Below are 115,343 nucleotides of genomic sequence, written 5' to 3'. Positions count from 1 at the left end.
TACCTGAATTTTTACCTGATTCTAAATAACTGATCAGCTTATCGGTAAAATAATTGGTCGAAAAGAAATCATCAGGAAGCGACGAAATTGGAATCTGTTTGCCATCTTCGGTATAGGTGGCATTGCGTTTATAGGCAGTAGGTGCTTGTTTAAAATGTAAATCCAAGCCCTGTAATAAGGTAAAGGAATGGTCAAAACCTTTGGCATGCGCATTGGTTTCAGGGGTTAAGCCCAAGTGCCATTTCCCACTGATATAGGTGCGATAACCATTGTCTTTGAGTACCTCTGCGATTGACAGTGAACGTTGATTTAAATAGCCCTCATATCCAGGTTGTCCTTTTAAATGTGCAGGAGTAAGTTCTGCCATCGCACCAATGCCTGCCAAGTGATGATCAGTTCCGGAGATCAATTGTGAACGCGTTGGTGAGCAGGTGGGGGCAGTATGATAATCGGTCAAAATGCGTCCTTCTCGGGTTAGTGCATCAAGATTTGGCGTATGAATTTCACCACCAAAAGCCCCCAGATCTGAATAGCCGAGATCATCTGCCATGATAAATAAAATGTTCGGTTGTTTTTGGGTTTCAACATTTGTATTGGATTCATTTGAATCACTGTCATGACAAGCTGAAATAGAAAAACTGAATAAAGCAATTGAAAGTGTTGTAAGAAGATTTTTACCAGACATACGTGTCGACTTGATTTTATAAAAATTAAGCAGAGTTTAGAGGGTTAGTTTTTACGGTAAAAATAATTAAAATTCGATTGTTAATCTTAAAAAATGAAAAGACTTGAAACTCAGTTTAAAAAAATTGGAGCTATTTTCTCAAATTTGTAATGAGTTTAATTTTCGCTAACCTTTTCATGTGATTGAAACTTGAGAAAAACTCAACAATATTATTGAAATAATATAGACAGGTCTGTATAGATTTTGTCGCCATTTTTTAGTACACTAGATCACAATCTAAAATCAAACAATAAACCATGTCTAACAATATTTATGTTGCTCTAGAGCAGTTGGGACTTACGGCACAAAAACGTGCCATACATGCACAGTTCAGTAATAACGATCTTAATAATCAAGTTTTTCTTCAGCGTGTTGATGGGACACATGCCATCAACGAGGGCATTGATTTACAACTGATCTGTCTTTCAATGAATGGGGCAATACCATTAAAACAGTTTATCGGGTCTCAAGTCGCCATTGATATTGTGAATGATCGGTCTGAGTTGAATCGAATTTCAGGTATTGTGACTAAAGCTGAGGTGGGAGCCTCTGATGGTGCATTAACAATTTATCGCCTCACGGTTGAAGATCCTACTGCACTATGGAAACAGCGTAGAAACTCTAGAGTGTTTATGGCGAAATCGGCTGTTGAGGTCATTCAAACTGTATTTCAGGAATGGATGCAACGTAGCCCGCTGTTTGCGTCAAGCCTCACTTTAGATAAGAGCGGACTGACCAAAGACTATGATGTCCGTCCATTCCTCATGCAGCAATCTGAAAGCGATTTCGACTTTCTAACACGTTTGATGAGAGCTGAAGGAATTAATTGGCTAATTGATGAAGCTCAGCTGAAAGTGCCGAATACAACTGAACAAATTCAAGCACAAAAGTTAAGATTAATCGATGATAACGCTCAATTTAGTGCCTTGGAACGCGGTAACATTCGTTTTCATCGTAGCTCAGCAGTAGAAGCGAGCGATTCAATCATTCATTTTACAGGACAACGTTCACTTCAACCGACCTCAGTCCATATTCAACGCTGGCAAGCCGATGTATTAGATACGGATGAAGGTGCTGGTAGCGTTCAAAGTAAACACAACCATAGTGAAAATTATGACAATGCTAGCCTAGGTTTAGAACAAGCATGGCACTTTAGCCCTGCATGGATACAAGATCTCAATGGAGAAGATGGTGCAACGCCATCGGGTAACAGTCAGATCGAACGTTTTAACCAAAACCTTAGTAATTACTATGATGTGCAAGCCAAACAATTTACTGCGGTCTCAACAGTACGAGATGCACAGGTTGGCTATCATTTCGAACTGAATGAACATCCAAGCATAAATCTAAAAGATGTTGCTGATCGGCAATTTCTGATCATATCTAAAACCTTTTATAACCAAAATAATTTACCGAAAGACTTAACCAACCAAGTCGAAACTTTGTTAAAACAAAGTGATTGGAAAATCACCAATATCACCACAAACAAGAGTGAGGAACGCCAAGCCAATACACTGACGTTACTACGACGTAATATTGCGATTGTTCCTGAATATAATCCACTGCAACACCGCCCGGTGGCATCACCACAACGTGCCAAAGTGGTTGGGCCGAGTGGAGAAGAAATTCATGTCGATGAATGGGGGCGCATCAAAGTTCGCTTCCTGTTTACCCGTAATGAAGACAACACGCATGATGGTGGTGCAGGTTCTAACGACAATGACACTGACTCGGCTTGGGTCGATGTCTTGACGCCATGGGCAGGTGAAGGCTATGGCGCACGATTCTTACCTCGTATTGGAGAGATTGTCGTCATCGACTTCTTTGATGGCAACATCGACCGTCCATTTGTAGTGGGTCGAATCCATGAAGGACAACGAAGCCCAACCAAGTTTGATGGTAAAGGTAAATTGCCAGATACCAAAAAGCTATCAGGGATTAAAAGTAAGGAATATCAGGGCAGTGGCTACAATCAGCTACGCTTTGATGATACTAAAGGGCAACTTAGCAGTCAGTTACAGAGTAGTCATGGCACCAGTCAACTGAATCTTGGAAAGCTCAGCCATCCAAAAGATCAAGCGGAAAGTGATGATCGTGGTGAGGGTTTTGAATTACGTACAGACCAATGGGGTGCAGTACGCGCAGGGCAAGGCTTACTGATTTCGACCTATGCCCAAGATCAAGCCAAAGGTGATCATTTAGATGCTGCTGGAACAAAATCGCAGCTAGAATCGAGTCTGAATAATTCAAAAGCTTTAAGTGAAGTCGCGAAAAACCAACAAACTGATCCTTTGGAAATGTTGGATGGTCTAAAACAGTTTATTGAGCAAATAGAACAAGAAAGCGAAACCAAAGCAAAAGCATTTAAACAAGCGTTAATGATTTTAACTTCACCTAACTCTATTGGTTTAGCAAGCAATGAAGATGTTCATCTTTCAGCAGATGGGCAAATCAATCATAGTGCTGGTGATAGCATTAACTTCAGTACTCAGAAATCACTCATTGGTCATGCAAGTTCAAAGATCAGTTTGTTTGCAGCACAGGAAGGTGCAAGACTTTATGCAGGTAAAGGTAAAGTTGAGATCCAAGCCCAAGGGGATGGTGCAGATTTGATTGCTCGCAAAGGTATCCAAATCATTTCTACTGAAGATACTGTGTATATCATGAGTCCAAAGGAAATTAAGTTGACTAGTGATGGCTCTGAATTAAAGATTAATGGTTCTGGTGTGTTTGCGACGACGGGTGGTTTATTTGAGGTCAAATCAGGACAACAGAAACTGACTTCACCAGCTTCAGTAAACCCACCTGCATTAGATTTACCTAATTGTTCTACAAAACAAGGACAAGCTGCTCAAGATGGATCAGCAAAGGTGATCTTATGATGAGTGAAAATTATTTACAACGTGCAATTGAACCTAATGAACTTTATTCAGTTGAAGCAATTTATCAAAAAATGCAGGTAGTATTTCAGCAGCATGAACGATTGTTGGTATTGTTAGATGAAACGCTTGCACCGCGCATTTTCGACGATTTAAAAAAGAGTTTGAGGAGCGACAAGATCATTTATATCCCTTTGGCAAAAGGTAATGGATATAAGGATACGCCTCTATTTTTTATTGAAATAACAGATGAAAAAATATTAAAAGACATCGGATTACAACTTGCTGAGCATTTGTTTCATAATTTTGATATTAGCAACAATGAATATCTCGTATATGGTTTTGGGACTTCTGATTATGAAAATGATGAACTGAATCAAAAGTTTAAAGCAAGTTTGGTGTTACAAGATATTGAATCTAAAATATTATTTCGATGGTATGATCCTCGGGTCATGATTTATTTGGATCAAATTTTTAATGAACCACAAATGAATAGTTTATTGGGGAATTTTAACCAATGGCACTTTATTCACCCTACGGGGTATTATCAGTGGGATAATATTGCACAGAAAAAGTTAGTGCGTAAAACGATCAATAAGATTAGTGCACAGCAATCTTTAGCTTTAGATTTGATTGAAATCAGTAACATTGTATTTAAAAGTGCATATCAGTTAGAACAAATTGACAACAACAAGCTGAAAATACAAAAGATTTTTAAAAATTTATATCAAGCACATGAGCATTACCATATTACAAAATATACAGATTTAGTGAGTTACGGATTATACGCAGAGGTACTTGGGCAAAATTTTATGCAACATCCTTATATACAAAAGGTATTGCAACAATATTTGCACACTGAACCTGAAAAATACGATTTTACTGAAGCAATGAACTTTGTTGCTGAAGATTCTTGGACATTGATTAAAACAGAAATAATTGAATAAGGAGAATAATATGGGTGGCGATAAAGAAGCTTTTGCACGTAAAAAAGAAGAAGAAAGAAATCAAAGTCAAACAAAAGCAGTAGTTGCTGGTGCAAACACTATTACAATGGTTGCACAAACCGCGACTCCCAATAATAAGCAAACAGCTGAAGCAAAGAATTCTGGTAAAACCTGTCCAAATTTTTGTCGTAATAAAGGGTTTCATATTTTACCTGTGAGATACACTGTCTCAACAGTTGCACCAGCATTACTAGACACATTAGGAAAAAATGTAAAAGAAATACCATTATCAAATTTTAAATATACTGTAGAAATGGTAAATACAGGCTATATCTATAGCTTAGTGAAGAGGGCTAAAGGACCACAAATATGGTCTGGTTATATTGTTAATGATAAAGGGTATTTATCATATTTTAATCCTGTTAAAGATGCTGCACCCTCAGTTGCGCCAGACTTTGGTTGTAATGTTGGCGAACATATTATTAAGGCATCTTTAGTCACAGTTGAAGAAATTCCTAACAATCCTGCATTACATACTTATCTTCTTTATACGCATGCTCCGTTATCTAAAGCTAAACTTGAAGAGTATATGAAGAATGCTGAAGCTTATGTTTCACAGGGGAAATGGCAAAAATTTGAAGTATCAAAATGGAGAAATGGCACAATAAGTCAAACCCATAGCTTTAGTATTAAACAGGTTGATGTAATCAATAATAAAAAAAGTTATGGTACAAGGTTATTGGATACACAGAAAAGATTTGCAGACTTTAATTTAAGTATTGCGTGTATGGCACTTTATGATCCAATTAAAATTACAACAAAAATTAATGAAATTAGAAATTCACAATTTAAAGAGCTAATGAGCTTTTTGGCTGAAAAGGATAACAATAATATTACCAATGAACATCGCTTAAATTCATCAAACTCTATTGATAGTTTGAAATTAATTTTAGAAAAAGGATTAATTAATCAAGCATTAAATAGTGATGTATTGAAAGATGAAAAGTTAGTTAAATATTTATATGCTAAAGATAAAATTCCTAAATATGCGACAAATATAGACCAGCGTGAATATCAAAAAAGAATGGATGAACTATGGGAAAAAGCTTCAAATGCAGAAAAGCAAAAAGTTTTGGATGATTATAATAAAAAGTTTGAACCTCAAAAGCTAAAAGATAAAATTCAAGTTGCATCTAAAGCTAAAGCTGAACTTGTTTGGAACGAGAAATATAAACCTAAGATAGATTGGAACAGTAAAAAAAGCTTTGATTTAAAAGTTAAGCAGTTGACAGAATCAGGTAAAGCAAATGCAACGAAATATGCAAATGATCATATAAATTGGTTGAAGTCAAATGCCTTATTACAAGCTTTGCATGCATATGACCAAAATGAAGTTAAAGAGTATGGCTTTTTATTTCATACTCATGTTATGGCAATGTTACATGGAATGTCGGGCTTTGATGTAGGTCAGGCATTATTGGAAGAATGGTTAAGCGCTGCAAAAGTAGATGATAAAAATTTATATTATAGAGCTGTTTGCTATAACCAAAAGAGTCTAATTGAAAAGTTCAATAATTGCGCTCCTTCATTGATGACACTGACTTGGGATCAGTCTCAAGGAACGTTAAAAAATACAATTGCTACATTTGTTGCATTTGATCAATTATGGGATGAATGGCTGACAACGGGCAAATATAAAGTTGATGAGTTAAAATGGTATAATCCAGCAAAATCTGTTTACTGGATTTCTGAAATAACGAGAACTGTTACTAAGTGGTCATTACAATATAATCTTAATTCAAAAATGGCTGCTGGGCTTGCTAAAATCTCGTTTATTGCTTATGCACATGGATCTTTATTGACAAATAAAGTACCAAAATGGTCGTTACTTTATAATGTAGATTTACGCAATGCTAATGCAGCAAATCGCTTGAATGCGACTGAAATCCAAAAGACTTGGAAAAAAGTAGAAGAAAATACTGCTGCAAAGAAAATCAAAGAAATACTGAATCAATCACCAGAAAGTGGGAAAATACGGATTTCCAGTATTGTTGCTTTATTTGAATTGATCAATCTAGCAACTCAAAGTAATAAGTTTATGGCGGAAAAGAATTGGGAAAATGGTTTTCAAGTTACAGCAGGATTATTTGCATCGACAGCAGTTGTACTCGATATTGCTGGTGGCGGAATGGAAGCCTTAAGTTTTGCTGACAAAGCTAATAAAATTCGATTATACGGTGGTATGTTTGCTGTAACTGGGGCAACTTTTAGCCTTTTAGCTGATTCTAATTCTTTTTGGAAAGAATTAAAAGGAGATAAAAACCCTTGGTTAATTGTATTACTATTTTTTAAAGTAATTGTTTCATTTTTTATGTTTGCTGCTGGTCTTGGTCTTTTTCTGCAATTAGCAGCATTTGAAAAAAATGTTATTGTCTCTTCTGCCAAAAAAATAGCATTTGGTCGTTTGCTATTGGCCATTTCTAGTATAAGAGTTGTAGCTTCTTTAAATATTATTGGTCTAGGGTTCGTAGTGATAGAAATCATCCTTAAAACATGGGTTTTACCTAATGACACACAAAAATGGTGTAGTAAGACAGCCTTTGGAATAAGTCAAATAAAATATAAGACTTTGAAAGAGGAAGAGGAAGAGTTTACAAAGTCTTTAGAGAGTATTTAAAAGTGAATAAAATGTTGGTAATTGAGGGTGTTATAAAGAATCTTAAAGTTGAAGATTCAAAAATATACCCGCTTAAAAATTTAGATAAGGACGCTTTAGGATCATCAGTGTTGGGGACATTGACTGCAAGTAGCTCATTGGCAACAAATGCCCCAATTATGTTGATGGCTGCACAAGGCATATCTGCGAAAACATTTACTGCTGAAATAAATGGTTATCCAATTATCGGGCAATTTACCACCGTAAAATTTAAGGAAGATACGCCTTTAGTAGCTGTAATCAGTATAGAAAAAGAAAAAGGAAGGTATTTAGTTTATTCAATATTAGACCCTCAGTCAGGTTTACTTTATATGATGTATGAAATGGGAAGGTCTATAAGTAGTAGTATAAAAGCAATTTTATTACAAAGTTTTTATTTATCCTTATCATTTTTAATTTTTATTATATTTTTTTCTATTATATCTAATTTCCTTTCAGAAACTAAAATTAGTTTAACAATTGAATTATTTATATATTATTTATTAGTTGCTTTTTCTTCGTCTTTTTTAGTTATTTTGGTCATTATGTTTTTATCACTATATAAAGCTTATAAAGTTGCAGGAACTATATCAGAACAAATTTTTAAAAAATTAAATTTTGAAAAAGTAAAGCAACAAGATTTTTATCATGATTTTGATGTTGAAGATGGTGTTCATTTAAGTGTAATGGAATATCGAAAAAGTTTAAAAGGAAAAGACCCTTATCCAGAGGATTATTTCGACAAAGTAAAAAATAATGAATTGATTATTAAAATTTGAAGGTCGTATAGAGCAGTTAGAAATATATAATGAAATGATGAGTACGTTAGGCACAGGTGGCGATAGCCAAATTCTCTCATCCGCTTTGCTCAGTGGTGCTTCTGCAAATCTTACCTTGTCCGCCCAGACTGTTTTTGTCGCTTCACACAGTCGACTTCATATTCAAGCTGTAGTTGCAAAAATCAACGGAAAAATTTGTTTAGCCAAATTTCATCGTGCTTTATTAGAGCAGGATGAATTTGTGGTTTGTGTTGCAAGGCATATAGAAGACAATGTTTACGAGGTTTATTCGATGTTGAGCCCGAAAACAGGACTGTTACATATGCAAGTAGGAATGGGAGCTTCAAAAACGACATATACTGCCTCCGCATTAAAAGGAGCAAAATTTATCTTTTTTTGTTCAGCAATTATGTCTATTTTTTTATTTATTTATGTTGGAGATTATAGTTTTAGTAGTATATTAATCTGGCTTGGTGTTTTGTTTGTTTTTTATTTCATTAATATATTTATTATGAAAAGAGTAATAAGATCTTTATTGCATTTATCAGAAAGGTCCGAGGAAATATTTGAAGCATATGGCTTTTTAAACCCCAAAGAGGTTTTTTTATTGCCAAGCAGACACATCAGTGAAGAATATAAAGTTTTATTAGATGGTGTATTTGATTATAGGAAAATCATTCAGGATGATCCATATCCAGCAAACTATATAGAAAAGCAAAAATGACCAAAATGTTAGTAATAGAAGGTGTTATAAAGAATCTTAAAGTTGAAGATTCAAGAATATACCCGCTTAAAAATTTAGATAAAGAAGCATTGGGTGCTTCGATGTTGGGGACATTGACTGCAAGTAGTTTATTGGCAGCAAATGCTCCCATCATGCTGATGGCTGCACAAGGCATATCTGCGAAAACATTTACTGCTGAAATAAATGGTTATCCAATTATCGGGCAATTTAGCACCGTAAAATTTAAGGAAGATACGCCTTTAGTAGCTGTAATCAGTATAGAAAAAGAAAAAGGAAGGTATTTAGTTTATTCAATATTAGACCCTCAGTCAGGTTTACTTTATATGATGTATGAAATGGGCCGCTCCGTAAGTAAAGGAAAATTAGCTATATTTAAACAAGCCTTTTATTTTTCATCAGGAAGTTTTTTATTTATTTTTTTAGCATTATTATTTTTTGGATTTTTTTTTGACAAGGAGCTTCTTTTTTCTCTTTTTGATGTTTTACATATCTTTGTAATCACTTATTTTTTATTCTTTATTTTATTGCTTATCTTTACTAATTTGGCTTTAAGTAAGCCCTATAAAATTGCAGGAGAGTTGTCCGAACAAATTTTTAAAAAATTAAATTTTGAAAAAGTAAAGCAACAAGATTTTTATCATGATTTTGATGTTGAAGATGGTGTCTATTTAAGTGTAATGGAGTATCGAAAAAGCTTAATAGGAAAAGACCCTTATCCAGTGGATTATTTTAAAAAGAAGAATGACCCAAATGTTGGTAATTGAAGGTTGTATTGATCGGTTCGATATTTATAAAAGATATTCTTTCGAAGGATTAATTGAATAATTTTAATTGTAAATTTAGGTGCTAATTAGATGAAACTTCATATTCTATATTTGTTGATTGCTTTGCTAGCTTCTGGATGTACAGAAGGTAGTCAGAACAATAAAACAGAAAATTTAACAAAAGATTATAAGGATATTACAACTTATACGTCTAAAGCTGATTTAGAAAGTGCAGCGAAAGAAAATGATCCAGAAGCAATATTTGTTTTAGGTTCAATGTATGCCACAGGAGAGGGAGCTGAAGTTAATCAAAAAAGGGCATTTGAACTATTTGAACAAGCTGCGAAATTAGGATCTTCTAATGCAATGTTACAATTAGGGTTAATTTATCGAAATGGTAATAACTATATAAAAAAGGATGATAGAAAGGCTTTAGAATGGTTTGAAGCTGGTGCGAAAAAAGGGAATCCCTCAGCTATACATAATGTTGGTTTAGCTTATTATAAGGGGGTTGGTGTTAAGGAAGACAGAAGTAAAGCATTTAAATATTTCATTCAGTCTGCCCAGCTTGGTCTTTTACAGTCTCAAACTATAGTTGCTTCACAGTTATATAGAGGAGATGGAGTAACTAAAAATTTAAGTGAATCTTTTAAATGGTCTATGAAAGCTGCAGAACAAGGAGATGTGGAGTCACAAAATGATATTGGAATATCATATGAGAAAGGCGAGGGAGTTGATCAAGACCCTACTCAAGCACTGATATGGTTTGAAAAAGCAGCTAAAAATGGAAACATAGAAGCCCAATATAATGCAGCATTGAAATACTATAGTGGTGGTGGCGTTATACAAAATTATGATAAATCTATTAAGTATGCAGAGATGGCTGCAAGCAATGGGAATAAACCAGCAGTAGAGTTATTGTTAAATATTTACTCTGATGAAAATAATCCAAAATATAATCCAGAGAAGGCAAACTATTGGAAACCTAAGCTTGAATGATTCATGGTTTTACAACAATAGTTTTTTATTTAAGTGTTTGATATTAATAAAAATAAATTAATTGGAGTTATGGTGGCTCGATTATATCAAATATGGCAATTAGGCTATTCGTACAGAACAGGTGGAAATGATGAATGTAAAAAATAAATATCTGTCATTTTCCCACCTAAACCACTTGTCTCAAGTCGCGAGCTGTTTCCTGTAACAACGGCAAAATATGCGTAATTAAATAATCTTGAGTCGTACGGATCGTTGGAGACACAATATTTAAAGCTGCAACGACATCAGCATTAGCATCATAGATCGGTACGGCAACAGCATGCACGCCTAACTCATGTTCTTCACACGAGTAGCACCAATCTTGCGCTTTAATCTCATGCAACAAAGCTAAAAATGCTTCACTGTCTGTATGGGTATATTTCGTCAAACGTTTTAAAGGATATTTTTCTAACCACTCTTTCTGCTCATCTATATTTAGATGTGCCAATAAAATTTTGCCTGCGGATGTGGCATGAGCAGGGAGTCTGTTTCCCAAATGCAAACCATACGGATTAACACGATCAGTTTGTTGATGCGCTGCGCTGCGTGCAATGGTAATGGCTTCATAACCATCCAGCACCATCACTGAATAAATCAGTGATGTTTGATTGGTGAGTAAGTTTAATAAAGGCTGACAAATTTTAGGGAGTGGAGAGCCATCCAGATACGCACCTGAGAACTTTAAAATTTTAGGGGTTAAATAATAATAATGACCATCAAAGTCCAAATACCCCAAGTATTCCAAAGTCAATAAATGACGACGTGCCGCAGCACGGGTCATGCCTGTTTTCTCTGCGGCTGTACTCATATTTAAACGATGACGTTCAGGACCGAAGCAATCTAAAATCGCCAAGCCTTTGGCAATACCTGCGATAAAGTCTTCATGTCGAATCACTTTCTTGTTTTCACGATGATGAATCAAGCGACGATTTTTATTTTGATCATTTTCCATAATTTAGACCATTCCTACAAAATCCTTTGATGAATAATTATTCTAATCGAAACACGACTAATTTAGTTGGATAATGTTCGATGATCGAACATTAAAAATAATAATCGAACAAAATAGCTTTTAGAAGATAGAAGTCTGGTCAGAATTTATCAAGAATAAAGAGAAGAAATCCGAACAAAACACTCAACTTCGTTTCATCGGTTTTCAGGATGAAAAATTGAGTGCTACACAGTACAGGAAGTAGTCAGATGATTGATAAGCGTGGCTCATTGACAGAGGTTTTGTCACAAATCAAAGATGGTTCAACCATTATGATTGGCGGCTTTGGAACCGCAGGGCAACCCGCAGAACTGATTGATGGATTGATCGAGCTGGGCGTCAAAGACTTGGTCATTGTCAACAACAATGCAGGCAATGGCGATTACGGTCTGGCCAAACTCCTCAAATCCGGGGCTGTACGTAAGATCATCTGTTCATTCCCTCGCCAGTCCGATTCATGGGTATTTGATGAACTCTATCATGCAGGCAAGATTGAATTGGAATTGGTTCCTCAAGGAAATTTGGCATGCCGCATTCAAGCAGCAGGCATGGGTTTAGGAGCAGTCTTCACCCCAACAGGGTTTGGTACATTGCTTGCCGAAGGAAAAGAAACCCGACATATCGATGGCAAAGACTATGTGCTTGAGTATCCGATCAAAGCTGATTTTGCCTTGATCAAAGCCCATCAGGGCGATCGCTGGGGCAATCTGGTATACCGCAAATCTGCACGAAACTTTGGTCCGATTATGGCGATGGCGGCAGATGTCACCATTGCACAGGTTTCTGAAATCGCAGAACTCGGTCAGCTTGACCCTGAACATATCATTACACCCGGGATTTTTGTACAGCATGTGGTTGCTGTCAATGCGCAACAGGGAGAAGCAGCATGAGCTATCAAAAACTAAGCCGTGACCAAATTGCACAACGTGTTGCACAAGACATTCCCGATGGTGCTTATGTGAACTTGGGTATTGGTTTACCGACCAAAATCTCGAAATATCTCCCTGCAGACAAAGATGTATTCCTACATTCTGAAAATGGTTTGTTGGCGTTTGGCCCACCACCTGCCCAAGGCGAAGAAGATCCTGAACTGATCAATGCCGGCAAGGAATTCGTCACCATGCTCACAGGCGGAAGCTTTTTCCATCATGGTGATTCTTTTGCCATGATGCGTGGTGGACACTTGGATATTGCGGTATTGGGTGCCTTCCAAATTGCTGAAAATGGTGATCTTGCCAACTGGCACACAGGCGCACCTGATGCAATCCCTGCGGTGGGTGGCGCGATGGATTTGGCAGTCGGCGCCAAGAAAGTCTTTATCACCACTGACCATGTCACCAAACAAGGCGAACCCAAAATCGTGGCTGAGCTGACCTATCCTGTGACTGGCAAAAAATGTGTCGACCGGATCTATACCGATCTGTGTGTGATTGATGTTACTCCAGACGGTTTAAAAGTGATTGAAAAAGTAGCGGGTCTCAGCTTTGAAGAATTGCAGTCGATGACGGGTGCTGAATTGGTTGATGCAACACAGGGATAATAAATTTCTCCTAACTTCCCTTTAAAAGGATGAGAAGCACAGCTTCTTAAGAGAGATTATTTAAGGAAACACACATGAAAAATGCTTATATCATTGATGCTATTCGAACTCCATTTGGTCGTTATGCCGGTGGACTTGCAGCTGTAAGAGCGGATGATTTAGGTGCAGTGCCGATTCAAGCCTTGATGCAACGCAACCCGACTGTGGACTGGCAACAAATCGACGATGTGATTTATGGCTGTGCCAATCAGGCAGGTGAAGACAACCGAAATGTGGGGCGCATGTCGGCATTATTGGCAGGGTTGCCCGTTGAAGTGCCTGCAACCACCGTCAATCGTTTATGTGGTTCTTCACTGGATGCGATTGCGATGGCAGCACGGGCGATTAAAGCGGACGAAGCCGATCTGATCATTGCAGGTGGTGTGGAAAGCATGAGTCGAGCACCCTATGTGATGGGAAAATCAGAGAGTGCTTTTGGGCGTAGCCAAAAGATTGAAGACACCACCATGGGTTGGCGCTTTATCAATCCAAAACTAAAAGACATGTATGGTGTAGAAACCATGCCACAAACGGCTGAAAATGTGGCTGAGCAATTCAACATCAACCGTGCTGATCAAGATCAGTTTGCATTGAACAGTCAGCAACGTACGGCAGCCGCACAGGCACAGGGCTTTTTTAAACAGGAAATTGTTGCTGTGACGATCCCTCAGCGTAAGGGGGATGCATTGGTGGTGGAGCAAGATGAGCATCCACGAGCGTCAACCACATTGCAAGCCTTACAAAAATTAAAAGGTGTGGTGAAAGCAGAAGGTACGGTGACTGCGGGCAATGCTTCAGGAATCAATGATGGTGCGGCTGCATTACTGATCGCATCAGATCAAGCTGTTGCAGAATACCAATTAAAACCCCGTGCCAAAATCATTGCATCGACGACGGTGGGCATAGAACCTCGCATCATGGGTTTTGCACCTGCACCTGCGATCAAGAAATTACTAAAACAGGCAAATCTGAGTTTAGTGCAGATGGATGTGATTGAGCTGAATGAAGCCTTTGCGGCACAGGCTTTGGCGGTGATGCGTGATTTGGGCTTGGCCGATGATGATGCACGGGTCAATCCGAATGGTGGTGCCATTGCATTAGGCCATCCATTGGGGGCGTCAGGTGCCCGCTTGGTGACCACAGCGCTCAACCAACTTGAACGGATCCAAGGGCAATATGCCTTGTGTTCAATGTGCATCGGTGTGGGTCAAGGCATCGCCATGATTATTCAACGTGTCGAGTGAGGTCTGTGATGAGCCAGTTATACGCCAGCTTATTTTATCAACCTGATGTCACTGCGATCTTTAGTGATCAAGCTTTATTGGGTTATATGATTCAAGTCGAAGTCGCTTTGGCAAAAGCGCAGGCACAGGTCAATGTGATTCCAGAATCTGCAGCAACCGTAATTGAAAGCGTTGGGCAAGAAGCTTTAATGCACATCGATATTGATGCATTGGCTGTTGCAGCTGGTTTGGCTGGAAATGTTGCGATTCCTTTTGTGAAGCAATTTACAGCCTTAGTTAAACAGCAAGATGAAGATGCTGCTCGTTATGTGCATTGGGGAGCAACCAGTCAAGACATTATTGATACCGCAACCATTTTGCAGTGTCGTGATGCATTGCTGTTGATTGAGCAACAATTACAACAGACTTTTCAGATCTGTTTAAAACAGGCACAACAATACCGTGACCAAGTCATGATTGGGCGTACATGGTTACAGCAGGCTTTACCGATCACGCTTGGACATAAGTTTGCACGTTGGGCGGCTGCTTTGCAACGTGATCTTGAACGTCTGAAGCGTATGCAACAACGAGTTTTAACCGCCCAACTGGGAGGTGCTGTAGGTTCGTTGGCTTCTTTACAGGATCAAGGTTCCGCTGTGGTTGCAGCTTATGCAAACACACTCAATTTAACTGCACCCACATGTACATGGCATGGTGAGCGAGATCGCATGGTTGAGATCGCCAGCGCTTTAGCTTTGATTGTTGGCAATGTCGGCAAAATGGCAAAAGATTGGTCATTGCTGATGCAGACTGAAATCGCCGAAGTCTTTGAACCAACTGCAAAAGGTCGCGGTGGTTCATCCACGATGCCCCATAAACGTAATCCTGTTGCGGCAGCTTCAATCCTTGCCGCAGCCAATCGTGTACCTGCTTTGATGGCAAGCGTTTACCAAAGTATGGTGCAAGAGCATGAACGTGCTTTAGGGGCTTGGCATGCTGAATGGTTGGCAATTCCTGAAATTTTTCAGTTATGCGCAGGTGCTTTAGAACGGACACATGATGTATTGGCACATATGCAAGTAAATGCAGTCGCCATGCAGCGTAATCTTGAGTGTACTCAAGGTTTAATCATGGCAGAAGCAGTCATGATGGCTCTTGCAGTAAAAATTGGACGTTTAAATGCACATCATTTGGTTGAGCAAGCATGTCAACAAGCCGTGGCTGAACAGAAACATTTAAAAACAGTGTTATCCGAGATAGCTCAAGTCAATGCCTACTTCGATGCGCAGGCATTGGATGGATTGTTTAACCCGACATCTTATTTGGGCAATATTCAGGCTCAAATTGATGCAGTACTGCAAGCCGCACAAGAGGAATAAAGATCATGATGATCAATAACCGTCAAGGACACCGACTTGCAGTGCAAGTACAAGGTTTAAAAAATGCCCCAGTACTGATGTTCTCCAACTCTTTGGGTACAGATCATGGAATGTGGCAAGCACAGGTTGCTGTATTGGCAACGCATTATCAAATTGTTACTTATGACACACGTGGTCATGGTGAGAGTGAGGTGATTGCCCACACGACTTTGCAAAACCTAGCCGAAGATGCAGTGGATATTCTGGATGCTTTAAACATAAGTAAAGCACATTTCTGTGGTATTTCGATGGGTGGCATTACTGCGCTTGCTTTGGCGATCAACCATGCTGAACGTTTTCACAGTATTACCGTAGCAAACTCAGCCGCAAAAATTGGTACAGCTGAAGCTTGGAACAGTCGGGCGGTTGGTGTTGAGCAACATGGTTTGGCTGAAATCGTGAAAACAACACATACCCGTTGGTTTAGTGAACACTTTGATTATGCCCATGATGTATTGGCACAAAAAACCATCCAAAGTTTAGCAATGACACCCTCACAAGGTTATGCCAATGCGTGTAGAGCTTTAGCAGATGCAGATGTTCGGGATCAGTTAAATCAAATCCAAATACCGACATTGATTATTGCGGGGCAGTATGACCCTGTGACCACAGTTAAAGATGCAGAATTTATGCATCAAATCATTCAAAACAGTCAGCTTGAAATCTTGGCAGCTTCCCATTTATCCAATATTGAACAGCCTCAAGTGTTCAATCAGGCACTGTCTAAGTTTATTCAAAGTATATAACCGCAAGGGTTTGAAAGGAATTCGCCTACAAGGAGGCAACTATGGCACAGGAATTTGCTGCCCCAAACAAGAGTATGGATGCGCAGGCGCTGATCAATGACGCACCTGTCAGTAAATATCAATGGATGATTGCAATCATTTGTTTTCTCATCGTATTTGTCGATGGCATTGATACTGCTGCAATGGGCTTTATTGCACCTGCTTTGGCTCAGGATTGGGGCATTGATCGTTCCCAACTCGGACCCGTGATGAGTGCGGCGCTCGGTGGAATGATTATCGGCGCATTGGTTTCAGGTCCTACAGCAGATCGTTTTGGTCGTAAAATTGTCTTGACTATTTCGATGCTGATTTTTGGTGGTTTTACACTGGCATCTGCTTATGCTCAAGACTTAAACAGTCTCGTGGTATTGCGCTTTTTAACGGGGATTGGTTTAGGTGCGGCAATGCCAAATGCCACCACTTTGTTCTCAGAATATTGCCCACAACGCATTCGCTCATTACTGGTGACCTGCATGTTCTGTGGTTATAACTTGGGGATGGCGATTGGCGGATTTATCAGTAGCTGGCTAATCCCAACCTTTGGGTGGCACAGTCTATTTTTATTGGGTGGGATTTCACCATTAATTCTCATGGTGTTGGTGATTTTCTTCTTACCAGAATCTTATCGTTTCTTGATTATCAAAGGACAGTCGATAGAGAAAGTTCGCAAAATCCTCAACCACATTGCACCTGAGCAAGTAAAAACTGCACAAACTTTTCATATTCCAGAAGAGCAATCTGCAGTTGCGGAAAAGAAAAATGTGTTTGGCATGCTGTTTTCTAAACAATATGCCAAAGGCACCATTTTATTATGGTCCACCTATTTTATGGGCTTGGTGGTGATTTATCTGTTAACCAGTTGGTTACCGACTTTGATGCGAGAAACGGGCGCGACCATGGAGCGTGCAGCATTCATCGGCGGTTTATTCCAGTTTGGTGGGGTGATGAGTGCTTTATTTATTGGTTGGGCGATGGATCGTTTTAATCCGAATCGGATTATTTCTGCTTTCTATTTTGTTGCAGGTTTATTTGCAGTCGCAGTGGGGCAAAGCCTAAGCAATCCAACCTTACTGGCACTGTTGGTGTTATGTGCAGGGATTGCCATCAATGGTGCGCAATCTTCAATGCCTGCTTTAAGTGCCCGTTTCTATCCAACCCAATGTCGTGCAACAGGTGTGGCTTGGATGACAGGTATCGGGCGATTCGGCGCTGTATTCGGTGCATGGATCGGTGCAGTTTTATTGGGCAATGACTGGTCATTTACCGCCATTCTCAGTTTGCTGATGATTCCTGCAACCTCAGCCGCTGTAGCTATTTTTGTTAAATCTTTGGTTGCTCATACCGATGCAACCTAATGCTCATTTTTCTAGATGAGGAATAACGTCAATGAATGATGATCAACGCTATCAACAAGGACTGAAAGTCCGTACCGAAGTACTTGGCGAACAACATGTCGGCCGCTCTTTAGCGAACCTGAATGATTTTAACCAAGACTTCCAGAACTTTATCAGTCGATTTGCATGGGGCGAAGTATGGTCTCGTGAAGGTCTGCCTCGTCATACGCGTAGTTTAGTGACCATTGCCATTTTATTGGCATTGGGGCGAGAGGATGAACTCAGAATGCATTTACGTGCTTGTTTTAACAATGGTGTGACCAAGGATGAGCTCAAAGAACTGATTTTGCATAGTTCATTATATGCAGGTTTGCCAGCAGCCAATGCGGCAATGCATATGGCAGAAGAGGTTTTTAAAGAGTTGGGTATTGAAGTGCAACCCATTGCGACACAGTCACAGGATTAAGGAGACCAGCATGTTTAATCACACATTGGGTGCATATCCACAGCGTAATACCGATGATCATCCGCCAGCATATACACCCGGCTATAAAACCAGTGTATTACGCTCGCCAAAAAATGCATTGATTTCGATCAATGAAACCTTGACTGAAGTGACCTCACCGCATTTTTCACCCAATCTTTTTGGTGCGAAAGACAATGATTTGATTTTGAACTATGCCAAAGAGGGTTTACCTGTGGGTGAACGTATTATTGTGCATGGTTATGTGCGTGATCAGTTTGGTCGTCCAGTCAAAAATGCACTGCTAGAAGTTTGGCAAGCCAATGCCTCAGGTCGTTATCGTCATCCAAACGATAAATTTATTGGTGCGATGGATCCGAACTTTGGTGGCTGTGGTCGTACCTTAACCGATGAAAATGGATTCTTCATTTTCCGTACCATTAAACCGGGCCCATATCCGTGGCGTAATCGGATCAATGAATGGCGTCCTGCACATATCCATTTTTCATTGATTGCAGATGGTTGGGCGCAGCGCTTAATTTCGCAGTTCTATTTTGAAGGCGATACCTTGATTGATAGCTGCCCAATTTTAAAAACAATTCCTTCTGAAGACCAGCGTCGTGCCTTGATTGCACTGGAAGATAAAAACAATTTTATTGAAGCGGATAGCCGTTGTTACCGCTTTGATATTCATCTTCGTGGTCGTCGTGCGACTTATTTTGAAAATGATTTGACTTAAGGGTGAATACGATGAATGCATGGAATTTTCAAGAACTGAAAGAGACCCCATCACAAACAGGGGGACCTTATGTTCACATCGGTTTATTGCCTCAACAAGCCAATATTGAAGTATTCGAACATAACTTTAACCACCAATTGACCAATGACAAAACTCAAGGGCAACGTATCCGTCTGGAAGGTCAAGTTTTTGACGGACTGGGGCTGCCATTAAGAGATGTCCTGCTGGAAATCTGGCAAGCAGATCACAATGGTGTTTATCCAAGTCAGGCAGATACCCAAGGCAAAACGGTAGATCCACATTTTCAAGGTTGGGGTCGTACAGGGGCCAATTTTGAAACCGGTTTTTGGCATTTTGAAACCGTAAAACCTGGTGCTGTGGCAGGACGTAAAGGTTCAATTCAAGCCCCTCATATTGCCGTAGTGGTGTTTGCACGTGGCATCAACATTGGACTACATACGCGTATTTATTTTGAAGATGAAGTAGATGCCAATGCCAATGACCCAGTTTTAAACAGCATTGAATGGGCAACTCGTCGTCAAACGTTGATTGCCAAACGTATGGAAGTTAATGGCGAAATCGTCTACCGCTTTGATATTCGTATTCAAGGCGAAGACGAAACCGTGTTTTTTGATATCTAAGTATTTTGTCAAATCGTGCTTTGATCATCATGGAGATTGATCAATTTATGATTTTCCTCCACGTAAAAAGGGAGGATGAACGCGATTTAAGTACATTGGTTTAAAGCATAGGACATTAAAACAGTATCTATATACGGAGTACAGATTATTGAACCTGAGTTCGATAAAAACTCTTGATGAAATTTAATACTCGGAAACGTCATCCGCAACTGTTTGAGGCAGGACTACTCCTACAAGGTATTGTTTCTGCGATTGATTAAATATGTTTCTGGTGATTGACGAGTTTTGCGGTGAGCAGCGATACCGCTGCGCAAGATGGTTGCTCTTGCGGAGCTTCGCTCCTCATACCAAAACAAAAGTATGGCGAGCCGCAGGCTGATCCTGAAATTGGGTGAAAACTCAGAAAGACTTAATGTTTTTCAATAAGTTAAAGATGTGGTTGCATCGAACTCACGTTATTTATTACAGATCATCTATTAAGGAAGATGGAAAATGAAATTACAAAAAATTGCAGCAGTGATGCTGGCATTGAGCCCGATTTTTACATTGCAAATGACACAAGCACAAACAGTTCCAACTCGCACTGTTGAATTGTCAGAACTGGCAAAACTTCCAGTGAAAACGATTGTACCGATTACTGCCAAAACTCAAGAACAAGCATTGGCACAAGCCAAAGTGATTGCAAGCAATCCCGATGCTGATTTGGCGGAATTCCGCATTGACCTGCTCGAATTTGCCAATGACAGCAAACAAGTGATTGCTTTGGGGCACCAGCTTAAAAAGATTTTGGGTACAAAACCAATGATTGCCACGATTCGCACACACAATGAAGGTGGGCAGTTGACCATCACTGATGCGGATTATGCAAAAACTTATCAAGCATATTTAAAGCAGCCATTTATGGACATGCTGGATGTGGAAATGTTCCGAGATCCACAAGTGGTCAAAAATACCGTAGAACTGGCACATGCCAAAAAAGTATTGATTGTGATGTCGAATCACGATTTTAAAAAGACACCCAATGAAGATGAGATCATTCAACGGTTGCTTAAACAGGATGAACTGGGTGCGGATATTTTAAAAATCGCAGTGATGCCACAAAACAAACAAGATGTGTTCACCTTAATGAATGCCACGTTAAAAGTCAGTCAACAATCCAAAAAGCCATTATTGACCATGTCGATGGGCAAATTAGGCACTATTTCTCGAATTGCTACAGCAAATATGGGGGGAAGCTTTAGTTTCGGCATGATTGGTGAAGCTTCAGCACCCGGTCAAATAGATGTAACCCAACTAAAACAGTTATTAAAAACTGTTCAACCTACACCATAATTTAAAAAGGATTTTTAAGACATGAAATTGATTTCTTTACGTTTAAGTGCGTTGGCTATTGGTCTTGCGGTTTCTGGTTTAAGCATGGCAGAAAGCTATGTGGTAGACCGTTATCAGGATGACAGTGAAAAAGGTTCACTGCGTTGGGCAATTGAACAGGCAAATGCCAAACCGACTGAAGCCAGTGAAATATTAATTCAGGCAATTGGTACAGCACCTTATACCATCAAGGTGAATGCTCCATTACCCGAGATTAAAGCACCTGTAAAAATTACGGGAACCCAATGGGCAAAGACAGGTGAATTTATTGCAATTGATGGTTCCAATTATATCAAAGGAACTGGTGTTGAAGCTTGTCCGGGAGCTGTAGAAGGGCAGTTCGGTACCAATGTGCGTACCACAACTTTACCGGGGCTTGTTTTGCGCGATATTAATGGAGTAACGATTCAAGGTGTAGAAATTCGCCGTTTCTGTATTGGTATTTTAATGAATCGTGCCAGTAATAACCTGATTCAAAATAACCGCATTATGCATAATTATGGTGGTGCAGGTGTGATGTTGACAGGAGATGATGGCAAGGGCAATCCAACCGCAACCACCACCAACAACAATAAAGTGCTGAATAATTATTTCCAAGACAATGGCGATGGGCTTGAATTAACCCGTGGTGCCGCATTTAACTTGGTCGCAAATAATCACTTTATTTCAACCTCTGCAAATCCAGAGCCTTCACAAGGTATTGAGATTTTATGGGGCAATGACAATGCCGTGGTGGGCAATAAGTTTGAAAATTATTCAGATGGTTTACAGATCAATTGGGGTAAACGAAATTATATTGCCTATAACGAACTGACCAATAACTCGAATGGTTTTAATTTAACAGGCGATGGCAATATTTTTGACAGCAATAAAGTCCATGGTAATCGTGTCGGTATTGCGATTCGTTCTGAAAAAGATGGCAATGCGCACATTACTTTAACGAAGAACCAAATTTGGAATAATGGTCAAGACATCAAGCGTTGTGAAGCGGGCGGTAGTTGCGTACCGAATCAACGTGTAGGTGCAATTATCTTTGATGTTCCCGGATTAGAACATGCACATTTCGTAGGTTCACGTGGTCATGGGGTGAAAATTGATCCTGCAAACTTACAGAAAACTTGCCAACAACCGAATCAGCAAGGCTGTAATGCACAACCGAATCAAGGCATTCAGGCACCTAAATTAAGCTATGCAAAAGGTCAAGTTTCGGTCGAAGTCAAAGGTCAACCCAATCAACGTTATCAGATTGAGTTCTTTGGAAACACTTCAGCCAGTTCAAATGAAGCAGAATTTTATTTAGGTTCGGCTATTGCTGCAACCAATGAACAGGGGCTAGCCAAGATTCTATGGAAACCGACCAATAAAGTCGCATCTATTACCGCAAATATTACAGACCGTTTGGGTGCAACGTCTGAACTCAGTTCAGCTGTGAAATTAAAATAATAAGGGGCTGGAAATGAATTCAAAAAGATTTTTACTCAAACTGAGTTGCTTAACTGTTGCGCTTTGTAGTGTACAACACAGCTTTGCAGATCAACCGTGGTCACAGGATCGTCAGTGGTTGTTCGGCGATTGGAATGGTCAACGCCAACAACTGGAAAAGCAAGGCTATAAATTTACTGCGTCTATCATGAGTCAAGCAGCCACCAATTTAGATGGCGGTTATAACGATAGCAATACTTTTAAAAATGCAGCTCAACTGGCTTTAGGTGCAAATTTTGATTTAGATAAAATTACGGGTTGGGACAATACCACTGCAAATATTTTAATCACCAAACGTGATGGCAATGCTTTGACTTTGGAGCGTATAAAAGATCCACGTTCGAGCGCTTTGGGAAATTCACAAGAAATTTATGGTCGAGGCAAAATTTGGCGCCTGACTCAAGCGTGGATCAAAAAGGGATTTGCTGACAATACAGTTCAATTCAAGATTGGACGTATGGGCATGTCTGACGACTTTAATGGTTCACAATGTGAATTCCAGAATTTATTACTGTGTGGTGGACAGCTTGGAAAATCCATTGGTTCAATCTGGTACAACTTACCTGTGGGCTTGTGGGGAACCAATGTTAAATATCAATTTGCTCCAGCGTGGACACTGGGTGTCGGTGTCTATGAAGTGAATCCAGACAATATTAAAACCGCCAAAAACAGCGATGGTTTTAATCTGGATATGAATAACGTTAAGGGTGCAACCATTCCAGTCGAACTGGCCTGGCGACCAAAACTGGCAGTATTTGATGGTTTGGCCGGTGAATATAAAGTCGGTGCTTTGTATTCGACTGCTGAAGCCAATGATATTGCGACCACGGGTAAAGTACATGAGGGTAAACATAGTTTTTGGTTAAATGCACAACAACAACTAAGCCAAAAAGATAATGATCCTAAACGTGGTCTATATGCCAGCTTGAATGTCGTAGTGAATGACAAAGCGACAACAGCAGTCCAAAGCACACAACAGTTGGCGCTTTGGTATAAAGGACCATTTGATGGTCGTCCAAATGATTCTATTGGTTTTGGTATTGCCAATTATGTGGTCAATGATCGTTATAAAGATCGTCAAATTGCGCTGAATAATAGTCGAGGTTATGACGAATACGATGTATTTGCAGCAGACTATGTTCCTGTTCAACGAGATGAGTTAAATGTCGAGCTGAACTATACCTACCAATGGTCACCAGCGGTCATGCTCAGACCCAACCTACAATATATTCATCAACCCGCAGGTGTTAAAGAAGTGGATGATGCATGGGTTGCAGGTTTAAGCATGCGTGTAAATTTCTAATCTAGGAGTATGATGTATGTCTGAATCTTCGAACTCACATACCATACTGAAAATATGGTGTTTTATTTTGGCATTGGCTTTACTCCTCACAGGGCTGTTTTTTACAGTGGGTGGAGTGAAGTTGGTGACATTGGGGGGATCATGGTATTTCGTGATCTCAGGTGTATTGACCTTAGTTTCAGCTGTTTTGATTTTTAAGAAAAAAGCCTTGGGTGTTGCGGTTTTCAGTCTGGTATTTATCGGCACACTGATTTGGGCTTTGTTTGATGCAGGTTGGGAGTTTTGGCCTTTATTCTCACGATTGATGTTCCCAGCAGGTTTGTTTGCAGCATTGATGTTTAGTTTACCTGCAATTCGCCGTTATCAAGCTCAACCCAGTATGGGCTTACCTGCTTATGGCTTGGGTGTTATAACTGTTGTCGGTATGCTGATTGGACTTTATCAAATGTTCCAACCTCATCCCACCGTTGCGGCAACAGGTCAGGCATTGCCATTGGTTCCTGTAAAAACAGATATGAAACAAACCAACTGGCAACATTATGGGCAGGATGCAGGTGGAAGCCGTTTCGCTGCATTGGATCAAATCACTCGAGACAATGTACATCAGTTAAAAGAAGTATGGCGCTTCCGTACAGGTGATTTTACAACAGGCACAGGCAATGGTGCTGAAGATCAAATGACTCCATTGCAGGTCGGAAATAAGATCTATTTATGTACACCGCACAATAACATTTTTGCCTTAGAAGCAGATTCAGGAAAACAACTTTGGAAAGCTGAAGTGAACTCTAAATCTGATGCATGGGAGCGTTGCCGTGGTGTGGCTTATTTTGATTCAACCCAAGTATTGGTTCAGCCAACTTTGGCAGGTGCTACGCCAGTGCAAGCTGTAGCAAATAATACCTCTTGTCTACGTCGTGTTTATACCAATACACCTGATGGGCGTTTAATTGCAGTCAATGCGGATACAGGGGAACGTTGTAAAGATTTTGGCGTGGATGGAACCGTAGACTTACTCAAAGGTTTGGGAGAAGGAACCACTGCACCACGATTCGAAGTGACTTCAGCACCCACCATCGCTGGTACTGTGATTGTTGTAGGGAGCCGTATTGCTGATAACTTTGCAGCAGATATGCCGGGTGGTGTGATTCGAGCTTATGACGTGATTACAGGACAGTTACGATGGGCCTTTGATCCACGTAATCCAGAGCCGAATTATGTATTAAAAGAAGGTGAAACTTATAAACGCAGTTCTGCAAACTCATGGGCAGCAATGTCATATGATCCACAAATGAATACGGTATTTTTGCCGATGGGCAGCTCATCAGTCGATGTTTGGGGAGGTAACCGTCAACCTTTGGACCATAAATATAATTCATCTGTCTTGGCTTTGGATGCGACCACAGGTAAAGAAAAGTGGGTCTATCAAACCGTGCATAATGATTTATGGGACTTTGATTTACCGATGCAACCTAGTTTGGTTGATTTCCCAATGAAAGATGGTTCGAATAAGCCAGCCGTGGTGATTGGAACTAAATCGGGGCAGTTCTTTGTCTTAGATCGTTTAACAGGAAAGCCTTTAACCAAAGTAATTGAGCAACCTGTCAAGCCAGCAGATATTCAAGGTGAGCAATATAGCCCAACCCAACCTCGCTCAGTTGAGATGCCACAAATTGGCAATCAAACCTTAACAGAATCAGATATGTGGGGTGCTACACCATTTGATCAATTGATGTGTCGTATCAACTTTAAATCAATGCGCTACGAGGGATTATTTACTGCACCTGGTAAAGATGTGTCATTGAGTTTCCCTGGTTCGCTTGGTGGTATGAACTGGGGAAGTATTGCTTTTGATCCAAGTCATCAATATATGTTTGTCAATGATATGCGTTTAGGCTTATGGATTAAACTGATTGAGCAGACACCAGAAGATCTTGCCCGTGAAGCAAATGGTGGTGAAAAAGTCAATACAGGTATGGGGGCTGTACCAATGAAAGGTACGCCATATAAAGTTGATAAAAACCGTTTCTGGTCGAAGTTGAATATTCCTTGTCAGAAGCCGCCTTATGGAACAATGACTGCAATCGACATGAAAACCCGTCAAATTGCATGGCAAGTTCCAATGGGAACAGTTGAAGATACAGGACCTCTTGGGATCAAAATGGGACTTAAAGCGCCAATAGGTATGCCAACTATTGGTGGACCGATGGCGACTCAAGGAGGATTAGTCTTTTTTGCTGCAACACAAGACTATTATCTAAGAGCATTGGATTCTTCAACAGGTAAAGAGTTGTGGAAATCACGCTTACCTGTAGGTAGTCAGGCTACACCGATCAGTTATGTTTCACCTAAAAATGGCAAACAATATGTCATGATCACTGCGGGTGGAGCACGTCAATCACCTGATCATGGTGATTACGTGATTGCTTATAGTTTGAAGTAGATTTTATCTAAATTTTGTTAAAAGTAAAAACTGCAATCGTTAACGATTGCAGTTTTTTGTTGTAATTGAAAACAAAATGGTGAAATAGAATATTTTGTTTTACCTACCATTCAATCTGATTTATAAATCCACAAAATGAATATGTTGATGAATATTTATCGGATAAAGCTAATTTCAAGGAATTTATACTTTTGAAATGAGTCAAGAATGGTTAAAGAAAGCATTCTATAACTTTTATCGTTGAGGGCATGAATTTCTTAATTGAATAGATACAAATGTCGTCAAATGCAAATTTAAAATGTTTTAAAAGGGAATTTTAAATATTTGATTAGAACTGCATTTAGAAAAAATACCATTGTTTTTTTAGTTTTTATTTTCTTCTAGATATGACCTTGCCCACATCATTTGTCATAGAAAATTTTAAATTTTTACTAAAGTGATGAGATCTATAGAATGAAAAAATTAATGATATCAATGTTGTGTGTATTAATTTTAGGCTTAGTGCATTCTCATACTTTTGCCGCAGATGGAACTATTATGGTGAATGGCACTATTACAAACAGCACTTGTATTGTAGAGGTAAGTGGGGTTGGAGTTTCTGGTTTAAAAAATATTGTGGTGACTTTAACCCCTGTATTAAAATCAAACTTTCAATACTCAAACTCATATACTGGACCAGCGGTGTTTAGTTTGCATCTTAAAAATAATGCTGGTACAGCAGGTTGTGATGCTGTAACAAATAAAGCTTTAAAAGGTCTTGTTTTGGAAACGGCTTCTGCTACAGATTATGACCCAATGAATAAAGCATTATTGGTTAATAAAGCAGTAGGAGTTTCATTAACGAAACCTATATTTATTTATATTAGGACGCCATTGGCGTTGCTGCTGTAGATTATTCACAAGCTTGGGGAACACAAGCTAAAAGTAAGATTACAGGTATTGTGGCTGATGGTACAGGTATTCCTACAATGACTTATTCAGCTTATTAGTATAGCAAATCAGGTTCAGTAGATGCGCAAAATGTGACTGCAGTTGTAAATTATACATTGCAATACAACTAACTATTATTTTTAGTGGGTTAAGATTAAGTGTTTAGATAGTCTAATTTTTTTGTAGGTATATGATTTGATTTGTCAATTTGGAAGTTAAGGTGGGCTATAATTTTCTCCTAAAATTTGTAGTTGTGAGTATTTGTTAAATTCAATTGCTTTTGGTTGATTTAAGCGCAAAAAATTACTTAGAAAGATGATGTAAACGGCATTTTCTAAATTTAGATTTTAAAGTTCTTATTTCAGTGAGATTTAAAAGGCATGTAAATTGGCATGATTTCCTTATAAGTGGTAAATATTTCCCTCCTTTAGTACTTTCAGCGCTTCTTGACGGTACTTAATCAAAGTAAAAAAGCTATTCAAATGTTAAATTATTTGGAACACAACTGGTTTTTAAAATCTTGAGCCATCAGATAAATTTTGGGTAAAGCTTTATTTAAAAGTACTATTTTTAAATATGGCATTAAATTTAATCATGAAAGTAAATTTTTACTAAATAAATCAAGTGAAATAATAATTTAAAAAGGCTTTATTTTTTTAGCTTAATAAAATCGATTATTAATTAAAATTTTACCAAATGTTAAATTTATTTAGTTTTAATTAAATTAAAATTAAATTCATTAGTTTTTTTTAAATGTTTTTTGGCAATAGGAAAAATTTCAATAAAAATAACAAATATAAAAATAAGACATTTTATTTTTAATATTTATTTTTTTAACTGTATGATTTTATTTATGTAGTAATAAATGTAATAAGTTAGCATGACTAAAAATCAATAATAATTAAGTGTGATATATATAACACTATGGTGGGTATGATGTATTATTTCGCACGATGTAAGGTTTCGTATCTATGATTTAAACTATTGTTATTTTTTTAATAAGAATGTAGTTTCATTTTAGATAGTAACTAGATTCACACACATAGAATTATTTATTTAAGTGAACCTTGCTATGAATAAACATAGGTGATCAAAAAATAATTCAGTACTATTTTTATTAAAACATATGAGGTTTATTGAATGAAAAGTTTAACTTTGTCAGCAGTAGGTACATTGGTTTTGGGACTGGCTTGTACTCAAACTTTTGCAGTTGACGGAACCATTACCGTGAATGGTGTGGTCACTGACAGTACTTGTACAGTTGCAGGTGGTGGCGCAGGCGGTGCGGGTAACAAAGATATTATCGTGACTCTAGATACAGTACCTTCTTCTACTTTTAATACAGCAAATCAGTCTGCAAGCCCAAAAAGCTTTGAGTTAGAACTTAAAAATGCTGCAGGTGGCAGTTGTGGTGCTGCAACAAACAATGCATTGAAAGGCGTGTTTTTAGAAACGGCCGCTGCTACAGACTATGATTCAGCTAACGCAACAGCTTTAGTCAATAAAGCAGCGGGTGCATCAACTACGAATCCTGTATTTATTCAGATTGTAACAGATGCAGATGTTGCTGTTGATTACTCAGCGGCGTGGGGAACTCAAGCAAAAAGCCCAGTTGTTTTGAATCCAGCAGATGGTACAGGTACAGCAAAAATGACTTATAAAGCACGTTACTTTACCAAGTCAGGTACTGTTGATGCACAGAATGTGACAGCGACTGTAAATTATACATTGCAATATAACTAATCTGTTGTTGTATATAGAGTTAAGGGGAAATTATGCGTTATCTAAAAGCTGCTTTATGTGTGTTATTGAGTATGCCACTTGCACATGCTGGTGTATCAATAGATGGAACACGTATAATTTTCCCTTCAAATTCTAAAAGCGTAAATGTTCAGCTCAGAAATGTTTATGACAGCCCAGCGCTTGTACAAGCATGGATCGATACAGGGGATGCTAAAAAGACGCCAAAAGCGGAAGATGTTCCTTTTGTTCTTAATCCACCTTTGGTCAGAATCGAACCCAATAAAGGACAGATCATTCGGATTATTCCTTTAGATACAGGTAAGTTGGCAAAAGACCGTGAATCGATTTATTGGTTTAATATTTTAGATATTCCACCAGACGATCCGAATTTAAGTGATAAAAATCACCTGTCATTTACAGTACGTACTCGTATTAAATTATTTTATCGACCACAACAATTGGCGATGAAACCTACTGTTGCCCAACAAAGTATTCAATTCAAATTAGATTCATCCTCAAAAGCCTTAACAATAAATAATCCAACACCGTATTACATTACTGTATTACAGGTTGAAAGTGGGAAAAAACAAGCGTTTAGTTCGGGCGAAGATGCGATTATGTTGGCACCTTTCAGCAGTCATATATTGAAAAATTTTAAAGTAGATTCAACAACAAAAAATATATCTTATGAAATCGTCAATGATTTAGGCGCTGTGCAGAAATTTGAAGCTTCAATGCAGTGATAACACAGTAATAATGGATTGTTTAGCATGCTAAATTTTAACAAAAGCGAACTCTGCTTAATGCTGCTGTCTGCGATTGCTGTGCAGGTTTCGGCAGAAGAAAATCAGCAACTATTGATTGCTCAAGACCATAGTCATTTGATCGCACAGGATAATAGCCAACTGGTTGCTCAAAATAATCAGATCGTGACTTTTAATGCAGCCTCATTATTTGGTAATGACCGTAATGTTTCATTGAGCAATTTTGAGGTGAAAAACTTTGTTGCTCCTGGAAAGTATCTTGTACAACTATCTGTGAATAAACAGGTCATCGATAATATTGAAGTGAATTTTGACCATTTGGATGGTCAGCGTTCTGCTGTACTGTGTGTGAATGCTGCATTGTTGGACAAATTTGATTTAACTCCTGAATTTCGCCAAAGTTTGGAAGCAAAAGACTGTCGTACGATCAAAGATGTCAACCCAGATGCATATTATGATTTTGACTTATCTCAATTAAAATTGGATGTGTCTATTCCACAAGCATTACGTGTTGAACGACCTGAAGGTTATATCGATCCGACATTATTCAATAAAGGTGTGACGTCAGGTTTTGTGGGCTATGCTTTTAACTACAACCGAGATGAAGATCGAGAAAACAAATATTTAGGTCTGAATGGTGGGCTAAATGTTGCCGGCTGGTATTACCGTCATTCGGGGGCATTTGAATCTGAAAATTCAGGCTTAGGCGATTATTATTCAGATCAAAATGTTTTATATCGAGATATCACTCGCTTAAATTCACGTTTGAGCCTTGGTCAATTTAATACCAGCACCTATCGATTAGACAATTTACCGATTGTCGGGGCACAATTGGCATCGGATCAAGAAATGTTGCCTTGGTCTTCTCGTCAATATGCACCAGTCATTCAAAACTTTGCCAATACCAATGCGTTGGTACGGATCTATCAAAGTGGTCAGAAGATTTATGAACGCACTGTACCCGCTGGTGCCTTTGTTATTCGTGATTTAAATGTGGCATCTTCTGGTGATTTGACGGTTGAAATCACGGAAACGGGTGGTGAAAAAAGAACATTTAATGTTGCAATGCAAAGTAATTATGACTTAGTTCGTCAAGGTCGTTATAACTATAGTGTAGCTGGAGGACGTTATCGAACACGGCATGAAACCACTGATGACAAACTATTTCAAGGAAGCTTCAATTACGGGATCACCAATGCGCTAACCTTAGGTGCAGGTACAAATGTGAGTGATGACTATACCAGTGGGTTGTTTGCAGTCTCTGCCAATACAATATTGGGTGGTATGACCGCATTTGTAGAACATACTGAATCTGAACTTTATAAAAAAGACTATCGTGGACAAAAATACAGCTTGAACTACCGTTATGATTGGTTGCCTAAAAATCTGAATTTTTATGCAGATTATGCAGCTTTTGATCGTGATTACATGAGTATTTCATCTCACTTATATCAGCGAAATATTAGTGATTTAACGGATAGAGAATACGATGATTTTCTATATAACTATAATTTAAAACAAAGTATGGGGTTGAGTATTGCCAAGTCTTTTCCAAATACACGGTTGGGTAATTTTAATTTAACTGTACGTCAGAATAAATATTGGGATGATGGTCAAGATTATTATCAATACAATTTCAGTTATGGTAATAGTTGGAACAGAATCAGTTATAACATCGGTCTTTCTAGAACAGATTATTCTGATCGTACACGAGATCGCGGTGATTCAGCTTACTTCTCTATGACGATTCCTTTGGATTGGCGTAACAAGAATTTGTCAATGAATGCCAGTGTACAACATGATCAAAACTCTCAAACCACTTCAAATGTGAATTTATCTGGCGTATTGGGTGCGCACAATGAGTTGAATTTTGGTGCAGGTATTATGAATAATGAACAGGATACGGTATTTAATGGAAATGTGAATTATTTATTGCCTGTAGTGAACTTGGGCGCAACGTTGTCTACGAATGAAAACAAAACACAATATTCTTTCTCTGCACAGGGTGCAGTTGTGGGACATCGTTATGGACTTACCCCTGTCAATACTTTGCCTGATACATATACGATTGTGCATGTAGAAGACGGTATGGGGGCTGTCGTATCAAATGCTTGGGGTGTAAAAGTAGATCGCTTTGGTAATGCAATTTATCCATACAACACACCATACAGTAAGAATGTGATTAGCCTGGATCCTGCAGATTTACCTGTGAATGTGACATTGGAGTCGAATCAAACTGAAGTGATTCCACGTAAGTACAGTGCTCAACTTGCAGAATTTAAAGCCAATACGTCCAGTAATATTCTGCTTAGACTTCGCCATTTATCTAATCAGACTATAGCGATGGGAAGTCAATTAAAAGACGAACAGGGGAACATACTAGGAATTGTTGGCGCATCGAGCCAAGTGATTGTCGATCAACAAGACGCTTTACTGAAACCTACACGCATAGTTTGGGGAGCAGGAAGCCAAGAAAGTTGTTCAATTGCGGCAATTCCAGAACAGCAATTAACAAGAAAGCATACAGAGAATTTCAATATTATTGATGTGGAGTGTAAATAAGTCATGAATAAATTATTATGGTTATCAGCTCCATTTATTTTTATGTGTTCACAGTCTGTTTTTGCGACGTGTAGTAGTCGTCCGGCACAAGCAATATATAGTAATAGCAGTAATACAATTACTAACTTTAGTTATAGTCAATCTTTTCCCAGTGCAGCGTTTAAGCAAATGATCGGGGGATGTAATCCTACGGTAAAAGCGAATGCGATTTTTAATGCATCCTCTGGTAATACAGACTTAACTGGAAGTAGTCCATTTGGTGTGGCATCCAGCATTACAATTTCAGGTTCTACTGCAGATGCAGCGACATTGACACTGGCAAAAGCGTGGCTAGTCAATAATTTAAAAATAACATTCAATATGTACGATAATAGTAATAATGGTTCAAAGGCAAAAAATATTACGGCATTAAATACAAATTATAATATTTTGCCAGATACAGCAACTGGTCAAATAGTTAATTTTGCAGGTGAGCAATTCTATAATGGTTCAGGGTCTGGAACACCTAGCGTAGATACTCGTATTACAATTCAAAATATGAGTCTCGTGAATACCACTAAACCTTCTGCTGAAATTATTAACGCATTAAATGGGGCAACGATCCGGATACGGTTGGGGACTTATTCTTATAAATATGCGGATTATAATGCGTCTAGTAGTACAGCGATTACAAGCGGCTCTTTACAAATGTATGAGGATATGACTTTAAACTTTAGTTTTCCAACCTGTACGATGGCAAATCAAACTGTGACCTTGGCTCCAGTACCTACAGGTATACTGAATAGTAATCAAGCAGCCAACGAACAACCTTTTAATGTAACAATCAATTGTACAGCAGCGATGCCAAATAAAGTTTTATTGGCAACCATTACCGACAGTTACACGCCAAGTAATGTAAATAATAATGGAGTCTTAAAAAATCAACCCACATTGGTCAATCGAAGCAATGTAGATGTTCAACTCAGAGATAGCACAGACACTCCACTTGCAATCGGAACCCAAAGTTCTTTTTACGCGATTCCAGCTGGCTCTTCAGCCACAATATTTACCAAAGGATTAAAAGCGAGATATTATCGTTCAGCAGCTACAGCAACCCCAGGTTATGTAAAAACACAAGCGACAGTGTCATTGGATTATCAATAGTTAGACGAGGTTAATCGTTGAAAAACTATTTATTGCAAAGCGTCGGATCTCTATAATTTTATTGTCAATTATAGATATCCGACGCTTATGTTTTTAAGCACTTAATTTTTTATCATTTAAACCTTACATGATTTATAAAAATTATTGATCATGAGCGGTATAACCAAATTTATTGAGTAAGTTTTGTTGAGTTTGTTGCATTTCCTTGATCAGCCAATCTCTAAAAATCACTTTTCTGTTGTCTTCTTCGATCGAAGAAGATGCCAATAAATAGTAGGCTGAATCATCAAAATTTAGATATTTTTCAACCTGGAAAAAATCGTGATCTAGTTCGTGCTCAATCATAAAACCAGAAACAATGGTTTGCCCTAAACCAGATAAACACGCTTCAATACATAAATAAAAATGATCAAGCTCAATCGTGTTTAATTTTGAGATTTCAGGATATTCTTTCGCTAAATAATTTTTAAACTTTGGGCGCGAAGTGCTTAATAACAAATTTGAAGCGCTTTGTTGATTGGAGTTAACCATAAACATAAATTCGTCAATGATTTTACTACTGAAAATATGATCACCCCAAGCAAAATCATTTCTTCGAATAGCAAGATCAATATCTTGATTTTGAAAATCTAGAGGGCCCCCACCTGTTAAAAGGGTAATTCCAAAACCGAAATCTAATTCATTAAATTTAACCATTCTCGGAATTAACCATTTCATGGAAATAGTGGGTTCACATGAGATGATTAAATTATTATTTTTATATTTTTGTTGTTTAATGCTGATTATACAATGATCGAGTTGATTAAAAACATGTTGGCAGCAATCCAGAAGTACTCTTCCTTCCGCAGTTAAAATTAATGATTTATTTTTTCTTTCAAATAGAGCAACATTTAATAGATCTTCTAAATTTTTGATTTGTCGACTTACTGCGCTTTGGGTAACATAAAGGCGTTCAGCTGCAATGGTTACACTTCCCTCAATAGCCACATAATAAAAAAACTTTAATGAATTAAGTGATAATCTTTCTATCATGTTAAAGGCTCTTGTAATGCATATATTGAATTAGTTGATTTACATTTTCATGTGAATCAAGTATTAGTACTTTATTTTAATAGATATTATAATTTTTTGTAATATATCGCAATGCATTTAGTCGTAAAGATTCGTAAAAATCATCTATTTTATTTAATTTTTATCATGCTTACAGCTGCACCTTCCATACATATTATATAAAAACAAGGCAGGAGAATCTGTCAAATTAACCTCATTTTGATCAATAAAGTATGTCTGATTCTTGTTTTGATCCAATACGGTTAAAAATTTATTTTGCCTGTCAATTACAATGCCATGAATTGTATTTTTGATATATTCAAAATTCTTATCAAGATAACCAGTATTAAAAAAAACTGCATCACCAATTTTAATTCGCCACTTGGATGTTTCTTTGAGTAGACCACAATGTTTACAGGTCCACTTTTTGGTTTTAAATGAAATGTTGGGTTTAAGCATTAATTTTCTCCTTTTGATTATTTTCTCATATATATGAAAATTATATAAATGAGTAAATTTTTATTGTTTTAATGATTTTATTGAATAATGGATATTATTAATTAAATTTTTTTTTTAGATATGAGAATTTTTCTAAGTTTAATTGAGTTTTATTTATCTCTTCAATCAACCAATTTTTAAAAACGACTTTTCGATAATCTTCCTCTAAGGGAGAAGCTGACAATAAATAATATGAAGAACCATCTTGAAATGGCTCTGTGATCGGTTGTAACTTACCATTATTCAAGTCTTTTTCTATCATGTAACCAGATACAATCGTTGAGCCTAAACCAGATAGACATGCTTCAATACACAGATAAAAATGATCAAGTTCTTTATAATTGAGTTGAGTAATTTTATCCCTAATGTGATTTATCTTTAATAAACTTCCCCAGAATTTTTGCCGCGACGAGGATATTAAAATGTTATTATTATGTTTGGTTGAGTTTTTAACAAAAAACATGGTTTCATCCATAAGTTTAATACTATAAATATGATCTTTCCAATGAATATCATCTCTGCGAATAGCTATATCAGCGCTGTTGAAATTTAAATTTTTATCAATTGTCGTTAATTTTAAATCAAAACCACTGTTTAATTTGTTGAAGTCTTTTAATCTAGGAATTAACCATTTCATACATAGTGTAGATTCACAAGAAACGATAAGTTCCTTAATATTTTCCTTTTTATTATCAAGTCGAATTAGGCATTTATCAATTTCATGAAAAATACCTTGGCAACAATTTAAAAGTAAAAGTCCTTCATTCGTTAATTCTAACGATTTTCCTTTTCTCACGAACAAAACTGTATTTAGATCGTCTTCTAAGTTTTTTATTTGTCGACTCACCGCGCCTTGGGTTACGAAGAGCTTTTCTGAGGCAATTGTCACACTTTCATACATTGCTACGTAATAAAAAAACTTAAATGAGTTTAGTGAAATCCTTTTAACCATTTAAGACCTTACTCTAATGTGTGGGTTTTGAGATTATATTTCTATCAATCAATATGATGATTTTATATAGTGAAGATATTCTTAGCAATCTTATTAGTTTGATGATTAATCAAGAGTAAGGTTGAAAAAAAGTAATACATTTTTTTATAGAAATAAAATTGATTTTTATCATTTTAATATTGATTTTTCATTCCTAAAAATCATATGTTTTATTGAATATAAGTAATATGATGTTTGAATGTTTAATTCATTTGATTAGAATTTTTAATAAGTTTTCGTTCTATGTTGGACGTTTTTAGGTTTGATAATAATAAAACTTGATTGTGATGGATGATTTTTGAATATTTTTTGATATTCGATGATTTTATTTAAACAGTTATTTTATATTTAAGTGCTAGTTTTTATCAAAACAAAAGGCATATTGAAAGGGTAATAATGCTTTAAATATGAATCACCTTTGTAAGAAAAAATCATTTAATTAAAGCTTTTCCTGGTGATAATTTGAAAATTACAACGAACATTAAAGGAATAATTCTTAATACTTGACCTTATAATTATGGCAATGCTGATCATGAATTTGCAATGAACAAAGGAGGTAAATAAAGAGTTTTATGTTGAAAATATGACCTGTACTGCTTGAGTATGCCGTATAGTAAGAACGATTCAAACTTTAGGTAAGGATGCTAAAATCATCACCAGTAAACCGAAGCGTCATTTAAAATCAGTACAATGGTGACGGAAGAGGATGTAAGAGATAGGTGAGTCGAAATTGACTATCCAGTAAGAAAAATCTAAAACATAAAAAAAGCTACTGTGGTCAGCAGCTTTGTTATATTTGTTCCAAGAAATTAAAAAGAAGAAGATTTAGGTTTTAGGTGTTCCAAGTGGTGAAATGGATAAAGCATCATTGTGGTGATGTTGATCATTCATGTCGAGATCTGTTGTCTGCAGGCCATCAAGAATAGGGCAGTCTGGTCGATGGTCTCCAGCACAGCAATTAATTAAATTCTGTAAAGTCTCCGTCATTTTCTGCAATTCAAGAATCCGCAATTCTAGCTTTTCAATGTGGGATTGTGCTAATTTTTTGACATCTGCACTTTGTCTTTTTTTATCATTCCATAAATCGAGCAGATCAGTAATTTCACTGACTGAAAAACCCAATGCCCGTGATCTTCTAATAAATTTTAAACGCTCAACATCTTGAACATTGTATGAGCGATAACCTGAATTGTTGCGTCCTACAGTGGGAATTAAACCAATTTGTTCATAATAGCGAATCATTTTGGCAGATATACCGACGGCTTTAGAGAGTTTTCCAATGTTCATTTGAATCTCCTTGAGTATTATTGTGTCGTCAAGGTCGGTTTAAACCGACGTAAACGTAATGCATTTGCTAAAACGAATACACTGGATAATGCCATTGCGCCAGCAGCAAATATTGGTGATAAAAGAATACCGTAGGCAGGATAAAGTAACCCTGCTGCGACAGGGATCAACAGAACATTGTAAGCAAATGCCCAGAATAGATTTTGATGAATATTGCCTATGGTTGCTTTGGACAATGCAATCGCATTGGCAACACCTTGTAAGTTTCCTGACATCAGCACAACATCAGCAGACTCGATTGCGACATCTGTTCCTGTACCAATTGCTAGACCAACATCTGCTTCCGCCAAAGCGGGTGCATCATTGATACCATCACCAACAAAAGCGATATTGCCATGTTGTGCTTTTAGCTGTTTTATTGCCGCTACTTTTCCTTCAGGTAGGACCTCTGCAATCACTTGATCAATACCTAATTTTTTTGCGATTGCTTGCGCTGTACGAGCATTGTCGCCTGTGATCATTGCGACTTCGAGACCCAGTTGATGCAAGGCTTGAATTGCGCTTGGTGTGGTGGATTTAATTGGATCAGCAACTGCAATAATACCTGCCAACGCGTGATCAATCGCAACATAAAGAGGAGATTTTCCTTCATCCCCCAAACGTTGTGCGGTATTTGCAAATGGTGAGACATCGACATTTAACTGACGCATATAACGGTCTGCACCCACATGAATCGTATGACCATCAATCGTTGCCAAAACCCCCATACCAGTGACAGAGTCAAAACTATCCACATGAGAGAGTTGGAGATTTTGCTGTTTTGCTGCATTGACGATTGCTTGCGCAATCGGATGTTCGGAATGTGATTCCACAGCTGCAACCAAACTTAAGACCTGTTCATATTTGAAATTTTCAGTGACTTCAAAATCCGTTAACACGGGATGACCTTCAGTTAAAGTTCCTGTTTTATCAACAGCAACAATCTTAGCGTCTTTGAGTAGTTGTAATGCCTCACCTTTGCGAAATAGTACGCCTAATTCAGCACCACGTCCTGTACCCACCATAATTGATGTTGGTGTAGCTAAGCCCATGGCACAAGGACATGCAATAATCAATACAGCCACAGCATTGACCAACGCATAGGTTAAGGCGGGAGATGGACCAAAAATAAGCCAGATTAAAAATGTAAGTATTGCTGCAAGCATTACAGCAGGCACAAACCATAAGGTGACTTTATCAACCACAGCTTGAATTGGCATTTTAGAGCCTTGTGCTTGTTCAACTAAACGAATAATTTGAGCAAGCATGGTTTCACCACCAACAGCAACAGCAGAAAAGGTTAAAGTACCATTTTGATTAATGGTGCCTCCCACAACATCACTTTCAACTTTTTTCTCAACAGGAATAGGTTCTCCTGTAATCATGGATTCATCAACGAAACTTTGTCCATCAACGACCTTACCATCGACTGGAATTCGTTCACCAGGCTTTACAATGATAAAGTCACCCACAATCACTTCATCTATAGGAATATCGACGACTTGGTTGTTGCGTGATACATGGGCGATTTTAGCTTGTAAACTGACCAAGCGTTGTATGGCTTCTGAAGTTCTTCCTTTTGCTTTGGCTTCGAGAAAACGACCCAGTAAAATCAAAGCGACGATAACAGCAGCAGCTTCATAATAAACGTTGACGGTGCCTGCAGGTAAAATTTGCGGTGCAAATGTTGCAACAAGCGAAAAAAGATAAGCCGCTAAAGTCCCTACAGCCACCAACGAATTCATGTCTGGCGCAAAGCGAAACAGGGCAGGAAAACCATGGACATAGAATCTGCGACCAGGAATAATCAGAACTAAAGTGGTCAGGATAAATTGTAGATACCAACTATTTTGGATACCGATGGTTTGTGCAATCCAATGATGCAGACTAGGGAAGATATGCGAGCCCATTTCTAGTATAAAAACAGGAAGAGCAAGCACTGTCGCCAGTATTAAATCTCGTTTTAATTCACTACGTTCTTTATCTTTTTTTTCAAGATGTTGGGTTTGATTGGGAAGCGCAGTTTGGATTTGTTTGGCATCGTAGCCTGCTCGATCTATGGCGGCAAGGAGTGCATCGACGCTGGCATGCCCAGTCACGGTTGCGCGTTCTGTCGCTAAATTCACAACGGCTTCTTTTACGCCATCTACTGCTTTTAATGCTTTTTCAACACGACTCACGCAAGAAGCACAGGTCATTCCATCGATGGCGAATTCCAATTTTTCATCTACAACGTCATAACCGACATTTTCTATTGCATCGATAAGTAATTGCCGTTGTAGTGGTTTATCGAGTGAAATATCTGCACGTTCTGTTGCTAAATTCACGACGGCATCCTTTACACCATCAACTTTTTTAAGCGCAGTTTCTACACGACCAACACAACTGGCACACGTCATTCCCTCGATTTGTAAGTTTATTTTTAAGTCAGAATCAGTACTATAGGGAGAATTTGCCATCATTTATACCTTACTATTTTCTTGAATAATTTAATCCTAAACTCTCCCATCGTGGGAAGGTCAAGCGAAATAATGTAAGATTTATCCTTAAAAATATAAGCCAAACAGGCTGACACTCTATCTGATATATGAATTTGAGTGAGAAAGATAATAGATTTAAATGAACGCAATATAGTCTAAGACAATAAATAGTTAAGTCTTGAATTTTCAAATGGGTAAGTCAAAAAGGTTGCCTACAGTACGTTTAGGAATCTCATTCAATCCCCACAACTGTTGTAATATATGCTGTGGTGAACAGAATCATTAACCCAATCGACATTTCAAACACAATGGCATAACCCAGATATCGCCCAAACTGCGGCTTGTGTAGTTGTGGCGTAAAAAACCATTTGTTAAATGCGGCAAGTAGCAATATACAACCGACAAACGCGATTTTGAGCATAAAGCCATTGCCATAAGGGCTACTGATCAAAGTATCAATATCTTTAAGTAAAAGTACTGCAACACTTGCACCACAAACAATTAAGAGACCGACAATCAATCCAGCAATCTGCCCAAATAAATGGGTACGATCTTTTAAAGCAAGTCCTTTCAATTGATGGGTAGCTTTTAATAATGGATATAAAGCCCCCATCCAAATTGAAATCAATATGACATGAATTGTCAGTAGAATTTGAGCAAAAAATGACAAATTTGCAGCATGTCCTGTTTGAGAAAAACCATAGGCAAGTGCGAATATGAAAAGTCCAAACAAAAAACGTTCAAGCATGGAAGTCTGTGTGGTTTTTTGGCTGAACTTGATGAGCAATAAAATCAGAAGAACGAGAAAAATAAGAATGCGGCCAATCAACATTTGACCTGTCACTGTATTTAAAAGTATCTGGATATAAGTTGTATTGAATATTCCAGCAAACCCTGAATCGGCAAAGCTGCCGACCAAAATGAAAAAACCAGCAATACTAGAGATCAGCCCTAAACTTGCTCCAAAGCGCATATATTGAAGAATGCTTTCTTTCAATGAAATGAAGCGGTTAAATAAGAAGTAACAAAATGCGCCACCTGTAATAAATGCCATACTTAAATACAAAGTGACTTTATTCAGCCAAGTTAATCCAATCCAATATTCAGAAATCATGATTTTCCCAAATCAATACGGTGCCTAGCAATATGCTGCTCTGTTTGATTCACGATTCAATATTTTATTGAATCGTGAAGCTATACTCGCCATTCATGTTGTGACCATCTTTGCCCATTGTTGTCCATGTCACGGTGTATTTTCCTTTTTTTAGACTTGGAACTGGAACATTGAAGGATTTTTTAAGATCGTGATTCACTTTATAGTTCAGCGAAATATTTTTTTGTTGAGCATCTAATAACTTAATGTTCATCAACATTACCTCTTCTCCAAAATTTAGAGTGAGATTTTTAGGTTGGTCAGTCACAGTTGCATTCATAGCGGGAATTGCGCTGAGTAATTTCACATGAGCAAGTGCACTGGTTGCGGTGAAAAGCAGCGTAATACCAAGAAATATGCTAGGGACTGTCGAAATTTTTTTTTGAATAAAGCTCATGTGAAACTTCCTATGAATATGATGATAGTTAAGCAATCGTATCACCTCAGACTTTACGATTGCATAACTGTTCAATTATTCATTATCCAAACATACAGGAGTATGACTTTAAAATTACATTTCTGTTGTTTAGTAAAATTAGAAATCAGGCATGAGAAGCTGTCGAGTTGAAGATTATTAAAGCCAAAAATGTATAGAAAGTAACATTGTTCACAACAATTGAAATATTAAATTAATGAGCATGTGAAAAAGACATGGAGAGAAATTTAACTATTGATCAATAGCGTTGATTAAAATAATGAATTATTGTAAACTATTGATTTTTAAAAATAATTGAAAAGATCACCAGTCCATTTCTAGATTCTGCATAAATCAGTGCATTGTGCATATCTAATATTGACTTGGTAATTGCCAAGCCAAGACCTGTACCGTCTTCAACTCTTTGGCGTGATGCATCGGTTCGATAAAAGCGGTCAAATACGCGAGATAATTGTTCTGGAGAAAGGACAGGGCCCTCATTTTCTATCGAAAATAAAGTATTTTCTATTTGTTGTTGAAATTTAACACGAATGACTGAGTTTGATTTCCCATATTTGATGGCATTGGAAAATAAATTACTCAGGGCACGGCGTAACATGGTTGGGTCGGCATTGACTTTCCCCGAACCTGATTGTTCAAAACGAATATTTTTTTCCGCAGCAAGTGCATCGTAAAACTCAAACAATGCTTCGACTTCCGCAGCTAAATCAATATGTTCAAGTTTGGCTAAAGTTAACCCATTTTCTGCTTTCGCTAAAAACAACATGTCCGAGACGATTCTTGCCAGATGTTCAAACTCTTCTAAATTGGAAAACAATACTTCCTTATAAGCATCAATATCACGGCTACGAGAAAGACAAACTTGTGTCTGTGTCATTAAGTTGTTAATTGGTGTCCGGATTTCATGTGCTAAATCGGATGAGAAGTCGGAAAGCTTCTCCAATGCAACCTCTAGACGATCAAGCATGTCATTAAAAGCAATCGTCAGTGGTTTTAATTCTGATGGCGTATTATTAAGCTCTAAGCGCACTGAAAGATGTTGAGCTGAAATACTTTCCGCAACTTTTGCCATTCTTTTTACAGGTCTTAATCCTCTCCATGCAGCAAACCAACCTAAAAACATTAAACAGATGGTTCCGATGAGACCGATATAAAACAGTTGTCGTCTAAATTCATTTAAAAAAAGCATGTGTTCAGATGTATCAATGCCTACAAGTGTCTGTGTAGATTGCGAAATATTATTATTCGTTATATCTTTCTTGTAGATAAATCCACGATATGTATGATCTTTTATGTTCCATTTTATCCAAGGATTGACATCGGACTGCGTGATTTGCTGTTTTGAAATAATTGCAGGTATAGAACTGAAGATCACTTTACCTATTGGGCGTTCGACTTGAATGATTAAATTATCATGTCCAATGAGTGCATCATTTAAAGAAACAGCAAGTTCAACAGAATTACTCGGATGTTGAGCTAAAAGATTGTGGATGAGTTGAATTTTTCCTTCAAGGAGCATCCGATCTTCATTCTCAAAATGGCGTGTCACACGTTGATGGATGACCAGACCCATTGTAATCAGAATCGTAATCGTCGAAAGAGAAAAAAGAATGGCTATTCTAAAGCTTAATGCATTAAATAGCCTGTTATTCATCTTCTACCTCTAGAACATAACCCATTCCCCGAATGTTTTGAATGAGTTTAGGCATGAAATCCTGATCAACTTTATTGCGTAAACGTTTAATCGCAACTTCAACCACATTGGTATCACTATCAAAATTCATATCCCAAACTTGTGAGGCGATTAAAGCCCGAGGCAGAATTTCTCCTCGTCTGCGCATAAACAGTTCCATGAGTGCAAATTCTTTTGCAGTGAGATCAATGCGTTGACCTGCACGGGTAACACGACGTTTTCTTAAGTCAAGTTCAAGATCTGCGATACGGATGAGATTGCTGTCTTCTCTTTGTTGACCCCGACGGAGTAAACTCTTTATACGTGCTAATAATTCTGCAAACGCAAAAGGTTTAACCAAATAGTCATCAGCACCTAAGTCTAATCCTTTTACACGGTCTTCAATTTGATCTCTAGCGGTTAAAAACAAGATGGGCATTGTTTTTCCACTTTTTCGAACATCTCGAATAATATGCCATCCATCCAATTCGGGGAGCATGACATCTAGAATAATCAAATCATATTCCTCAGAAAGCGCTTGATGCCTTCCCATATGCCCATCGGTGACCCAATCCGTTATGTAGCCAGCCTCATATAGACCCTGTTTAAGATAATCACCAGTTTTTTGTTCATCTTCGACCAATAAAATTCGCATTTCTAAAGTCCTAAACAGTTTCTTTCGTCAACCCGCATCATAGCGTGATAAAAGTCATCGTAGCTGTGAATGACAAAAATGTCATTTTCATGTCATCTTAGCGTTTGTGTGCTTGTTTTATTGTAGAACCAATAAACAAAATATGAGATAAAAAAATGAAAGGAATTTTTAAATCATTCAAACGAAGTCAGACAGTTTTACTCTGTTTAGCATGTTTGATGTTATCTGTTCAATCATCGGCTCACGAAGAAGAAGATAAAGTATTAATCAGAACGACAGATGAAAAGAATATGATTGAAAAAAAACAAAAATGTGAAGAAAGATGTAAAGCATCTCAAAGCAGTCAAGTTCAAAAAAATAATCACAAAAATGATTCACTTCAGTCTAACAAGCAAAATTCGAAAATGAGCAATATGTCACCAGCAATGCAAAACATGGATCATACCCAGATGAAAATGCCACAACATAAGGAGCAATCCCCCCATTCAGACAAATAATGAAATATGGATTTGATACAGAATAATATTAAATTCATGTTCTTCGGTATTGGAGATTTGAAGAGAAAAAACGTTATTACTGATTTGGTTTTGCTTCTTATATGAAGTTTGGAGTATGGAATGTCTAAAAGTCAAATTTTACAGGATCCTTTTTTAAACTCACTGAGAAAAGAAAGAATTTTGGTGTTTATTTTTCTTGTCAACGGAATCAAGTTACAAGGACATATCGAATCCTTTGATCACTATGTGGTTTTACTCAAAAATAGCAGTAATCAAATTCAGATTATTTATAAACATTCAATATCTACAGTTTTTCCTACGCGTGATCCTCGACCCAATATTGGTATTTTCCTTGCTCAATTTGGTGGTCGATATGGTTTTAATCATGCAACTGGTATTCATGGAGACAGCATTGTAGAAGAAAGTTTATCAAACCATGAACTCCACAAGGATGAGTAATTAAAATACTAAATTTTATTTTTATAGAGCGAGTAGAATGATTTTTCAAATATAGGTATACAATAATTTAGTCTAATTTTTTGAGACATTATTTTTTCTTTTTTAGAAACTCCTTAAAAAACTATTAAAAATGTTTTACTGGTCTCGGTTTTAATGAGGAAATTCTATTTTAAGATCAATATCTTGGATATTTTTAAGGTTTTAGGTATTATGAGATTATTAACTAATTAGATATCTAATGTTATGCAAAGATTGAATCTTGAAATATGATTAACCAGAAATAAATACAGATTTTATTGGCAAAAAACAGTAAGCAATTGATTGGAATAACGCCGTTCATATTTAAAAAATAATTAGATTAAATATTTTACTTCTTAAATTTTTTTTAATCCAAACAGCACATTTGTGTCATTTACTGTTAAGTATGATCTTCGATGATTAAATTCAATTTGTAAATGCTTATTTTTAATACTAATCGGATTTAAGTAAAAATGAAAATAACTTTATTGGAAAAACAATTTTCAGCGATTTAAATAAAAAAATGAATTCTAACATAATGAAAAAAATATAGATTTTTTAAAGTTGAAAAAAAATCAACATTACACATGATTAAAACTCATTTCTCTATTTTTGCGAATATAGTTACAGTAACCTTGTTTTATGTGATTACTGTCTCATAATTTTACAAAAACAGGATATATCTCATTTGTTTGGATAGGATCAGTTAAATTTTAACCCACAATAAATGACAGAAATTCAAAAATATGTATCAGTCTTCACAACAAACATTACTTGTTTCTTCTCTTTAAAAAGGGTAATTCCATGAAAAAATTAGGTCTTCTTGCTGCTGCACTTGTTGTTTCATCTACGCCATTCGCGGCAACTGTAAATGGTGGAACAGTTCATTTTGTTGGTGAGTTAGTGAATGCTGCATGTGCAGTGAGCACTGATACTGCAGATCAAACTGTTGATTTAGGTCAGCATCGTACTGCAAGTTTAGCTGCGGCTGGTGATAAGTCACCTGCAGTTCCATTTAACATCCAGTTGGTGGATTGTGATTCATCACTTGTGACTAACGGGGTGTCTTTTGCATTTAATGGTCAGACTGTAAGTACGAATAATAAATTATTGGCTGTAAACGGTGGTGGTGGTAATGCTCCTGCTGCAACCAATGTGGGCATTGAAATCACTGACTATGCTTCTACAATTCTTGCTGTAGATGGCAGTGAGTTTTCTGCAGAAAAAGCAATTGTTGATGGTACTAATACATTCCCATTTTCTGCACGTTATGTAGCGACTGGTACATCTACAGCAGGTAAAGCCAATGCTGATGCAACTTTTGTTGTGAACTATAACTAAGCATAAATTCAAATCATGATTTGAATTTATCATTGTTAATGGGCTTATTTCACATGAATAAATATCTAGCTGTAGTGATTGGAATGTCTATATCGCTAAATACTTTTGCAAACAGTTATGTATTTGGTGGAAGAGCCCATTTTAATGGTGCCTTGGTTAATCCAAGTTGTGCCTTTATTCCAAACAATAATTTAAAGCATTTAACGACAATCGATTTAGCCTCTTTTTTAGAGTTGAATGTTTCCAATTGTTCTTCAACGGTTTATTACAATCTTGCGATTGAATTGAGAGATCCTCGCAATATTGCAAGCAGTTCAAATTCTCAATCAGTGTCTGAGAAATCCTTTTATTTACTACCAGGCGCTAATTTACACCATTCCCAAGTAGATGAGGGAGTTTCATCACAAGTTGCTTTGGATGTGAATGGGAATCAACGGGTTGTTGAATTGGCAAATATAGATGAAACAGTGGCACTACCTTTGCCATTTGAAGTGAGTCAGGTGTCTCAAAACAGTACAAATATTTTGATCTCTGTTTTTTATCCATAAGTTATTTCGGAATATTTATATGAATTTAAATCTGTTTAAAAACGGTGTATTGGGGCTGACGTTATCATGCCTTGCGACCTTTTCACATGCAGAAGGTAAAGCAATTGGTGGGGTATCTTTGGGCGCTACACGTGTGATTTATCCAATGGAAGCAAAACAGGTTTCATTGTCCGTGATCAATCATAGCAAAAAAGACCGTTATCTGATTAATTCTTGGGTAGAAAATAAAAGTGAAGAGAAAGTAAAAAACTTTTTGGTTACACCACCTTTATTTGTCGCTGAACCTGCAACTGAAAATACGCTCAGAATTGTCAATTTAAACAGTAATTTACCGCAGGACCGTGAGTCAGTATTTTGGTTAAATGTTAAGTCAATTCCTTCTGTAGATAAAGAGATTCTTGCAGAGAAAAATATCTTACAGCTTGCTGTGTTGTCTCGTATTAAGTTGTTTGTGCGACCAGAAAAACTCAGCATTGCACCTGAAAATGCATTAGAAAAAGTCAAATTTATCAAAAGTGCAGATGGTATAGAAGTGGATAATCAGTCGCCGTATCACATCTCTTTTGTGAACTTGACACTGAACGATAACAAATTAGACAGCGTGATGGCTGCACCATTTGAAAAAACCAAAATTTCAAAAATAACAGGCAGTAAGCTGAGCTACCAAACCGTCAATGACTATGGCGGTGTAACGCCAAAAGTAGAAGTGAATCTTAATTAATCACGCGTATTGTTGTATAGGTATTTAACTCATGACGCCAATCAAACCGATGTATGCAAAAGTAAAAGCACTGCCTATGTGTGTTGCATCGGCAATGGCTGTCAGTGCAGCATGCACAGAGCATGTATATGCTGAGCAAGTATTCAACACTGCTTTTTTATCCGATGGTTTGTCAAATGCACAAATTGCCGATTTATCAAAGTTACAAAGTTCGCAACAACAATTACCAGGTGTTTATCGTGTTGAAATTTATGCAAATGATGAATATGTTCTGACACGTGATATTGAGTTTGTTGAAAAGCAAAATGCGCAAGATAATACAGGTCTGGCGCCATGTTTGGATATTAAACTATTAGAAAGTTTTGGGGTAAATACATCAGCCTATCCTGAGTTATTGAACCCTCAAGAATCAACATGCCTAGATATTTCTCAAGCCATTGAAGGTGCAAATAGTCGCTTTCAATTTAGTAAACAGAAACTCTATATTGATCTACCTCAAATTGCTTTAAAAAATCAGGTTCGTGGCTATATTCCTCCTGAACAATGGGATGCGGGTATCAATGCGATTTTTCTGAACTATCGGCTATCTGGCTATAACAACTCGGGTTCAGCTACAGCTGGAAAGGGTTTATATCTCAGTGTGGATAGTGGTCTTAATTTAGGTTCGTGGCAACTTCGCCATTCGGGAAGTTTTAATTATAGTTCTGATGACAATTTCTCATCACATGAATGGACAAATCTCAATACCTATCTCCAAAAAACTTTGATTCCAATCAAAAGCCAGTTGAGAATTGGAGATGGTGCTACTGACGGCAGTGTCTTTGATAGTTTTGGCTACCGTGGTGTCGAATTATCCACTGCCGACGCGATGTACCCTGACAGTCAACAAGGCTATGCACCGAATGTCCGTGGTGTCGCTAAAAGTAATGCAAAAGTAGTGATTCGGCAAAATAACAATATTGTTTACCAGATTAATGTCGCTCCTGGACCCTTTTTAATTCAAGATCTAAATCCTGCTTTTGGTAGCGGAGATTTACATGTATCGGTTGAAGAAAGTGATGGGTCTATTCAAAGTTATTTGGTTCCTTATTCAAGCTTACCGATTTTACAGAGGGAAGGTCGAACACGTTATAGCGTTTTGGCTGGTGAGTTTCGTAACGGTATACGTAGTGACAGGGAAAAAGAAACAGTTGTACAGGCCACAATCGTACATGGCTTAGATAAGGGCCTATCAATTTATGGTGGCTCGCAACTGTCAAAGAATTATCAAAGTGGTTTGATTGGCTTTGGTAGTAATATGGGGAGATTTGGTGCGTTTTCTTTCGATTTAACACATGCGAAAAGTGAGTTGGTTGACGGCTCTAAGCATAGTGGGCAATCTATGCGATTTCTCTATTCTAAATCGTTGCTTCGCTCTGGAACAAGTTTCCAATTATTAGGCTATCGCTATTCAACACGAGGATTCTATACACTAAATGATGTCTTTTATGGACAGATGAGTGACAATTATGGAGAAGCTGAAACCCAAGACGGAAACTTAGCAACTGTTGGAATAACAGCCAATGGTTATGATCTCAATCACACCAAAAAAGGGCGCTTGCAAGCCAATATTTCCCATTCGATGGGGCAGTATGGTTCTGTTTACTTTGCCGCAAATCAACAAAGTTATTGGGGTACCTCGAAAAAAGATGAGTGGGTACAAGCAGGTTACAATGGCGCATGGAACGGCGTAAGCTATTCTTTTGGTGTCAGTCGTAACATGTTCTCTCAATTAGAGAAAGCCAATACAATGTATACTGCGAATGTATCTTTCCCATTAGATCGCTTACGTTCCAAAGCCAATTTCCGTGATAGTACATGGGCCAATACGTATGCAACGGCATCGACAACACAAAACTCAGATGGCAATAATGCTTATCTGGTTGGTATTAACGGTACATTATTAAAAGATCGAAATCTTAATTATAGTATTCGACAAGGCTATGTGACTGACCAAGGTTCTGCTGGATCAATCAATGCCAATTATAATGGAACGTATGGCAATATTGGTGCAGGTTATAGCTATGATGGTAACAATAACCGATTTAGCTACAGTGCAACAGGCGGAATGTTGTTGCATAAAGATGGCTTAACTTTTGGACAGACCTTAGGTGATACCAGTATTTTAGTGAAAGCACCAGGTGCCAAAGGTGTAAAAGTTGAAAATTATAATGGCGTTAAAACGGACTGGCGTGGCTATGCAATTTTACCTTACGCATCAGAATATCGCTTAAATCGTGTGGCATTAGATTCAAATAGTTTTGATTCAAATTTAGAAATCAACAGCAATGTCAGCAATGTTGTACCTATCCGTGGTGCGATTGGTCGTGCAACGTTTGACACCAGTATTGGTGTTCGCGCACTCATTAACATCCAATATAAGGGACAACCCATTCCTTATGCCAGTAATGTGACGGTCACAGGTGGAAAAACTTCTGGTATGGCGGCAGAGTTTGGGCAGGTCTATATGACAGGATTACCTTTAAAAGGTGTGCTGGATATTGCCTGGGGAGATACAGCTGAACAAAAATGCGTTGCGGATTATGATATAAGTACAGCAGATTTAAGCCTTGCAATACAACAGTTTACCGTTGAGTGTAAGTAACAGGAGAGTATTTATGAAAAACCAATTACTTACATCTACTTTATTGTTGCTGACTGCTATGGATGTCTCAGCAGGTTGGTGGAGAACTGAACAAAAAACAGTTTTGTATGCTGACTTTGGAACCTACACCTTTACCAATCCAGCTGATAACGCAGTTGGGAAAACATTCAATCAAACTCTAACAGTCAGTATCAACGGTGATGCATATACCACACATTGTAATAATGGTACTGTGTTAAATGGTAATTCAATCCCTATTTATATGACAACTGATTATGTCAATGGGCCACCCATCAATATCTCAGGAAAGAGCTATACTCAAGCGAATGAATACTTACAAGCTTCAGTAACTTATACCTATAACGGTACAAATGTTCCTGTACCAGCAGTCAATCGACAGTTTGGTGTACCTCAAGAATGGTGTAGAACCAGTAATCATACAGGAAATACAACATTTACTTTAACCATGCGAATTTCTAAACCTTTTGTTGGATTTAGTTATATAGATGTACCTATCGCTGACTTTTATACTGGTGACAATGCTGCACCTGCCGGTTCAGGAAAAGCCAATGACGCAAAACAAACCTTGCATTTAAGAGGTCGCGTGGTGGTACCTCAAAACTGCATTATTAATGATAATGTTGATTCTATTGTTGATTTTGGTGACATCCCGAGCTATCGCTTTAAACAGTCTGGGATTGGTAACAAACCTGATGGTATTGCTAAAGCAAATATGCCGTTATCGATAAAATGTAATAGTTTTCTTGCGAATAATGCACCACTTACATTACGGGTCCAAACCGATAAAGTGGGCGGACCTGCCAATGACATTATTGTGTCCGATAATCCTGACATTGGTTTCAAAATGTCAGATCAAAATGACAATATCCTTGTTCCTAATAATATGAATAGTAAAATTCAATTTAACAATACCAATCCAGCCAATATCGTGGTGAAAGCCTGGCCTGTGAGTGTAACTGGAAATCAACCCACGCCTGGGCCTTTTCAGGCGAGAGGTTATTTCCGAATTGACTTTGACTAGGAGTTGATGATGAATGTATTTAAAAAAAATCTTTATCCTGCTGCTTGCTTTGTCATGATGAGTTGCTATTCATTAAATTATGTACATGCAGATCTGGGGACTTATAATTTTACTTTAAAAGGTAATGCCACAAATTCTACGTGTGGTGTAGATGAAAGTGAATCACATAAAATTGTAGATTTAGGCAAAAATTCCACGCGTCAATTGAAAGTGCCGGGTGATAAAGGAGCACGTGTGGCAATTCCATTCAATTTGTCGCAATGTCCGCCGAATGCTGAAGTAACATTTACATTCATAGGCGAACAAAATCCTGTCAATAATCAATTTCTAGCTTTAACCAATGCAAATGCTGCTACAACAGCACAACATGTTGCAATAGAACTCACTGACTCTGATCGTAATCGAGTCCCAATCAGTAAAACTTCACGTTTCCCTGGTGATTTAGTGGGTAAAAGTCGTCCTTTTCTGGTTGATGCGAATGGAAAGGTTTCAGCTGTTTTTTACGCAAATTATGTGGCAACAGATGCAGCCGCAACAGCGGGTATCGCAAATGCGTATGCTGAATTTCGTATTGACTATCAATAATGTTATAAAATATCTATAAAGACTGAATACAAAATTATTTTATATATTTGATAATACATCTTTCAATAAAATGTGATGGAATTATGGTGAAAGAATTAAAATTTTAATATAGATATTAAATAAACCTCTCTCATAAATCAAAAAAGCTCATGTTTTTGTTTATCCTGAAAAATTTAACATTTTTAAGCATAATCTGTGTATGCAATATCTCGACTCAAAAAAGTTTTCTGATGCTTGGTTTAAGCATTATACAGGCATATACCGTTCAATATTTTCCCTCATGGTTGAACAAAAGCAGATGCAAATTTCTTCTATAGGCAGACCACCAAAACTGTGTCTTGAAGATTACATTTTACTCTGCTTGAGCTATTGGGGAGGATATTGAACTTTATTTCATGTTGCTACAAGTTACGCTGTATCAGCGCCGACAGCTTTTAGAATTGTTCATCAAGTTGAAGATACTTTAATCCAGTCAGGTTTGTTTAATTTATCCAAGGATATCCTCAAAGGGGAAGATATAGACTGGGATGTTGTGCTTGTAGATGTGACTGAAACTCCAATTCAAAGACCTAAAAAACAGAAGAAAAGCTATAGTGGTAAGAAAAAACTGCATATATTTAAGGGGCAAGCGATCATTCACAGTAAAACTCAGCAAATCCTGAGTTTATGCATGAGCAAAGGTGTTGTACGAGACTTTGAACTGTTCAAACGCAGTTTTCATTGAGTTCCAACATATTCATTTATTCTTGCAGATAAAGGTGATTAAGAAATTTATGCTCTATATTCTGTCACCGTGCAAGACGAATAAGCGTTGCGGATTAGATCCTGTGTTAAAAAGGTATAATCGAGAAATTAATAAAAGAAGAATAGGGATTGAACATGTATTTGGTGCATTAAAGACTTTCAAATTCTTTGCAGAGCGTTATCGAAATAGAGGAAAACGGCTGGGCTTTAGGTTTAATTTGATTGTAGGTATTTATAATTTAAAACTGATTAAAATGATTTATAAAATAGGTTGTTGATTAAAAGTAATGGTTGTTGTTGATTAAAAGTAATGAATTTATAAAATAAAGATGATGAAGTATTTAGTGTTTTGAATAAAATTAAAAAAAATATATATTAATTTTTTTTATAATGTGGCTATTTAAATTATAATAAAAATATACTTTTATTTAAAAAGCTTTGTGGTTTATACAGTGTTTATTTTAAGTATATGCTGAATTTGTTTAAATCTAATATGGAAGATTGAGTAATGAAAAAATTATGGTTCTTGCCTTTATTGATGATGGTTGGATGTACAACAGTAGCAACGGGACAACATCATTTTAAAAATGATATTGAATTAAGTTTTTATCATTATTTGTCGAATAAAAATAGTTCTAATTATGTTGGTGCATATTGTGTAGGATATAAAGATGGTCAGAATGTGACTAATCCTCAGCAAGAAATTTTAAAAAAACTAACACAGTCCAACCCAAATATTGTTCCAGTTTCAGAATGTACTGTTGCCAATGATGTAAGACTTAAAAAGGACGATTCGAAAGCGACCTTACTTTTTATCAACTCGTTAAACTGTGATGATCAGCAGCAGTGTACAATTCAAGGGGGTTATTATTTAGGTAATTTAGGTTCACAAACATCAACATATAAAGCAGTTAAAGTTGATCAAAAATGGTTTTTCACAGTTGCTGATCAAGGACCTGTATCCTAATTTTAAGGTCTTAAGTTACTTATAGAATCACTCCAGCACTTTATGGGTTGGAGTATTCGGCTAAAAATAATAATGTCAGGCATAGCGTTTTAAATCTAATCCTATTTGCTCCTATTCAATGAGAAAATAAAATTTTTTTAAGTGAATCTATTCGTACGACTCGTAAGGTAAATTCTATAAAACATCATGATTTTGAGTTGATGAGTTTGATAATCGTCTCAATAATAAGAAAAAACAAATAAATATCTAATTTATAATGAGATTTTTTAAAGATCATGAGCTTAAAAAATGTAATTGATTATCATTTGAGATATTCTTTACCTTGTGTTAAGTTTTTCTTTATTAAATATAAGGTCATAATAATGCTTAATAATATTTTTACTTTTTTCGATAGATTGGGATATACAACACAAAAACGTGCCATTCGTGTTCAGTTTTCAAACTCACAACTCAATGCCCAAGTGATGCTGCAACGCATTGAGGGCTATCATGCTATCAATGAAGGATTGTCCGCAGAACTGATCTGTCTTTCAAGCAATCCATTTATTGAATTGAAACAGTTTATCGCTTGCCAAGTGTCAGTGGATCAAGTCACAGATTCAGGCAAGCTGTTTAGAACGACTGGGATTATTACGGGTGCGTCGCAAGGACAATCTGACGGAGCTTTGAGCTTATACCGCTTAACCCTGCAAGACCCAACAAGCTTATGGCATAAACGTCGTAACAACAGGGTATTTATGAATAAAAGCATTCCTGAGATTTTTCAAGTAATTTTCAAGGAATGGCAGACGAAAAGCAATTTGTTTGCATCCAGTTTAAAACTGGACCTCAGTGGTTTAACCAAGACCTATGATGTACGCCCATTTTCAATGCAATTTAACGAATCTGACCACACATATTTGACTCGGATTTTACGTGAAGAATCAATAAACTGGCTGATTGATGAATCAAATTATAAGGATGGGACAAAAATTGAGAATATGCAAGTGGCTCTACCAGATCTTAATAATCCATACATTCTTCAATACCAAGTGAAAAATAAAGACGATCAAGCGCTTTCAGATAAGAAATATATTGTCATTGATGAGGATGGCAATGTTTACAGTGGTGTTACTGATCAAAAAGGATTGATGAAGCTAAAAACAGCACCAACTTCGCAAACAATTGTTGCAAGAGTTATGGTGAAAGACATAGAAGATGCACAAGAAGAAATCAGTAAAGATTAGGATAAAAATATGTTTTATAGTCGTTTGAAATTAACAGTACAAGAACCTTTAAAGTTAAAAGATTTGACGTATAAATTTGTTGTCACAAATAACCATACCAAGAAAAAAACTATCTTTGAAGGACGGTTTGATGAACAAGGATTAACAGGATGGACTGAAATATATAATGCAAATACTACATTGATTTATGAGGTGTATTTACGTGGGGAAATTCTTCAGAGAATTGCAGCAAAAGCTTATCCTAACCAAGAAACACACAGTACATATACCATTAAAATCACATCAGAGATCACCAAGAATGTAAAAGAAAATATAAAGGAAATCTATCTGAATGATGGAGAGGTCGCATGGTATCTGATTAAAAAAACAGAAACGATGCTGGATTGGTCAAAAAGAGTTTTTAAAAAGCCTTTGATTGCATCAGACTGGGATACGTTGAGAGCCAATAATCCGCATATCGCGAATATGGCTGCGATTGTATTGTTAAGCCCAGGGCAAGTGATTGTTTTATCTAACTCGACGACAGCAAAGGAACTTACGCAATATAAAAAAGATGCTCAAGAGGCTCAAAATAATTTAGAACAAATGAAAAAAGATCAGGATTTTGATGCGACATTTTTCGCTCAGAACTATGAATTTTTTTATGATGCGTTCCATGACAGTCGAACGGAGATCACTCAGCAAGATATTTTTAAAAACAATGATCATCCTTTGGTACAAAAATTTGAAAATACTTCAAATGACAGTGGAGTAGCATGGGGAGCAATCACAAAAGGTGGAATTGATGGTGCATTGAGTTTTTCCAATGGTGTAGCGCAAAGGATGAATAAAATACATGGCGAATTGGCATTAAAAATGGCAGAAGAAAAAGCCAAAGGTTCTGGTTTGGCCAACCCTAAAAATTTTAAAGCCTTTAGACAGAAGTATGCTTATCTCTATGAGGAGTTAAATAGAGAGTCGGCAAAAAGAATATTTAAATGGGATCAGTCTATTCAGACCAACAATATGCGACGAATGATCAGTCAATCTAGTCTGGCACGAGGGGCAACATACAAGGGCGGAATGAGAGAGTATGTTAAAAAAATGAGTGAGCTTGGAAAAATGAGTAAAGCTGTAAAGGGTGGAGGTTATTTATTCTTGGCTTTGGATGTTTATAATGCCAGTAATGCGATTGCCAATGCCAGGCCAGATGAAAAAACCAGAACGACAGTGGTTGAAAGTTCTAAAATCGTTGGGAGTATGGGAGGTGCTGCATTAGGTGGTTTTATTGTGATAACCGTTGCATCTGGTGGTACGTCACTAATCGTGCTCGGTATAGCAGCAGGAGCTTCTGCTTTGGTGGGGTGGGCTGGTGGTGAAGGGGCAGGACTACTTTCTGAATATATATATGATAAAGTAAATAAGTAAATGAATGATTTTATTAAAATATTTATTGATGACGAGAAATTTATTTTTTCTGTTCTTTCATTTTTATTTCTATTCCTTTTTTTTGTATTCTATTTGATACAATATATTTATATATCTTATCATTTAAAGGGGATCTGTAAAGTTATTTTTAATGATGAGAAATATTTTAAAAATCCTTTAGAACCTTTTAATTGTTTTTTTATTAGTTTGTTGCCTATAGTATTTTGGAGAGAAACTTTAAATATAAAAAAAGGATTTAAATTTAAAAAACTTTATGGAAAGGATTTTTACTATCCTATCGATAAGACTAAACTAAATGAAATGTTATCTAGTTATTATAAGCTGTTCTATTTGCAATATCTAATATATTTATTTGTAATGCTTTTTTTCATATTTATGGTAATAGCCTATATTTTAATTAAATATTTTTAAAAATCTGAATGGTAGTGTTTAGTTGTAATTGAGAGATACATAAATAAGTCAAAAAAACGCACTGCGTTTATATGATTTTATTTTAAATAGCCTTCAGATTTCACCCAATAATAAAAAGGATCAATAAAATGACCGACATTATTTCACCTGAATAAATAAACAATGAGGGGAAATCAAGAAATGAAATTATTCAAAAGTATTGCACTTTGTTTTTTTACAACACTCTCTTTTGGCGCCTGTTCAAATGTTGAGAAACAAAAAGAAGGTATAAACGTGATCGATTTTAAAAACCCAAAAAAAGTCTGCTTTGGACGAATTGAAATGATGGTGCCGAAAGAAACTGAAGTTGAGTACAGTAACTTTAATTATAACGGCAGTAATATTGAGGTTGATGACAGTATTAAAACCTATGATGCTTACCAAAAGCTGATTCACGATAAAATTCGATACTTAAAAAACGAGCCTCATGAAACTGAAGGCACTTTATTAAAAAGTGAAATGAACGGACCTGTACAACAAATTGGGCGCTCCGTCAGTCATGTGATTATTTATAGAAGTACTAAATATACTGTTGAAGCCTATGAAATATATGGTTATCTCTACTTAAGACCGGGAAAGCTGCTGATTTTAAAAAGTGGTGCAAGCAATGATTTGTTAGACGAAGCAATCGCAGAAATACAGCATAATTTAAACAGCATCAAAATACGGTCAGCGCAAGGTGAAGAACAAGCAGGTTTATGCTGGAAAGAATATTTTATTGTCGATGATATGAGCAAAAATATTCCTTTTACGGGTGGATATTTGCATTTTAGATTTCCGAGTTATCCGGGGGTTCGAATCGATATTGCACATCGAGTTCGCTTGACATCGGATATGTCTTTGATTGAGCTTATGAGAAAAAATAAAAATGAATTGCCAGAAATTGTAAAAGTCAAAATGAAAATTGAAAATTTAAGGGAGCATCAAAAAGCCATCAATGGTTTAGCGGGTGAAGAAGTACTTAATCACATGTCACAACGTGGATATTTTGAAAGAGGATTTGAGGATGGAGCATGGCAATATTTAGGCAGTTTAGAAAATGATAATGATCCTTATATTAAATTTGATTTTGAAAGTGCGGAACTTATTCATAATGATGAACCTTTAATATCTACAATAAGTCAAAAAAATGCACTGCGTTTATATGATTTTATTTTAAATAGCCTTCAGATTTCACCCAATAATAAAAAGGATCAATAAAATGGCTCAAGTTGTTTCACAAACCCATTCTGCAACCAGTCCAAGTTCAAATCAATCTGGTACCTTTGTTGAAGTACCACTTCATGACACGATTCCGATCATATTTGTCCCTGGCATTATGGGGTCAAATATTTTTAATACAGCCTTGGGTAAACCTGTTTGGAAAATTGGTAATGGTATTACAGGTCAAGTCGGTACATTAACCTCAAAAATAAAAAAAACTCCTGCTGATTTACAAACAGAACTAGATCCTTTAAATACTCGAGTAGATAGCTCTGGTGATATCAAAGTGGATAGTCGTTTAAAGTTAAATGAAAAAACCTTAAGAGATCGCTATTGGGGGACCGTACACTGGGACAGTTATGGTGGCGTCTTAACCTACCTGCAAATGGTTTTAAACAATGTTGATTTAAAAGAGCAACCTATATATGGCATGGGCGGTATTGGTGGTGGTTATGCGGCGATTCAGCAAATAAAATTGCAAGAATCTATTTATGAATGGAAAATCCTGTTAAATCCAAAAGAACGAGATCATTGGCATCCTCAGCAAGCATTCACTGCTATCACTGAACAGGATATTGAACATTTAAAGGCGTTTCACTTTCCTGTCTATGCTATGGGCTATAACTGGCTGCAGTCCAGTGAAGATGGTGCACAAATTGTTTCCACAAAACTGGATGCGATCAAAAAATCATATGGTCAACGTTTTCATAAATTTATCATCGTCACGCATTCCTTAGGCGGACTACTTACTCGTCGCATTGCACAACTTCGTGGAGACCTTGCCGGAGTCGTACATGGGGTGATGCCTGCTGAAGGTGCAGCGGCAGCGTATCGACGTATTGTTACTGGATCAGAAGATGTCGGTGCTTTGCCTGCTTATGTGCTGGGCAAGAATACCGAACATGTGACTGCTGTCTTAGCCAATGCACCTGGAGGATTAGAGCTTTTACCAAGCAAAGCCTATAATAAAGGCAAACCATGGTTATTTTTAAACGGCTCAAGCTTAAACAATGGAACAAACTTTCAAGAGCATCAAGTTGCCTTGCCAGAAGCTGATCCCTATGAAGAAATTTACAAGGCAGATGGTGTATGGTGGGAAATGGTCAAAGCGGAACTTATTGATCCTGCAAATATGATAAAAGATAATGATCCAGGTAAAAGAACAAAAGATGTATATTTTAAAAAGATTGAAAAAATTAAAGAATTTCATGACAAAATAACAAATAAATATCACCCATGTACTTATGCTCATTATGGACATGATTCCAAATTTTTCAGTTTTGGGACATTGAAATGGACGCTTGATCAAGCGCTTAGAGGGTTAACCACAAATCAAATAAGAAATTTACCAAGGGTCAGTGCTCAAGAGATTGAAGCACATAATCAGCAAGTTGCAAAAGATGCCATGTATATGGGTCAAGGTGCGATGTACTATATGAAAGCAAATTCGAAAGAAAATAATGGTTTGAGATATATTAAACTCAGTAATGGAAAATTTGGTACATTTAAAATATCTCAAAAAAATGCAGAGGGTGATGGAACAGTACCTTGGCAATCTGGTCGCGCACCTTTAAAACAAGTCGGTGTGAAACAAGTTTTTCAAATGACGGGGTTTGATCATCAAGGATCATATAACAATATTCATGTGCGTCGCTCAGTGCTTTATTCAATCGTTAAAATTATTCAGGACAATAATATCAAACCTAAATATAGATGACTCAAACGATGTCATTTATAAAGACCAGTTTCATCTGACAGAAATGATAAAAATAAAAAAGCATAACGGTCAGATCAGATTGAGCAACTAAAATTTATCGAATTAAGCGACCTCACTTGCAAGCTATTGCTAAAATTTTAATGGATATGGATTAAACTGATCTTTTAAATATTTACAAAACTAAACTCTGATTTAAATATATTTTTCTATGATGGTGGCTATTTTTTCATTATTTCTTATAGTATTTTTTCCATTTTTCAAAAGGATTGCCATAGGCATTCACATAAATTGAAAGACATAAGCACCACGCAATTATAGTGAGTATTGTTATGACTATAAGTAAAATATCAGAAAAATAAAGACTACTTAGCAAAAAAAACATAAGGCTAAGTGCTGTAAGGATGAATGACCATCTAGCAATAGTGTCTTTCATATTTTTTTATGGTGATAAGATGATTGTTAAGTTTATTTTAATTTGTGAAAAACTCAATACCTAATTTTTCATAGTGATTTGTATTTTATACAATGTATTGAATGTAAATATTTTATTATTTTTTCATGGTTTTATTAGTTGTTTATTAATTTAAATTTATATTAATTAAAGAACTTAATTTATGTATTTTATGATTTTAATGAACGTTTTTTGAATATTCTTGATGTTTTTATTATTTCAATATAAAACAATATATTATTATGAAATTTATATTTTAATTGTGTTGAAAACTTATTTTTTTAAGAGTTGTGATCACTACGTCAAAAAATAATTTTAAATTTTGATGTGGTTTTCAAATTTATAATTAAACTTTTTAGGCAAATAAATTCAGTTAATTTTTTTTATTGTTAGATCAATTAGTTCTATTCCTGATGATGAATTAATTATATTTTTCTTGCTAATTTTTTATTTTTAATTTAATTTTTTTGTTAAGATTTTCTTAATGGTTTAATTGTTTTAAATGACTAAGTATTAAACATCATGAGAAAATTGTAGAAGCATGTTGGCAAATCATGCTTGTTAACGCTAAAGGAATAGAAGTATTAAAAAAGGAATATAATTATGAAACTCAATCTATTATCAGTGCTATTGGCAGGGTCTGCTGTTTTTTTGGTTGCCTGTAATGGAGATGATAAAGGGACCAATGATGGAGCTATTACACCTGAAAAACCACCTGAGGTAGAGGTGAACAATATTCAAAATCCAGTAGTGAGTACCCCAGTAGCTTATAAATTTACGCAAGATTATCCACCAAATGCTGCAGAAAGTGTGGTGATGACTTATAAGATGAAGGGGATTTTAGGTAAAGAAACACAGGCCACAACATTAGTCTTTACACCGAGAACTGCACCACCATCTGGTGGTTGGCCGATTGTAGTTTGGGCACATGGAACAACAGGCGTGGCGGATAGTTGTGCGCCGAGTCAAAATTCATTGATAAGCACTGATCGTGAAGGTACAAAAGATGACACAATTTACCAAACAATTGATAATTTTGTGAAAGAAGGCTATTTGGTGGTTGCACCAGATTATGAGGGTTTAGGGGAGCCTGGTGGTCAGGAGATACATCCATATAAAAATTTAAAAAGTGAAGCGTATTCAATTACCGATGCTGTAGTAGCAACCAAAAGTTGGCTCGGTAACAAAGTATCCAATAGATGGGTCGTTGTTGGCGTTTCTCAAGGAGGGCATGCCGGACTCGGTGCTGCACAGTATGCAGCTCGTGCAAATATGGATTACAAAGGTGTGGTTGCGCTTGCACCCTCAAATAATATGGAAATGATTGTTCAACTTTCTGAAAAAAAATTGGAAACAGCAAGCGTAAGAGATAAAGTAGTTGGCTATACCAAATTGGATGCGTTAACCGCTTTTATGGCTGCGGGTCTCAAAAGTGTTTATCCCAATGAGCCAGTATATAGTATGGTATTTAAACCACCTACAGATAAAATTGCTGAGCAGGCTGAGTCTCTTTGTATTACCCAATTAGCTGAAACTTTTGCAGGAGCAATGGTAAATTATATATTTAAAAATGGTGGCAGCTTAGATGGATATCCCCGTAAAGTAGATGGATATTTAAATAATCCTATAGTAAAGCAGTTATTAGATAAAGATTCACAACCTTTACAAACGATTATTAAAACACCAATTATTATTTATCAGGGGGGAGGAGACACTATTGTGTTACCACAAGCAACGGATGCTATGGTGGAAAAGGCACGTAGTTTAGGGATCAAGATTGACTATCGAACTGATCCAACATGGAATCATACCAGCGTTGCCACAATTAATGCTAAAAATGGTAAAATTTTGGAAGATGTCAAGGGCTTGTTGGCAAAGTAAATTTTACATACGCTCTATGACAATAAAAAATGCCCTTATCTGAAATAAGGGCATTTATTCATCAATATAATTTTTATTCAGTTCTCAACTATAAAAACACAATCAATAAAATAATTCCCAATACAACACGATACCATGCAAAGACTCTTAACGTATGTTTTTCAACAAATTTAACCAATGCTTTAACCACCAGAATCGCAGCAATAAATGCGGCTACAAAACCTACAGAAATATTGATCAAGTTATCTGAAGTTAAAACATCTGCATTTCGAATTAAATCATAGGTCGCTGCACCTAACATGGTCGGCATTGCAAGGAAAAATGAAAATTCAGTTGCCGCTTTTCGCGATAACCCCGATAACATTCCGCCGATGATGGTTGCGCCAGAACGAGATGTTCCCGGAATCATGGCAACACATTGTGCAAAACCTACGAGAATAGCTTGTTTTAAAGTGATGTCAGTCGCTTCTACGGTTTTTGGTTCAAACTTTCGTGCTTCGACTGCAAAAATAATAAAACCACCAATAATCAAAGCAAAAGCCACGACGAGCGGGCTAAACAAGACTTGCTTAATAAAATCAACAGCAAGTACGCCAATCACGACAGCCGGAATAAATGCAACCAAAACATTGATGGTAAAGCGTCTAGCATGTGCATCACCTGAGAAAAAGCCGCGCACCAATTCAATGATCTTTTGACGATATAGCCAGCATACTGCCAAGATTGCCCCCAATTGAATCACGACTTCAAATACCCGACCTGAATCTGAGTGGAAGTCGATCAAATGGCCAAACAGAATTAAATGTCCTGTACTGGAAATCGGTAAAAATTCAGTTAGACCCTCAATAAGCCCCAAAAACAGAGCTTTTAATAGTTCAAAATTTTCCATAATTGAAATAAACAAGAATTTAAAAAATTGAACCTTTTTAATGTATTTAAGTCTACTTATAAATGAAAAAAGACAAAATTTTACGAAATTTTTACGCAGCTGATCTGGCGGTGAATAGAGAGTTTACGGCAACTTTTTCGATACTAGGCAATGGAATATCCCAGTGTTTAGGATGGAAAAGATGACTGCTAAATATATAGCGCATCAACCAGTACAGCATCCAAAAAAATGCTTACGACAAAAACTTAAAAATCATATCCAAACTTGCAAGATTGGCATTTCATTTTTCAGCCTTTCAAATCAAGGAGTCTGGTCATGTTAGAGTTTATTTTACTCTTGGTCATTGTGATCGTTCTTGCTTATCCCTTAGGAAAATATCTTGCATGCATTATGCAAAATCGCAAGATGAAAATTGATCCGTTATTTAATTGGATTGAAAAGCCGATTTATGCCTTATTGGGTACCGATCCAAACCAGAGGATGAATGTTAAAACCTACTCATTGAGCTTCGTGATCAGTTGCTTGGTGATTGGATTGGTCACTTGGTTGTTGTTTATGTTCCAAGCCAATCTACCCTTGAACCCCAACCATGCGCCCAATATGTCGTGGGATTTGGCATTGCATACCATGGTTTCATTCCTGACCAATACCAACCAACAGCATTATTCTGGGCAAAGCCAATTGTCTTATCTGTCTCAGATGGTGGGAATTGTGGGATTGCAAATCATCACACCGATGATGGGTCTGGCCATGGTTGTTGCAACACTCCGTGCTTTATTCTCTCCACCTGCTAATGATTTGTCTGCAGTAGATCATCAAATACCGTTTGGCAGTAAAGTTCAAAGAATCAATGTTGGGAATTATTGGGCCGATGTGATACGTCCTACATTTCGTTTTTTGATTCCATTGTGCATGGTTTGGTCATTGTTGTTGAATAGCCAAGGTGTTCCTGCAACGTTTCAAGGTGGACCAGAAGTTCAAGTGGTCGATCAATCCACTGAGTTGAAAACACAAAAAATTCCTTTAGGCCCTGTCGCACCCATGGTTGCCATCAAGCAATTGGGGAGTAATGGCGGGGGGTGGTATGGACCAAACAGTAGTGTGCCTTTAGAAAATCCGACGCCACTTTCGAATTTTTTGGAAATGATTGCAATTTTGCTGATCCCTGTTGCCGTGATCTTCATGTTGGGTTTTTTCACCAAACGTGCAAAATTTGCAGGCTTTGTGTTTGGTTCAATGCTGCTGATGTCGGTGATTTCTGCAACAACAGCCATCTGGTCTGAAAGCCTGTCTTCTACAGCAACCCAAATGTATGCGATGGAAGGTAAGGAGATGCGTTTTGGTGAGGCATCTTCTGCACTGTGGGCAGCAGTGACCACGCAAGTCAACAATGGCTCAGTGGATATGATGCATGACTCTGCATCACCTTTAACAGGTTTAGTAGCACTCGCCAATATGTTGATGAATGCCATTTGGGGCGGTATTGGTTGCGGCTTGCAGCAATTCATTATTTATCTATTTTTGGCTGTATTTATTGCAGGCTTGATGACAGGACGTACGCCTGAATTATTTGGACGCAAGATTGAAGCCGGTGAAATTAAATTATTGGCTGTGGTGATTTTAATTCAGCCAATCGTGATTCTGTCTTTAACTTCAATGGCTTTGTTTTTTCCAGAATTGACGGGCAACAGCAATCCACAATATCACGCCGTTTCTCAAGTCCTATACGAATATGTTTCTGCTTTTGCCAATAACGGTTCTGGTTTCGAAGGCTTGGCAGACAATACGGTGTGGTGGAATGTGACATGTGTCATTGCTTTGTTGCTTGGACGCTTTCCAACTTTGGTTATCCCGCTCATCATCGCTGCACGTTTGGCTGCTAAACGCCAAGCGCCTGAAAGCAAAGGCAGTCTAAAAGTTGAAACACCAACATTTGCATTGACACTGATCGCCATAGTCGTGATGTTGACTCTATTACAATTCATGCCAGTCCTTGTCTTAGGACCGATTGCTGATCATCTGTTATTGGTACAAGGTTAGGGTGAGTAAAATGAATCATTCAAAACAATCTATTTCAAATAAAACCTCTACGCTTTTTCAAGCTGAGGCTTGGAAGAATGTCTGGGTTAAATTATTACCCCAACATGCGGTAAAAAACCCTGTGATGGCGATCGTATGGTTGGGTACGATTATTACTTTGATCAGTACCTTGATGGGTAAAGCGGATGTACTATTTGGTCTTGCAGTCAGCTTCATTTTATTTATCACCGTCCTCTTTGCCAACTATGCTGAAGCGATTGCAGAAGCGAAGGGGAGAGGTCAAGCTTCTTCATTGCGGCAAGCCCGTCAAAATTTGACGGCACGGCGACTTACATCTAAAACTGATGCAGAGGGTGAACAGGTCGCGGCGACCCAATTAAAAATGAATGATTTGATTGAAGTCCGCGCAGGTGAACTGATTCCTGCGGATGGTGAAATTATTGAAGGTTTTGCCACCATCAATGAAGCTGCGGTAACAGGAGAGTCTGCACCTGTGTTACGTGAAGCAGGAACAGACAAGTCGGGTGTCATTGGTGGAACTAAAGTTTTAACGGATCGTATCATTGTGCAAGTGACTGCTGAAGCAGGACACAGTTTTCTTGATCGCATGATTGCACTGGTTGAAGGCTCCAATCGACAAAAAACTCCAAATGAAATTGCACTGGGTATTTTACTGACCGTGATGACAGTGACTTTTATTGTGGTGGTACTCAGCTTGCCGTTCATCGGACATTTCTTAAAAATCGAAATCAATCCGATTGTGTTGGTGGCGTTATTGGTCTGTCTAATTCCAACCACCATTGGTGGATTATTGCCTGCTATTGGGATTGCTGGGATGAATCGGGCATTAAAAGCCAATGTGATTGCGAAATCAGGTAAAGCCGTTGAAGTTGCAGGTGATGTAGATGTGTTGCTGTTGGATAAAACAGGGACGATCACCTATGGCGACCGTCAAGCAACCGCCTTTTATCCTTTAGTCGGTGTGACTGAATCAGAACTTCGTCAGGCTGCCATATTGACTTCGCTGGCAGATCCTACACCTGAAGGAAAGTCAGTGGTTGCTTTGGCAAAAGAGCTGGGTGAGCGTGTAAGCGAACCTGAGCATGCAGCATTTATTGCATTCAATGCAGCAACACGCATCTCAGGCATCGATTTAAGTGATGGACATCGAATTCGTAAGGGAGCATTAGATGCGATTCTTAAATTTGCCTCACAGCATCTTGAAAATCACAGTGAGTTAAAAACCCGTGTAGAGCAGGTAGCATCAAAAGGTGCAACACCATTGGTGGTGGCAAAAGATCAAAATATTCTTGGCGTCATTGAACTGTCAGATGTGATAAAACAAGGAATCAAGGAAAAGTTTGCCCGTTTGCGTGAAATGGGAATTAAAACTGTGATGGTCACAGGGGATAACCCACTGACCGCAGCTGCAATTGCAGCTGAAGCAGGGGTAGATGACTATATCGCCGAAGCCAAACCTGAAGATAAATTAACCTGTATTCGTACTGAGCAGAACAAAGGTCATTTGGTGGCTATGGTGGGTGATGGCACCAACGATGCGCCGGCATTGGCCCAAGCAGATATTGGTCTGGCAATGAATTCGGGAACACAGGCTGCGAAAGAAGCAGGCAATATGGTGGATTTGGATTCAGACCCAACCAAACTTTTGTCGGTGGTTGAGATCGGTAAACAACAACTGATTACTCGTGGAGCTTTAACCACATTTTCATTGGCGAATGATGTTTCAAAATACTTTGCGATTTTACCCGCTTTGTTTGTAGCAGCAATTCCTCAAATGAATAGCTTGAATGTCATGCAGTTGGGCAGTTCTGAAAGTGCCATTCTTTCAGCACTCATTTTTAATGCCATCATTATTCCTTTGCTGATTCCAATTGCTTTACGAGGGGTAAAGTTCAAACCTGCCACATCAACCCAGTTGTTACGCCGCAATATGCTGATTTATGGTGTGGGTGGAGTACTGCTTCCATTTATTGCAATTAAAGCGATTGATTTAATGATCAGTCCATTGCTTGCACTCTAAGTTGAGCGAGGAATATACACATGAACACTGAAACGCATCAAGTTGTAGATTTATCATTATCCAGTTTAATCCGTGCTTCAATCGGTTTGACGGTTGTAGCTCTGGGATTGTGCGGTTTTGTCTATAGTTCTGCGGCAACAGGGCTTGGGCAGCTTAGCTTCCCTGAACAAGCCAATGGAAGTATGCTGATTGAGAATAATCAAGTATTGGGTTCACGTTTAGTGGCACAGCCTTTTCAACAAGTGCAATATTTTCAAGCTCGCCCATCGGCTGCACATTATGATCCGATGAATATGGCAGCAAGTAATATGGCCAGAACCAATCCTGAATTACAGCATATCGTTGCCGAGCGAATGGATAAAATTGCACGTCTAGACCAGATTGAGAAGTCTAAAATTCCTGCGGATTTAGTGACTGCTTCGGGAAGTGGGATTGACCCTGATATTAGTGTTCAGTCTGCAATGATTCAGGTCAAGCGAGTTGCCAAAGCCCGCCATTTGACTGAGGAAAATGTCGCCCAATTGGTTCAGGAGTATACCACTCAACCTACTTTTGGAGTTTTTGGACAAGCAAGAGTCAATGTTCTAGCATTAAATTTGGCATTGGATCGGCTTGGAAAATAATCATTAGGTTGTCAAGCTTGTTGATTAGATTATTTTCATTATGATGTGCAGGATGTGATAAAAATTGAATTCAATATTGGATTTCATCACATCCTGACTCAATGTTTCTTAAGCTAGGACGATGAAAAGAAAGTCTAAAATTTGTGCCAATATGATGATAAATAAAATAATCTGATTCAATCACTTTAAAAAATGGCATCACTGCCAATACTTGGAAGACAGTAACCCTATGGCTGACGATCGAAATAACAAAGCAGATGTCTTGTTACAGCATACCCAACGTTATCAATCCGGGCGACTCACCATCTTTTTAGGGGCTGCTCCAGGGGTTGGTAAAACATTCGCCATGTTGGTTCGTGCACATGAGTTAGCTTTGCAGGGCAACAATATTGTGATTGGCTATGTAGAAACACATGGTCGCATAGAAACAGAAAACCTGCTTGCCGGTTTGAAGATTATTCCAAGGAGAGTCATTGAATATCAAGGACATCATCTTGAAGAGATGGATTTGGATGCTGTTCTGGCAATAAAACCCAGTATTGTTTTGGTGGATGAGTTTGCCCACAGCAATATGCCAAACAGCCGTCATGAAAAACGTTGGCAAGACATCAATGAATTGTTGGATGCAGGCATTGATGTATTGACCACCATGAATATCCAGCATTTAGAAAGTTTAAATGATGTGGTGTTTCAAATTACAGGGATTCGAGTGGCTGAAACAGTTCCTGATCGTGTATTTGAACGTATTCGGGATATCCGTTTAATCGATTTACCTGTCAGTGAATTACTTGAGCGTTTGAATCAAGGCAAGGTTTATGTGCCTGAACAAGCGCAGCAGGCGTTGCAGCGTTTTTTTAATCATTCCAATCTAACGGCTTTGCGTGAATTGGCCATGCAAACGGTTGCCAGTTATGTTGATAGTGATGTTCGGGAGAATTTTTCGATACAGGGGCTGGTTCCCATTCCCTTGAAAAACCATATTTTGATTATGGTGGATGGTGGTGGTCATGCTGAGGCTTTAGTTCGGGCAGGCTGTCGTATTGCTGAAAATCGTCAGGCACATTGGACGGTAGTTGCCTTTTCAGAAGACTCTCAAATTAACAATAAATCTGAAAATGCCCGGCATCGTGAAATCGAAAGAGCGTTGAATTTAACCCGTCAATTGGGAGGAATGACAGAAATACTCTATGGTAAACAACATGCCAAAACCCTGTTTGATTATGTGATTGATCGAGGCATTTCAACATTGGTACTCACCCAACCGAATGTAAAGCCTTTTCAATTCAGTTTAAAGCTTAAAGCGAATATGCTTGATCAATTATTGAAATATCAACCAAGTTTTGAACTGAGCATGGTGCCGATTATTGAGGAAAATAAGTCAAATTCTAATTTTTTAGATCAAATTACATTTCTAAATCTTAGAGAAATATTTTACGTTTTAGCGACGACTGTTATTAGCATTGTCATTGCAAGTTTGGGGGAAAAGTATTTAGGTATTGAAGAACTTTCTGTGATTTTTATTACGGCTGTGGTTTTTGTTGCATCTAAAACACGTATGTTGGCAGCGGTTTTTTCTGCGATTCTGTTTTTCTTGGCCTATAATTTTTTCTTTATTTCACCAAAATTTACTCTTCAAATCTCGGCACATCAAGGGGTGATTACTGTGGTCGCTTTTCTTGGTGCTGCTTTAATTTCAAGTCGTCTGGCTTCACGCTTGAAAGAGCAAGTGGTGGCCTTAAAAGCGGCAAATAGTTATAACAGTATTATGCAGGATTTGGGGCAAAAGCTTTCTGTTGCCGTAGACCTGAAACAAGTTCAAGAGATCGCAGAAAATAGTCTGAGTAAAAATTTAAATGCTGAAATCTGGTTCTATTTTCCTGGCTTGTCTGTTGAGATACCTAATTTACTGACAATCAGCGATAAAGAGAAAATCTCAGCAGATTGGACGTTAAAAAATCATCAACCATCAGGACGTTTTACTCAAACCTTGACTGAAAATGATTGGTGGTTTTTACCTTTATTGGCATCCAAGCAATGCTTGGGCGTGGTCGGGATTAAATTTCCCAAGCAAGTCGCCGGTTTAAATACAGAGCTTAAACAATTAACAGAAACCATGATTGAATATATTGCCCAAGCAATTTCTCGGACTCAACTGACCAAAGCCTTGGAAATCGCCAACATTAACTCGGAAACTGAAAAACTGCGCTCAGCTTTGCTTTCTTCGGTGTCACATGATTTACGCTCGCCTTTGGCTTCTATGATTGGTGCGGCAGATACTTTGACCAATTATCGACATTCTATGGATGAACAAGATCAAAACAGCTTATTAGAAGCGATTCGTCTGGAAGGTGAGCGCTTGGATCGTTATATCCAAAACTTACTTGATATGACGCGCTTAGGGCATGAAGGTCTCAGTCTTAAACGAGACTGGATTGGTGTAGATGAGTTGATTGGTTCAGCGGTACGCCGTTTAAAACGTTATATGCCACAAAGTATTGTTGAAGTTTATTTACCTGAGCATAGCTTAAGTTTATATGTTCATGCAGCACTGATCGAGCAGGCTATTTTTAATGTCCTTGAAAATGCCGCCAAGTTTTCGCCAGAGCATAAGGCGGTCACTATAGATGTCGCGCAGTGCAGTGAAAATGAAATCGAAATTGCGATCAGTGATCAAGGTCAAGGCATTCCTGAAGAAGAGCGTGATCGAATTTTTGACATGTTCTATACCATGGAGCGTGGTGATCGAGGACAATATGGTACAGGGCTTGGATTAACAATTGTCAAAGCGATTATTGGTGCACATATGGGTAAAATTATGGCATCTTCTGCGAAGAACAACCAAGGGACATGTATTCGTATGCAACTCCCGATTCAGCAAATTGGCTAGTCTCGTTTTTTGATTTAAGGAAGCATCATGCCAGAGCAAAATGTATCAACAAGCTCGATGACCAATGTATTGATTATTGATGATGAAACACAGATTCGTAAATTTCTGGATATCGCACTTCGTGCTCAAGGTTATAAAACATTGTTGGCTGAAAATGGTCAAAAGAGTTTGGAGCTTTTGGCTTTGCAGGGAGCAGATCTGGTCATTCTCGATCTTGGTTTACCTGATTTAGATGGCGCAGAAGTCCTGTCAGAGCTCAGAGTCTGGTCACATGTACCTGTCATTGTATTGTCTGTGCGTTCGAATGAAGAAGAAAAGGTCAAGTTATTGGATGCAGGTGCCAATGACTATGTGACTAAACCCTTTAGTGTACAGGAGCTTATGGCCCGAATACGGGTGCTGCTTCGCCAATATCAAAATGTTGCTGTGGAATCTGCTTGTTTTGATGATGGCGTATTAAAAATTGACTTTGCACACCGACAGGTTTTTTTAAATCAACAATTGATTTCTTTGACACGTAAGGAATATCAGCTTTTGACTCTATTGGCTCAACATAAGGGGCAATTGATTACTCAACCGCAAATTTTAAATGATTTGTGGGGACCAACACATCAGGAAGACACACATTATTTAAGAATTTTAGTGGCAAAACTGCGTGGAAAGTTGAATGATAATGCTGTTCAACCAACCTACATTGTCACTGAACCGGGTGTGGGATTGAGGTTTTTGGGATAAGTAAGTCCTGTTTTTGGTTTTGTGCTGATTTTAAAATTGAAAAGTGGTGACTTAAAATATCAACTCATCACACCATTCAAGCTTGAAAAGCTAGAAAATAGTTTTAGCAGTGTAAACATGTTAAAAAGAAAGAGATAGACAAACAGAAAAAGATAGACAAACAGAAAAAGAGATAGGGACATCGTAGAAGCCATCAAACAAAAACACCTCAATAGATTGATATTTTTTCATTAAAAAGCATTGGATCACTGCAATATGCTTTTGTCGGTATACAGCATCGAAAGTTTATTTAGGTCAGAGAAAGCAATTCATTCAAGAATAAAAACATGAAATAAAATAAGAATCGTTTACATTTTATTACATTTCTCATTGGGTATTTTTTCGTTCTCATTCGTCTATATAGATATAAGGCAATTATTTATCTGTCTGGTCTTATTTTTGGACCAAAGAGGAATGAGTATGTTGATTCAACAACACTGGTCAAAGATTCGAAACATCCTGATCCATTTATCCAAGGATGTTATGTCCAATATTTTTATACAGCAACGTTAAGTGTATGAATGTTGTGTTTAATGATTTGTATGATCGAAAAATGTATACCACGCTATGTGGTGTCATGCTTTGTCATGTCTTGTTGATCTGGGCAATGTCTTTTTTACAGACGGATCAATTTGTCGAAACGCATTCACCAGAAAATGCAATCAAAATTCGTTTTGTTCGTATGAATAAGACTGAAACGATTCAAGAGAGCGATACAACCACAGCAACGCATTCAACACAATCACAAATACAGTCCACAACACAGCAGCAGCCAATGTCTAAAACGACAGCATCTCATCAAAAACCAACCAAAGTGATTCAGAGTAGCGAATCCAAAAAAATAATTATGGCGCAACCTCAACAAGATACTCAAAAATCCACATTGACAAAAACAACAGATGATTCTTCAAAGAAGCGTACAGAAACAACTCAACAACAGTCGATGCAAACGCAGACCAAGACTGAATTAAATACTTCAAAACAGCAAACATCTTCTGGGCAGTCAAATCAACAGACTCAAAAATCAGGTGGCGAAGAAGGGCGGGAGAATAAAAAGCAACAAAGTGCTGAATCTGCACCCAAACAGCAACAACCGCTCATGGTCAGCAAGGTCGATATATTGAGCTTTGGTCAGCTGAATTACGATGACCGTGAATTACAAAATCAACAACGATTACTGATCTTAACCATCAAGATCAATCCTCAAGGACAACCGATCGATGTCAGAGTGAAACAGAGTACAGGATTAAGCAATCTGGATGCACGAGGTGTTCAGGCTGCACAGAAAACCAAATTTAAACCGCACATCTTAAATGGTGAAGCAGTGGCTATTGTGGTGGATTTTCCCATTCAGCTTAAGCTTGGTCGTAACCGCTGAGTGGACTAACAGGTGTATACAACGTTTATTGAGGAATATTTATGAACGCATCGACAGAAAAAGCAATGACTGACAGTTTAATGCAACGTTTAAAACAAACAACTGCCGAAGAACATGATCGTATGGAAGTTTTGATGCAACAATCAGGCGCTTTTGCCAGTCAAGACAATTATGCTCAATTCACACTTTCACAGTATTACTTTCAGAAAGATGTCGAGCATTTATATGAGGATGCAAAGGTTCAACAACTGATTCCTGACTTAGATGTGCGTGGGCGTTCTGATGCAGCATTGCAGGATTTGGCAGACTTAGGTGTGCAGCCTCAAACACACGATATTGCAACGCATACAGTGAGCTTTCCACAATCATTAGGCTGGATTTACGTTTCAGAAGGTTCGACATTAGGCGCAGCATTTTTGCTGAAAGAAGCCCAAGCTAAGTTTGGTTTTAACGCAGAGTTTGGTGCACGTAATTTGGCTGCGTATCCAGAAGGTCGCGGTTTGGTGTGGAAACGTTTTAAGCAGACATTGGATGCAGCAAATTTTAGTTCGGAAGATCAACAATTGATTATTGAGGGAGCGATGCAAGGTTTTCAGCGATTTGGAGAACTTTTAGCGCAATTAAAAACACTGAAATAAATCGTTGAAAAGGAAATCAGGCAATGAAGCAAACAGGATCTGAAACAGAGATCAATACCACTATGTCACTACCAGAACCTAAACTTGCGAAGTCTTGGTTGGTGCGTTGGGTGTGTATTGCACTCGCAGGTTTATGTTTAATCTTAGGTACGATTGGTTTGGTTGTACCGGGTTTGCCTACCTTTGATTTTTATTTTCTGGCAGCAATTTTTGCAGCCAAAGGCTCAAAACGAATGCATCACTGGATTGTGAATAATCGGATCATTGCACCGATTTTAAAACAGTGGCATACCCAGCGCACTCTACCTGTAAAGGTGAAGCTATTTTCTTTATTGAGTATGAGTGTTGCTGCCGGAATTTTAATTTGGACAGTGCCTCATCCGTGGGCAGTTGGAGCAATGATGATCATGATGATTTGCGTACAACTGTGGATGTGGCTTAAGGCATGAAATCAGTGAGGATTATCTTTGAATGGAAATCTTTAACCCCTATAAAAATATTGAAGAATTAAAACGCTTACTTCTACAAGCAAATTTAAAAGTGACTACAACAAGATTAACGGTATTGAATATTTTAAAAAATGCACGGCGTGAACTGACTGCCGCTGAAATTTTATATAATCCATCGCCACAAGTTAAAAAATTGTCTTTTGCAGGGGTATACCAAACCTTGAGGCAATTAGAAGAAGCAGGCGTATTGGTGAAATTTAAATTGGGAAATGAGCAGGCGCTTTATTCATTTAAAGACTGCCAAAGCAATATCCGCATATGTTGTAAAAAATGCGGTCATTTACAGTTGATTCATGATCAGGATCTGGAGCTTGATCTTCAAGCATTAATCTTGGCGCATGGCGCAAGTACTTGCCACCTCACTTTGGAAAAATCAGAGTGCCTATACTGTAAGGGCTGAGAGATGTTTGCGATTCTATTGATAATGTGTTGATCACAATAAAGTAGATGCTGATTTAAAAATATCCATAAGTATGCATGAATAAATTTAGATACAAAAAGGATGCAAGGAGAAATAAGCGTTTAAAAGGATGTTTTAGTGGAAAAATAATCGTTATGTTTAATCGAGATATCGAAGTCTTATATGCACAAATAATAAAACTGTACTCAATAAATCAAGGGTTTTAGAAAAGAGTTGCTTGACATTTAAATGATAATTATTATCATTTAAATGAGCTTAAAAGAGTTGATTCTATTGTGAACAAAAATCCTGTATTTGTAGATCAATTGTATCGTGATCATCAGTCTTGGTTGCATCAATGGCTGAGGAAAAAAATAGGCAGCAGTGAACATGCTGCGGATTTGGTTCAGGATACTTTTATTAAGATTTTACAGACGCGCGATGAGTTGTTTGGAATTAAAGAGCCGCGCGCCTATTTAGTTACGATTGCACGTAATTTAATGATCGACCAAGTGCGCCGTAAACGCATAGAACAGGCTTATCTTGATCAGTTAAGCCAAATGGAATATATCTTGGATGCGGTTCCTTCGCCAGAAGACCAGTTACAGATTATTCAGGCCATTGACCAAATTTGTCAGGTATTGGCATCCGTTGCTGAAAAGGCTCAACGTGCATTTGTTTTACATTATTTTGAGGGTTTAACCCATAAAGAAATTGCAGAGCAGATTGGCGTTTCGACTAAAATGATTCAGAAATATCTCGCAACCTGTTTAGTGCAATGTTATGTGTTAAAACAGGAAAAGGATTTGTTTGTATAAATGATAGAGGATCAAAAAAGTAAACAAAAATTAATTGAAGAAGCCGCAGAGTGGATTGTACTCCTCAGCGCTGATGATGATTTAATAAAGAAAACAGCAAAAATCGATTTCGATGCTTGGAAAAGCATGAGTCCACAACGACAGAAAATAGCACAAGATATTGAACAGTATCTGAATGCTATTCAAAAACTGGTACAAAACCCACAACAGCAACAAATGACGCAGTCTGTGCTGAAAGCAGGTTTGCAGAGTGTAAATCAACAAAAGAACTTGCACTATGGAAGCATGTTTGCTTTTGCCTTGTGCTTTTTTGGCGGAATGTATAGCTTTTTTGCTTATTATCCAATTGCTTATTTGACTGCGGACATAAGGACATCGGCAGGGGGATGGAAAACACAATCTTTGAAAGATGGTTCAATGCTGAAGTTTCGAGGTCAAAGTGCGGTCAATGTACATTTTTCTGGTCATCAACGTGTCGTTGAATTGGTTCAAGGAGAAATATTTGTAGATGTGGCTAAAGACAAAGCGCGTCCATTTATTGTTCAAACCCAACATGGTCAAATAGAGGCGCTAGGCACTGCTTTTAGTGTTCGCTATGAGCCTGAGTTCACAGCGCTTAAGATGCTGCACTCCAAAGTGAAAGTACAAGCATCTCACTTGGGCAAACAACCATCCAAGCCATCTTTAGCGATTGTATCCGCAGGACAGGAGGTCATATTGAATGGTTATGGCATACAACCCGTCCATGATTTTAACATTCATAATGAACAGCAAAAATGGACACAACGGCAGTTGATTGTTGAAAATATGCCTTTATCAAAAGTGCTGGCAGAATTGGATCAAAATAGCCAAGCTAAGATTATATTTAAATCTGATCAACTGGAAAAAATCCAAGTCAATGCAGTTTTGCCTCTAGATCATACTGACAATGCTTTGAAATTGCTGAACAGTGTTTTTCCACAACTCAGGATGTATCGGATTACTCCCTATCTTACTGTGGTAACCACAAGTTAAAGAGATATCTCGAACGTGAATTGTTTTGGATTTTTTGTGGGGGCTAAAATAGGCATTCAAAATAGATCTGCATTTTGCCCACAGATCATATTTCATTTGCTGATTAAAGATTTCTTAGGTTTTGCCAATAGACTAGATTTTAAATTTTTATTTATAAAATAATAACTTGAAAGTAAATTTAAGGTTTAATTTTTCTTTAATTCTAAATATTTTTTAATTTTGGTTCCACTTTTTTATTTCTCAAGCGTCATATTCAGTAGAAGCAAAGATTAGAATTCATTTAATTGCATATATTGAATGATTCTTATTTACATTTACTGGGGCGTAAAATGAGCAAAGCTGCTTGGGATAAAAAGCAAACAAAATCTTCTTTTCGAGTTTCATCATTGGCATTGGCTATTCATGTTGCTTGTGTGGGGATTGGCGCAATGGGGCTGGCGCAAAGCGTCTCTGCGCAAACTTTGGAATCACGTTCTTATCATATCCCAGCAGGTTCACTTGCCAGTGTTTTAAACACTTTTGCTGAACAAGCAGGAACCACGATTGCCATAGATGCCAATTTATTAAAAGGAAAATCCAGTTCTGGTTTGACTGGGCAATATGATGTGGAAAGTGGTTTCCAACGTATTTTAGCACCCACTGAATTTGTTGCAGCAAAAGTGGGCAGTGGCTATATGCTCAAGCAAGTGACTCAAGCTGAGCTTAAAACCGCAGCAGTGACCACTCAATCAACAGCTACCGAATATGAAAATGCTGTACAACTTAGCCCAATGACTGTTTTTGGCACAGTGAGTCGAGATACCAAAGGGCAGAATGATGTTTATGACCAAGATATTTCTAGCGTCTACGCCAGCAAAGCGCAAATAGAACGATATAAAGGCGCTCAGCCAGCAGACTTATTTAAGGGAATGGTCGGAGTATACAGTGGGGATGCTCGAAATAGTGGTGCTTTAGATCCAAGCATACGTGGTGTTCAAGGACCGGGACGAGTGCCAGTGCTTATTGATGGGACAGAGCAAGCACTAACAGTATGGCGCGGTTATAACGGTGCAAATAACCGTAGTTATATCGATCCGAATTTAATCGGTGGGCTACAAGTCATCAAAGGACCTTCCATCACCCGCAATGTAAACACAGGTGTCGGCGGTGCTGTCGTTATTCATACTTTGGCTGTAGATGATGTTTTAAAAGAAGGTAAAAATTTTGGTGGAGAAATAAAAGTAGAAACCAGCAGTAATGCAGTGAAACCTAGAGAACCGCAATTACTCACAGGTCAAAGTATTTATGATAATCCCAACTATCCGCCAGTAGCAACGAACTGGCAAGGTAAGCCAATATTCGAACCTTATTATGATCCGTCTTTATTTAAGGTGGCACGCCAGAATAAAGAGAACAATATATACTCAGGTGATGATGTTGCGACTCGTATCGCTTTGGCAGGGCGTACTGATAACTTTGAAGTATTGGCTGCTTATGCTTATCGGAATAAGGGTAATCATTTTGCCGGAAAAAATGGCAGTGAATATTATAATAAACCATCACAGGAACGTTATAACTATGTTCCTTATCTTGCCAAAGTTTATCCGGGAGGTACAGAAGTTCCGAATACATCTCTAGAAACAGAATCTTATTTGTTGAAAGCAACATGGAAGCCGACGGATGAACAGCGTTTAGAGTTTGGCTATCGAGACAGTTCAATCACCAATGGAGAAATACTGCCCTCAAGAATTGCTTGGGAGGCATTGGTAAAAAACAAAACAGGCGTACCACAGTGGCCTCTAAGTCATATTGACTCCAAAGCCTATAATATGGAATACAAATATCAGCCTAAAAACAACAATTTAGTCGATTTTTACAGCAATATTTGGCGAACTGATACCAAAAGCCATACTTATAGTTCTGGTGGATTTCCCAATGATACCAATGAGAACTTGGGCATCTTTGTGAACAGTGCCGCCGCAAACTCAGACAATACTCGCCAAGGAATAACCTTAAGTAATAAGTTTAAATTACTGTCTAGTCTTGGCTTGACTGTTGGTGGTAGTTTTCAAAAAGAAAAGCTCAGTTCAGATGATATTTATAAAGACCCGAATATTAACGGAACAAATTCAGGTTATCGAATGGTACCGAGAGCAGGGCGTCGAGAAGAAAAAGAGTTTAATTTTAACTTTGACTATCAGCCTGTGTCATGGCTGACGCTAAATGCAGGTGCAAGATATCAAAACTATTGGGCCTTTGATGATTTTCTTAATGAGCGAGTCAATGCGGGTGATTCCCAGTTTAACCTGATTAAAAAAGCCACAGCATTAAGCATGAGTTATTTTACCAAAAAAGCAAATATGACTCCAGAACGCGAACAACAATTAAGAAATACATTAGATGCAGTCGCTTTGGCTCAGGGCTGGACCGAAGAATATAAGCAAAAAGAATTAAAAAGACAGATATATACTCAACGTAATACGATTAACTATCAAAAGGATAGTCGTGGAAAATTAACCATTGCCAATAATCCCTTTTTAAATGGGACTTTAGTGGAAGGGCGGGATTATGGATATTATACGAGCGGCACTCCAGGCGCTTATGAAGATATTGACTTAACCAAAACAGGTGTGCAAAAAAGCAAAGATCATGGTTGGACACCCACAGCTTCAGCAACGGTTAACTTTAACTCAAATAGCCGAATGTATTTGCGATACAGCGAAGCATATAGAATGCCAAGTATGTTTGAAAGTACACTTGGTTTTTCTGGAACTTTAAGTGGCTATAAGTTAGAACCTGAGCATGCATCAAATTATGAACTTGCCTATGTTCATAATCTATCTGAGTTATTTAAAAACAGCAGCTATGCAGATATTAAATTGGCTTATTACTATAACAAAACCAAGAATGCGATTGAGCGTAGCCCAACTTTGGCATTTAGTAATGTCGATAGCCTCACTACAGAAGGATTGGAACTACAAAGTCGTTTTGACAATGGACGTTTCTTTACGGATTTGAGTGCTAATTACCGTTTTAAGAATAAAGTATGTGATGAAAATTCAGCAATGATTTTGGGAGCAAATAAGCAGTTCTCAATAAATCGCTGTGTCGATGATGGATTTGTAGGAGGATATTTGGTCAGTATGGCAATTCCCAAATATTCAGTAAATTTGACGCTCGGAGGACGTTTCTTTGATCAGAAATTGGAATTGGGTACACGAGCTAGTTATTACCAAAAATATGAAAATCCTGAAACGAAAAACTATAACGGGATAGAGATGAGTTATTACGCCAATACTCCTTTGGCTTGGAACTCAATGACCATTTTAGATGCTTATATCAATTATCGACTGAAGCAAGACACCTTATTTGAACTGGTGGGGACTAATCTCACTGACGAATTCTATATTGATCCTTTAACCCGTTCGGCAATTGCAGCACCTGGTCGAACATTTAAGCTAAGCATTACCCATAAGTTTTAAGCAACTTAGAGGTAGTTAACCGAATTTATTGCACGTGGTGTGCAATAAATGTGTGGAAAATAAGACAGGTACTCCTTGATTTTACACTTAAATTGAAAAATTAAAATCAGTGCAGCACATGTTTTATTTTAAATAATAATCATTAAGTTTTTTATTTTTATTCTTAATGATAAAACTTTAAACTCATATCGAGGTACTTAAAATGAAACTTCAATCTATCTCATTGGCTGTTTTACTATCTATTGGTTTAGTGGGTGCTGCTCAGGCAGCTATAGTCGGTGAGTCGAGTGATGGCAGTAAAATCGAGGTCGCAGCTACAGGTTCACTTGGGCCAAACCATCCAAACTCGGGTGTAGGTTTCGGAATCCAAGACTTTTATAACGGTGCAGTTGTTGCATTCTCAGGTTTTAACGGCTATGCAGATGGCAATGGTGTGGTGCGCTTAAACCCGTATTTACCTGGTCTTCCGCCAACACATGCTGCTATCGGTTATGCCAACTATAAACAAGTGCCTACACAAGACGTTTGGTTTGGTGAGTGGAATGCCGAAGCCAAAGATGCCAGTGGAAACCGTCTAGGTACAGTTGATCCAGCAACACATACTGTTTATTACAACGGTAAAGATGCGGATACCAGCGTACCGTCTACAGGTACTGCAAATTATAGCGTTCAAGGTGTCAATAATTATAATGGCTCTAATTTGTTGTCAGGTACGTTTACTGCAAACTTTGCAACCAAACAGTTAACGGGTTCATTGAGTGACAGTTCACGTACCTTTAATTTAGGTACTGCAACAATTAATAATGATGCAACGATTAGTGGTTCAAATGCATCTTGGACAGGTGGACCTTCTGGCGGTGCTGTTTCAGGTCAGTTTTATAATAGTCAAAGCAGCTTAGCAGGTATTGCAACATTTGCTGGTAATAGAGCCTCTGACGTTGCATTTGGTGGTAAGAAATAATGATTTAAATGAGAAAGGCTTACTTTGCTAAGTCTTTCTTTTTTTATTTTTGTAGGGTGATCAATGAAAAAAATAGTATTGCTTGGCGTTGTATTACTGTGTGGAGAATCTGTCTATGCAGCAGATGATACCAGTATCAGGTTAAATCAGGAAATTAGTCAGCAGCAATATCAAAATGATAAGAAACTACTCAAATCAGATGATCCCAAAAAAGACCAAGTATTACCGAATCTGATCATACAAGGTCAGGAATATATGGTGAAGGATGAACCCGCAGAAGTTGCTTATGCGCTTTATTTGGCAGTGATGCAAAAACAATGGCAAGTCGCTTTACGTTATCTTGAAAAATATAAAAATTTTCCAAATTATGATCAGGCATTGACGGAATTTGCTGAAGGTGTCATGGCACGCACGCAGGGAAATTTAAGTTTAGCTGAAAGCAAACTAAAACACAGTTTAGAGATTCAATCCAATAACTTAATGACTCAACTTGAGTTGGCTCGTGTCTATACTGAACAACAAAAAAATCAGCAAGGTCAACAGTTATTTCAGCAGATTCAATCTCAATTGAACCTGTTAACAGATCCTGCTGCTCAAGGTATTCGTCAAACTGTAGAAATGTATATCAATGGTCTTAAACAGCGAGATGCATGGCATGGTTCACTGGCCTTTGGTTCACGTTATGCCAGCAATATCAACAACGCTTCCGATAAATATGACATCATTACCTATTATGGTATAGACCCAAACACGAAAGAAGTCGTGCCTGTTGAACAAGTGAAGCGTGGAACGCCAGATGCGATCAGTGCACAAGGTTTGGATTATGAAGCAACCTTAACCAAACGGTGGTCACTTTCTGGACAACATGGTATTGCCTTACGTGGTTTATTTTATGGTCAAGTTTATCCAGAACAGACCGATTATAATGAATTAACTTTTAATTTAAATGCGGGCTATAGTTATTACAACGAACGTAACCAAGTCCTCATTGCCCCCGTATTTGAACATAAATACTATGCCCATGATTCACTCTATGACGCTTATGGATTAAGAGGCGAATGGATGCGTTTTATCTCCAACGACAAAGCCGTCAAGTTGGAAGCTGAAATGAAAGATATGAGCTATTCTCAATATAAAGGTCAAGATGGTTTGGAATATTCACTCTATTCAACCTTTTGGAAAATTTTACCGAAAAATTGGACCATATTTGGCGGACTGGATTTTGTCGACCATAACACCCACGAACAATATTTTACAGCATACCAACAGCAGGGCATACGTTTAGGGCTATCCAAAAACTTTAGTTCAGGCTTTAACGCCAATTTGTTTAGTTCTTTTCGTTGGCGTCAATTTGATAAATTTACGCCTGTTTTAGAAGCTAGACGGCATGATTTTGAACAAAACTATACGTTGATTCTTAGTGCTCCCCGTTGGTCTTTTTATGGTTTAACACCTAATCTGACCTATCAATATAATCAAAATAACAGCAATGTAGAGTGGTTGTATTCCTATGATAAACATAATATTAGTTTAAAATTAGAGCATCGATTTTAGGCTGTATGCTGTATAGAAGTGCGATCTTATAAAATGAATCTATATGAGGATAGGTTTTGCATGACTATAATTTCAAATCTTGTATTTAAATTAAATAGATTTGTTCCTGAGATATCTCAGGGCGATATCCCTAAAAAGACCTTTTTGCTTAAGTGGAAAATGTGCACTGTACATCGCCCCGAATACCTGTTTTGAGGGTGACATTTCTATTTGTTCCTTCAAAATGAAAACTTTTCTATGATTCATCAATACCAATAATAGTTAAATCGATCATAAGGGTAAAATAATGATCATTATTTTTACCAGCTGTATATCTATAATTTAATTTTATCAATAGCTTATGTTTTTTTATTTGGGCTTTAGTCTTGTTTATTACAGAAATCATTAAGTTTATTGTCGTTGAATAGTTAAATGTAATGTTATAACATAACATTAAATTACAATCTGGACATATTATCGTGCGCCGTCATAGTTTAGCTATTGCGATTTCTTTACCTATCTTTCCTGCATATGCATTGGATACTCAAGAATTAAATGTTTTACCCATTATTCGGGTAGATGCAGAAAAAGATCTTTTGAAACAAGATCTTGTTGTTGTTAAAAATAAAAATGCTGACAATAAAACGTTAGGAGATGCCTTAAAACAAGTTTCAGGAGTGCAAAGTAGTGCTTTTGGTCCAAATGCCGGAGCGCCCGTGATTCGCAGTTTAAGTGGAAACCGAATACAGATTTTGGAAAATGGTCAATCTCTTTATGGGATGAATGCAATTAGCGGTAATATCAATATTCCATTTGATCCATTGTTTAGCCAATCAATTACCGTCAATAAATCCTCTGATACAGTGCGTTACGGCGGAAATGCCATCGGAGGGAGTGTGGACATTGATACAGGGCTTATTGATCAAGTTCTTCCTGAAAAAAAAACTGAACTGGAACTTGTGGCAAAAAAGGGGTGGAATGATGTTGATGCAAAGGGCTTTAAATTAAATTTAAATAACCAAAAGAATTTTTCGACCAATTTTTTATTTTCTACACAAGATATTGCGGCATATAAAATTCCGGGTGACAGTAAGGCAAAACTCTGTGATAGCGCAATATTTCCTGCAACAGGTGGGGTAAATACAGGTTTAGCAGATGCTTGCCAGAAAGAAGCACGAATTCAGCAGGTGTATAACAAAGCATCTCAACCTTATATCGACCAGTTCATGACAGAAAATCCTGATTGGGCAGATGGCACATTCTCTTTTTATACAGATAAGCCAACATCCGTATGGAGTGGAAAAACTTATACCAATCCTGCAAATCCCGACTATGTACCCAATACCAAGCAGTTTACAGAAAATAAAATTAATAAGGACGTCACCCCGAACTATAGCGGTAAACTTGGAAACAGTTACTTAGACAACCAACATTTTGCAGTTGGATCAACTTATTTTCTAGATCATGGATACATTGGACTTAGTGCTGATTCGAAGAAAAGTGAATATGGTGTTCCGGGCTTTTCTCTTGAAAATAAATCTTTTCAATCGACCAGCGAAAGCATCCCTGTAGGGGTTAAAACGGATCAAAGAAAGTATTCACTTGCCAGTGAATTTAACTTTAGCCCATTACTGCTCAATCAGATTCAGTTCAATGCCAGTAAAACAATCAATACATCTGCTGAGTATCTCGGTACAGGCATGGCCAATCAGTATAGATTTGACACACAACAAGCCGAATTATTGCTTAAACATCAACCAATGGCGTTTTGGAATGGTTTTATCGGTTTAAACCAAATTGATCGCAAAGTAGAGGGGCAAGGTAAATTACGCTATCTGCCCAATATCAATACCCAGACACAAGCTGTATTTATCAAGGAAAAATTAGACTTTAACTGGTTGGAACTAGATGCAGGCTATCGTACTGAAAAAGTTGAACACCGAATTCAAGAAAGTGATTTTAAAACAGCACGAAACTCACCTAATAGTCAGTTAAAGGATACTCAGTTTGATTTAGACAGTTATAGCTTTGGATCCTATTTAAAATATAATGATTTATTGGGCTTAAAGTTACGTTATTCGGTTTCAGAGCGAGCGCCTGAAATTAATGAACTTTATGCGAGTGGTGCGCATTATTCCATCATGTTGCAGGAAGAAGGCAATCAAAAACTCAAAGCGGAAAAGTCTAAAAACCTTGAACTAACAGGTTTGTTGAATTATCAAAATTTTAATTTAACAGCCACAGTATATAAAATGAAGTATGACAACTACTTATACTTAACACATTCAGGTGTACAGACTCAAAACCGTTTGCCGCTTAAGTATTGGACACAAACAGACGCAGAAATCACAGGTTTTGAAGTTGATTTAAAACAAAAAGTTGAATTAAATACCTATGGCTCAGTTGTCGTATCAGCATTTGCCGATTTTGTTAAAAATAAGAATCTTCATCCAAATCAGTTCAGTCTTTTTAATGACGGAAATTATTTACCCAATATGCCAACCAACCGTTATGGAATGAGTGTCGAATGGGTGAACAATGATTGGTCTGCGCGACTATCGAGTATTTATTATGATAAACCTCAGTATTTGGGGAAAAGTGTGTCTGAAGAAATACCCTTGCCTGCATATAACCTGATGGATTTTCAAATTCAAAAACACTTTAAACTACAAAAAACCAGTATGGACATATTTTTAAATGGCTCAAATTTGCTGAACCAAGATGCAAGACCACAAAACTCGCCGTTAAAATATATTGCACCGCTTCCTGGACGTGGCTTTCAAGTGGGTGTGAATATAAAAATTTAATTGGCTTGATTGATCTGGTTGAGAGGGGTTGTTTTCTCAATCTTGTTAAAACTGAATTTAATATATGACAACCGATATCTATGCCTCTCCAAAAGGAAGAGGCTTTTTCAAGATGCTTTATTTTTCATATTGTTTTTCAATTAACGGAACAGAGCAGGGTATTGTTATTCAGTTCAACTATTTGTAGCACAGTTGAAACTCAGTGGATCGAGTAGAGTACTGACGCATCTTGAAACGCTTGAGAACGCTACGGTTTAACATGCAACTGCAGCTTCTCGCTCGAAAATAGAATCCACCTGTTCAAATGCAAGTGCTCTAGGGCGATTTTGATATTGTCGAGCATAACGATTGACCGCACTTTCCAAGACTTGTAGAAAATCATTGTATTGTTCTTCAAAGTCTAAAAGATCGAGTAAATCAAGTTTACGACTATTATGGCAGTTGAATTTTTGAATAAAATCAAGCAATAAGTTTTGAATTGGTGTATTGGTAAAGTAGATTAGATAGGTGGCAGCAGAACCACAATGTAAACAACCTTTTTCAAAATAAATTTCTTCATTATTTAACCAACAGCATTGTAGTGTGAAAAATGCTCGGATGGCTTCCGTTGCTAGAGTAGGCTGTTCCACAATATTCACCAAATTCTAAATAATGCAATTGATAATCATTATCAATTAATTTTAAAGAAAAGTCCATTCTTTAAAGGACAAAAAGTTGTCGGATAGAGCATTTACAAAATTCTTTATGTAAACGATAATTATTATTATTCTTGTTTATAAAATTCATCTTATGATCCAGACTCCCACCACCCCATCACGCCAGCAGTTATTGCAAGACATGTATCTGGATCATCATGACTGGCTTCGTCATTGGTTAAGTTTAAGGATCAAATATCCTTTTAGCGCTGCCGATTTGGTTCAAGATACTTTTGTCAAACTATTGCAAACGAAACAGTTATTTTCTATTCAAGAACCTCGAGCATATCTAGTCAATGTCGCCAAACATTTACTGATTGATAAGCACCGCCGTTATATTTTGGAACAAAATTATATAGAGAGTTTAAAGCAACAGGTCGATGAACATGAAAGTGCATTGTCAACCCATCAAATTGAAGAAGCGGTGTTAATTTTAGACTTTTTAAGCATAGCCCTGCAAAACACAACGCCACTGATTCGTAAGGCATTTATTCTGTATTATTTTGAAGGCTATAGCCAAAGTGAGGTTGCAACAGCGATTGGACGGTCATTACGTAGTACACAACTGTATTTAGCTGAATGTTTACAACTCTGTTATGAAGCAAAAAACAATCTGCTTGAGTGGGAGTAAGATGAACATTAAGCAGTTGCGTAGAGCTATGGCGTTGTGGGTTGTTCGCTTAAATGCGGATGATCAAGAGGAGCGCCGTCAGGCTCAGATTGAATTTGAGCTTTGGCGTAGTCAATATCCTGAATATCAGGATCAATTGGATGAAATGCTCAGTTTTTCTGAAACGATGCAACAGTTTTCAATAACGCATGGCATTTCCAGTCAAAATGTCCAACATTCAATGCATGTAAGCCAGCAAAGTAAAGCGCAAATCTTGAAATTATTTACTAAAGTTTTTGTACTCTGCTTGAGCGTTGGAACAGTGTCATATTTTGCCTATCACTCTACAACTTTCTCTTACTATACCGCTGATTTAAAAACAAATACAGGCGAAATGCAGTCATTTACCTTGGATGATGGCTCTAAGGTGACTTTGGGTGCACAATCTGCAATCAATTTGAATTTCAAAGCAGATCAGCGCCAAATTGACCTAGTACAAGGTGATATTTACATCGATGTAGCCAAAGATCCCAATAGACCGCTTATCATCCACACACCTCAGGCAGATTATAAAGCATTAGGAACACGCTTCATTGTCTATCAATATCCAAAGCACAGTGTGTTGAGTATGTTGCATTCTAAAGTCGAGGCGACGGCCTTACAGTCAAATCATGTGTCTAAGGTGGTTCAGCAAGGTGAAAATATCACCGCAGGTTCTCAAGGCTTAAGCCAGATTTCAGACATAAATATTGCTGCAACAGCGTTTGCTTGGCAGAAACAGCAAATCTTAGCTAATGATTTACCCCTGTCAGATTTACTTACCCGTTTGGGGCGTTACCACCACCAATATTTAATATTCAACCGAGCGAGCCTCGAGCAATACAAAGTAAGTGGTGTGATTAATACCCAACAAGATTTGGAAAAGACTCTTGCGCTTTTAGCAATGCAATATCCGCTGAAAATCAAAAAAATAGGTCAATATGTAATTACGATAAGTACAGAATAATTCCTGAATTCAATGATTCAATCTAAAAAAAATAATTCATTGCGGTTTTTCCTGATGGTCTTCGTCATATAAGTTAGAACACATATTTTTTTAACTGAATGAAGTGAATGATTATCATTTGATTTTAGGTGGCTTTAAAATGTCTCAGTCTTTATATCGAAATGCCATAAAACCACTTGCATTGACCGCTGCCATAGCCTTGTCTATGGGAGTCATCAGTACACAGATTTATGCAGAAAGAGTAACTCCAACCGCTTTCTATCAGGTGCAAAGCGGTTCACTCACCCAAGCGTTAAACAGCGTGGCACAGCAAGCCAATGTCTCATTATTGCTTGATTCCAACAAAACCAATCGTTATCAGGTTAAAAGTATCAAAGGTAAATATACCTTAGACCAGATATTTACAATGTTGGTTCAAAATACCCCCTTTCAAATCCAAAAAACTTCAGCTGGCTATGTATTAACGGAAAAGCCCAGTGTTGAAAGTGCCCCTGTAACGAACCATGTAAAAGTAAGTTCAGAAAAAAATCTGCCTTCAAATCAGAATGGGCAAAACCAGATTTATCAGATGACGCCGATTGTGGTTGAAGCAGTTCAGAAAGATACGATTAAGTTTGGACAAAGTGTTTTAAACCAAAAAGCAATTGATCGTTATCAGGCCAACAATGTAGCACAGCTCTTAGACAATATGCCCAGTGTCGGTTCTGCTGGTTCTCCACGTCCCGGTGGTCAAACCATTAATATCCTAGGAATGGGCGGGGTAGCAGATGTGCCGATTACTTTGGATGATTCCGTAAAAAGTTTTGATAAATATCGTCAGGGATCTGTGTTTATTGAACCAGAAATTTTAAAGAAAATTACTGTGGACAAAGGCCCACATAATGTTGAAGTTGGAAACGGTGGTTTTGGTGGGAAGGTTACCTTAGAAACCAAAGATGCGACGGATTTGCTCGATGAAAATAAAAATGTTGGGGCATTTTTAAAGTATTCCCGCTATTCAAATAACGGTCAGAATACCTATACGGGGGCTGTATATGGCAAGGCTGATAATGGTGTCGCGGACGGCTTGTTTTACTATACCAATCGGGACAGTGGTAATGTCAAACGTCCAGATGGCAGTACATTCCTATATTCTGCTCAAGAGCAAGAAACTTACTTGGCAAAACTTAATTTTTATCCTGCGGATGGGCATAAAATTTCAGTCAATGCGATGCGCAGTGGACATGAAGGCTGGGAGCCATTTGCCGCCATGCGTGATCAGGATGCTGTACCAACACAGGCTGATATTGCAAAATATGGCTATGACGAAGCTTGGAAAAGGCGCTTGGTTTACCGTGATCAGCAAGATACCAGCTATTCAGCAAATTATGAATTTAATCCAGCGGATAACCCATATTTGAATCTAAAAGCTGTGGCTTCATATTCAAAAACCTATCAGCATGATCTAAGACTACCCAGTGTCAATGGTTCAGCTGCACTCTTAGGCAACGAAAGCTGGGTGACTTATACCAATACGGCATTTAAACTCAGTAACATCAGTGATATTGAAACAAAATTCGGCTTACACAAGTTAAAAGTGGGCACGCAATATCAAAAGATGGAACAGAATTCCCTGATTTTTGATAAAAACAATGTGAATAAGCCTGATTATAATTTTGGCTATTATGAGCCGAACTATATGCCAACAGGTGATCAACAAATGTTGAGCGCTTTTGTGGAAGATCAATATCAATTCAACAATGTGATCATCACGCCTTCATTACGTTATGATCATATCGAAAATACAGGGAAACCCAATCGGGCACCGCGTTATAATGATCCAAAAGCTGGTCATGATTACTCAAGTAAGACTTATACAGGTTGGTCACCACGTTTGGCAATGTCTTGGAAACAGACCGATTACCTGACATGGTTTGCCAATGTCAGTAAGACTTGGCGTGCCCCTCGTGTGGATGAACAGTATTATGTGCAGTCAGTAGCAACCACGGTTCCATCCACTAGTCGTTACTTACTTCCTGAAAAAATGCTGGCGATTCGCGTGGGCAATGAAATGAACTTTGATGATTTGTTCAGCACAGATGATCACCTACAAGTACGTTTAACCTATCACCGTAATCGTGGGTCTGATGAAATATTCCGAAACCGTTCAACTTTTTGCCAAGCCCAAGCTGAAAATAATGCCAATACTGGAGAGGGGAGTGTTAAAGACTGTAATGGTAACTACAATCATGGTTTTTATCGAAATGTTACCGACTACACCATCAAAGCCTATGAAGCTGAAGTTTTCTATAACCAACCCACTTGGTTTGCAGGTTTAACCTACTCCTATATTCGTGGGCAACGCGATCACTCGCCTGTAAATCCTTGGTTTGATCAAAAAACATGGATGGTGGATATTCCACCTAAAAAAGCCACTGCAACATTAGGGGTAAATGTTCCTGAACATCATTTAACGATGGGGTGGAGAGGGATTTTTGTTGCTGCTCAAGACAGAAGTTTATCTGATAATGATAAGTCGATTGCAGCGTCTTCTTTCTCTTTGCCTAAAACCAAAGGATATTCCCTGCATGGTGTATATGCAGACTGGCAACCTGTGGGAGACAAAGGACCAACACTCAACTTTTCGATCGATAATCTGTTTAATCGAGACTATAAAATGTATTTGGGTGAATATATGACAGGTACAGGCCGAGACTACAAATTCAGTATTTCTCAAAAGTTCTAAATCTAAAGACTGGGTTTTTAACATAGATCATTCATCATGAGTAGCTCATGCGTTTGATAGAACATTGAGCTACTTATATTTTATTTGTTGTAGATGGATGGACGCGATTATTTGTTTTAAGTGCTGATGAGCCATTAGCGTTGCAAGCAAGTGAAATGATACGCCCCCTGTTTCTAGTTATAACCAAATTACTGATTATATTTTTTAAATTACATATCGGTTACTAAATGATCATAAAATTTTACCAATCGATAAAAACAAACTTGAATTTTAAAGTTTTGTTTGTCATATTCACATCATAGTGCTGAAGGTTGTGCTTCAACTCTACATGCAGTTTTAATCGCCCACTTTACTCCATCAAGTGGGTTTTTTATGTGATCATTGCTGATTAAAAATATTAAGAGTCTTGTGAATGCAATATTGCATAGGAACCAGATAAAAATAGCAAATGCTCACTGCTGATTTCTAACATGAGGTTAAATTTCTGGAAGACTTTTCTTCTTAAAGTCCATCACGCTCGTAGTTACATTGTAGTTTAAATGATTCAGCGAATACTAAATTTTTAGACAAATTTTTTTGTATCAATCACTTGATCGCGCCATTCTAGCTTTATCCTAACTCAGTTCAATGGACCTGAGTTAGGATAAAGCAAACAAAACAATTCCATTGAGAAGGAGAGTGATTTTATGCTTAATACGCACGTTTAATAGAATTGCCTAAAATCAGATTATTGAGGAATCGGAATAAAATATACGATCTCTGAATCATCCTCATCAAGATTTTCAATTTGACCACTCTTGATAAATCCAGAATTGAGCAACAAGCGCTGCATAGCAAAGTTAGACTGGTTTGTGGTGGTAAACAACTTCGGATGTTGGCATTTGGATATTAATGCATTCAGTAAATTAAGTCCTGTACCACTGCGACGATAGCGCTCTCCCACCATGAGCATTTCAATAAATCCACAACCAAAGAAATGGTAATTTAATACGCCATAGCCCATGATTTCTCCATCCTTCTCAGCGAGGAAGCAGGTACTTTCTGTACACCAAGCGTGAATTTGCAATACGCGCTAAGGTTCCTGTGAGGCAACACTATCGATTGAGATTAAATCTTTGATATCGGCTTCATTGGCGAGGCGAATTAACATTTTCTTCATCTACTTTGTCATTTTTCTAAGCACTATAACAATATTTCACATGATTAGATTTATCTGTAGATGATCAACTTTAAAAAAAGAATGAATTTATTTGTTGAACATTACTCATGATTCTAGAAAGATAGAAACAGCATTTAAAACTTGATTTTTAGTTGACTATAGATCAAAAGCTAATCTTTCAATCAGAGATCCTAGATGAGTACCTTAGAAACTATTTATTCCGATTTAAGTGAAATTGCTTTGAAATTGGACAGTATCCCCAAACAGATTCAAGAAGTCCCTGATCTAGAGCACAGAGAAAATATTCTACTGATCGGAAAAGCTTTAAGCCACATCTTTGAATTGCAGCATAATCTCCAAAAATTTAGATCAGATTTGGAGACAATTCAGGAGAAAAAATAATTTTTTGAATCGAATATTGGAGAATGATTTGACTGAGTGATTACACTTTGGTTGTTGGGAATTTGAGTTGTAGTTTTATTTATTCGTTAAATTTTATTTGAACAATAAAACCTTTAAGTTTTATTCAATATGATATCGATAATAGCGCTAAAGAAGGCAGTATAACTAATGGTATAGATATATAAGATGATATTCTAGGGTACTACAACGATGATATAAATATTGAGCATAACAAATTTGAGCATTAATTTTTATAATTAAATAAAGTACTCCGGTGATGCCGCTGCATGGTCGTTACCCTGAACCCGATGAGTTCAAGGTGGACGTGACGTACACTTACTGGGTTTCCCACTCGCGGTGGGCATACACTCAAAATATACAGAACACATCCATAAGTTTAAGTATCGGCAGGGGAATAGACGTACTGGCAAACACCCCAGAGTTGTATTAAGTATACATAATCTGAGCTTTGTGGCAAATCGTCAAAGGTCACAAATTATAAATATAGAGTAAAAAATAGAATCAACCGCACGAAAAAAAAGCGGATTACCCCGCTTTTTCAACATCTTCAAGCATTGTTTCTAATAAACGTTCGCATTGTGCGTATTCTTGTAACGTTTTATTCATACTCAACACTTCCTGCATCAACTCCAATGCAACCATGATCACCAACTTATTATGTTCAACATTGGGTGCTTTACGGCGAAATTCTTGGAATTTATCATTTAATAACTGACCTGCACGCTCTAACTCATGCCGCTTATCCGTGGTTGTTCCCAAACGGAAGGTTTGTTCAATTAATCGTAATTCTACCGTTACATGCTCAGACATATTTATACTTCCTCATTAGATTCTGACGGATGAGCAAGCTGTTGAATTTCTTGCGCGTGATGATCTTGTTCAGTGCCTAAAATAGAAAGACGTTGAATAATTGCTTCAACTTTGGTCTTTGCATGTTCATTTTTTTGGATTAAACGTTCACGCTCATCTTGCAGGTTTTTAATATCCTGTAAATGGTGGCGCTGTTCATTTGCCATTTTCTCTTTTACCACACGTAATTCATTACGTTCAGCTAAAATTTCCTGAAAACGATTTTTTAAATCTGTACAGCTTTTTTCTAATCGGCTATAGCGTTCAGCCAAAGAAGAGGCATCTGTATTCAGTTGTTGAAATTGATTTTGCAACTGAGCAAGCTGTTCCGTCAGCGTATCAATTTCATCTTGTTTTTGAGTAATAATGCTGTTTTTATGGCTGATTTGGGCATGAGCCTGCTCTTCACTGTTATCTTTTTCTTTTAACAGCGATGCATTTTCTTTCTCAACAGTTTCGATTCGTGTTTTTAAAACACCAATATGCGTTTGTAGACGCTGTAATTGTTCTAACATAACGGGTCGCACAGATTTGCAATCAAAGGTAATATATACAGAAGTATAGAGATTGGATAAGCGAATGCAAGACGATATTTCAGGTTGGTCAGATTGGAACCAGAATTTTAAAGGGATTGAGGAAATTTCAAGCCCGAGTGAGTTACATGGCTTATTAACGGGTATAGTTTGTGTTACCGAAGTGCCAACCCGAGATGAATGGTTACAAATTTTATCGACGTTGGATGTTCCAAAATTAGACGATGAAGCACTGGCTATCCTCTCAGATGAAACGGAAGATGTCGCACATGCACTTGCAGAAGATGATTTGGACTATCTTCCGATGCTTCCAGACGACGGACATTTATTATCGGAACGCGTTCAAGCTTTGGCTGACTGGTGTGCAGGTGTTGTTTTAGGTTTTGGCTTGGCTTCCGGTCATATTCGTGCAGACGAACAAGAATTGATTGAAAGTCTGCAGGATGTAGCCTCTGTTGAATTTGATGAGTCAGATGACGATGAGGAAGGTGAAGCAAGCTATGAGGAGTTATACGAGTTTGTTCGCTTGATTCCAGTATCATTATCTGTGGGACGAAAAAAAGTGCCTGTGTCAGAAAGCCCTCTGCTGCAAAATTTTCACAGCAAAATGAAGCAGGCGATCGACTCATCTGAAAGTAATAATGTGGTCGAAATGTTTACGCCACACCGTCCAAGTTAAAATTTTTTGTTCAAGACTAAGTCTTGCCAGATTTTAATCAAATGGTTGATTGTATTGATCTCTAAAACTTAGAGGGAGCGATCAGCCATTTTTTGATTGGATGTTGATCTATTCTGGTATTGAGGTAAAGCCGCTTTAACTGGTGAGATTAAGGTCAGCCAGCATATTGGCTTGAAGAGAATATTGCTGTTTTTGTTTTAAGATAAATAACTAAATATTGCTGTAGCTGTATTTACATTTAACCCGCGTAAACTGTAAGTTAAACATTCACCAACTGATTTAATGAACTGAAAGACAAGCTGAATAGAGAATGAAATTAACTCAAGCAGATTTTCAGGAACGTCGTGACCGCCTCGCTGAACAAATGGGTCCCAATAGCATTGCAATTATCGCCACCAGTCCGGAAGTCATGCGAAATAGAGATGCTGACTACAAGTTTCGTGCAGACAGTAGTTTTTTTTATCTGACAGGTTTTGCTGAACCGCAAGCAGTTGCTGTGATCGAAACAGATGAAACCGGTGAAATGTACGTTTATAGTTTATTTTGCCGTGAACGAAACCGTGAAATGGAAATTTGGAATGGCTATCGCGCGGGAGTTGACGGTGCAATTGATGCTTATGAAGCAGATGAGGCATATGCCATAGATCTGCTTGATGAAGAAATCATCAGCAAGATTTTAAATAAACAAAAACTGTACTATCGCATTGGTCAACGCGCAGAGTTTGATGCCAAAATAAGTCATTGGATTGCCAAAGCACATGAATCCAGTCGTGGTTTTGGTGTACCTGCACACATTATTCAGCTCGACCAAATTTTGGATGAAATGCGTTTGCATAAATCAGCCGAAGAAATTGAGCTGATGCAAATCGCAGCAAATATCAGTGCAGATGCACATACACGTGCAATGCAAAGTGTTCGTCCAGACATGATGGAATATGCTTTAGAAGCCGAATTGAATTATATCTTTGGTCAACAGGGTTGCGTACCTGCCTATAACAGTATTGTAGGTGGTGGTAAAAATGGCTGTATTTTGCACTATGTCGAAAATAACCAACCCTTGAAAGATGGTGATTTGGTATTGATTGATGCAGCCTGTGAATATGAATGTTATGCCTCGGACATTACGCGCACTTTTCCTGTGAATGGCAAATTTAGCCCTGAACAGAAAGTCTTATATCAAATCATTTTAGATGCTCAGATCGCAGCGATCGAAGCGATTCAAATTGGGAATTCCTATAAAGAGCCGCATACGGTCGCAGTACGGATTCTGGTTGAAGGTTTGGTTGATCTTGGAATTATGCAAGGGGATATTGATCAAATTATTGAATCTGAAAGTTATCGTCAGTTCTATATGCATGGTACTGGGCATTGGCTCGGTATGGATGTACATGATGTTGGTACTTATAAAGATGACAATGGTCAATGGCGAACCTATGAACACGGCATGGTGGTTACAGTAGAGCCAGGTCTATATATCGCACCAGATGACGAAACTGTTGAGAAAAAATGGCGTGGCATCGGTATTCGAATTGAAGATGATGTCGTAGCCACCGAACAAGGACCTTTGGTGTTGACCAAGAATGTAGTGAAATCCATAGAAGACATTGAAGCTTTGATGGCATCCCGAAACTGAATGCCATAATTTGGAGTGTTTGACAGAGTCATTGCATTGAAACGGCTTCAATAAGCGCAATATTCTCAAAATATTGCGCTTATTTTTTGCTAAATTAAACTGATCCATGCAGCCATTTTGTGGGCTTGATCAGGTATGATGTTGCTTTGATACTTTGCTTAAGATTATAAAAACGATGGGTACTCGAATGACTGGAATGGTGTTTCCATTCCAAGGTGACATCCAAGAAATCAAAACGGTGATTTATACATGGATGCAACATGAAGTTGAAATTATTGAAAGTGATACCACAATTCGAATCGAGCTGATACACGATAACTTTGTAATTATTGATAATATCGATATTTTTTATTCAGCATATAATCACCCTGAGCTATGGCAGGAATTACTTGATGACCTGCCTTTTAGTGATTGGTTTATTTTTTTCGAATGTGTGGACAGTTGTGATAGTTACAGCTATCTGATTTATAAAAATAATCAAGAAGTCAGAAGAATGCTGCAGGAGGAAGATGAAGATTTGTATCTTAAAGGAGAGGCGCAGGATTTTGAAAAGGAATGGCTTGATTTTTCAATCTATTATGAGCATGAATATGTCGAAAATGGAAAGACAAAGAAAGAAAAACTAACTGATCTTGATTTTTCATTAGTGCATGTTGATGATCATGAAAATTACTTTAAATATTATTATATTAATTCAAAAAAACAGACGATGTATCACACAGGATTGGCCCGTGTACTGATGGTGGAGATGTTCGAACATTTCTTGGGGTTCGATCTGATTGATTGTGATTACAAGGTTAAGCAATCATTGAAAATTGATTATAACAAAATTCCAGCCTATAACCGAGTCTTAAAACGGGCAGAAAAGGACGATGCACTGGCTCAGAATCAACTGGGCATGATGTATGAGCAGGGGTATGGTGTTGAACAAAATATTGAAAAAGCACAGTATTGGTATCAAAAATCTGCTGATCAAAATGATCATTGTGGGCAACTTCATTTGGGGTTACTTTTTAAAACAGGGAAAGGCATTAAAAAAGACATCCAACACGCTTTGACATGGATATCTAAAGCTGCAGCTGATGGAAATGCTGATGCTCTGACTGTGTTGGGGGAAATGTACGAATTGGGTGAAGGGGTGGAGCAAAGTTTTAAAGAAGCGGCAATTCTTTACCGTAAGGCAGCGAAACTAAGACATGCTGCTGCACCTTATAAACTGGGTTTAATGTATGAGCATGGACGAGGTTTTGCGGTGGATATCAAAATGGCAAAGCGGTGGTACTACCAAGCAGCGAGTCATTTTAATGAAGATGCACAGAAACGCTTGGATGAATTGAACAAGTAATTTCGTAGTGTTTTGCATGGGGCTTTTTTTGTTTGCCCCATTTTTTAATAACGTATTGATTCAGTACAAATGAAAGCAACAATTTCCTATTTCAATATTAAAATAATCTCGCTTGATGTAAGATAAAATTCATCAAGATTATAAGTATTCAGCAAGCTGAATCACGTATAGAAAGGATCAAAGCATGCAACAAGAAGTCATCATCGTTGGCGGTGGAATGGTTGGGTTGAGTCTAGCCCTCATGTTGGCCAAAGCGAATATTGCTGTAAAGCTTTTAGAAGCTGTGAAATACCCAAATTATGATGACAATAATGCTGTACCTTATCACTCCAGTTTTGATGCCAGAAATACCGCACTTTCACGGCGTACTGTGCAGATCTATCAAAAACTCGGTCTATGGAATGCTTTACAAGACCATGCAACCCCGATCCTTGAAGTGCATATCACAGAACAAGGCAGTTTCGGTAAAGCACGTTTAAAAGCAGATCAGGAAAAAGTCGAAAGCTTCGGGCAGGTGATTGAAAATGCTTGGCTTGGGCGAGTTCTTCTGACACAGGTGCGTCAGCAACCGTTAATTGAATTGATTGACGGTGTACAAGTACGCTCCCTTAAACAAGACAATGAATTTGTTTATATTGAAGCAAGTCGTGGGGAAGAATATACCCATTCAATCAAATCCAAATTGGTCATTGCTGCCGATGGTAGAGACTCTTTCTGTCGCCAAGCTTTAGGCGTAGGCGTGGATGTGCATGATTATGATCAAGTCGCGATTGTCACTACAGTACAGACCTCAAAGCCACATCAACAAGTTGGCTTTGAGCGCTTCAGTCATTTAGGTCCATTGGCATTACTGCCTTTACCTGGAGAATGTCGCCGTTCGGTGGTATGGCCTGTCAAAAAAGGAACAGAGGGTGAGTGGTTAGGTGAAGAGAATGATCAGCATTTTCTGGATGCCTTGCAGCAGACTTATGGTGATCGCGCGGGTAAATTCCAAAAAACAGGTCAACGTTTTAGCTTCCCATTATCACAAGTACTGGCAGAGAAACAGGCGGTTGGGCGTGTGATCTTGATGGGAAATGCTGCACATACCATTCATCCCGTGGCAGGGCAAGGGTTTAATTTATGCATGCGTGATGCTGATGTATTGATGCGTTATATCACAACACAAATCGCCAAATCTGATGACATTGGTGAGCCTGAAATGTTGAAAGCATATGAACAAGCCCGTTTAACAGATCAACAGCGGGTCATTAAATTCTGCGATTCGGTTGTACGCGGCTTCAGCAATCAAAATCCGGTTTTAAAATTATTACGTAATACTGGATTGATTGCATTTGATGTTATTCCAGGAATTAAACCCTTGGTTGCCAATTATGCAATGGGGTTGAAAGCATGACACAGCAAAATATCTTGGATGTCATTGTTATTGGCGGAGGTCTTGTGGGTGGTTTAACTGCATTACTTTTGGCGCAAGGCGGTGTTCAAGCCACCGTATTAGATGCAGCGCCAATTTTAGATGAACAAAAAGTTTTGGCTCAAGCGAATCCACGGGTTTTGGCGTTGAGCCAAGCAACCATCCATTTACTTAAAACGGTGAATGTATGGGATAACATTGCTCGTAAAATGCCCTATACGGGAATGCAAGTCTGGAATAAAAATGGCTATGGGGAAATTAATTTTGGTCAGCAATCCTTAAACTTTCCGACAGACGAACACAGCTTAGGTTCAATGGTTGAACCCAGTTTGTTAAACCTCGCCATCCAACAAAAAATGCTTGAACAATTACATGACTACCGAACACAAGTGAAAGTGGTCCGCGTCGAACAAGGTGTCGGTGGTTGGATGATTCATCTTGCAGATGGCAGTCAGTTAAAGACTAAGTTGGTGATTGGTGCGGACGGAGCAAACTCATTTGTGCGTGAGCAAGCTTTTATTGACTACGATATCCTTGACTACCAGCAAGCCGGTTTGACTTGTGCAATTCGTACCGTACAACCACACCGTTATGTGGCCCGTCAAATTTTCCATCCAACGGGTCCTTTGGCATTTTTACCGATGGCGAGTTTGAATCCTGAACAAGCCGAGCATTGGATTTCAATTGTATGGACCTTACCGGATGATTATGCTGATGAATATGCCCATTTGAATGATTCAGATTTCTGCCAACTTCTGACTCGTGAAAGCCATCACATGTTGGGTGAAATAATTGAAGCAACCCCACGTGCAAAATTTCCACTCAAGGCTCGTGCTGCGCAGCGCTATGTCAAAGATGGATTGGCATTGATTGGTGATGCTGCACATGTCATTCATCCATTGGCTGGACAGGGAGTGAATATTGGTTGTTTGGATGCGGCAGTGTTGTGTGATGTCCTATTAAAAGATAAAAACCGTGGGGTATGGGCACAGGAACAGACCTTAAAACGTTATGAACACAAGCGAAAAGGGCAGAATGATGCCATGATGCATAGTATGTCTATGCTTGGTTTCTTGGAAACTGCTGAAATGTTTCCCGTAGTTTGGGCACGCAATTTTGGTCTGAAACAAGTAGAGAATACTGCCTTTTTGAAAGATCAGTTTTTAGCAAAAGCCAACGGATTAGAAACGTTAAAAAGCACGCAATATGCCATTTCATGAATGGACAGATATTTTTTAAACAATCGCTTAAACAATATTACGAATTTGATGAAAAAAAACACGATTTTATGTGTCTAGAGACTAGTCGAATGCGTTAGAGATTGGTACATTTCTCTGTAAAACATCACCATTTTTTGAATGGTAAATTGACGTCATTGATGGGGAGTTCAAGATGACAGATACAAATGACTATGATGATAGTTCAGAAGACCAAGCGGTAGACGACGATGAAGCTCAAGCAGCGGAAAAAGGTGCTGCGGCAAGTGAATCAACGGTGTCTGATACAGACTTGGCTGAAGCTGAAACACTCACAGTAACTGCGAAAAAAAGACAACGTGAAGCATTGGAAGACGAAATCGCTGCATTTTTAGCGCGGGGTGGAAAAATCACTGAAGTTCCCCCTGATGAATCTGCAAAAGATTGATTTTAAAGCACCGACAGGTGCTTTTTTAATGACTTTAAACGTTCGATTATGGGATGCTGATTTGATTCAATGTTTAAGGTTGCATGATGATTTCGACACGTTGTTGGTCATTCCCTATTGCTTCAAAGTCATTACTGATTAAATCATAAGTAATTTTTGAACTTTTAATTTGTTGTCCAATATCACTTCTAATCATTGCATTACCTTCTAGAGTGATTATGGATTTTTTCGCATCGAAAATCATTTTATTCGCAGAAGCTTGAATGTTTTCTTTCGTTTTATAGATTCTCTTATTCAGTTTTAGAGGGGTGCCAAAAGCGATGATAGACACAAGTTGTTTATTTTTATCTTGATTGAGCTGTATTTCATTTCCTGTGATCTGCGTACTTCCTTGTTTGGCGCTAAAGTTCCCTTTGTAATAGCCAGAGGAGTTATGGATATTAAATTGAGCAAAATCACCTGACAGTTGAAGTGACTCATTAAAATCCGGATCTTGTGCAGCAAATAAAGATGATGTCATCAGCCATGGCAATAAAAGAGTCGTGGTTTTGTTATTTTAAAAATTTGAATCTTTGGTTTATTGATCATAAGTTAAAATTTCTGATAAATAAAAAAATAAATGTTTAGTCATATTCTTGCATACATTGAGGAACAGCCACTAAACATCCTATTCCTCAATGATGATCATTCTAATTTTGTTGTTATATCACGTGATTATTGATTGGTGAGTTCTAACGCTCGTTGGTAAGCAATTTTCTTTTTGATGCCCATTAAGTCAGCTGCAAGTTGTGATGCTGCTTTAACAGATAAGTCCTGTAATAATCGTGTAAGTAGTTGGTCTAACTTCTCTTGTTCTACATCTTGGTCTTTGGCATCAGGTAGCCCGCCAATCACTAAAACGATCTCACCTTTTTGTTGGTGATGATCATTTTCAATAAAACTCACCAATTCACCTAGCGTCATTTTTTTAATGGTTTCAAAGGTCTTGGTGATCTCGCGAGCGAAACCGACGGGGCGCTGTTCACCAAACACCTGAACCATATCTTTGACGCTGTCTAAAATACGGTGGGGCGCTTCATAGATAATCATGGTTTGCGTTTCATATTTTAATTTTTCTAGTTGTATTAAGCGCTGTGATTGCTTTGAAGAGAGAAAGCCTTCAAAACTAAAACGGTCACTAGGCAAGCCAACAGCACTCAACGCTGCAATTGCAGCGCAAGCGCCCGGTACAGGAATGACACGGATTCCATTGTCTTGTGCAGCACGAACCAATTTAAATCCAGGATCACTAATGAGCGGGGTTCCAGCATCACTGACCAATGCAATATCTTGACCTTGCTTTAATTTTTCGATAAGTATATCAATTTTGTTACTTTCATTATGATCATGACACGCTGTAAGTGGAGTTGAGATATTATAATGTTTTAATAATTGAGCGGATTGGCGGGTATCTTCTGCCGCAATAATAGAAACCGACTTTAAAACTTCAATAGAACGGAAAGTCATATCATCTAAGTGCCCAATTGGGGTCGCTACGACAAATAATTGAGCACTCATAAAGGTCTCCATGAAAAATAAGATAGTGTTGAACAGTATTAAAAGACTGGTATGTTTGGGAATAATTGGATTTACAATCCAAGTTCACGCAGAAATTCTTGTTATCTTACCTGAAACAGGTCCCATGTCGCGAGCAGGTTTAAGTATCAAACAAGGAATATTGAATGCATCTCATGCATCTAAGAACCAAATTCCATTAAAATTTGTAGATTCTGATCAAAAAAGCATCAAAACCATATTGAAGCAAAATGTGAATAAAAAAACCAAAATGATTATTGGTCCTTTGGCACGTCCAGATGTAGAAGCATTGATTAATTTAAAACCTAAAGTTCCAGTGCTTGCTTTGAATGAGGTGTATCCGACCCATAAAAATGTTTGGCAATATAGTCTGTCTAAAAATGACGATGCTTTAGCACTTCTGGATTATATTCAGCATGATAAAGTGAGCAAACTCTATGTTGTTCGTGAAAAGGGCACGGAGGCAGAATCAATCAGCTTTTTAAATGCACTTTTCGCAAATTATGCAGGAGAAGTTGACCCAGTGGATGCGATGCCAAATACGACCAAAGCAAGTGAAGGTATTTTATTGCTTGGGTCAAATCAATGGTTGGCAAATTTAAAGAAGTTAAAGAAAAAGAATATTTATACTCAAGCGATCGCCTTGAATGAAAGTAAAACATTACCGAAAGGCATGAAGTTCTGTGATGTGCCTGCTTTGTATATCAAAGAATGGGAAGATGTGGTGAAAGCCTATAAGGATCAACCCACATCATTACCTTATCAACGTTTATATGCGTTTGGTGGTGATGCTTGGTATATTGCTGAACAATTTGTGTTGGATCCCAATGTCAAAAGTCTAACCTTTAATGGGCGGACAGGAAAAATTAAAATTGAAGGTAATCGCGTTGAGCGCATTCCACAATGTTTTGAGCGCTCTAAAAATAACTTAGTGCCCTTATAGTTGAATGATCGATGGCTAAAAATAATCTAGGATTATGGGCGGAGCAAGAGGCAGTAAAAATATTGCGGCAGTCTGGCTATGTGGTTGTCAAATTAAACTATTTTTCACGCTTTGGTGAAATCGATATTATTGCTGAATCACAACAAGAGTTGGTTTTTATTGAAGTTAAAGCAAGAACTTCAAACTATAGGGGATACGCTTTTGAAGCAGTGAATTTGTCCAAACAGCAGAAAATGATCAAGACAGCCTTTAGGTTTTTACAAGAATATCCGCAATATGAACAGTATTATTGTCGTTTTGATGTAATTGGGTTTGATTTACATCATAAATTTGCAAAAAACGTACAGCAAGACTGGAGTAAAATCTCTTATGATCAGTCTTGGATTGAAAATGCATTTACTTTGGATGCAGACTTGATTAATCTGTGACGAAGAATTGCTCCACAGTTTTTCTCAAAAAAAAGATATGTTCCAACATCTTAATAGGCAATCAAGATGTTGTGTTGTCAGTTAAAATCAATAGGAGTCTTGCTGAGTGTTAAAGCGTATTGTCATCACCATGATGTGTGTAGCAAGTTTATCTGGTTGCGCGAGTTTTATCTCTGGTGGTACTGGTTCTTCACCAGTAGGAACAGAAAGCGGTGTCCGATCTTTAGGACAAGTTTTTATTGATTCTTCTATTGAGCGTACTGCAAAAATTAACTTATATAAATTAGATGCTCGATTTAAACAATCTCGTGTCAATATTAATAGTTTTCACAGCAATGTTTTACTTACTGGGCAAGTACCCGATGCACATTTAAAACAACTTGCCGAAGACAATTTACGTGCAATGAGTGATGTAAAAGCGGTACACAATTACTTAACTGTTGGCAATCAAATCGGTTATAGCACCATCATGCAGGACGCCTCTGTCACTGTGAATACCCGTGGCTTAATTATGAAAGCGCCTGTGGTCTCTGATAATAAAGTTTTGGTCCATACTGAAGATGGTGTTCTGTATGTTCTGGGTCGTCTAAATAATGCTGAAATTGCGGATTTAAATGATGTTTTACAAAAAGTTGGAAATGTGACTAAAATCGTGACCTTGATTGACAATGTTGAGCAAGCAAATAATTCAGTTCAAACTTCATCTTTTACGGCACCTGTGGTAAACAATGCACAACAACCCGATGTGCAAACCCCTGTTGCAATTGATCCAGATGCTACAGGGCAAAACAATAATGTTATCCAACAATAGGCTAGAATTGCTTAAAGTTAAACTTGGCAAGCAATTTCAACAACTTAAAGTTAAGTTTAAAACGCATTATCAAGATTTTCGTTTATATGACTTAGGCAGCATAACCCTTAATGGATTGACTCCCAAAAAGGGATATTCCATAAAGCAAAACATTGCTTATGGTTTAAAAGCCCGACAACGTTTAGATTTATATATTTCCCATCAAACACAAATCAAAGCTTTGATTGTTTTTGTTCATGGTGGTGCTTGGAGTCATGGTGATAAAAGTGCCTATAAGTTTGTAGGGGAAGCGTTTAGCCGCTATGGCTATAATGTTGCGGTGCTGAATTACCATTTGGCTCCTGAACATAAGTTTCCAAGTTATGTTGATGATTTAGCCGTTGCCTTAAATTATCTTGAACAACAGCAATTACGTTTAGGTATTTCAACAGATCAAATTGCTTTGATGGGACATTCAGCAGGGGCGTTCAATATAGCCTCTTTATTGTATCACCCGAAAAACTATGCTTTGCCGTTAAAACCCAATATCAAAGCATTGATTGGAATTGCAGGACCTTATCATTTTGATTATAAAGATGATGCTTTGGCTGAAGGTGCATTTGATCAAACCATTCCCTATCAACAGGTGATGCCATATTATTTTGTTGCCAAGAATGAGATAAAACATTATTTATTCCTGGCTGAAAATGATCAGATTGTGAAGCCGCAGAACTCCTTTGACTTCAAAAAACAGTTGCTTGAACAAGGCAATCATTGTGAAATCTTGACCATTCCTAAAACAGGGCATATCTCAATTATGGGCAGTGTCTCAAGCTTATTCAGTCGTCTCTTTGTGACGCGTTCGGAAATTATAAAAGTCTTAGATGAAGCAATCAAAAATGCCTAGCATGGGTTAGGCATTTTTAATAAAGTTTAAAACTAGTCTTGATGCATTGGCGTATTGTGGATTACATGTTGAATCATGGAATGTGCAATACTGCCTGTGAATGGTGTTTCAGGCAATTGGTCAAACTTAAAAAATTGTGCATCACTGATTTCTTCTTCCTGCAATACAATCTCACCCGCTTCATATTCAGCTTTAAAAGCAAGCATTAAATTGCTAGGAAATGGCCAAGGCTGGCTTGACAAATATTGCACATTCTTTACTTTTAAGCCGACTTCCTCCAAAGTTTCACGCTTGACTGCTTCCTCAAGCGTTTCACCAACTTCGACAAAACCTGCAATCAGGCCATACATATTACTTTTATTCTTGGCATTCTTAGCCAATAGAATTTCATTATCACCACGTGTGATCACCGTAATAATACAGGGCTGTACGCGAGGGTATTGATGGTAACGACACACAGGGCAAACCATTGCGTATTCAATTGGATGAACTTCTGTTTCATGTCCACAGTGACTACAAAATTTATGATTACGGCGCCATTCAAGCAGTTGCACTGCTCGACTGGCTTGTTCAAATTCAGCTTTTGTCCACTGCGAGATGAGTTGCCGAATCGGAATGAGTTGATATCCCTGTGGAATCTCATCTTCAATAAAAAGATCCCGGGCAATGATCTGATCACCCGAGTTAAAACTGATATCACTTGCCAATTTCTCTACTTTCGGAAGTTGTAAGTTTTCATCCACTAAAAGTTGTTGGTGATGAAAGATATAAGCAACTGATAATTCTGACATTAGGCTACCGATTTTAAATTTTGACTACTTGCCAATGCTACATCAAACATCGTCTGCAAAACAGGTTGTTTGTTCTGTAGATTTTCAATCATCATATCTGCACTGGCGAGCACATCCAGAAGTTTATTCACCTGTTGTTGGTTGAAGATCTGTTCTTTGTTGAGCCCAGACTGAATAAATTCAGCAGACTGCGCCAATGCCTTTTGACCGTCTTTGGCTGCAAGGAACAATAAAGCTCCCCCAATTTCATATAATTGAGAAGGTAATAGTTCAAGACTTGTAGACTGTGGATCCTCCAAATATTGAATCAGCGTTTGTGAGCTTAAATCGACCATCGCCTTGGTTTCAGTCAGTAAAGCTGTGTGAGCTTCATCAAGACGATCTAGAGAAATATGTAGATTATTGACTTTTAATTGCAGGCGATTAGAAGTGTAATTGCGTTCAAGAATTCCAATAGAGTTCATTGCAGAGAGGATACTATTCATCAATTGCTGCGCATAGTTTTCATCTCTCAGCATATTTTCTTGAGACAACAGATCGGCCTGCTGTTTTAATTCGCTATAGGCTTCATTTAAATTGAGCACTTTAAATACATGTGCAAGATCTGTGAGTTTACTCTTCAATTCTTGAGTTTTTTCATCACTCATATTTTGATAGTTAAACTCAATATCATTACGGATTTGCGACATTTCATCAGTAATGAGCTGGCTGACACTGTGAATCGTATCGAAATCTGGTCCGAACAAATGACGGCTGAAAATCTGAAGCTGTGTATCTGTGAGAATATCCTCACCCAGATTGATCTGTTCACGAATGTGTTGAGAAATCTCATCTTCTTGACTGACACAAATACTCAATACATTTGCAGTGTCCATTAAGGATGGGATAAATCCTGCAAGATCGTTAAGGAATAAGGAAATGTTGGTTTCGATGCTGATGAGTGTTCTTAAACGGGTATCGTTGAGGATGATATTTTCAATCTGATTTAACGCAACAGCAATCAATGCCCAATATTGGGCACTCGGTTGCCCTTGAGCAGTGCTGGCCAAGTAACTCCCAACCAGCTTTATTCCTTGAAGATCTAAATCCGTCTCCTGTTGCTTTAAGAGTTTGTGTAGACAAAGCTTATAAAGCTTATGGACATGGACTGAGCTTTCCAATTCTGGGGCTTTTGAAAGATTAAAATTTGGAGTCACGCAATCCAGTAATGGTACGATGGCTTGACCTTCTGGCGTGAGTGCCAAACCTAGAGAAAGTTCTAAGCGGTTTAGCGTATCATGCAAAAATTGCGGCACTTTCACTTCTCGTAGGCAACTAAACTCAATATAACGTTTGAGCATCGTTGTCCCTTCGCTCAATGCAATGACATCCTGCGTATTGATTTCATGTGGATTCTGCATGATTTTACGCATGACTTGCGCTGAGAGTTCGGCAATTTTTGCAACTTGAGGCATGTCAATTAGCATGAGTACATGGCTGCATTGTTCGAGTTGCAGCAATGCATCATCTATACCAAAGGGTAAAGTTTGATCTTCAACTAAACTGCTGACAGCAGATTCAACTTGTAAAATTGAATTATCGACTTCTTTTTTAATAATCAGTAATGCCGTCGGATCAAAATGTATAGAGGTTTGGTAAGACATTGATCTGCACCTTTCCTGGGTATCTAAATGTTCTATTGCATAGCCTCAAAATGAGGCTAATTTTCTAAGTTTTAATATAGCTGAAGAAGTGGATTTTTACAGAAAAAATAAGCCTAAATAGGAAATTTTATTTTGCAAAAATGCAGGCTTCCCCATGTTTTTCTTGATATTTCTTGACCCAGTTCTCATGTGCTTCTAATTCTTCATCCGAAGCGTAAATAACAGGGACATCAATTTCAATTTTTTGCCGTGCTGTGTTCCCCTGAGCTTGTTCAGTATGTGCAGAAATAGCATCCATGTCAAAGGATACTTGTCCGCCTGTCATCGCGAGATAAACATCGGCTAAAATTTCAGCATCGAGCAATGCGCCATGGAAAGTACGGTCACGTTGGACAATTTCGTAACGGCGAACCAATGCATCCAATGAGTTTTTTTGCCCTGGATGCTTACTTTTCGCCATCGCTAGAGTATCCGTCACTGAACACACTTCAGACAGGGCTGGAAAACCGCTGCGTTTGAACTCCATATCCAAGAAGTTCATATCGAAGCTTGCATTGTGTGCAATAATTTCACTGCCTTTTAAGTAGTCGAAGAGGACTTCGGCAATTTCCTCATACTTGGGTTTGTCTTTTAAGAATTCATCAGTGATTCCGTGGATGGCTTCTGATTCACCTACAGGTTTGCCTGGATTGATATAGATGTGAATCGAACTGCCAGTAAGTTTACGATTGACCATCTCAATCGCACCAACTTCAACAATTCGATCAGTGTCTTGATAATAAAAACCAGTGGTTTCGGTATCCAGAATAAACTGTTTAGGTCCATGTAGCTTTATGGTCGCAGGCGTAATCACAATCTGCGGGTGAATATTTGTATCTTTCATTGGGGCGCTTTGTTCAACTGGATCCTCATCGTTCACGGCATTATTTTGTGTGTCAGATACTGTCATCGTGTGTTTGGGGGTGGGCATTTCAATAGCCATACTTTCATCGGATTCCATCAGATCAAATCCGAAAGGATCATCGAGCAACCAGTCTTTTTCATCTTTTTTTTTATCATGACTTTCTACAATCTGTTCAGTAGTGGATTGAGGCATCTTTGGTTTTTTTGCAGCCAGTGTTTGTTCAGTGCCTAAGTTTGCCAGTTGATCCGCCATTTCATTGCCAGCATGTCCTGCATGACCTTTAATCCAATTCCATTCGATTTCACGACCTGTGCACACACGATCCAGTTTTTGCCATAAATCAGGATTTTTAACATCTTTCCAGTTTTTCTTTTTCCAACCTTCAATCCATTCTGTAATACCGCGCTTCACATAGTTGGAATCGGTCCAAATAATCAATTTCGCATCGGCAGGACAAAATGAAATACCTTCGATGGCAGCACTCAGCTCCATACGATTATTGGTGGTATCTAATTCACCACCACACAATTTATGCTCTTCAGTTTCAGTGATGATATAAGCGCCCCAGCCACCAGGACCTGGATTGCCTTTACAAGCACCGTCGACATAAAGTGTGATTGTTTGTGACATAGTAATAACCAATGAAAGTGAATTAAGAGTTGAACATCGTGGTTTAAGAATTTATTGTATACGCAAATCAGCGTTTTCTACGCATGAACCGAGATTTTTTTAATTTCTTGTAACATTTGTATGCAATTCGCATTCAAAATTTGCCTTGTATGCGCCTTGAGCTCTACTAAAATGGCAAAGATAAAATAATTTACTAAATGTTGTTCGGAACCCTTATGTTTAAACCTACCACAATGGTGTGGCAACCTACTGCATCTGTTTTCTTTAAACTATCACTATTAACATCTGCATTGGCGGCACTGGGTTTGACTGCTGGGTGTTCTTCGAACCCATCGACGTCAAAAACTCAAACATCAAAGTCGTCAGGCATGTTGGACGCAAACAGTTTGGATTCACTTGAAGATCTTCTGTCAGCAACGGATATGCGTGCGGTAGAAGGTGATCGTTTATTGATTCTAAAACATGGTGATGTTTGGAAGCGTATGTCTGTTGGTTTTAAAATGGATGAAAACCATTGGGATCCACGTATTGATGCCCAACGTAGCTGGTTCGTTTCTCGTCAACCTTATATAGATCGCTTAAGTGCCCGTGCATCACGTTATCTTTACCATACTGTAAAAGAAGCTGAACGTCGCGGTTTGCCGACTGAATTGGCACTGTTGCCGATCATTGAAAGTTCTTACGATCCAGCTGCAACCAGTAGTGCTGCCGCTGCCGGGATGTGGCAATTTATTCCAAGTACTGGAAAAATTTACGGTTTAAGACAAACCAGCCTGTATGACGGACGCCGTGACGTGGTCGAATCGACTCGTGCTGCATATGAGTTTTTAGGTGGTTTATACAATCAATTCGGTTCATGGGAATTGGCATTGGCGGCATACAATGCCGGTCCAGGACGAATTCAGCAGGCAATTAACCGTAACCAAGCAGCGGGATTACCGACAGACTATTGGTCATTACGCTTACCCCAAGAAACTATGAACTACGTTCCGCGCTTTTTGGCAGTGGCACAAATCATTAAAAATCCATCTAAGTATGGTGTAAGCTTACCACCGATCGCCAATCGTCCGCATTTTAGGGAAGTGGCTGTTCCACCTGGTACACAATTGAATCAAATTGCTTCAATTACGGGTTTGAGTCGTGCCGAGTTGTATGCACTGAATCCAGGACACCGTGGCGAAATCGTCGATCCATCAAGTACACTGCGAATCTTAATTCCTGCTGATCTTAGCCCAACAATCGATTCTAAGTTAAGAGCATTAAAACCAAGTTCAGACAGTGGTTATTGGGCAAGTAATAACAGTCCTACAACTGCAACTCAAACTCTAACACCTGCTGGTGTGACGTCTACCGTGACACAGTCCATTACACCGACTCGAACTGCACCTCCTGTATTGGGTTCAAACAAAGCTACGACAACATCCTCTAGTCCGGTAACGACATTAAAAAATACGCCACAAGGTTCTGATGCCTTAGCTAAATTTGCGGCCAATGCCGATATTCCTAGTGCACCGCGTATTCCAGTTGCTGTTACTACTGCTGCAAATGTTAAACCTGTTGCCGTTGAGCCGCCGATTTCTGCACGTGAAAAAGCTCAGATTCTTGCAGCTGTAAAAGCTGAAGGTGAAAAAGAAACCGTTAAACAGGTATTGGAACCTCAAGCAACGCAAGCAGAAAAAGAAGAAGTGGTTAAAGAGATTAAAGCCATAGCACCGCAAGGTACAGAAGTTCTAGATCCATATGATGGCAAAATTAAACTGACTGCGATTCAGACCAGTCAATCGGTCGCAGAAGTGCAAGGTAAAGAAAATACGGTTGGATTTGCTTATCCAAAAGGTTTAGCGGATACCACACCTGCAAACTCCGAAGAAGCGAAACTGAATCAAGATAAAAACTTCAAGAAAACTGATACTGAAGTCGTGGTGGAACCTCCTAAGGGTAAACGTAGCACTTATACTGTTTTGGCAGGTGATACTTTAGCAACAATTGCCTTGAAAAATGGGGTCAATTGGCGTGATATTGCCAAATGGAACCAAGTTGATCCAAATGGAACTTTATTTGTCGGTGCAACATTGTATTTATATGATGCTAAACCACAAATTGATACGCCTAGCACGTCACGAAAAGTCACAGAATCAGCACCAACAACTTATGTGGTGAAACCGAATGACAGTTTAACTGGCGTTGCAAATCAATTTGATTTATCAGTTTCACAATTGGCAAGTTATAACAATTTGAATACCAACAGTAATCTATTTGTAGGGCAAAAATTAAAGCTCAAAGATACCGCTGACGATAAATTATCAGAAATTAACAAGACTGTGGTTCGAGCTGATACATCTAAGCCAGTTGCGAAAGTAAGAACGAAATCTTATGTGGTTAAACGTGGTGAATATCTTAAAATCATCGCTGATCGTTATGCACTATCGGTACACGAGCTGGCGGATTTGACCCCAGGCTTAGATATTTCCAGCAGTTTGTTTGTTGGGCAAAAAATTAATGTACCTCTCAATGAAGTCAACGAGCCAGAGAATAAACTTGAGTCGAAAGTGATTGAGCAGAGCAAGTTTAAAAATCTGAAATCTGAGCCAAGCTATAAAACGGAAAATTATAAAGTTCAAAGTGGAGATAGTTTATCGAGTATTGCAGCACAGTCTAAATTATCTTTGGCTGAGCTCGCGGAGTTAAATAAACTTTCACCATCCCGAAATTTACTGGTGGGGCAAGTGATTAAAATTCCTGCTGGAAGTTCTACTCCGGACACCTATACGGTTCAATCTGGTGATAGTCTGATTGCAGTTGCCAACAAATATAATTTACAAGTTAATCAAATTGCTGAACTCAATGGTTTGACAACGAGTTCGGGTTTACTGGTTGGACAAAAACTCAAATTAACGGGGACACCTGAAAGCAGTGCTAAAGAAAGAACACATAGCAGAAATGAATCAAAATCTGAACTATCTAGCAAAGACATTCATGTTGTGAAATCAGGTGAAACTCTGGCGAGTATTGCCAAGAAATACAAATTACAGTTGAGCTATTTAAGTGACTTAAATGGTTTATCTCGTAATCAAGCGCTTGATGTTGGACAACGTCTCAAAATTGAGGGCGATTTGCCAAGTAAGTCCTCGCTTTCTAAAGAAAAGGAAGACTTAAAGGCTTCAGCAAAATCGACCTCTAAAGCCTTGAGTAAAAACACAGAAAGCTATGCTGTTAAGGCTGGTGAATCTTTAAATGTTATTGCTAGTCGTGTGGGTTTATCAGTACAAGAACTGGCTGAGTTGAATGATTTAAGTCCGCGTGCTGGTTTACAGCGTGGTCAATCCATTCGTATTCCTAAAACTGTCACTGAGTACAAAGTAAAAAGTGGCGATTCGTTGATTCGTTTAGCCAGTAAATTCGGTATTGATACGGGTGCATTAGCTGAAATGAATGATTTGAAACCAAATGCTTCATTACGTATTGGTAGCATTATCAAAGTTCCAAATCTTTGATCGGTTTTTGTGAGCGATTAAAATTTCAAAAATGATTTTTTAAATCAAGGAAAGTAGGGGAATGCACCTGAGTTTTACATGTGTCAGTACATTGGTATTGGCATTGGGGAGCAGTATTGCAGTGGATGTTGCCGCTGCAATACAGATCACACCATATATCGCGGTTCATAATTCGCCATTATATGTCAAAGCTCAGGTTATGCCTTATGCCAACATGAATGCGCCTAAAGGCGGTTATATCAGTACGGCAAGTATTGGTACATTTGATAATTTAAATAGTTTGAATGGCAAAGGCAGTTCGACGGAAGGAATCAATTATGTATTTGATAGCTTGATGGACAGCTCACTGGATGAGCCAGGTGTGTTATATCCATTGCTTGCTGAAAAAGTCAGTTATGACCCTGCGAGAACCAAATTTGTAATTTTTCACCTAAATCCTCAAGCCCGTTTTAGTGATGGAACACCTGTCACCGCTGAAGATGTCAAATTTAGCTTTGATACGATTCAGACCAAAGCCAACCTTGGCTTTCAAATGTATTTATCTGACTTGGCAAAAACAGAAGTATTGTCTAAATATCAGGTAAAAATGACTTTTAAATCTGCACATAATCCTGACATGCCCTATATTTTGGCAAAGATCGCGATTTATTCAAAAGCAGATTGGAAAAATAGGGATTATAGCAAAATCACTTTGCAACCGATTTTGGGATCAGGTCCGTATTTAATTGAACGAATTGACTCTGGACGTAGTGTCACTTATAGACGTAACCCAAACTATTGGGCAAAGGATTTGCCCGTCAATCGGGGACGTTACAACTTTGATCGAATCAAATACGTTTATTATCGAAGCCCTGAAGTTGCTTTTGAGGGATTTAAGTCAGGGCAGTATACATTTTATCAAGAGAAAAACGCGCGTAATTGGGTCACTGCTTATCAGTTCCCTGCAGTCAAAGCAGGGCTGGTCAAGCTTTATACCACTACAATTCAAACGCCTGCATTGACGCAAAGTTTGGTATTCAATACCCGTAAGCCTCCGTTTAACAATTTATTTTTCCGACAGGCACTGACCTATGCTTATGATTTTGAATGGATCAATAAAGCTCTGTTATACGGGCAAAATATTCGACTGCAAAGCCATTTTCAAAACAGCGAACTAGCTGCAACGGGAAAACCCAGCAAGCAAGAACTCGCAATACTGCAACCTTATCTCAAGCAACTTCCTGCTTTACAACGACAAGGCGTATTGGCAGATTGGAAATATCCTGTTTCTGATGCCAGTGGTTTTAATCGTCAAAATTTATTGATCGCGCGCTCAATTCTATTAAAAGCGGGATATCGCTTCTATCAAGGTCAATTGCTTGATCAACAAGGTAAACCTATTCGAATCGAGTTTTTGATTCATCAAGATGGAGCACAAAGAACCTTATTGCCCTACATACGCAATTTAAAAAAATTAGGTATTCAAGCCAGTATTCGTCAAGTGGATTTACCTCAATATACTGAACGAATGCGTCGTTTGGATTTTCAGATGACGCCAATGGATATGCCGCAATCTCTGACACCGGGCGCTGAACAGGCTCAAATGTGGGGATCTAGAGCAGCAGATGAAGTGGGTAACTATAACTATGCAGGAATTAAAAATCCTGTAATCGATCAGTTGATTCAGAAGATCATTGCTTCACGAAATCGTGAACAATTGGTATTGCATACACGTGCACTCGATCGTGTATTACGTGCTGGTTATTATCAAATTTTGACCTACGGCAACGATAAAAATTGGTATGCTTATTGGAATATGTATCATCATCCGATGATTAAACCGAAACTGTCACTGGGTTTGGAGTATTGGTGGGCAGATTCCATTGAAACTAAAAAAGTAGAGCAATATTTAAAAAAATAGTGCATTCAATAATTGCCTTCAGTGTTCATAACATGAAAAGCATAGGCGACTTAAACTGAGTCATGTTTAATTTGATTTATCCATCCTCATGAGGACATAAGGAACTTGGTTGCCATGGGCACATATATACTCAAAAGGCTGTTTCTGATCATTCCAACATTGTTCTTTGTTTTATTGATCAATTTTGTTGTGGTTCAAATTGCACCCGGTGGGCCTGTTGAGCAAGCGATTCAGCAAGCAGAGAACTTTCAAAGAGAAGGTATCAGCAATGGTGGGATATCAGCTTCAATAGATCGTCATGAATATCGTGGAGCACATGGTCTGAGTGAAGACATGATTGCGCAAATCAAAAAACAATATGGTTTTGATCAGCCTGCATATCAACGTTTTGGGTTGATGTTAGAAAACTATATGGCTTTTGATTTTGGAACGAGTTTTTTTAAAGACAAGCCTGTGACTCAACTGCTTCTTGAAAAAATGCCAGTAACGCTTTCTCTGGGGTTGTGGAGCACATTACTGATTTACTTAATCTCTATCCCTTTGGGCATAAGAAAAGCCAGACAGAATGGTCTTATTTTTGATCGAGCGACATCATTGCTGCTTGCAGTAGGTTATGCCGTTCCTGCTTTTGTTTTTGCGATTTTGTTGATTGTCTTTTTTGCTGGTGGTTCTTATTACCAGTGGTTCCCCTTACAAGGGTTTGTATCCGATCACTTTCATAGTTTGAATTTTTTTGAAAAGATAGTCGATTATTTTTGGCACATGGCTTTACCGTTGCTGGCGATGGTGCTTGGTGGTTTTGCAAGTTTAACCTATCTAACCAAATACTCCTTTATGGAGGAGTTAAATAAGCACTATGTTCTCGCTGCACGGGCCAAAGGTCTGACAGAAAATACTGTGCTCTATCAACATGTATTCCGCAATGCGTTATTGGTGATTGTCGCAGGATTACCCGAAGTACTGGTGGGTGTATTTTTTGTAGGTAACTTGCTGATTGAGATTATTTTTAATTTAGATGGTTTAGGCTTACTGGGTTTTGAAGCTGTACAGCAGCGCGATTATCCTGTGATTTTTGGTAGTTTATTCTTTTTGACCCTGTTTGGACTGATTTTAAGATTGATTTGCGATGTGTTGTATCGGGTGATTGATCCTCGGATCGATTTTGAATCAAGAGGTGCAAAGTAATGTTACCCATTATGCGTGCTCGCTTAGATAAATTTAAACAAAATCGATGGGGCTTTGCCTGCTTTATCCTATTCATGACATTGTTTGTCGTTTCTATTTCAGCTGAATTTATTGCCAATGATAAGCCTGTGCTTGTGAAATACGATCAGCATTATTACATGCCTGTTTTCAAAGCATATCCAGAAACGACTTTCGGTGGAGTTTTTGAAACTGAAGCGGATTATCGTGATCCTGTTGTTCAGCAGTTGATTGACGAAAAGGGTTGGACGATTTGGCCACTGCTGCGTTATTCCTATCAAACGCCTAACCTAGATTTAGCCGTTCCTGTACCATCGCCGCCCACAACACAAAATTGGTTGGGAACAGATGACCAAGGGCGTGATGTTTTAGCCCGAATTCTTTATGGATTACGGATATCGTTACTCTTTGGTTTTGCCCTGACGCTGTTTGCGGCTTTTTTAGGAATTGCAGTTGGTGCAATTCAGGGCTATTACGGTGGATGGGTGGATTTAATCGGGCAGCGAATCCTTGAGGTCTGGGGAGGCTTACCCACTTTATTTATGGTGATTATTTTAGTCAGCTTGTTTACACCAAGTGTATATTGGCTATTTTTGATCATGTTGATTTTTGGCTGGACAGAGCTTGTCGGTCTTGTTCGTGCAGAGTTTCTTCGTGCACGCCATTTAGATTATGTTCAAGCAGCTCGGGCTTTGGGTGTAACTGATTCAGTGATTATTTTTAGACATATTTTACCCAATGTCGTGAGTTCAAGCCTGTCACAACTCCCATTTATGCTGACTGCAAATATTACTGCCCTTACCGCATTGGATTTCCTAGGGTATGGCTTACCTCCTGATGCAGCTTCTTTGGGGGAGTTACTGTTACAAGGTAAAAATAATCTAGATGCGCCATGGCTAGCACTCTCTGGTTTTTTTACTTTGGCTTTGGTTTTATCATTATTAATTTATATTGGGGAGGCGACACGCGATGCATTCGATCC

General features: G+C 38.0%; 94 protein-coding genes, 1 other RNA gene and 2 pseudogenes (3 of these 97 running past the window's edge). 76 read left to right on the top strand and 21 right to left on the bottom strand.

Going from position 1 to position 115,343, the window contains the following annotated elements:
- On the bottom strand, positions 1-685 hold the 5' portion of the coding sequence (locus tag OSH00_RS01345; RefSeq protein WP_266128930.1) for an arylsulfatase. The gene continues 998 nt to the left of window position 1, outside the view; 685 of the gene's 1,683 nt are visible here — the first part of the coding sequence; it begins with the start codon at positions 683-685; its stop codon lies off the left edge, out of view.
- A gap of 296 nt (positions 686-981) precedes the next feature.
- Here OSH00_RS01345 and OSH00_RS01340 point away from each other — a divergent pair, with 296 nt between their 5' ends.
- The 7 genes from OSH00_RS01340 (at position 982) to OSH00_RS01310 (ending at position 10,532) form a co-directional block, all read left to right on the top strand.
- The gene (locus tag OSH00_RS01340; RefSeq protein ID WP_266128929.1) at positions 982-3,606 is read left to right on the top strand and encodes a type VI secretion system Vgr family protein; all 2,625 of its coding nucleotides are present in this window, start codon (positions 982-984) and stop codon (positions 3,604-3,606) included.
- A complete protein-coding gene (locus OSH00_RS01335; protein ID WP_266128928.1) occupies positions 3,603-4,550 on the top strand; it encodes a hypothetical protein in 948 nt (315 codons plus the stop codon). Before OSH00_RS01340 ends, OSH00_RS01335 begins: the two co-directional genes overlap by 4 nt.
- Positions 4,551-4,560: 10 nt before the next feature.
- Positions 4,561-7,227 (top strand): T6SS effector BTH_I2691 family protein, encoded by a 2,667-nt coding sequence (locus tag OSH00_RS01330; protein WP_266128927.1) that lies wholly within the window; start codon positions 4,561-4,563, stop codon positions 7,225-7,227.
- An 11-nt stretch (positions 7,228-7,238) separates the two neighbouring features.
- Positions 7,239-8,024 carry a putative type VI secretion system effector gene (locus OSH00_RS01325; RefSeq protein WP_266128926.1) on the top strand — a complete coding sequence of 262 codons (786 nt, stop codon included), beginning with the start codon at positions 7,239-7,241 and terminating at the stop codon, positions 8,022-8,024.
- 34 nt (positions 8,025-8,058) lie between these two features.
- Complete coding sequence (locus tag OSH00_RS01320; protein WP_266128925.1) at positions 8,059-8,748, top strand: putative type VI secretion system effector; 690 nt, start codon at positions 8,059-8,061, stop codon at positions 8,746-8,748.
- The gene (locus OSH00_RS01315; RefSeq protein ID WP_338150147.1) at positions 8,745-9,533 is read left to right on the top strand and encodes a putative type VI secretion system effector; all 789 of its coding nucleotides are present in this window, start codon (positions 8,745-8,747) and stop codon (positions 9,531-9,533) included. Before OSH00_RS01320 ends, OSH00_RS01315 begins: the two co-directional genes overlap by 4 nt.
- A 90-nt stretch (positions 9,534-9,623) precedes the next feature.
- Complete coding sequence (locus OSH00_RS01310) at positions 9,624-10,532, top strand: tetratricopeptide repeat protein (RefSeq protein ID WP_266128924.1); 909 nt, start codon at positions 9,624-9,626, stop codon at positions 10,530-10,532.
- A gap of 166 nt (positions 10,533-10,698) precedes the next feature.
- On the opposite strand, the gene pcaU is transcribed toward OSH00_RS01310, so the two are convergent.
- Positions 10,699-11,523 carry an IclR family transcriptional regulator PcaU gene (pcaU, locus tag OSH00_RS01305; RefSeq protein WP_196074500.1) on the bottom strand — a complete coding sequence of 275 codons (825 nt, stop codon included), beginning with the start codon at positions 11,521-11,523 and terminating at the stop codon, positions 10,699-10,701.
- A gap of 248 nt (positions 11,524-11,771) precedes the next feature.
- Here pcaU and OSH00_RS01300 point away from each other — a divergent pair, with 248 nt between their 5' ends.
- From OSH00_RS01300 to OSH00_RS01215, 18 genes are all read left to right on the top strand, one after another.
- A complete protein-coding gene (locus OSH00_RS01300) occupies positions 11,772-12,452 on the top strand; it encodes a 3-oxoacid CoA-transferase subunit A (protein WP_266128923.1) in 681 nt (226 codons plus the stop codon).
- Positions 12,449-13,102 carry a 3-oxoacid CoA-transferase subunit B gene (locus OSH00_RS01295; RefSeq protein WP_266128922.1) on the top strand — a complete coding sequence of 218 codons (654 nt, stop codon included), beginning with the start codon at positions 12,449-12,451 and terminating at the stop codon, positions 13,100-13,102. Before OSH00_RS01300 ends, OSH00_RS01295 begins: the two co-directional genes overlap by 4 nt.
- 74 nt (positions 13,103-13,176) lie before the next feature.
- Positions 13,177-14,385: a 3-oxoadipyl-CoA thiolase gene (gene pcaF / locus OSH00_RS01290; RefSeq protein ID WP_266128921.1), complete on the top strand. Its 1,209-nt coding sequence runs from the start codon at positions 13,177-13,179 to the stop codon at positions 14,383-14,385.
- Between the two features lie 8 nt (positions 14,386-14,393).
- Positions 14,394-15,743: a 3-carboxy-cis,cis-muconate cycloisomerase gene (locus tag OSH00_RS01285; RefSeq protein ID WP_266128920.1), complete on the top strand. Its 1,350-nt coding sequence runs from the start codon at positions 14,394-14,396 to the stop codon at positions 15,741-15,743.
- 5 nt (positions 15,744-15,748) lie between these two features.
- The gene (gene pcaD, locus OSH00_RS01280) at positions 15,749-16,528 is read left to right on the top strand and encodes a 3-oxoadipate enol-lactonase (RefSeq protein ID WP_266128919.1); all 780 of its coding nucleotides are present in this window, start codon (positions 15,749-15,751) and stop codon (positions 16,526-16,528) included.
- A gap of 41 nt (positions 16,529-16,569) precedes the next feature.
- The gene (gene pcaK, locus OSH00_RS01275; protein ID WP_266128918.1) at positions 16,570-17,922 is read left to right on the top strand and encodes a 4-hydroxybenzoate transporter PcaK; all 1,353 of its coding nucleotides are present in this window, start codon (positions 16,570-16,572) and stop codon (positions 17,920-17,922) included.
- A 31-nt stretch (positions 17,923-17,953) separates the two neighbouring features.
- Positions 17,954-18,367, top strand: coding sequence for a 4-carboxymuconolactone decarboxylase (gene pcaC / locus OSH00_RS01270; protein WP_266128917.1), 414 nt, complete (start codon positions 17,954-17,956; stop codon positions 18,365-18,367).
- A 10-nt stretch (positions 18,368-18,377) separates the two neighbouring features.
- Positions 18,378-19,103 carry a protocatechuate 3,4-dioxygenase subunit beta gene (pcaH, locus tag OSH00_RS01265; protein ID WP_266128916.1) on the top strand — a complete coding sequence of 242 codons (726 nt, stop codon included), beginning with the start codon at positions 18,378-18,380 and terminating at the stop codon, positions 19,101-19,103.
- Between the two features lie 11 nt (positions 19,104-19,114).
- Complete coding sequence (gene pcaG / locus OSH00_RS01260) at positions 19,115-19,744, top strand: protocatechuate 3,4-dioxygenase subunit alpha (RefSeq protein WP_266128915.1); 630 nt, start codon at positions 19,115-19,117, stop codon at positions 19,742-19,744.
- Between the two features lie 552 nt (positions 19,745-20,296).
- On the top strand, positions 20,297-21,076 hold the full coding sequence (gene aroD / locus OSH00_RS01255; RefSeq protein ID WP_420909500.1) for a type I 3-dehydroquinate dehydratase: 780 nt from the start codon (positions 20,297-20,299) through the stop codon (positions 21,074-21,076).
- Positions 21,077-21,097: 21 nt separating this feature from the next.
- The gene (locus OSH00_RS01250; protein WP_420909492.1) at positions 21,098-22,558 is read left to right on the top strand and encodes a right-handed parallel beta-helix repeat-containing protein; all 1,461 of its coding nucleotides are present in this window, start codon (positions 21,098-21,100) and stop codon (positions 22,556-22,558) included.
- Positions 22,559-22,571: 13 nt separating this feature from the next.
- On the top strand, positions 22,572-23,900 hold the full coding sequence (locus tag OSH00_RS01245; protein ID WP_266128913.1) for a carbohydrate porin: 1,329 nt from the start codon (positions 22,572-22,574) through the stop codon (positions 23,898-23,900).
- A 16-nt stretch (positions 23,901-23,916) separates the two neighbouring features.
- On the top strand, positions 23,917-26,340 hold the full coding sequence (locus OSH00_RS01240; RefSeq protein ID WP_266128912.1) for a glucose/quinate/shikimate family membrane-bound PQQ-dependent dehydrogenase: 2,424 nt from the start codon (positions 23,917-23,919) through the stop codon (positions 26,338-26,340).
- A gap of 453 nt (positions 26,341-26,793) precedes the next feature.
- On the top strand, positions 26,794-27,231 hold the full coding sequence (locus OSH00_RS01235; RefSeq protein WP_266128911.1) for a fimbrial protein: 438 nt from the start codon (positions 26,794-26,796) through the stop codon (positions 27,229-27,231).
- A gap of 1,179 nt (positions 27,232-28,410) precedes the next feature.
- The gene (locus OSH00_RS01230; protein WP_266128910.1) at positions 28,411-29,013 is read left to right on the top strand and encodes a fimbrial protein; all 603 of its coding nucleotides are present in this window, start codon (positions 28,411-28,413) and stop codon (positions 29,011-29,013) included.
- Positions 29,014-29,045: 32 nt separating this feature from the next.
- Complete coding sequence (locus OSH00_RS01225) at positions 29,046-29,756, top strand: fimbrial biogenesis chaperone (RefSeq protein ID WP_266128909.1); 711 nt, start codon at positions 29,046-29,048, stop codon at positions 29,754-29,756.
- Between the two features lie 27 nt (positions 29,757-29,783).
- On the top strand, positions 29,784-32,339 hold the full coding sequence (locus tag OSH00_RS01220; RefSeq protein WP_266128908.1) for a fimbria/pilus outer membrane usher protein: 2,556 nt from the start codon (positions 29,784-29,786) through the stop codon (positions 32,337-32,339).
- Positions 32,340-32,342: 3 nt separating this feature from the next.
- On the top strand, positions 32,343-33,482 hold the full coding sequence (locus tag OSH00_RS01215) for a fimbrial protein (protein ID WP_266128907.1): 1,140 nt from the start codon (positions 32,343-32,345) through the stop codon (positions 33,480-33,482).
- 141 nt (positions 33,483-33,623) lie between these two features.
- On the opposite strand, the gene OSH00_RS01210 is transcribed toward OSH00_RS01215, so the two are convergent.
- The 8 genes from OSH00_RS01210 to OSH00_RS01175 all read right to left on the bottom strand — a co-directional run bounded on the left by OSH00_RS01210 (position 33,624) and on the right by OSH00_RS01175 (position 43,743).
- Complete coding sequence (locus OSH00_RS01210; protein ID WP_266128906.1) at positions 33,624-34,514, bottom strand: LysR family transcriptional regulator; 891 nt, start codon at positions 34,512-34,514, stop codon at positions 33,624-33,626.
- A 574-nt stretch (positions 34,515-35,088) separates the two neighbouring features.
- Positions 35,089-35,982 carry a LysR family transcriptional regulator gene (locus OSH00_RS01205; RefSeq protein ID WP_266128905.1) on the bottom strand — a complete coding sequence of 298 codons (894 nt, stop codon included), beginning with the start codon at positions 35,980-35,982 and terminating at the stop codon, positions 35,089-35,091.
- Positions 35,983-36,846: 864 nt separating this feature from the next.
- Entirely contained in the window at positions 36,847-37,308 is a 462-nt protein-coding gene (gene cueR / locus OSH00_RS01200) for a Cu(I)-responsive transcriptional regulator (RefSeq protein WP_266128904.1), read from the bottom strand.
- 17 nt (positions 37,309-37,325) lie between these two features.
- Positions 37,326-39,806, bottom strand: a complete 2,481-nt coding sequence (locus tag OSH00_RS01195) for a heavy metal translocating P-type ATPase (protein ID WP_266128903.1) — start codon at positions 39,804-39,806, stop codon at positions 37,326-37,328.
- A 253-nt stretch (positions 39,807-40,059) separates the two neighbouring features.
- A complete protein-coding gene (locus tag OSH00_RS01190) occupies positions 40,060-40,941 on the bottom strand; it encodes a copper resistance D family protein (RefSeq protein WP_266128902.1) in 882 nt (293 codons plus the stop codon).
- A gap of 64 nt (positions 40,942-41,005) precedes the next feature.
- Positions 41,006-41,377 (bottom strand): copper resistance CopC family protein, encoded by a 372-nt coding sequence (locus tag OSH00_RS01185; RefSeq protein WP_266128901.1) that lies wholly within the window; start codon positions 41,375-41,377, stop codon positions 41,006-41,008.
- Between the two features lie 313 nt (positions 41,378-41,690).
- On the bottom strand, positions 41,691-43,070 hold the full coding sequence (locus OSH00_RS01180) for a heavy metal sensor histidine kinase (RefSeq protein WP_266128900.1): 1,380 nt from the start codon (positions 43,068-43,070) through the stop codon (positions 41,691-41,693).
- Positions 43,063-43,743: a heavy metal response regulator transcription factor gene (locus tag OSH00_RS01175; protein WP_266128899.1), complete on the bottom strand. Its 681-nt coding sequence runs from the start codon at positions 43,741-43,743 to the stop codon at positions 43,063-43,065. The genes OSH00_RS01180 and OSH00_RS01175 overlap by 8 nt, the downstream gene beginning before the upstream one ends.
- Before the next feature lie 155 nt (positions 43,744-43,898).
- Between OSH00_RS01175 and OSH00_RS01170 the strand changes: the two genes are divergently transcribed.
- From OSH00_RS01170 to OSH00_RS01100, 17 genes and pseudogenes are all read left to right on the top strand, one after another.
- Positions 43,899-44,240: a hypothetical protein gene (locus tag OSH00_RS01170; RefSeq protein ID WP_266128898.1), complete on the top strand. Its 342-nt coding sequence runs from the start codon at positions 43,899-43,901 to the stop codon at positions 44,238-44,240.
- A 120-nt stretch (positions 44,241-44,360) separates the two neighbouring features.
- A complete protein-coding gene (gene hfq / locus OSH00_RS20560; RefSeq protein ID WP_266128897.1) occupies positions 44,361-44,699 on the top strand; it encodes an RNA chaperone Hfq in 339 nt (112 codons plus the stop codon).
- An 822-nt stretch (positions 44,700-45,521) separates the two neighbouring features.
- Positions 45,522-46,058: a type 1 fimbrial major subunit FimA gene (fimA, locus tag OSH00_RS01160; RefSeq protein ID WP_266128896.1), complete on the top strand. Its 537-nt coding sequence runs from the start codon at positions 45,522-45,524 to the stop codon at positions 46,056-46,058.
- 53 nt (positions 46,059-46,111) lie between these two features.
- Positions 46,112-46,606 carry a hypothetical protein gene (locus OSH00_RS01155; RefSeq protein ID WP_266128895.1) on the top strand — a complete coding sequence of 165 codons (495 nt, stop codon included), beginning with the start codon at positions 46,112-46,114 and terminating at the stop codon, positions 46,604-46,606.
- A gap of 19 nt (positions 46,607-46,625) precedes the next feature.
- On the top strand, positions 46,626-47,327 hold the full coding sequence (locus tag OSH00_RS01150) for a fimbria/pilus periplasmic chaperone (RefSeq protein ID WP_266128894.1): 702 nt from the start codon (positions 46,626-46,628) through the stop codon (positions 47,325-47,327).
- A 31-nt stretch (positions 47,328-47,358) separates the two neighbouring features.
- Positions 47,359-49,971, top strand: a complete 2,613-nt coding sequence (locus OSH00_RS01145) for a fimbria/pilus outer membrane usher protein (protein ID WP_266128893.1) — start codon at positions 47,359-47,361, stop codon at positions 49,969-49,971.
- A gap of 13 nt (positions 49,972-49,984) precedes the next feature.
- A complete protein-coding gene (locus OSH00_RS01140; protein WP_266128892.1) occupies positions 49,985-51,013 on the top strand; it encodes a fimbrial protein in 1,029 nt (342 codons plus the stop codon).
- A gap of 9 nt (positions 51,014-51,022) precedes the next feature.
- A complete protein-coding gene (locus OSH00_RS01135; protein ID WP_266128891.1) occupies positions 51,023-51,598 on the top strand; it encodes a fimbrial protein in 576 nt (191 codons plus the stop codon).
- Positions 51,599-52,076: 478 nt separating this feature from the next.
- Positions 52,077-52,322 (top strand): transposase family protein, encoded by a 246-nt coding sequence (locus tag OSH00_RS01130; protein WP_266128890.1) that lies wholly within the window; start codon positions 52,077-52,079, stop codon positions 52,320-52,322.
- A gap of 49 nt (positions 52,323-52,371) precedes the next feature.
- Positions 52,372-52,620 (top strand): transposase, encoded by a 249-nt coding sequence (locus tag OSH00_RS20555; protein ID WP_420909499.1) that lies wholly within the window; start codon positions 52,372-52,374, stop codon positions 52,618-52,620.
- Between the two features lie 230 nt (positions 52,621-52,850).
- Positions 52,851-53,309 carry a hypothetical protein gene (locus OSH00_RS01125; protein WP_266128889.1) on the top strand — a complete coding sequence of 153 codons (459 nt, stop codon included), beginning with the start codon at positions 52,851-52,853 and terminating at the stop codon, positions 53,307-53,309.
- A gap of 362 nt (positions 53,310-53,671) precedes the next feature.
- Positions 53,672-54,265, top strand: a pseudogene (locus tag OSH00_RS01120) (phage late control D family protein); the annotation flags it as partial.
- A gap of 279 nt (positions 54,266-54,544) precedes the next feature.
- Entirely contained in the window at positions 54,545-55,942 is a 1,398-nt protein-coding gene (locus OSH00_RS01115) for a hypothetical protein (RefSeq protein ID WP_266128888.1), read from the top strand.
- Between the two features lie 475 nt (positions 55,943-56,417).
- Positions 56,418-56,501 (top strand): annotated as a pseudogene (locus OSH00_RS20550) (hypothetical protein); the annotation flags it as partial.
- A 53-nt stretch (positions 56,502-56,554) separates the two neighbouring features.
- On the top strand, positions 56,555-57,613 hold the full coding sequence (locus tag OSH00_RS01110; RefSeq protein ID WP_266128887.1) for a T6SS immunity protein Tli4 family protein: 1,059 nt from the start codon (positions 56,555-56,557) through the stop codon (positions 57,611-57,613).
- A gap of 1 nt (position 57,614) precedes the next feature.
- Positions 57,615-59,333: an esterase/lipase family protein gene (locus OSH00_RS01105; protein ID WP_266128886.1), complete on the top strand. Its 1,719-nt coding sequence runs from the start codon at positions 57,615-57,617 to the stop codon at positions 59,331-59,333.
- 1,054 nt (positions 59,334-60,387) lie between these two features.
- The gene (locus OSH00_RS01100) at positions 60,388-61,665 is read left to right on the top strand and encodes an alpha/beta hydrolase family protein (RefSeq protein WP_266128885.1); all 1,278 of its coding nucleotides are present in this window, start codon (positions 60,388-60,390) and stop codon (positions 61,663-61,665) included.
- An 88-nt stretch (positions 61,666-61,753) separates the two neighbouring features.
- On the opposite strand, the gene OSH00_RS01095 is transcribed toward OSH00_RS01100, so the two are convergent.
- A complete protein-coding gene (locus OSH00_RS01095) occupies positions 61,754-62,554 on the bottom strand; it encodes an undecaprenyl-diphosphate phosphatase (protein WP_266128884.1) in 801 nt (266 codons plus the stop codon).
- 315 nt (positions 62,555-62,869) lie between these two features.
- Between OSH00_RS01095 and kdpA the strand changes: the two genes are divergently transcribed.
- From kdpA to OSH00_RS01020, 15 genes are all read left to right on the top strand, one after another.
- On the top strand, positions 62,870-64,594 hold the full coding sequence (gene kdpA / locus OSH00_RS01090; protein ID WP_266128883.1) for a potassium-transporting ATPase subunit KdpA: 1,725 nt from the start codon (positions 62,870-62,872) through the stop codon (positions 64,592-64,594).
- A 10-nt stretch (positions 64,595-64,604) separates the two neighbouring features.
- Positions 64,605-66,635, top strand: a complete 2,031-nt coding sequence (gene kdpB, locus OSH00_RS01085) for a potassium-transporting ATPase subunit KdpB (protein WP_266128882.1) — start codon at positions 64,605-64,607, stop codon at positions 66,633-66,635.
- A gap of 20 nt (positions 66,636-66,655) precedes the next feature.
- On the top strand, positions 66,656-67,258 hold the full coding sequence (gene kdpC, locus OSH00_RS01080) for a potassium-transporting ATPase subunit KdpC (RefSeq protein ID WP_266128881.1): 603 nt from the start codon (positions 66,656-66,658) through the stop codon (positions 67,256-67,258).
- Positions 67,259-67,487: 229 nt separating this feature from the next.
- Complete coding sequence (locus OSH00_RS01075; RefSeq protein WP_266128880.1) at positions 67,488-70,145, top strand: sensor histidine kinase; 2,658 nt, start codon at positions 67,488-67,490, stop codon at positions 70,143-70,145.
- A gap of 27 nt (positions 70,146-70,172) precedes the next feature.
- Complete coding sequence (locus OSH00_RS01070) at positions 70,173-70,880, top strand: response regulator (RefSeq protein WP_266128879.1); 708 nt, start codon at positions 70,173-70,175, stop codon at positions 70,878-70,880.
- Positions 70,881-71,472: 592 nt separating this feature from the next.
- Positions 71,473-72,297, top strand: a complete 825-nt coding sequence (locus OSH00_RS01065; protein ID WP_266128878.1) for an energy transducer TonB family protein — start codon at positions 71,473-71,475, stop codon at positions 72,295-72,297.
- A 41-nt stretch (positions 72,298-72,338) separates the two neighbouring features.
- A complete protein-coding gene (locus OSH00_RS01060) occupies positions 72,339-72,935 on the top strand; it encodes a biliverdin-producing heme oxygenase (protein WP_266128877.1) in 597 nt (198 codons plus the stop codon).
- A 23-nt stretch (positions 72,936-72,958) separates the two neighbouring features.
- Positions 72,959-73,384, top strand: a complete 426-nt coding sequence (locus tag OSH00_RS01055) for a YbaN family protein (RefSeq protein ID WP_266128876.1) — start codon at positions 72,959-72,961, stop codon at positions 73,382-73,384.
- Positions 73,385-73,406: 22 nt separating this feature from the next.
- Positions 73,407-73,844, top strand: coding sequence for a Fur family transcriptional regulator (locus tag OSH00_RS01050; RefSeq protein ID WP_266128875.1), 438 nt, complete (start codon positions 73,407-73,409; stop codon positions 73,842-73,844).
- 296 nt (positions 73,845-74,140) lie between these two features.
- Positions 74,141-74,662 (top strand): sigma-70 family RNA polymerase sigma factor, encoded by a 522-nt coding sequence (locus OSH00_RS01045; protein WP_266128874.1) that lies wholly within the window; start codon positions 74,141-74,143, stop codon positions 74,660-74,662.
- On the top strand, positions 74,663-75,676 hold the full coding sequence (locus OSH00_RS01040) for a FecR family protein (RefSeq protein ID WP_266128873.1): 1,014 nt from the start codon (positions 74,663-74,665) through the stop codon (positions 75,674-75,676).
- Positions 75,677-76,005: 329 nt separating this feature from the next.
- Positions 76,006-79,137, top strand: coding sequence for a TonB-dependent receptor (locus OSH00_RS01035; protein ID WP_266128872.1), 3,132 nt, complete (start codon positions 76,006-76,008; stop codon positions 79,135-79,137).
- Positions 79,138-79,339: 202 nt separating this feature from the next.
- A complete protein-coding gene (locus OSH00_RS01030; RefSeq protein ID WP_266128871.1) occupies positions 79,340-80,098 on the top strand; it encodes a Slam-dependent surface lipoprotein in 759 nt (252 codons plus the stop codon).
- Positions 80,099-80,161: 63 nt separating this feature from the next.
- On the top strand, positions 80,162-81,652 hold the full coding sequence (locus OSH00_RS01025; RefSeq protein ID WP_266128870.1) for a surface lipoprotein assembly modifier: 1,491 nt from the start codon (positions 80,162-80,164) through the stop codon (positions 81,650-81,652).
- 458 nt (positions 81,653-82,110) lie between these two features.
- Positions 82,111-84,438, top strand: a complete 2,328-nt coding sequence (locus tag OSH00_RS01020) for a TonB-dependent receptor (RefSeq protein ID WP_266128869.1) — start codon at positions 82,111-82,113, stop codon at positions 84,436-84,438.
- Positions 84,439-84,692: 254 nt separating this feature from the next.
- Here OSH00_RS01020 and OSH00_RS01015 read toward each other — a convergent pair whose 3' ends face one another.
- Positions 84,693-85,076, bottom strand: coding sequence for a hypothetical protein (locus OSH00_RS01015; RefSeq protein ID WP_420909491.1), 384 nt, complete (start codon positions 85,074-85,076; stop codon positions 84,693-84,695).
- A gap of 151 nt (positions 85,077-85,227) precedes the next feature.
- On the opposite strand from OSH00_RS01015, the gene OSH00_RS01010 reads away from it, so the two are divergent.
- From OSH00_RS01010 to OSH00_RS01000, 3 genes are all read left to right on the top strand, one after another.
- Positions 85,228-85,764, top strand: coding sequence for a sigma-70 family RNA polymerase sigma factor (locus OSH00_RS01010; protein WP_266128867.1), 537 nt, complete (start codon positions 85,228-85,230; stop codon positions 85,762-85,764).
- A 1-nt stretch (position 85,765) separates the two neighbouring features.
- Positions 85,766-86,749 (top strand): FecR family protein, encoded by a 984-nt coding sequence (locus OSH00_RS01005; protein WP_266128866.1) that lies wholly within the window; start codon positions 85,766-85,768, stop codon positions 86,747-86,749.
- 139 nt (positions 86,750-86,888) lie between these two features.
- The gene (locus tag OSH00_RS01000; protein WP_266128865.1) at positions 86,889-89,474 is read left to right on the top strand and encodes a TonB-dependent hemoglobin/transferrin/lactoferrin family receptor; all 2,586 of its coding nucleotides are present in this window, start codon (positions 86,889-86,891) and stop codon (positions 89,472-89,474) included.
- Between the two features lie 727 nt (positions 89,475-90,201).
- Here OSH00_RS01000 and OSH00_RS00995 read toward each other — a convergent pair.
- Positions 90,202-90,540, bottom strand: coding sequence for a GNAT family N-acetyltransferase (locus OSH00_RS00995; RefSeq protein ID WP_266128864.1), 339 nt, complete (start codon positions 90,538-90,540; stop codon positions 90,202-90,204).
- Positions 90,541-90,828: 288 nt separating this feature from the next.
- Between OSH00_RS00995 and OSH00_RS00990 the strand changes: the two genes are divergently transcribed.
- Complete coding sequence (locus tag OSH00_RS00990; RefSeq protein ID WP_266128863.1) at positions 90,829-91,035, top strand: hypothetical protein; 207 nt, start codon at positions 90,829-90,831, stop codon at positions 91,033-91,035.
- A 264-nt stretch (positions 91,036-91,299) separates the two neighbouring features.
- On the opposite strand, the gene ssrS is transcribed toward OSH00_RS00990, so the two are convergent.
- The 3 genes from ssrS to OSH00_RS00975 all read right to left on the bottom strand — a co-directional run bounded on the left by ssrS (position 91,300) and on the right by OSH00_RS00975 (position 92,420).
- Positions 91,300-91,481, bottom strand: a non-coding RNA gene (gene ssrS / locus OSH00_RS00985) — 6S RNA.
- 100 nt (positions 91,482-91,581) lie between these two features.
- Complete coding sequence (locus tag OSH00_RS00980) at positions 91,582-91,866, bottom strand: cell division protein ZapA (RefSeq protein ID WP_196074624.1); 285 nt, start codon at positions 91,864-91,866, stop codon at positions 91,582-91,584.
- A gap of 2 nt (positions 91,867-91,868) precedes the next feature.
- Positions 91,869-92,420 (bottom strand): hypothetical protein, encoded by a 552-nt coding sequence (locus OSH00_RS00975; RefSeq protein WP_196074623.1) that lies wholly within the window; start codon positions 92,418-92,420, stop codon positions 91,869-91,871.
- Positions 92,421-92,484: 64 nt separating this feature from the next.
- On the opposite strand from OSH00_RS00975, the gene OSH00_RS00970 reads away from it, so the two are divergent.
- The 6 genes from OSH00_RS00970 to OSH00_RS00945 all read left to right on the top strand — a co-directional run bounded on the left by OSH00_RS00970 (position 92,485) and on the right by OSH00_RS00945 (position 99,153).
- A complete protein-coding gene (locus tag OSH00_RS00970) occupies positions 92,485-93,117 on the top strand; it encodes a UPF0149 family protein (protein WP_266128862.1) in 633 nt (210 codons plus the stop codon).
- Between the two features lie 310 nt (positions 93,118-93,427).
- Complete coding sequence (gene pepP, locus OSH00_RS00965) at positions 93,428-94,750, top strand: Xaa-Pro aminopeptidase (RefSeq protein WP_266128861.1); 1,323 nt, start codon at positions 93,428-93,430, stop codon at positions 94,748-94,750.
- Between the two features lie 187 nt (positions 94,751-94,937).
- Positions 94,938-96,095, top strand: coding sequence for a tetratricopeptide repeat protein (locus tag OSH00_RS00960; protein ID WP_266128860.1), 1,158 nt, complete (start codon positions 94,938-94,940; stop codon positions 96,093-96,095).
- A gap of 184 nt (positions 96,096-96,279) precedes the next feature.
- Positions 96,280-97,491 (top strand): 2-octaprenyl-6-methoxyphenyl hydroxylase, encoded by a 1,212-nt coding sequence (ubiH, locus tag OSH00_RS00955; RefSeq protein WP_266128859.1) that lies wholly within the window; start codon positions 96,280-96,282, stop codon positions 97,489-97,491.
- On the top strand, positions 97,488-98,729 hold the full coding sequence (locus OSH00_RS00950; protein ID WP_266128858.1) for an FAD-dependent monooxygenase: 1,242 nt from the start codon (positions 97,488-97,490) through the stop codon (positions 98,727-98,729). Before ubiH ends, OSH00_RS00950 begins: the two co-directional genes overlap by 4 nt.
- Before the next feature lie 172 nt (positions 98,730-98,901).
- Positions 98,902-99,153, top strand: coding sequence for a hypothetical protein (locus tag OSH00_RS00945; RefSeq protein ID WP_266128857.1), 252 nt, complete (start codon positions 98,902-98,904; stop codon positions 99,151-99,153).
- A gap of 73 nt (positions 99,154-99,226) precedes the next feature.
- On the opposite strand, the gene lptA is transcribed toward OSH00_RS00945, so the two are convergent.
- Together lptA and rsmI are read right to left on the bottom strand one after the other, a co-directional pair.
- Positions 99,227-99,673 carry a lipopolysaccharide transport periplasmic protein LptA gene (gene lptA / locus OSH00_RS00940; RefSeq protein ID WP_266128856.1) on the bottom strand — a complete coding sequence of 149 codons (447 nt, stop codon included), beginning with the start codon at positions 99,671-99,673 and terminating at the stop codon, positions 99,227-99,229.
- 194 nt (positions 99,674-99,867) lie between these two features.
- Positions 99,868-100,710, bottom strand: a complete 843-nt coding sequence (gene rsmI, locus OSH00_RS00935; protein WP_266128855.1) for a 16S rRNA (cytidine(1402)-2'-O)-methyltransferase — start codon at positions 100,708-100,710, stop codon at positions 99,868-99,870.
- Between the two features lie 10 nt (positions 100,711-100,720).
- Here rsmI and OSH00_RS00930 point away from each other — a divergent pair, with 10 nt between their 5' ends.
- The 4 genes from OSH00_RS00930 to OSH00_RS00915 all read left to right on the top strand — a co-directional run bounded on the left by OSH00_RS00930 (position 100,721) and on the right by OSH00_RS00915 (position 103,796).
- A complete protein-coding gene (locus tag OSH00_RS00930) occupies positions 100,721-101,671 on the top strand; it encodes a penicillin-binding protein activator (protein ID WP_266128854.1) in 951 nt (316 codons plus the stop codon).
- Between the two features lie 11 nt (positions 101,672-101,682).
- Positions 101,683-102,099, top strand: coding sequence for a YraN family protein (locus OSH00_RS00925; protein WP_266128853.1), 417 nt, complete (start codon positions 101,683-101,685; stop codon positions 102,097-102,099).
- A gap of 106 nt (positions 102,100-102,205) precedes the next feature.
- The gene (locus OSH00_RS00920) at positions 102,206-102,910 is read left to right on the top strand and encodes a BON domain-containing protein (protein ID WP_196074613.1); all 705 of its coding nucleotides are present in this window, start codon (positions 102,206-102,208) and stop codon (positions 102,908-102,910) included.
- Positions 102,894-103,796 (top strand): alpha/beta hydrolase, encoded by a 903-nt coding sequence (locus OSH00_RS00915; protein ID WP_266128852.1) that lies wholly within the window; start codon positions 102,894-102,896, stop codon positions 103,794-103,796. The genes OSH00_RS00920 and OSH00_RS00915 overlap by 17 nt, the downstream gene beginning before the upstream one ends.
- Before the next feature lie 32 nt (positions 103,797-103,828).
- On the opposite strand, the gene nudC is transcribed toward OSH00_RS00915, so the two are convergent.
- From nudC to dnaQ, 3 genes are all read right to left on the bottom strand, one after another.
- The gene (gene nudC / locus OSH00_RS00910) at positions 103,829-104,587 is read right to left on the bottom strand and encodes an NAD(+) diphosphatase (protein ID WP_266128851.1); all 759 of its coding nucleotides are present in this window, start codon (positions 104,585-104,587) and stop codon (positions 103,829-103,831) included.
- Positions 104,587-106,230 (bottom strand): chemotaxis protein, encoded by a 1,644-nt coding sequence (locus OSH00_RS00905; RefSeq protein ID WP_266128850.1) that lies wholly within the window; start codon positions 106,228-106,230, stop codon positions 104,587-104,589. Before OSH00_RS00905 ends, nudC begins: the two co-directional genes overlap by 1 nt.
- Before the next feature lie 127 nt (positions 106,231-106,357).
- Positions 106,358-107,764 carry a DNA polymerase III subunit epsilon gene (dnaQ, locus tag OSH00_RS00900; RefSeq protein ID WP_266128849.1) on the bottom strand — a complete coding sequence of 469 codons (1,407 nt, stop codon included), beginning with the start codon at positions 107,762-107,764 and terminating at the stop codon, positions 106,358-106,360.
- 215 nt (positions 107,765-107,979) lie between these two features.
- On the opposite strand from dnaQ, the gene OSH00_RS00895 reads away from it, so the two are divergent.
- Positions 107,980-111,258 carry a LysM peptidoglycan-binding domain-containing protein gene (locus OSH00_RS00895; protein WP_266128848.1) on the top strand — a complete coding sequence of 1,093 codons (3,279 nt, stop codon included), beginning with the start codon at positions 107,980-107,982 and terminating at the stop codon, positions 111,256-111,258.
- A gap of 61 nt (positions 111,259-111,319) precedes the next feature.
- The gene (locus OSH00_RS00890) at positions 111,320-113,158 is read left to right on the top strand and encodes an extracellular solute-binding protein (RefSeq protein WP_266128847.1); all 1,839 of its coding nucleotides are present in this window, start codon (positions 111,320-111,322) and stop codon (positions 113,156-113,158) included.
- Positions 113,159-113,272: 114 nt separating this feature from the next.
- Positions 113,273-114,343: a microcin C ABC transporter permease YejB gene (locus tag OSH00_RS00885; RefSeq protein ID WP_266128846.1), complete on the top strand. Its 1,071-nt coding sequence runs from the start codon at positions 113,273-113,275 to the stop codon at positions 114,341-114,343.
- Positions 114,343-115,343, top strand: the 5' portion of a protein-coding gene (locus OSH00_RS00880) for an ABC transporter permease (RefSeq protein ID WP_266128845.1). Its footprint extends 16 nt past the window's final position; only the first 1,001 of its 1,017 coding nucleotides appear in the window; the start codon lies at positions 114,343-114,345; its stop codon lies beyond the right edge, outside the window. Before OSH00_RS00885 ends, OSH00_RS00880 begins: the two co-directional genes overlap by 1 nt.
- Positions 115,331-115,343 carry the 5' end (the start) of an ATP-binding cassette domain-containing protein gene (locus tag OSH00_RS00875; RefSeq protein ID WP_266128844.1) on the top strand. It continues 1,586 nt past the right edge of the window, so the window shows 13 of its 1,599 coding nt (coding positions 1-13); its start codon is at positions 115,331-115,333; its stop codon lies off the right edge, out of view. The genes OSH00_RS00880 and OSH00_RS00875 overlap by 29 nt, the downstream gene beginning before the upstream one ends.

The organism is Acinetobacter nematophilus (genome assembly GCF_026344175.1).
Taxonomy (GTDB): Bacteria; Pseudomonadota; Gammaproteobacteria; order Pseudomonadales; family Moraxellaceae; genus Acinetobacter; species Acinetobacter nematophilus.
The sequence above is the reverse complement of the archived record's forward strand: the minus strand, read 5'-3'. Positions and strand labels throughout refer to the sequence as shown.

Coding starts and splice junctions, on each gene's coding strand:
- OSH00_RS01340 (WP_266128929.1), top strand. CDS start 982: ATGTCTAACAATATTTATGTTGCTCTAGAGCAGTTGGGACTTACGGCA.
- OSH00_RS01335 (WP_266128928.1), top strand. CDS start 3,603: ATGATGAGTGAAAATTATTTACAACGTGCAATTGAACCTAATGAACTT.
- OSH00_RS01330 (WP_266128927.1), top strand. CDS start 4,561: ATGGGTGGCGATAAAGAAGCTTTTGCACGTAAAAAAGAAGAAGAAAGA.
- OSH00_RS01325 (WP_266128926.1), top strand. CDS start 7,239: ATGTTGGTAATTGAGGGTGTTATAAAGAATCTTAAAGTTGAAGATTCA.
- OSH00_RS01320 (WP_266128925.1), top strand. CDS start 8,059: ATGATGAGTACGTTAGGCACAGGTGGCGATAGCCAAATTCTCTCATCC.
- OSH00_RS01315 (WP_338150147.1), top strand. CDS start 8,745: ATGACCAAAATGTTAGTAATAGAAGGTGTTATAAAGAATCTTAAAGTT.
- OSH00_RS01310 (WP_266128924.1), top strand. CDS start 9,624: ATGAAACTTCATATTCTATATTTGTTGATTGCTTTGCTAGCTTCTGGA.
- pcaU (WP_196074500.1), bottom strand. CDS start 11,523: ATGGAAAATGATCAAAATAAAAATCGTCGCTTGATTCATCATCGTGAA.
- OSH00_RS01300 (WP_266128923.1), top strand. CDS start 11,772: ATGATTGATAAGCGTGGCTCATTGACAGAGGTTTTGTCACAAATCAAA.
- OSH00_RS01295 (WP_266128922.1), top strand. CDS start 12,449: ATGAGCTATCAAAAACTAAGCCGTGACCAAATTGCACAACGTGTTGCA.
- pcaF (WP_266128921.1), top strand. CDS start 13,177: ATGAAAAATGCTTATATCATTGATGCTATTCGAACTCCATTTGGTCGT.
- OSH00_RS01285 (WP_266128920.1), top strand. CDS start 14,394: ATGAGCCAGTTATACGCCAGCTTATTTTATCAACCTGATGTCACTGCG.
- pcaD (WP_266128919.1), top strand. CDS start 15,749: ATGATGATCAATAACCGTCAAGGACACCGACTTGCAGTGCAAGTACAA.
- pcaK (WP_266128918.1), top strand. CDS start 16,570: ATGGCACAGGAATTTGCTGCCCCAAACAAGAGTATGGATGCGCAGGCG.
- pcaC (WP_266128917.1), top strand. CDS start 17,954: ATGAATGATGATCAACGCTATCAACAAGGACTGAAAGTCCGTACCGAA.
- pcaH (WP_266128916.1), top strand. CDS start 18,378: ATGTTTAATCACACATTGGGTGCATATCCACAGCGTAATACCGATGAT.
- pcaG (WP_266128915.1), top strand. CDS start 19,115: ATGAATGCATGGAATTTTCAAGAACTGAAAGAGACCCCATCACAAACA.
- aroD (WP_420909500.1), top strand. CDS start 20,297: ATGACACAAGCACAAACAGTTCCAACTCGCACTGTTGAATTGTCAGAA.
- OSH00_RS01250 (WP_420909492.1), top strand. CDS start 21,098: ATGAAATTGATTTCTTTACGTTTAAGTGCGTTGGCTATTGGTCTTGCG.
- OSH00_RS01245 (WP_266128913.1), top strand. CDS start 22,572: ATGAATTCAAAAAGATTTTTACTCAAACTGAGTTGCTTAACTGTTGCG.
- OSH00_RS01240 (WP_266128912.1), top strand. CDS start 23,917: ATGTCTGAATCTTCGAACTCACATACCATACTGAAAATATGGTGTTTT.
- OSH00_RS01235 (WP_266128911.1), top strand. CDS start 26,794: ATGAAAAAATTAATGATATCAATGTTGTGTGTATTAATTTTAGGCTTA.
- OSH00_RS01230 (WP_266128910.1), top strand. CDS start 28,411: ATGAAAAGTTTAACTTTGTCAGCAGTAGGTACATTGGTTTTGGGACTG.
- OSH00_RS01225 (WP_266128909.1), top strand. CDS start 29,046: ATGCGTTATCTAAAAGCTGCTTTATGTGTGTTATTGAGTATGCCACTT.
- OSH00_RS01220 (WP_266128908.1), top strand. CDS start 29,784: ATGCTAAATTTTAACAAAAGCGAACTCTGCTTAATGCTGCTGTCTGCG.
- OSH00_RS01215 (WP_266128907.1), top strand. CDS start 32,343: ATGAATAAATTATTATGGTTATCAGCTCCATTTATTTTTATGTGTTCA.
- OSH00_RS01210 (WP_266128906.1), bottom strand. CDS start 34,514: ATGATAGAAAGATTATCACTTAATTCATTAAAGTTTTTTTATTATGTG.
- OSH00_RS01205 (WP_266128905.1), bottom strand. CDS start 35,982: ATGGTTAAAAGGATTTCACTAAACTCATTTAAGTTTTTTTATTACGTA.
- cueR (WP_266128904.1), bottom strand. CDS start 37,308: ATGAACATTGGAAAACTCTCTAAAGCCGTCGGTATATCTGCCAAAATG.
- OSH00_RS01195 (WP_266128903.1), bottom strand. CDS start 39,806: ATGGCAAATTCTCCCTATAGTACTGATTCTGACTTAAAAATAAACTTA.
- OSH00_RS01190 (WP_266128902.1), bottom strand. CDS start 40,941: ATGATTTCTGAATATTGGATTGGATTAACTTGGCTGAATAAAGTCACT.
- OSH00_RS01185 (WP_266128901.1), bottom strand. CDS start 41,377: ATGAGCTTTATTCAAAAAAAAATTTCGACAGTCCCTAGCATATTTCTT.
- OSH00_RS01180 (WP_266128900.1), bottom strand. CDS start 43,070: ATGAATAACAGGCTATTTAATGCATTAAGCTTTAGAATAGCCATTCTT.
- OSH00_RS01175 (WP_266128899.1), bottom strand. CDS start 43,743: ATGCGAATTTTATTGGTCGAAGATGAACAAAAAACTGGTGATTATCTT.
- OSH00_RS01170 (WP_266128898.1), top strand. CDS start 43,899: ATGAAAGGAATTTTTAAATCATTCAAACGAAGTCAGACAGTTTTACTC.
- hfq (WP_266128897.1), top strand. CDS start 44,361: ATGTCTAAAAGTCAAATTTTACAGGATCCTTTTTTAAACTCACTGAGA.
- fimA (WP_266128896.1), top strand. CDS start 45,522: ATGAAAAAATTAGGTCTTCTTGCTGCTGCACTTGTTGTTTCATCTACG.
- OSH00_RS01155 (WP_266128895.1), top strand. CDS start 46,112: ATGAATAAATATCTAGCTGTAGTGATTGGAATGTCTATATCGCTAAAT.
- OSH00_RS01150 (WP_266128894.1), top strand. CDS start 46,626: ATGAATTTAAATCTGTTTAAAAACGGTGTATTGGGGCTGACGTTATCA.
- OSH00_RS01145 (WP_266128893.1), top strand. CDS start 47,359: ATGACGCCAATCAAACCGATGTATGCAAAAGTAAAAGCACTGCCTATG.
- OSH00_RS01140 (WP_266128892.1), top strand. CDS start 49,985: ATGAAAAACCAATTACTTACATCTACTTTATTGTTGCTGACTGCTATG.
- OSH00_RS01135 (WP_266128891.1), top strand. CDS start 51,023: ATGAATGTATTTAAAAAAAATCTTTATCCTGCTGCTTGCTTTGTCATG.
- OSH00_RS20555 (WP_420909499.1), top strand. CDS start 52,372: ATGCTCTATATTCTGTCACCGTGCAAGACGAATAAGCGTTGCGGATTA.
- OSH00_RS01125 (WP_266128889.1), top strand. CDS start 52,851: ATGAAAAAATTATGGTTCTTGCCTTTATTGATGATGGTTGGATGTACA.
- OSH00_RS01115 (WP_266128888.1), top strand. CDS start 54,545: ATGTTTTATAGTCGTTTGAAATTAACAGTACAAGAACCTTTAAAGTTA.
- OSH00_RS01110 (WP_266128887.1), top strand. CDS start 56,555: ATGAAATTATTCAAAAGTATTGCACTTTGTTTTTTTACAACACTCTCT.
- OSH00_RS01105 (WP_266128886.1), top strand. CDS start 57,615: ATGGCTCAAGTTGTTTCACAAACCCATTCTGCAACCAGTCCAAGTTCA.
- OSH00_RS01100 (WP_266128885.1), top strand. CDS start 60,388: ATGAAACTCAATCTATTATCAGTGCTATTGGCAGGGTCTGCTGTTTTT.
- OSH00_RS01095 (WP_266128884.1), bottom strand. CDS start 62,554: ATGGAAAATTTTGAACTATTAAAAGCTCTGTTTTTGGGGCTTATTGAG.
- kdpA (WP_266128883.1), top strand. CDS start 62,870: ATGTTAGAGTTTATTTTACTCTTGGTCATTGTGATCGTTCTTGCTTAT.
- kdpB (WP_266128882.1), top strand. CDS start 64,605: ATGAATCATTCAAAACAATCTATTTCAAATAAAACCTCTACGCTTTTT.
- kdpC (WP_266128881.1), top strand. CDS start 66,656: ATGAACACTGAAACGCATCAAGTTGTAGATTTATCATTATCCAGTTTA.
- OSH00_RS01075 (WP_266128880.1), top strand. CDS start 67,488: ATGGCTGACGATCGAAATAACAAAGCAGATGTCTTGTTACAGCATACC.
- OSH00_RS01070 (WP_266128879.1), top strand. CDS start 70,173: ATGCCAGAGCAAAATGTATCAACAAGCTCGATGACCAATGTATTGATT.
- OSH00_RS01065 (WP_266128878.1), top strand. CDS start 71,473: ATGTATACCACGCTATGTGGTGTCATGCTTTGTCATGTCTTGTTGATC.
- OSH00_RS01060 (WP_266128877.1), top strand. CDS start 72,339: ATGAACGCATCGACAGAAAAAGCAATGACTGACAGTTTAATGCAACGT.
- OSH00_RS01055 (WP_266128876.1), top strand. CDS start 72,959: ATGAAGCAAACAGGATCTGAAACAGAGATCAATACCACTATGTCACTA.
- OSH00_RS01050 (WP_266128875.1), top strand. CDS start 73,407: ATGGAAATCTTTAACCCCTATAAAAATATTGAAGAATTAAAACGCTTA.
- OSH00_RS01040 (WP_266128873.1), top strand. CDS start 74,663: ATGATAGAGGATCAAAAAAGTAAACAAAAATTAATTGAAGAAGCCGCA.
- OSH00_RS01035 (WP_266128872.1), top strand. CDS start 76,006: ATGAGCAAAGCTGCTTGGGATAAAAAGCAAACAAAATCTTCTTTTCGA.
- OSH00_RS01030 (WP_266128871.1), top strand. CDS start 79,340: ATGAAACTTCAATCTATCTCATTGGCTGTTTTACTATCTATTGGTTTA.
- OSH00_RS01025 (WP_266128870.1), top strand. CDS start 80,162: ATGAAAAAAATAGTATTGCTTGGCGTTGTATTACTGTGTGGAGAATCT.
- OSH00_RS01010 (WP_266128867.1), top strand. CDS start 85,228: ATGATCCAGACTCCCACCACCCCATCACGCCAGCAGTTATTGCAAGAC.
- OSH00_RS01005 (WP_266128866.1), top strand. CDS start 85,766: ATGAACATTAAGCAGTTGCGTAGAGCTATGGCGTTGTGGGTTGTTCGC.
- OSH00_RS01000 (WP_266128865.1), top strand. CDS start 86,889: ATGTCTCAGTCTTTATATCGAAATGCCATAAAACCACTTGCATTGACC.
- OSH00_RS00990 (WP_266128863.1), top strand. CDS start 90,829: ATGAGTACCTTAGAAACTATTTATTCCGATTTAAGTGAAATTGCTTTG.
- OSH00_RS00980 (WP_196074624.1), bottom strand. CDS start 91,866: ATGTCTGAGCATGTAACGGTAGAATTACGATTAATTGAACAAACCTTC.
- OSH00_RS00975 (WP_196074623.1), bottom strand. CDS start 92,420: ATGTTAGAACAATTACAGCGTCTACAAACGCATATTGGTGTTTTAAAA.
- OSH00_RS00970 (WP_266128862.1), top strand. CDS start 92,485: ATGCAAGACGATATTTCAGGTTGGTCAGATTGGAACCAGAATTTTAAA.
- pepP (WP_266128861.1), top strand. CDS start 93,428: ATGAAATTAACTCAAGCAGATTTTCAGGAACGTCGTGACCGCCTCGCT.
- OSH00_RS00960 (WP_266128860.1), top strand. CDS start 94,938: ATGACTGGAATGGTGTTTCCATTCCAAGGTGACATCCAAGAAATCAAA.
- ubiH (WP_266128859.1), top strand. CDS start 96,280: ATGCAACAAGAAGTCATCATCGTTGGCGGTGGAATGGTTGGGTTGAGT.
- OSH00_RS00950 (WP_266128858.1), top strand. CDS start 97,488: ATGACACAGCAAAATATCTTGGATGTCATTGTTATTGGCGGAGGTCTT.
- OSH00_RS00945 (WP_266128857.1), top strand. CDS start 98,902: ATGACAGATACAAATGACTATGATGATAGTTCAGAAGACCAAGCGGTA.
- lptA (WP_266128856.1), bottom strand. CDS start 99,673: ATGACATCATCTTTATTTGCTGCACAAGATCCGGATTTTAATGAGTCA.
- rsmI (WP_266128855.1), bottom strand. CDS start 100,710: ATGAGTGCTCAATTATTTGTCGTAGCGACCCCAATTGGGCACTTAGAT.
- OSH00_RS00930 (WP_266128854.1), top strand. CDS start 100,721: ATGAAAAATAAGATAGTGTTGAACAGTATTAAAAGACTGGTATGTTTG.
- OSH00_RS00925 (WP_266128853.1), top strand. CDS start 101,683: ATGGCTAAAAATAATCTAGGATTATGGGCGGAGCAAGAGGCAGTAAAA.
- OSH00_RS00915 (WP_266128852.1), top strand. CDS start 102,894: ATGTTATCCAACAATAGGCTAGAATTGCTTAAAGTTAAACTTGGCAAG.
- nudC (WP_266128851.1), bottom strand. CDS start 104,587: ATGTCAGAATTATCAGTTGCTTATATCTTTCATCACCAACAACTTTTA.
- OSH00_RS00905 (WP_266128850.1), bottom strand. CDS start 106,230: ATGTCTTACCAAACCTCTATACATTTTGATCCGACGGCATTACTGATT.
- dnaQ (WP_266128849.1), bottom strand. CDS start 107,764: ATGTCACAAACAATCACACTTTATGTCGACGGTGCTTGTAAAGGCAAT.
- OSH00_RS00895 (WP_266128848.1), top strand. CDS start 107,980: ATGTTTAAACCTACCACAATGGTGTGGCAACCTACTGCATCTGTTTTC.
- OSH00_RS00890 (WP_266128847.1), top strand. CDS start 111,320: ATGCACCTGAGTTTTACATGTGTCAGTACATTGGTATTGGCATTGGGG.
- OSH00_RS00885 (WP_266128846.1), top strand. CDS start 113,273: ATGGGCACATATATACTCAAAAGGCTGTTTCTGATCATTCCAACATTG.